The organism is Gordonia sp. X0973 (genome assembly GCF_013348785.1).
In the GTDB taxonomy this organism is placed as follows: Bacteria; Actinomycetota; Actinomycetes; order Mycobacteriales; family Mycobacteriaceae; genus Gordonia.
Map to the genome: position 1 here is coordinate 2,499,738 of NZ_CP054691.1, position 111,314 is coordinate 2,611,051.

General features: G+C 66.7%; 133 protein-coding genes and 4 pseudogenes (2 of these 137 cut by a window edge). 62 read left to right on the forward strand and 75 right to left on the reverse strand.

What is annotated here, in order from left to right:
- Together HUN08_RS12250 and typA are read right to left on the reverse strand one after the other, a co-directional pair.
- Nucleotides 1-1,210, reverse strand: the 5' portion of a protein-coding gene (locus tag HUN08_RS12250; protein ID WP_367649920.1) for an ABC transporter substrate-binding protein. Its footprint begins 635 nt before the window's first position; 1,210 of the gene's 1,845 nt are visible here — the first part of the coding sequence; it begins with the start codon at nt 1,208-1,210; its stop codon lies beyond the left edge, outside the window.
- A gap of 51 nt (nt 1,211-1,261) precedes the next feature.
- Complete coding sequence (gene typA, locus HUN08_RS12255; protein ID WP_124247202.1) at nt 1,262-3,172, reverse strand: translational GTPase TypA; 1,911 nt, start codon at nt 3,170-3,172, stop codon at nt 1,262-1,264.
- 205 nt (nt 3,173-3,377) lie between these two features.
- On the opposite strand from typA, the gene HUN08_RS12260 reads away from it, so the two are divergent.
- Nucleotides 3,378-3,557, forward strand: coding sequence for a hypothetical protein (locus HUN08_RS12260; RefSeq protein WP_124247201.1), 180 nt, complete (start codon nt 3,378-3,380; stop codon nt 3,555-3,557).
- Here the strand turns inward: HUN08_RS12260 and HUN08_RS12265 are convergent.
- From HUN08_RS12265 to HUN08_RS12275, 3 genes are read right to left on the reverse strand one after another with little or no spacing between them, the layout of a single operon-like run.
- Entirely contained in the window at nt 3,535-5,022 is a 1,488-nt protein-coding gene (locus HUN08_RS12265; RefSeq protein WP_301546709.1) for an ATP-binding cassette domain-containing protein, read from the reverse strand. The two genes, HUN08_RS12260 and HUN08_RS12265, sit on opposite strands and share 23 nt — an antisense overlap.
- Nucleotides 5,019-6,680 (reverse strand): iron ABC transporter permease, encoded by a 1,662-nt coding sequence (locus HUN08_RS12270; RefSeq protein WP_301546710.1) that lies wholly within the window; start codon nt 6,678-6,680, stop codon nt 5,019-5,021. Before HUN08_RS12270 ends, HUN08_RS12265 begins: the two co-directional genes overlap by 4 nt.
- Nucleotides 6,644-7,687, reverse strand: coding sequence for a thiamine ABC transporter substrate binding subunit (locus tag HUN08_RS12275; protein WP_124247200.1), 1,044 nt, complete (start codon nt 7,685-7,687; stop codon nt 6,644-6,646). The genes HUN08_RS12270 and HUN08_RS12275 overlap by 37 nt, the downstream gene beginning before the upstream one ends.
- 223 nt (nt 7,688-7,910) lie before the next feature.
- Between HUN08_RS12275 and HUN08_RS12280 the strand changes: the two genes are divergently transcribed.
- The 3 genes from HUN08_RS12280 (at nt 7,911) to HUN08_RS12290 (ending at nt 10,449) form a co-directional block, all read left to right on the forward strand.
- Nucleotides 7,911-8,786, forward strand: a complete 876-nt coding sequence (locus HUN08_RS12280) for a hypothetical protein (RefSeq protein WP_124247199.1) — start codon at nt 7,911-7,913, stop codon at nt 8,784-8,786.
- A 117-nt stretch (nt 8,787-8,903) separates the two neighbouring features.
- Entirely contained in the window at nt 8,904-9,788 is an 885-nt protein-coding gene (locus HUN08_RS12285; protein WP_124247198.1) for a hypothetical protein, read from the forward strand.
- Entirely contained in the window at nt 9,781-10,449 is a 669-nt protein-coding gene (locus HUN08_RS12290; protein ID WP_301546998.1) for a lysoplasmalogenase family protein, read from the forward strand. Before HUN08_RS12285 ends, HUN08_RS12290 begins: the two co-directional genes overlap by 8 nt.
- Here HUN08_RS12290 and HUN08_RS12295 read toward each other — a convergent pair.
- Nucleotides 10,446-10,961, reverse strand: a complete 516-nt coding sequence (locus HUN08_RS12295) for a hypothetical protein (RefSeq protein ID WP_124247196.1) — start codon at nt 10,959-10,961, stop codon at nt 10,446-10,448. The two genes, HUN08_RS12290 and HUN08_RS12295, sit on opposite strands and share 4 nt — an antisense overlap.
- A 32-nt stretch (nt 10,962-10,993) precedes the next feature.
- Here HUN08_RS12295 and HUN08_RS12300 point away from each other — a divergent pair.
- Together HUN08_RS12300 and HUN08_RS12305 are read left to right on the forward strand one after the other, a co-directional pair.
- Nucleotides 10,994-11,107: pseudogene (locus HUN08_RS12300) on the forward strand (Fe-S cluster assembly protein HesB); the annotation flags it as partial.
- 18 nt (nt 11,108-11,125) lie between these two features.
- Nucleotides 11,126-12,574: a recombinase family protein gene (locus HUN08_RS12305; RefSeq protein WP_124247195.1), complete on the forward strand. Its 1,449-nt coding sequence runs from the start codon at nt 11,126-11,128 to the stop codon at nt 12,572-12,574.
- A 136-nt stretch (nt 12,575-12,710) separates the two neighbouring features.
- On the opposite strand, the gene HUN08_RS12310 is transcribed toward HUN08_RS12305, so the two are convergent.
- The 34 genes from HUN08_RS12310 to HUN08_RS18560 form a co-directional block, all read right to left on the reverse strand.
- On the reverse strand, nt 12,711-13,163 hold the full coding sequence (locus HUN08_RS12310; protein ID WP_124247194.1) for a hypothetical protein: 453 nt from the start codon (nt 13,161-13,163) through the stop codon (nt 12,711-12,713).
- Complete coding sequence (locus HUN08_RS12315; protein WP_124247193.1) at nt 13,160-13,360, reverse strand: hypothetical protein; 201 nt, start codon at nt 13,358-13,360, stop codon at nt 13,160-13,162. The genes HUN08_RS12310 and HUN08_RS12315 overlap by 4 nt, the downstream gene beginning before the upstream one ends.
- Nucleotides 13,357-13,593: a hypothetical protein gene (locus HUN08_RS12320; RefSeq protein WP_124247192.1), complete on the reverse strand. Its 237-nt coding sequence runs from the start codon at nt 13,591-13,593 to the stop codon at nt 13,357-13,359. Before HUN08_RS12320 ends, HUN08_RS12315 begins: the two co-directional genes overlap by 4 nt.
- 156 nt (nt 13,594-13,749) lie before the next feature.
- Nucleotides 13,750-14,169: a deaminase gene (locus tag HUN08_RS18555; protein ID WP_124247191.1), complete on the reverse strand. Its 420-nt coding sequence runs from the start codon at nt 14,167-14,169 to the stop codon at nt 13,750-13,752.
- On the reverse strand, nt 14,169-14,378 hold the full coding sequence (locus HUN08_RS12330; RefSeq protein WP_124247190.1) for a hypothetical protein: 210 nt from the start codon (nt 14,376-14,378) through the stop codon (nt 14,169-14,171). The genes HUN08_RS18555 and HUN08_RS12330 overlap by 1 nt, the downstream gene beginning before the upstream one ends.
- A complete protein-coding gene (locus HUN08_RS12335) occupies nt 14,371-14,640 on the reverse strand; it encodes a hypothetical protein (RefSeq protein WP_124247189.1) in 270 nt (89 codons plus the stop codon). Before HUN08_RS12335 ends, HUN08_RS12330 begins: the two co-directional genes overlap by 8 nt.
- Before the next feature lie 272 nt (nt 14,641-14,912).
- Nucleotides 14,913-15,521 (reverse strand): hypothetical protein, encoded by a 609-nt coding sequence (locus HUN08_RS12340; RefSeq protein WP_129624371.1) that lies wholly within the window; start codon nt 15,519-15,521, stop codon nt 14,913-14,915.
- A gap of 82 nt (nt 15,522-15,603) precedes the next feature.
- Nucleotides 15,604-15,747 (reverse strand): hypothetical protein, encoded by a 144-nt coding sequence (locus tag HUN08_RS12345; protein ID WP_165353496.1) that lies wholly within the window; start codon nt 15,745-15,747, stop codon nt 15,604-15,606.
- Between the two features lie 23 nt (nt 15,748-15,770).
- Nucleotides 15,771-16,271 (reverse strand): DNA cytosine methyltransferase, encoded by a 501-nt coding sequence (locus tag HUN08_RS12350; RefSeq protein ID WP_124247187.1) that lies wholly within the window; start codon nt 16,269-16,271, stop codon nt 15,771-15,773.
- Nucleotides 16,268-16,480, reverse strand: a complete 213-nt coding sequence (locus HUN08_RS12355; protein WP_124247186.1) for a hypothetical protein — start codon at nt 16,478-16,480, stop codon at nt 16,268-16,270. Before HUN08_RS12355 ends, HUN08_RS12350 begins: the two co-directional genes overlap by 4 nt.
- Nucleotides 16,477-16,680: a hypothetical protein gene (locus HUN08_RS12360; protein WP_124247185.1), complete on the reverse strand. Its 204-nt coding sequence runs from the start codon at nt 16,678-16,680 to the stop codon at nt 16,477-16,479. Before HUN08_RS12360 ends, HUN08_RS12355 begins: the two co-directional genes overlap by 4 nt.
- 306 nt (nt 16,681-16,986) lie before the next feature.
- Nucleotides 16,987-17,322, reverse strand: coding sequence for a hypothetical protein (locus tag HUN08_RS12365; protein ID WP_124247184.1), 336 nt, complete (start codon nt 17,320-17,322; stop codon nt 16,987-16,989).
- Complete coding sequence (locus HUN08_RS12370) at nt 17,315-17,572, reverse strand: hypothetical protein (protein WP_124247183.1); 258 nt, start codon at nt 17,570-17,572, stop codon at nt 17,315-17,317. The genes HUN08_RS12365 and HUN08_RS12370 overlap by 8 nt, the downstream gene beginning before the upstream one ends.
- Before the next feature lies 1 nt (nt 17,573).
- Complete coding sequence (locus tag HUN08_RS12375; RefSeq protein WP_124247182.1) at nt 17,574-17,759, reverse strand: hypothetical protein; 186 nt, start codon at nt 17,757-17,759, stop codon at nt 17,574-17,576.
- Nucleotides 17,756-18,055, reverse strand: a complete 300-nt coding sequence (locus HUN08_RS12380; RefSeq protein WP_124247181.1) for a hypothetical protein — start codon at nt 18,053-18,055, stop codon at nt 17,756-17,758. Before HUN08_RS12380 ends, HUN08_RS12375 begins: the two co-directional genes overlap by 4 nt.
- Nucleotides 18,055-18,789 carry a hypothetical protein gene (locus HUN08_RS12385; RefSeq protein WP_124247180.1) on the reverse strand — a complete coding sequence of 245 codons (735 nt, stop codon included), beginning with the start codon at nt 18,787-18,789 and terminating at the stop codon, nt 18,055-18,057. The genes HUN08_RS12380 and HUN08_RS12385 overlap by 1 nt, the downstream gene beginning before the upstream one ends.
- On the reverse strand, nt 18,790-19,140 hold the full coding sequence (locus tag HUN08_RS12390) for a hypothetical protein (protein WP_124247179.1): 351 nt from the start codon (nt 19,138-19,140) through the stop codon (nt 18,790-18,792). It lies immediately after the preceding gene.
- Nucleotides 19,141-19,176: 36 nt separating this feature from the next.
- Complete coding sequence (locus HUN08_RS12395; RefSeq protein WP_124247178.1) at nt 19,177-21,006, reverse strand: DNA polymerase; 1,830 nt, start codon at nt 21,004-21,006, stop codon at nt 19,177-19,179.
- A 200-nt stretch (nt 21,007-21,206) separates the two neighbouring features.
- Nucleotides 21,207-21,476, reverse strand: a complete 270-nt coding sequence (locus tag HUN08_RS12400; protein WP_124247177.1) for a hypothetical protein — start codon at nt 21,474-21,476, stop codon at nt 21,207-21,209.
- A gap of 112 nt (nt 21,477-21,588) precedes the next feature.
- Nucleotides 21,589-22,074, reverse strand: coding sequence for a hypothetical protein (locus HUN08_RS12405; RefSeq protein WP_124247176.1), 486 nt, complete (start codon nt 22,072-22,074; stop codon nt 21,589-21,591).
- Nucleotides 22,071-22,316 carry a hypothetical protein gene (locus tag HUN08_RS12410; RefSeq protein WP_124247175.1) on the reverse strand — a complete coding sequence of 82 codons (246 nt, stop codon included), beginning with the start codon at nt 22,314-22,316 and terminating at the stop codon, nt 22,071-22,073. The genes HUN08_RS12405 and HUN08_RS12410 overlap by 4 nt, the downstream gene beginning before the upstream one ends.
- A complete protein-coding gene (locus tag HUN08_RS12415) occupies nt 22,304-22,462 on the reverse strand; it encodes a hypothetical protein (RefSeq protein WP_165353497.1) in 159 nt (52 codons plus the stop codon). Before HUN08_RS12415 ends, HUN08_RS12410 begins: the two co-directional genes overlap by 13 nt.
- Nucleotides 22,459-24,477 (reverse strand): ribonucleoside-triphosphate reductase, adenosylcobalamin-dependent, encoded by a 2,019-nt coding sequence (nrdJ, locus tag HUN08_RS12420; protein WP_124247174.1) that lies wholly within the window; start codon nt 24,475-24,477, stop codon nt 22,459-22,461. Before nrdJ ends, HUN08_RS12415 begins: the two co-directional genes overlap by 4 nt.
- A complete protein-coding gene (locus tag HUN08_RS12425) occupies nt 24,464-24,817 on the reverse strand; it encodes a hypothetical protein (RefSeq protein ID WP_124247173.1) in 354 nt (117 codons plus the stop codon). Before HUN08_RS12425 ends, nrdJ begins: the two co-directional genes overlap by 14 nt.
- Nucleotides 24,814-25,170, reverse strand: coding sequence for a hypothetical protein (locus HUN08_RS12430; protein ID WP_124247172.1), 357 nt, complete (start codon nt 25,168-25,170; stop codon nt 24,814-24,816). Before HUN08_RS12430 ends, HUN08_RS12425 begins: the two co-directional genes overlap by 4 nt.
- Nucleotides 25,163-25,345, reverse strand: a complete 183-nt coding sequence (locus HUN08_RS12435) for a hypothetical protein (RefSeq protein WP_124247171.1) — start codon at nt 25,343-25,345, stop codon at nt 25,163-25,165. The genes HUN08_RS12430 and HUN08_RS12435 overlap by 8 nt, the downstream gene beginning before the upstream one ends.
- Entirely contained in the window at nt 25,342-25,566 is a 225-nt protein-coding gene (locus HUN08_RS12440; RefSeq protein ID WP_124247170.1) for a hypothetical protein, read from the reverse strand. Before HUN08_RS12440 ends, HUN08_RS12435 begins: the two co-directional genes overlap by 4 nt.
- On the reverse strand, nt 25,553-26,212 hold the full coding sequence (locus HUN08_RS12445) for a hypothetical protein (protein WP_124247169.1): 660 nt from the start codon (nt 26,210-26,212) through the stop codon (nt 25,553-25,555). The genes HUN08_RS12440 and HUN08_RS12445 overlap by 14 nt, the downstream gene beginning before the upstream one ends.
- Nucleotides 26,200-26,991, reverse strand: a complete 792-nt coding sequence (locus HUN08_RS12450) for a metallophosphoesterase (protein ID WP_301546711.1) — start codon at nt 26,989-26,991, stop codon at nt 26,200-26,202. Before HUN08_RS12450 ends, HUN08_RS12445 begins: the two co-directional genes overlap by 13 nt.
- Before the next feature lie 40 nt (nt 26,992-27,031).
- Nucleotides 27,032-27,442 carry a DUF3310 domain-containing protein gene (locus tag HUN08_RS12455; protein WP_174900925.1) on the reverse strand — a complete coding sequence of 137 codons (411 nt, stop codon included), beginning with the start codon at nt 27,440-27,442 and terminating at the stop codon, nt 27,032-27,034.
- Nucleotide 27,443: 1 nt separating this feature from the next.
- Nucleotides 27,444-27,593: a hypothetical protein gene (locus HUN08_RS12460; protein WP_165353498.1), complete on the reverse strand. Its 150-nt coding sequence runs from the start codon at nt 27,591-27,593 to the stop codon at nt 27,444-27,446.
- Nucleotides 27,594-27,601: 8 nt separating this feature from the next.
- A complete protein-coding gene (locus HUN08_RS12465) occupies nt 27,602-27,835 on the reverse strand; it encodes a glutaredoxin family protein (RefSeq protein ID WP_124247167.1) in 234 nt (77 codons plus the stop codon).
- Nucleotides 27,832-28,389, reverse strand: coding sequence for a toprim domain-containing protein (locus HUN08_RS12470; protein ID WP_165353499.1), 558 nt, complete (start codon nt 28,387-28,389; stop codon nt 27,832-27,834). The genes HUN08_RS12465 and HUN08_RS12470 overlap by 4 nt, the downstream gene beginning before the upstream one ends.
- Nucleotides 28,301-28,546: a hypothetical protein gene (locus tag HUN08_RS18560; protein ID WP_367649950.1), complete on the reverse strand. Its 246-nt coding sequence runs from the start codon at nt 28,544-28,546 to the stop codon at nt 28,301-28,303. Before HUN08_RS18560 ends, HUN08_RS12470 begins: the two co-directional genes overlap by 89 nt.
- On the opposite strand from HUN08_RS18560, the gene HUN08_RS18395 reads away from it, so the two are divergent.
- Nucleotides 28,479-28,634, forward strand: a complete 156-nt coding sequence (locus HUN08_RS18395) for a hypothetical protein (protein ID WP_301546713.1) — start codon at nt 28,479-28,481, stop codon at nt 28,632-28,634. The genes HUN08_RS18560 and HUN08_RS18395 overlap by 68 nt on opposite strands.
- A gap of 19 nt (nt 28,635-28,653) precedes the next feature.
- Here the strand turns inward: HUN08_RS18395 and HUN08_RS12480 are convergent, their stop codons facing one another.
- The 10 genes from HUN08_RS12480 to HUN08_RS12525 all read right to left on the reverse strand — a co-directional run bounded on the left by HUN08_RS12480 (nt 28,654) and on the right by HUN08_RS12525 (nt 34,460).
- The gene (locus tag HUN08_RS12480) at nt 28,654-28,863 is read right to left on the reverse strand and encodes a hypothetical protein (protein ID WP_165353501.1); all 210 of its coding nucleotides are present in this window, start codon (nt 28,861-28,863) and stop codon (nt 28,654-28,656) included.
- Complete coding sequence (locus HUN08_RS12485) at nt 28,860-29,156, reverse strand: endonuclease VII domain-containing protein (RefSeq protein ID WP_301546714.1); 297 nt, start codon at nt 29,154-29,156, stop codon at nt 28,860-28,862. The genes HUN08_RS12480 and HUN08_RS12485 overlap by 4 nt, the downstream gene beginning before the upstream one ends.
- A gap of 238 nt (nt 29,157-29,394) precedes the next feature.
- Nucleotides 29,395-29,733, reverse strand: a complete 339-nt coding sequence (locus HUN08_RS12490) for a hypothetical protein (protein ID WP_124247165.1) — start codon at nt 29,731-29,733, stop codon at nt 29,395-29,397.
- Nucleotides 29,730-30,533 (reverse strand): AAA family ATPase, encoded by an 804-nt coding sequence (locus tag HUN08_RS12495; RefSeq protein WP_301546715.1) that lies wholly within the window; start codon nt 30,531-30,533, stop codon nt 29,730-29,732. Before HUN08_RS12495 ends, HUN08_RS12490 begins: the two co-directional genes overlap by 4 nt.
- Nucleotides 30,534-30,706: 173 nt before the next feature.
- A complete protein-coding gene (locus HUN08_RS12500) occupies nt 30,707-31,471 on the reverse strand; it encodes a pentapeptide repeat-containing protein (protein ID WP_124247164.1) in 765 nt (254 codons plus the stop codon).
- A gap of 37 nt (nt 31,472-31,508) precedes the next feature.
- Complete coding sequence (locus HUN08_RS12505) at nt 31,509-32,360, reverse strand: PD-(D/E)XK nuclease family protein (RefSeq protein WP_124247163.1); 852 nt, start codon at nt 32,358-32,360, stop codon at nt 31,509-31,511.
- Nucleotides 32,357-32,665, reverse strand: a complete 309-nt coding sequence (locus HUN08_RS12510) for a hypothetical protein (RefSeq protein ID WP_124247162.1) — start codon at nt 32,663-32,665, stop codon at nt 32,357-32,359. Before HUN08_RS12510 ends, HUN08_RS12505 begins: the two co-directional genes overlap by 4 nt.
- Before the next feature lie 13 nt (nt 32,666-32,678).
- Complete coding sequence (locus tag HUN08_RS12515; RefSeq protein WP_124247161.1) at nt 32,679-33,185, reverse strand: XRE family transcriptional regulator; 507 nt, start codon at nt 33,183-33,185, stop codon at nt 32,679-32,681.
- A 539-nt stretch (nt 33,186-33,724) separates the two neighbouring features.
- Complete coding sequence (locus tag HUN08_RS12520) at nt 33,725-34,246, reverse strand: antirestriction protein ArdA (protein WP_124247160.1); 522 nt, start codon at nt 34,244-34,246, stop codon at nt 33,725-33,727.
- 10 nt (nt 34,247-34,256) lie between these two features.
- Nucleotides 34,257-34,460, reverse strand: a complete 204-nt coding sequence (locus HUN08_RS12525) for a hypothetical protein (RefSeq protein WP_124247159.1) — start codon at nt 34,458-34,460, stop codon at nt 34,257-34,259.
- A 2,053-nt stretch (nt 34,461-36,513) separates the two neighbouring features.
- Here HUN08_RS12525 and HUN08_RS12530 point away from each other — a divergent pair.
- The 33 genes and pseudogenes from HUN08_RS12530 to HUN08_RS12680 all read left to right on the forward strand — a co-directional run bounded on the left by HUN08_RS12530 (nt 36,514) and on the right by HUN08_RS12680 (nt 64,067).
- Nucleotides 36,514-36,816 carry an HNH endonuclease gene (locus tag HUN08_RS12530; protein WP_124248715.1) on the forward strand — a complete coding sequence of 101 codons (303 nt, stop codon included), beginning with the start codon at nt 36,514-36,516 and terminating at the stop codon, nt 36,814-36,816.
- Nucleotides 36,817-36,923: 107 nt separating this feature from the next.
- Nucleotides 36,924-37,337 carry a hypothetical protein gene (locus tag HUN08_RS12535; protein ID WP_301546716.1) on the forward strand — a complete coding sequence of 138 codons (414 nt, stop codon included), beginning with the start codon at nt 36,924-36,926 and terminating at the stop codon, nt 37,335-37,337.
- A gap of 188 nt (nt 37,338-37,525) precedes the next feature.
- Nucleotides 37,526-37,867, forward strand: coding sequence for a hypothetical protein (locus HUN08_RS12540; protein WP_124248704.1), 342 nt, complete (start codon nt 37,526-37,528; stop codon nt 37,865-37,867).
- A 27-nt stretch (nt 37,868-37,894) separates the two neighbouring features.
- Entirely contained in the window at nt 37,895-38,254 is a 360-nt protein-coding gene (locus HUN08_RS12545; protein ID WP_124248703.1) for a hypothetical protein, read from the forward strand.
- Between the two features lie 41 nt (nt 38,255-38,295).
- Nucleotides 38,296-38,508, forward strand: a complete 213-nt coding sequence (locus HUN08_RS12550; protein WP_124248702.1) for a hypothetical protein — start codon at nt 38,296-38,298, stop codon at nt 38,506-38,508.
- Nucleotides 38,509-38,565: 57 nt separating this feature from the next.
- Nucleotides 38,566-40,101 carry a hypothetical protein gene (locus HUN08_RS12555; RefSeq protein ID WP_124248701.1) on the forward strand — a complete coding sequence of 512 codons (1,536 nt, stop codon included), beginning with the start codon at nt 38,566-38,568 and terminating at the stop codon, nt 40,099-40,101.
- A gap of 6 nt (nt 40,102-40,107) precedes the next feature.
- Nucleotides 40,108-40,845, forward strand: a complete 738-nt coding sequence (locus HUN08_RS12560) for a C39 family peptidase (protein WP_124248700.1) — start codon at nt 40,108-40,110, stop codon at nt 40,843-40,845.
- The gene (locus HUN08_RS12565; protein WP_124248699.1) at nt 40,835-41,683 is read left to right on the forward strand and encodes a hypothetical protein; all 849 of its coding nucleotides are present in this window, start codon (nt 40,835-40,837) and stop codon (nt 41,681-41,683) included. The genes HUN08_RS12560 and HUN08_RS12565 overlap by 11 nt, the downstream gene beginning before the upstream one ends.
- Nucleotides 41,684-41,699: 16 nt before the next feature.
- Nucleotides 41,700-43,403: a hypothetical protein gene (locus tag HUN08_RS12570; protein WP_124248698.1), complete on the forward strand. Its 1,704-nt coding sequence runs from the start codon at nt 41,700-41,702 to the stop codon at nt 43,401-43,403.
- The gene (locus HUN08_RS12575; RefSeq protein ID WP_124248697.1) at nt 43,397-44,875 is read left to right on the forward strand and encodes a phage portal protein; all 1,479 of its coding nucleotides are present in this window, start codon (nt 43,397-43,399) and stop codon (nt 44,873-44,875) included. The genes HUN08_RS12570 and HUN08_RS12575 overlap by 7 nt, the downstream gene beginning before the upstream one ends.
- Entirely contained in the window at nt 44,799-45,770 is a 972-nt protein-coding gene (locus HUN08_RS12580) for a hypothetical protein (protein ID WP_124248696.1), read from the forward strand. Before HUN08_RS12575 ends, HUN08_RS12580 begins: the two co-directional genes overlap by 77 nt.
- 23 nt (nt 45,771-45,793) lie before the next feature.
- Nucleotides 45,794-46,336, forward strand: coding sequence for a hypothetical protein (locus HUN08_RS12585; protein ID WP_301546717.1), 543 nt, complete (start codon nt 45,794-45,796; stop codon nt 46,334-46,336).
- Between the two features lie 18 nt (nt 46,337-46,354).
- Nucleotides 46,355-47,527 carry a phage major capsid protein gene (locus HUN08_RS12590; RefSeq protein ID WP_124248695.1) on the forward strand — a complete coding sequence of 391 codons (1,173 nt, stop codon included), beginning with the start codon at nt 46,355-46,357 and terminating at the stop codon, nt 47,525-47,527.
- 71 nt (nt 47,528-47,598) lie between these two features.
- Nucleotides 47,599-47,982 (forward strand): Gp19/Gp15/Gp42 family protein, encoded by a 384-nt coding sequence (locus HUN08_RS12595; protein ID WP_124248694.1) that lies wholly within the window; start codon nt 47,599-47,601, stop codon nt 47,980-47,982.
- Entirely contained in the window at nt 47,979-48,344 is a 366-nt protein-coding gene (locus HUN08_RS12600; RefSeq protein ID WP_301546718.1) for a hypothetical protein, read from the forward strand. Before HUN08_RS12595 ends, HUN08_RS12600 begins: the two co-directional genes overlap by 4 nt.
- Before the next feature lie 14 nt (nt 48,345-48,358).
- Entirely contained in the window at nt 48,359-48,676 is a 318-nt protein-coding gene (locus HUN08_RS12605; protein WP_124248693.1) for a DUF5403 family protein, read from the forward strand.
- Nucleotides 48,669-49,079, forward strand: coding sequence for a hypothetical protein (locus HUN08_RS12610; protein ID WP_124248692.1), 411 nt, complete (start codon nt 48,669-48,671; stop codon nt 49,077-49,079). The genes HUN08_RS12605 and HUN08_RS12610 overlap by 8 nt, the downstream gene beginning before the upstream one ends.
- 3 nt (nt 49,080-49,082) lie before the next feature.
- Complete coding sequence (locus HUN08_RS12615; RefSeq protein ID WP_124248691.1) at nt 49,083-49,931, forward strand: phage tail protein; 849 nt, start codon at nt 49,083-49,085, stop codon at nt 49,929-49,931.
- A gap of 108 nt (nt 49,932-50,039) precedes the next feature.
- Nucleotides 50,040-50,489, forward strand: a complete 450-nt coding sequence (locus tag HUN08_RS12620; protein WP_124248690.1) for a phage tail assembly protein — start codon at nt 50,040-50,042, stop codon at nt 50,487-50,489.
- A gap of 191 nt (nt 50,490-50,680) precedes the next feature.
- The gene (locus HUN08_RS12625; RefSeq protein ID WP_124248689.1) at nt 50,681-50,878 is read left to right on the forward strand and encodes a hypothetical protein; all 198 of its coding nucleotides are present in this window, start codon (nt 50,681-50,683) and stop codon (nt 50,876-50,878) included.
- 2 nt (nt 50,879-50,880) lie between these two features.
- Entirely contained in the window at nt 50,881-53,772 is a 2,892-nt protein-coding gene (locus HUN08_RS12630) for a hypothetical protein (protein WP_124248688.1), read from the forward strand.
- Nucleotides 53,772-54,695: a hypothetical protein gene (locus tag HUN08_RS12635; protein WP_124248687.1), complete on the forward strand. Its 924-nt coding sequence runs from the start codon at nt 53,772-53,774 to the stop codon at nt 54,693-54,695. Before HUN08_RS12630 ends, HUN08_RS12635 begins: the two co-directional genes overlap by 1 nt.
- An 18-nt stretch (nt 54,696-54,713) precedes the next feature.
- Complete coding sequence (locus tag HUN08_RS12640) at nt 54,714-56,366, forward strand: phage tail protein (protein WP_124248686.1); 1,653 nt, start codon at nt 54,714-54,716, stop codon at nt 56,364-56,366.
- 41 nt (nt 56,367-56,407) lie between these two features.
- On the forward strand, nt 56,408-56,869 hold the full coding sequence (locus tag HUN08_RS12645; RefSeq protein ID WP_124248685.1) for a DUF2744 domain-containing protein: 462 nt from the start codon (nt 56,408-56,410) through the stop codon (nt 56,867-56,869).
- A gap of 13 nt (nt 56,870-56,882) precedes the next feature.
- Complete coding sequence (locus tag HUN08_RS12650; protein WP_124248684.1) at nt 56,883-57,173, forward strand: hypothetical protein; 291 nt, start codon at nt 56,883-56,885, stop codon at nt 57,171-57,173.
- Complete coding sequence (locus HUN08_RS12655; RefSeq protein WP_124248683.1) at nt 57,170-57,439, forward strand: hypothetical protein; 270 nt, start codon at nt 57,170-57,172, stop codon at nt 57,437-57,439. The genes HUN08_RS12650 and HUN08_RS12655 overlap by 4 nt, the downstream gene beginning before the upstream one ends.
- Nucleotides 57,440-58,771, forward strand: a complete 1,332-nt coding sequence (locus HUN08_RS12660; RefSeq protein ID WP_165353509.1) for a hypothetical protein — start codon at nt 57,440-57,442, stop codon at nt 58,769-58,771. It begins immediately after the preceding gene.
- A gap of 70 nt (nt 58,772-58,841) precedes the next feature.
- Nucleotides 58,842-59,072, forward strand: coding sequence for a hypothetical protein (locus tag HUN08_RS18400; protein WP_301546719.1), 231 nt, complete (start codon nt 58,842-58,844; stop codon nt 59,070-59,072).
- 78 nt (nt 59,073-59,150) lie between these two features.
- Nucleotides 59,151-59,630 (forward strand): annotated as a pseudogene (locus tag HUN08_RS18405) (HhH-GPD-type base excision DNA repair protein); the annotation flags it as partial.
- Nucleotides 59,627-60,085: a MarR family winged helix-turn-helix transcriptional regulator gene (locus HUN08_RS18410; protein WP_301546720.1), complete on the forward strand. Its 459-nt coding sequence runs from the start codon at nt 59,627-59,629 to the stop codon at nt 60,083-60,085. The pseudogene HUN08_RS18405 and the gene HUN08_RS18410, both read left to right, overlap by 4 nt.
- Nucleotides 60,086-60,150: 65 nt before the next feature.
- Entirely contained in the window at nt 60,151-61,842 is a 1,692-nt protein-coding gene (locus HUN08_RS12670) for an MDR family MFS transporter (protein ID WP_301546721.1), read from the forward strand.
- Nucleotides 61,843-61,871: 29 nt separating this feature from the next.
- On the forward strand, nt 61,872-62,642 hold the full coding sequence (locus tag HUN08_RS12675; protein ID WP_124248680.1) for a hypothetical protein: 771 nt from the start codon (nt 61,872-61,874) through the stop codon (nt 62,640-62,642).
- Between the two features lie 12 nt (nt 62,643-62,654).
- Nucleotides 62,655-64,067 (forward strand): hypothetical protein, encoded by a 1,413-nt coding sequence (locus HUN08_RS12680; RefSeq protein ID WP_124248679.1) that lies wholly within the window; start codon nt 62,655-62,657, stop codon nt 64,065-64,067.
- On the opposite strand, the gene HUN08_RS12685 is transcribed toward HUN08_RS12680, so the two are convergent.
- Nucleotides 64,031-65,287, reverse strand: coding sequence for a hypothetical protein (locus HUN08_RS12685; protein ID WP_124248678.1), 1,257 nt, complete (start codon nt 65,285-65,287; stop codon nt 64,031-64,033). The genes HUN08_RS12680 and HUN08_RS12685 overlap by 37 nt on opposite strands.
- Nucleotides 65,288-65,313: 26 nt before the next feature.
- Here HUN08_RS12685 and HUN08_RS12690 point away from each other — a divergent pair, with 26 nt between their 5' ends.
- Entirely contained in the window at nt 65,314-66,024 is a 711-nt protein-coding gene (locus tag HUN08_RS12690) for a cutinase family protein (protein WP_124248677.1), read from the forward strand.
- Between the two features lie 3 nt (nt 66,025-66,027).
- On the opposite strand, the gene HUN08_RS12695 is transcribed toward HUN08_RS12690, so the two are convergent.
- Both HUN08_RS12695 and HUN08_RS12700 read right to left on the reverse strand, forming a co-directional pair.
- The gene (locus HUN08_RS12695) at nt 66,028-66,486 is read right to left on the reverse strand and encodes a peroxiredoxin (RefSeq protein WP_124248676.1); all 459 of its coding nucleotides are present in this window, start codon (nt 66,484-66,486) and stop codon (nt 66,028-66,030) included.
- A gap of 31 nt (nt 66,487-66,517) precedes the next feature.
- Entirely contained in the window at nt 66,518-68,290 is a 1,773-nt protein-coding gene (locus HUN08_RS12700; RefSeq protein ID WP_124248675.1) for a GNAT family N-acetyltransferase, read from the reverse strand.
- A gap of 66 nt (nt 68,291-68,356) precedes the next feature.
- Between HUN08_RS12700 and HUN08_RS12705 the strand changes: the two genes are divergently transcribed.
- Complete coding sequence (locus tag HUN08_RS12705; RefSeq protein WP_124248674.1) at nt 68,357-69,148, forward strand: alpha/beta fold hydrolase; 792 nt, start codon at nt 68,357-68,359, stop codon at nt 69,146-69,148.
- A gap of 149 nt (nt 69,149-69,297) precedes the next feature.
- Here the strand turns inward: HUN08_RS12705 and HUN08_RS18415 are convergent, their stop codons facing one another.
- The 4 genes from HUN08_RS18415 to HUN08_RS12730 all read right to left on the reverse strand — a co-directional run bounded on the left by HUN08_RS18415 (nt 69,298) and on the right by HUN08_RS12730 (nt 73,395).
- Nucleotides 69,298-70,872 carry an HNH endonuclease signature motif containing protein gene (locus HUN08_RS18415; RefSeq protein ID WP_301546722.1) on the reverse strand — a complete coding sequence of 525 codons (1,575 nt, stop codon included), beginning with the start codon at nt 70,870-70,872 and terminating at the stop codon, nt 69,298-69,300.
- Nucleotides 70,873-71,153: 281 nt separating this feature from the next.
- Nucleotides 71,154-72,014 (reverse strand): fructosamine kinase family protein, encoded by an 861-nt coding sequence (locus tag HUN08_RS12720; protein ID WP_124248673.1) that lies wholly within the window; start codon nt 72,012-72,014, stop codon nt 71,154-71,156.
- Nucleotides 72,011-72,847, reverse strand: coding sequence for a hypothetical protein (locus tag HUN08_RS12725; protein WP_124248672.1), 837 nt, complete (start codon nt 72,845-72,847; stop codon nt 72,011-72,013). Before HUN08_RS12725 ends, HUN08_RS12720 begins: the two co-directional genes overlap by 4 nt.
- 29 nt (nt 72,848-72,876) lie before the next feature.
- Nucleotides 72,877-73,395 (reverse strand): putative immunity protein, encoded by a 519-nt coding sequence (locus HUN08_RS12730; RefSeq protein ID WP_124248671.1) that lies wholly within the window; start codon nt 73,393-73,395, stop codon nt 72,877-72,879.
- A gap of 89 nt (nt 73,396-73,484) precedes the next feature.
- On the opposite strand from HUN08_RS12730, the gene HUN08_RS12735 reads away from it, so the two are divergent.
- Complete coding sequence (locus tag HUN08_RS12735) at nt 73,485-73,829, forward strand: VOC family protein (protein WP_124248670.1); 345 nt, start codon at nt 73,485-73,487, stop codon at nt 73,827-73,829.
- A 13-nt stretch (nt 73,830-73,842) separates the two neighbouring features.
- Here the strand turns inward: HUN08_RS12735 and HUN08_RS12740 are convergent, their stop codons facing one another.
- Entirely contained in the window at nt 73,843-74,193 is a 351-nt protein-coding gene (locus tag HUN08_RS12740; RefSeq protein ID WP_124248669.1) for an Rv2640c family ArsR-like transcriptional regulator, read from the reverse strand.
- 32 nt (nt 74,194-74,225) lie between these two features.
- Nucleotides 74,226-74,459: a hypothetical protein gene (locus tag HUN08_RS12745; protein WP_124248668.1), complete on the reverse strand. Its 234-nt coding sequence runs from the start codon at nt 74,457-74,459 to the stop codon at nt 74,226-74,228.
- 94 nt (nt 74,460-74,553) lie between these two features.
- On the opposite strand from HUN08_RS12745, the gene HUN08_RS12750 reads away from it, so the two are divergent.
- Nucleotides 74,554-75,711, forward strand: a complete 1,158-nt coding sequence (locus HUN08_RS12750; RefSeq protein WP_124248667.1) for a CHAT domain-containing protein — start codon at nt 74,554-74,556, stop codon at nt 75,709-75,711.
- A 137-nt stretch (nt 75,712-75,848) separates the two neighbouring features.
- Nucleotides 75,849-76,310, forward strand: coding sequence for a lipoprotein LpqH (locus tag HUN08_RS12755; protein WP_124248666.1), 462 nt, complete (start codon nt 75,849-75,851; stop codon nt 76,308-76,310).
- Between the two features lie 16 nt (nt 76,311-76,326).
- Here the strand turns inward: HUN08_RS12755 and HUN08_RS12760 are convergent, their stop codons facing one another.
- Entirely contained in the window at nt 76,327-77,946 is a 1,620-nt protein-coding gene (locus HUN08_RS12760; protein ID WP_124248665.1) for a hypothetical protein, read from the reverse strand.
- A gap of 60 nt (nt 77,947-78,006) precedes the next feature.
- Between HUN08_RS12760 and HUN08_RS12765 the strand changes: the two genes are divergently transcribed.
- Nucleotides 78,007-79,329, forward strand: a complete 1,323-nt coding sequence (locus tag HUN08_RS12765; RefSeq protein WP_124248664.1) for a hypothetical protein — start codon at nt 78,007-78,009, stop codon at nt 79,327-79,329.
- Complete coding sequence (locus tag HUN08_RS12770) at nt 79,326-80,375, forward strand: hypothetical protein (RefSeq protein ID WP_301546723.1); 1,050 nt, start codon at nt 79,326-79,328, stop codon at nt 80,373-80,375. The genes HUN08_RS12765 and HUN08_RS12770 overlap by 4 nt, the downstream gene beginning before the upstream one ends.
- Here the strand turns inward: HUN08_RS12770 and HUN08_RS12775 are convergent.
- From HUN08_RS12775 to HUN08_RS12785, 3 genes are all read right to left on the reverse strand, one after another.
- Complete coding sequence (locus HUN08_RS12775; protein WP_124248663.1) at nt 80,372-80,782, reverse strand: VOC family protein; 411 nt, start codon at nt 80,780-80,782, stop codon at nt 80,372-80,374. The two genes, HUN08_RS12770 and HUN08_RS12775, sit on opposite strands and share 4 nt — an antisense overlap.
- Nucleotides 80,779-81,186, reverse strand: coding sequence for a hydrogenase (locus HUN08_RS12780; RefSeq protein ID WP_124248662.1), 408 nt, complete (start codon nt 81,184-81,186; stop codon nt 80,779-80,781). Before HUN08_RS12780 ends, HUN08_RS12775 begins: the two co-directional genes overlap by 4 nt.
- A gap of 66 nt (nt 81,187-81,252) precedes the next feature.
- On the reverse strand, nt 81,253-81,915 hold the full coding sequence (locus tag HUN08_RS12785) for a TetR/AcrR family transcriptional regulator (RefSeq protein WP_124248661.1): 663 nt from the start codon (nt 81,913-81,915) through the stop codon (nt 81,253-81,255).
- A gap of 173 nt (nt 81,916-82,088) precedes the next feature.
- Between HUN08_RS12785 and HUN08_RS12790 the strand changes: the two genes are divergently transcribed.
- Both HUN08_RS12790 and HUN08_RS12795 read left to right on the forward strand, forming a co-directional pair.
- Nucleotides 82,089-83,903: a sulfatase-like hydrolase/transferase gene (locus HUN08_RS12790; RefSeq protein WP_301546724.1), complete on the forward strand. Its 1,815-nt coding sequence runs from the start codon at nt 82,089-82,091 to the stop codon at nt 83,901-83,903.
- 31 nt (nt 83,904-83,934) lie between these two features.
- Nucleotides 83,935-84,513 (forward strand): nucleosidase, encoded by a 579-nt coding sequence (locus HUN08_RS12795; RefSeq protein ID WP_124248660.1) that lies wholly within the window; start codon nt 83,935-83,937, stop codon nt 84,511-84,513.
- A 5-nt stretch (nt 84,514-84,518) separates the two neighbouring features.
- Here the strand turns inward: HUN08_RS12795 and HUN08_RS12800 are convergent, their stop codons facing one another.
- Together HUN08_RS12800 and HUN08_RS12805 are read right to left on the reverse strand one after the other, a co-directional pair.
- Nucleotides 84,519-84,863: a YdeI family protein gene (locus HUN08_RS12800; RefSeq protein ID WP_124248659.1), complete on the reverse strand. Its 345-nt coding sequence runs from the start codon at nt 84,861-84,863 to the stop codon at nt 84,519-84,521.
- A gap of 39 nt (nt 84,864-84,902) precedes the next feature.
- Nucleotides 84,903-85,484 carry a TIGR03086 family metal-binding protein gene (locus HUN08_RS12805; RefSeq protein ID WP_124248658.1) on the reverse strand — a complete coding sequence of 194 codons (582 nt, stop codon included), beginning with the start codon at nt 85,482-85,484 and terminating at the stop codon, nt 84,903-84,905.
- 62 nt (nt 85,485-85,546) lie between these two features.
- Here HUN08_RS12805 and HUN08_RS12810 point away from each other — a divergent pair, with 62 nt between their 5' ends.
- Entirely contained in the window at nt 85,547-86,491 is a 945-nt protein-coding gene (locus HUN08_RS12810; protein ID WP_124248657.1) for a YafY family protein, read from the forward strand.
- A gap of 15 nt (nt 86,492-86,506) precedes the next feature.
- Here the strand turns inward: HUN08_RS12810 and HUN08_RS12815 are convergent, their stop codons facing one another.
- The 5 genes and pseudogenes from HUN08_RS12815 to ychF form a co-directional block, all read right to left on the reverse strand.
- Nucleotides 86,507-86,788 carry a putative quinol monooxygenase gene (locus HUN08_RS12815; RefSeq protein WP_165353510.1) on the reverse strand — a complete coding sequence of 94 codons (282 nt, stop codon included), beginning with the start codon at nt 86,786-86,788 and terminating at the stop codon, nt 86,507-86,509.
- Nucleotides 86,785-87,040: pseudogene (locus tag HUN08_RS12820) on the reverse strand (HigA family addiction module antitoxin). The gene HUN08_RS12815 and the pseudogene HUN08_RS12820 overlap by 4 nt, the downstream one beginning before the upstream one ends.
- A 40-nt stretch (nt 87,041-87,080) precedes the next feature.
- Nucleotides 87,081-87,466, reverse strand: a pseudogene (locus HUN08_RS18565) (hypothetical protein).
- Between the two features lie 23 nt (nt 87,467-87,489).
- Nucleotides 87,490-91,125, reverse strand: coding sequence for a hypothetical protein (locus tag HUN08_RS12830; RefSeq protein ID WP_124248656.1), 3,636 nt, complete (start codon nt 91,123-91,125; stop codon nt 87,490-87,492).
- Nucleotides 91,126-91,217: 92 nt separating this feature from the next.
- Nucleotides 91,218-92,318, reverse strand: coding sequence for a redox-regulated ATPase YchF (ychF, locus tag HUN08_RS12835; RefSeq protein ID WP_124248655.1), 1,101 nt, complete (start codon nt 92,316-92,318; stop codon nt 91,218-91,220).
- Between the two features lie 105 nt (nt 92,319-92,423).
- On the opposite strand from ychF, the gene HUN08_RS12840 reads away from it, so the two are divergent.
- The gene (locus tag HUN08_RS12840; RefSeq protein ID WP_124248654.1) at nt 92,424-92,777 is read left to right on the forward strand and encodes a hypothetical protein; all 354 of its coding nucleotides are present in this window, start codon (nt 92,424-92,426) and stop codon (nt 92,775-92,777) included.
- Here HUN08_RS12840 and HUN08_RS12845 read toward each other — a convergent pair.
- Complete coding sequence (locus tag HUN08_RS12845) at nt 92,774-93,712, reverse strand: triacylglycerol lipase (RefSeq protein WP_124248653.1); 939 nt, start codon at nt 93,710-93,712, stop codon at nt 92,774-92,776. The genes HUN08_RS12840 and HUN08_RS12845 overlap by 4 nt on opposite strands.
- A 100-nt stretch (nt 93,713-93,812) precedes the next feature.
- On the opposite strand from HUN08_RS12845, the gene HUN08_RS12850 reads away from it, so the two are divergent.
- Nucleotides 93,813-94,382, forward strand: coding sequence for a TetR/AcrR family transcriptional regulator (locus HUN08_RS12850; protein WP_124248652.1), 570 nt, complete (start codon nt 93,813-93,815; stop codon nt 94,380-94,382).
- On the opposite strand, the gene HUN08_RS12855 is transcribed toward HUN08_RS12850, so the two are convergent.
- Entirely contained in the window at nt 94,379-95,329 is a 951-nt protein-coding gene (locus HUN08_RS12855; protein ID WP_124248651.1) for a methylenetetrahydrofolate reductase, read from the reverse strand. The genes HUN08_RS12850 and HUN08_RS12855 overlap by 4 nt on opposite strands.
- A 140-nt stretch (nt 95,330-95,469) precedes the next feature.
- Between HUN08_RS12855 and HUN08_RS12860 the strand changes: the two genes are divergently transcribed.
- Genes HUN08_RS12860 through HUN08_RS12880 form a run of 5 tightly spaced genes read left to right on the forward strand, consistent with a single transcriptional unit; the run spans nt 95,470 to nt 98,879 of the window.
- A complete protein-coding gene (locus HUN08_RS12860; RefSeq protein ID WP_301546727.1) occupies nt 95,470-96,750 on the forward strand; it encodes an alkane 1-monooxygenase in 1,281 nt (426 codons plus the stop codon).
- Entirely contained in the window at nt 96,747-96,908 is a 162-nt protein-coding gene (locus tag HUN08_RS12865) for a rubredoxin (RefSeq protein WP_124248650.1), read from the forward strand. The genes HUN08_RS12860 and HUN08_RS12865 overlap by 4 nt, the downstream gene beginning before the upstream one ends.
- Nucleotides 96,905-97,090 (forward strand): rubredoxin, encoded by a 186-nt coding sequence (locus HUN08_RS12870; RefSeq protein ID WP_174900927.1) that lies wholly within the window; start codon nt 96,905-96,907, stop codon nt 97,088-97,090. The genes HUN08_RS12865 and HUN08_RS12870 overlap by 4 nt, the downstream gene beginning before the upstream one ends.
- The gene (locus HUN08_RS12875; protein WP_124248648.1) at nt 97,087-98,289 is read left to right on the forward strand and encodes an NAD(P)/FAD-dependent oxidoreductase; all 1,203 of its coding nucleotides are present in this window, start codon (nt 97,087-97,089) and stop codon (nt 98,287-98,289) included. Before HUN08_RS12870 ends, HUN08_RS12875 begins: the two co-directional genes overlap by 4 nt.
- Nucleotides 98,286-98,879 (forward strand): TetR/AcrR family transcriptional regulator, encoded by a 594-nt coding sequence (locus HUN08_RS12880; protein ID WP_124248647.1) that lies wholly within the window; start codon nt 98,286-98,288, stop codon nt 98,877-98,879. The genes HUN08_RS12875 and HUN08_RS12880 overlap by 4 nt, the downstream gene beginning before the upstream one ends.
- A gap of 5 nt (nt 98,880-98,884) precedes the next feature.
- Here the strand turns inward: HUN08_RS12880 and HUN08_RS12885 are convergent, their stop codons facing one another.
- Nucleotides 98,885-100,033 (reverse strand): AI-2E family transporter, encoded by a 1,149-nt coding sequence (locus tag HUN08_RS12885; protein WP_124248646.1) that lies wholly within the window; start codon nt 100,031-100,033, stop codon nt 98,885-98,887.
- A gap of 109 nt (nt 100,034-100,142) precedes the next feature.
- Between HUN08_RS12885 and HUN08_RS12890 the strand changes: the two genes are divergently transcribed.
- The 5 genes from HUN08_RS12890 to HUN08_RS12910 all read left to right on the forward strand — a co-directional run bounded on the left by HUN08_RS12890 (nt 100,143) and on the right by HUN08_RS12910 (nt 109,941).
- Nucleotides 100,143-101,606 carry a DNA-3-methyladenine glycosylase 2 family protein gene (locus HUN08_RS12890; protein ID WP_124248645.1) on the forward strand — a complete coding sequence of 488 codons (1,464 nt, stop codon included), beginning with the start codon at nt 100,143-100,145 and terminating at the stop codon, nt 101,604-101,606.
- A complete protein-coding gene (locus HUN08_RS12895) occupies nt 101,603-102,121 on the forward strand; it encodes a methylated-DNA--[protein]-cysteine S-methyltransferase (RefSeq protein ID WP_124248644.1) in 519 nt (172 codons plus the stop codon). Before HUN08_RS12890 ends, HUN08_RS12895 begins: the two co-directional genes overlap by 4 nt.
- Before the next feature lie 40 nt (nt 102,122-102,161).
- Entirely contained in the window at nt 102,162-103,322 is a 1,161-nt protein-coding gene (locus HUN08_RS12900; protein WP_124248643.1) for a DNA recombination protein RmuC, read from the forward strand.
- Nucleotides 103,323-103,386: 64 nt separating this feature from the next.
- The gene (locus HUN08_RS12905) at nt 103,387-104,379 is read left to right on the forward strand and encodes a DUF6542 domain-containing protein (protein ID WP_174900928.1); all 993 of its coding nucleotides are present in this window, start codon (nt 103,387-103,389) and stop codon (nt 104,377-104,379) included.
- 108 nt (nt 104,380-104,487) lie between these two features.
- On the forward strand, nt 104,488-109,941 hold the full coding sequence (locus HUN08_RS12910) for a carboxyl transferase domain-containing protein (protein ID WP_124249072.1): 5,454 nt from the start codon (nt 104,488-104,490) through the stop codon (nt 109,939-109,941).
- On the opposite strand, the gene HUN08_RS12915 is transcribed toward HUN08_RS12910, so the two are convergent.
- A complete protein-coding gene (locus tag HUN08_RS12915; protein ID WP_124249073.1) occupies nt 109,913-110,851 on the reverse strand; it encodes an SDR family oxidoreductase in 939 nt (312 codons plus the stop codon). The two genes, HUN08_RS12910 and HUN08_RS12915, sit on opposite strands and share 29 nt — an antisense overlap.
- 25 nt (nt 110,852-110,876) lie before the next feature.
- Nucleotides 110,877-111,314: the end of an N-acetylmuramoyl-L-alanine amidase gene (locus tag HUN08_RS12920; RefSeq protein WP_301546728.1), read on the reverse strand. It continues 594 nt past the right edge of the window; 438 of the gene's 1,032 nt are visible here — the last part of the coding sequence; the start codon falls outside the window, past its right edge — the gene reads right to left on this strand; its stop codon occupies nt 110,877-110,879.

The window sequence follows — 111,314 nt, forward strand, 5'->3', positions numbered from 1 at the left end:
ACGTGGACGGCACGGGCGTACTCGGCGCGGCGCCGCCGTGCGGCGGCTTGGGCGCGGGATGCGGCCGCTGCGGCGGGGTGCCGCGCCGGAAGCCGGCCAAGGCCAGCAGGTCCATCACCGTCGCGGCCGACGGGTGCGGCCGGCCCGGGTCGAAGTAGTTCGGGTCCGACGGCACGTAGACGGTGTTGGCGAAGGGGGCGACGTCGTCGTCCCCGGCCGCGGCGTAGCGCACCAGGTCGGCATTGACCATGCCCAAGATCCCGGTGCGCACCGCGGGGGTGCGCATCGCCGCCGTGCGGGTGTTCACATGGATCCCCAGGACGCGGGCCTGCAGGTTGCGACGGCCGACGGTGCCGGGCAGCGAGGACAGTAGCCGCTCCTGGGCGGGTCCGGCACTGACCACGCCCAGCGCGGAGTCACCGCTGCGCAGCGACTCGACGGTCTGCGACTGGGTGCCGGGACGGCGGAACACGATCTGGTCGAGCTTGGCCGGCTCCTTCCAGAACCGGTCGTTGCGCACGATGCGCACCTCGTCGCGGGCGAGGTCGATGCCGACGATCGAGAACGGGCCGCCCGACACCGGCTTGCCCGCGTCCATGCCGGTCTGGAATCCGTTGGGCATGGCCCGCAGCACGTGGCTGGGCAGCAGCGCGCTGAACAGCTCCTGCCAGCGCGGATAGGGCGAGGCGAAGGTGACGACGACGGATTTTCCGCCGGCCCCGGTCTGCACCGAGTCGATGAGCCGGTACCCGGCGGGCGAGACCGCGTTGGGCTGCCGCGACATCTGCTGCCACAGGTAGATGAAGTCGTCCCCGGTGATCGGCAGGCCGTCGGACCACTGGGCGTCGGTCTGGATGCGGTAGGTGACGGTGAACGGGGCCGTCGAGGTGACGGTGGCCGAGGTGAGCAGCGACGGCGACAGCTCCCAGCGCAGGTCGCCGTCGGGGCCGGGCACCGGGTCGAAGGCGCTGGGCAGCGTCAACGTCCCGAGGGCCGTGGTGACCGGCGACTGGTCGGCCGCCAGGTGCGGGTTGAACCCGGCGCCGATCGCGTCGGTGGCGACGTAGATGGTCTTCTCGGTCGGGTACTCGGCCTGGACCGGTGCCGGTGCACTCGGTTGCACGGGTGGCGGCGGACTGGCCATACAGCCCGATGCGACCAGGGCCGCGGCGGCTACCGCCACCGCACCGACCAGTCCCGACTTGCGCACCAACCGTCTCCCCTCCACCGGTCCGTCACCGCCTCCTGCGGCGCGGTGAACCTACACGTTCGCGTCGCGCGCCTTGGCCCGCGAGCGCTCGCGGGCGCGCGTCGTCGCGTCCAGGTGAACCTTACGCACCCGGACGACCTCGGGGGTGACCTCGACGCACTCGTCGGCGGCACAGAACTCCATCGCGCCCTCGAGGTCGAGCTGCATCGGCTTGGCCAGGGTCTCCATCACGTCCGCCGACGACTGACGCATGTTGGTCAGCTTCTTCTCGCGGGTGACGTTGATGTCGAGATCCTCCTGGCGCGGGTTGATCCCGACGACGTGGCCCTCGTAGGTGTCGTCACCGGGGTCGACGAAGAAGGTGCCGCGGTCGGCGAGCTGGATCATCGCGTACGGGGTCACGGTGCCCTGGCGGTCGCTGACCAGCGAACCGCTGTGGCGGGCGCGGATCTCGCCGGCCCACGGCGCATAACCGTCGAACACGGCGTTGGCGATACCGGTGCCGCGCGTCTCGGTGAGGAAGTCGGTGCGGAAGCCGATCAGGCCGCGCGAGGGGACGACGAACTCCATCCGCACCCACCCGTGGGCGTTGGTGGCCATGTGGTCCATACGGCCCTTGCGCGCCGCGAGCAGCTGCGTGACGGCGCCCAGGTACTCCTCGGGCACGTCGATGGTCAGGTGCTCGAAGGGCTCGTGCAGCTTGCCGTCGACCTGGCGGGTGACCACCTGCGGCTTGCCGACGGTGAGCTCGAAGCCCTCGCGGCGCATCTGCTCGACGAGGATGGCCAGCGCCAGCTCGCCGCGGCCCTGCACCTCCCAGGCGTCCGGGCGGCCGATGTCGAGGACGCGCAGCGAGACGTTGCCGACCAGTTCGGAGTCCAGGCGAGACTTGACCATGCGGGCGGTCAGCTTGTGACCGGAGACCCGCCCGGCCATCGGCGAGGAGTTGGTGCCGATGGTGACCGAGATGGCCGGCTCGTCGACGGTGATGCGCGGCAGCGGCTGCGGGTTCTCCGGGTCGGCGAGGGTGTCGCCGATCATGATCTCCGGCATACCCGCGACGGCGACGATGTCACCGGCGACGGCCGACTCGGCGGGCTCGCGCTCGACGCCGACGGTGGCGAGGAGTTCGGTGATCTTGGCCTTCTCGACGACCGGTTCGCCGTCGACCTCGCGGCACCAGGACACCTGCTGGCCCTTGCGCAGCGTCCCGTTGTGGATGCGGACCAGCGCGAGGCGGCCGAGGAAGGCCGAGGCGTCGAGGTTGGTGACGTGGGCCTGCAGCGGCGCCTCCGGGTCGCCCTTGGGCGCCGGCACGTGCTCCATCAGCACGTCGAAGAAGGGGTCGAGGTTGTCGCCGTCGGGCACCGAGCCGTCGGCCGGCTTGGTCATCGAGGCCACACCGGCGCGACCCGACGCGTAGAGCACCGGGAGCTCCAGGGCGAGTTCGGCGGCCTGGCTGGCCTCCTCGTCCTCCAGGTCGGAGGCGAGGTCGAGCAGCAGGTCCTGCGCCTCGTGGACGACCTCGTCGATACGGGCGTCGGGACGGTCGGTCTTGTTGACGACCAGGATCACCGGCAGTGCCGCGGCCAGCGCCTTGCGCATGACGAAGCGGGTCTGCGGCAGCGGGCCCTCCGACGCGTCGACCAGGAGCACGACGCCGTCGACCATCGACAGGCCGCGCTCGACCTCGCCGCCGAAGTCGGCGTGGCCGGGGGTGTCGATCACGTTGATGATCACCTCGGTGCCGTCCGGCTGGCGCCGGTGGACCGCGGTGTTCTTCGCGAGGATGGTGATGCCCTTCTCGCGCTCGAGGTCGCCGGAGTCCATGACGCGGTCGACGACCTCGGCACGCTCGGCGAAGGCGCCGGACTGGCGGAGCATCGCATCGACGAGGGTGGTCTTCCCGTGGTCGACGTGCGCGACGATCGCGACGTTGCGGAAGTTTTGAGCAGCGCTCACAAGCGTGACTTTCTGATCATGGGGCCAAGGGCGATGTGCGACGGCGGGCCGCCCGGACACCGGGTCGACGGGGATGGCGCCGTCGCCAACCTTCCAATCCTAGCCGCGTAACGGGCTCCGACCAGAATCGAAGCGGCGTGGTGAGACCTCCCTCACTCCGTCAGCCACTCGTCCTCTTAGGTATCCCTATGCTAATTTGGAGGATGTGGGTAGCAAGAAGAAAGCGGTGCGGGTCCGCGACCTCAAGCCGAAGAAGAAGTGCTGCCGCAAAGACCTGCGCTGCATGCGCTGCCCCGTCGTCGTCCATCGCCTGCGCAAGCTCGACGTCGACGAGATGAACCGCAAGCAGATCCAGAAGGCGATCAAGAAGGCCCGGGCGGCCTGAGCAGTTCCGTCAGCTCGGGAACCCAGCCGGCATCGGCGGGCACGAGTTCGCCCCCGTCGGCCATCGCCGCCAGCTCCCCCGCCGTGACCCATCGCACCGCGCTGTGTTCGGCCGTCACCGGCTCGCCCGCCGACCACCGCGCCCGGTAGGCCCGCAGCACCAACCCCTCGCGCAACACGACGTCGGCGCCGATGCGCCCGCCGACCTCGACCTCGATCGCCAATTCCTCGGCCAGCTCCCGAACCAGGGCCGACGCGTCGTCCTCGTCGGCCTCGACCTTGCCGCCGGGCAACTCCCAGCGTCCCGCCAGTCGCGGCGGATAGGACCGTTGCGCCAGCAACAGCCTCCCGTCGCGGATGACCGCGCCGGCCACGACGACCCCCGGTGCCGCCGGGGCGGCGACGATCCCGGTCCGCGCGCCGACGAGGGTGACGGCCATCGGATCACCCGGCGCCGGCGCACCCGCGCCCCCGTCCTCCAGGAGTGCCCCGAGTTCGGCGATCGGCGCGGCGAGCCCGGAACCGTCCAGGACCACCTGGGTGCGCCCGGGCAGCTCGCGGACCCGCAGCACCGGCAGCACGGGCGGTTCCGCCCGGTCGCCGCTGCTCGCGGGCCGGGCGCGCAGCGACTCGGCGCGGATGGCCACCGCCGATGCGCGGCGTCCCGGTTCGAGGCCGGCGTCGGCCGCGCGGACGACGCCGAGTTCGGTGCGCAGGTCACCATCGCCGCCGGAGACCGGCAACAGGTGCTCCCAACCGAGGAATCGCGCGGTCCACTCGTCGCGCGGATAGCGCCACACCCGGCTCGCCGTGTCGGCGGCGACGATCGCGCCGTCGCGCATCACGACGACCTGCTCGCCCATGGTCGCCGCCTCGTCGTGGTCGTGGGTGACCACGATGGTGGGCGTGGCGGTGGCCGCGACGATGTCGACGATGTCGTCAGCCAGCTCGCCGCGCAGATTGGCGTCGAGCGCGGCCAGCGGCTCGTCGAGGAGTAGCAGCCGCGGCCCGGGGGCCAGGGCGCGCGCGAGCGCCACCCGCTGGGCCTGCCCGCCGGACAGGTCCTCGACGCGCCGGTCGGCCAGCCCGGGCAGCCGGACGAGGTCGAGCATCGCCTCCACGCGGGCGGCGATCGCCGCCCGCGACCAGCGGCGGGCGCGCAACCCGTAGGCGACGTTGTCGGCCACCGAGCGCCCGCCGAACAGTTGCGCCTCCTGGAACACCATCCCGAAGTCGCGGCGGTGTACCGGAATCCCCGCGAGGTCCTCCCCGTCGAACAGGATCGTCCCCGCCGCGAGCGGCTGCAGGCCGGCGATGGCCCGCAGCAGTGTCGATTTCCCGCAGCCGGACGGCCCGAGGATCGCCGTGACCGGCCCCGATCCCTGGGCCGCGACGGTGGCGCTGACGTCGCGCACCACCCGCGTCCGGTCGTAGTCGACGCAGACTCCCCGCAATTCCAGGCTCACAGCAGACTCCCCGCACCGGGCCGGACCATTTCCACGACCGCGACGGCGAGGGCGGTGGCGAGGACGAGCACGACCGAACATGCCATGGCCGTCGCGAGGTTCGCCTCCCCCGGCCGGTTGAGCGCGGTTCCGATCATCACCGGCAGCGTCGTCGTGTCGGGCCGGACCAGGAAGCTGGTCGCCCCGAATTCGCCCAGGCTCAGGATGAAGGCGAAACCGCCCGCGGCGGCCAGCGAGCGCCCGGCGATCGGCAGCGTCACGGTCGAGAAGACCCGCAGCGGGGAGGCCCCCAGCGTGCGCGCCGCGCCGGTCAGCCCGGCGGGTACGCGCTCGAAGGCGGGGACGGCGATGCGGATGACCAGCGGCATGACGACGAGGGCCTGCACCGCGGCGATCACCAGCCACGACGAGGACAACCAGGCCGGCCAGTGCGCGAGCGCCAAGGTGTAGCCGAAGCCCAGGGTCACCGCGCTCACCCCCAACGGGACGGTGGAGATCACCTCCGCGGCGGCCCGCATCGGGCCGCGCAGCCCGGTGATGACGACCGCGGTGACGACTCCGACGAGAAATGCCAGGGTCGCGGCGACCACCGCGGTGGCCAGCGACAGCAGCGCCGAGGCGAGCGGGGAGATCCCGTTCACCTGCGCCGCCAGGGATCGGTATCCGGCGAGGGTCCAGCTGCCCGGGCCGGCCGGGCGCACCGACCAGAGCGCGAGGACGGCCAGCGGGACGACCAGCCACAGCGCCGTCCACACCAGCGTCGCCGCCATCGCGACGCGCGCGCCCCCGCGCGGCGGCGGGGCCGGTGCGTCGGCGGGCCGATCACCCATCGCGCGCCGCGACAGCAGCCGGGCGACGACGAGGGTGAGGGCGACGACGCCGATCTGCAGCACCGACAACGCCGCGGCCTCCGGCAGCCGGAAATTCGACACCCCCTCGGTGTAGATCGCCGTCTCGACGGTCCGCAGTTGGCCGTTGCCGAGCACCATGATCACGCCGTAGCTGGTGGTGCAGAACAGGAAGACCAGCGCTGTCGCGGCGGCGATCGCGGGTCGCAGGCGGGGCAGCGTCACGGTCGCGAAGGCCCGCAGCGGGGAGGCCCCGGCGACGCGCGCGACGTCGACCAGCCGCGGGTCCAGTCCGGCCCAGGTCGCCCCGACGAGCCGCACCACGACGGCGGTGTTGAGGAATACATGGGCGCACAACACCGGCACGAGCGCCGGGCCCGCCTCGTCGAGGGCGCCGCCCAGACTCGACGGGAGAAAGGAGAGGGGTCCGGTGAACAACGCGCGGAACGCGATGCCGACGACGACGCTGGGCAGCACGAACGGCAGGGTGACCACCACGAGGAAGAGGCGCGAACCGGTGAAGCGCAGCCGCGCGGCCAGCCAGGTGATGGGGGCGGCGACGACCAGGGTGAGCACGGTGGAGGCGGCGGCCTGCGCGAGCGTGAACGCCAGCAGCGGGCCGGCGCCCGCCCGACGCCACAACTCGAACAGGCCCACCGGATCGCCGTCGGCGAAGGCACGCGTGAACAGGGCCGCCAGCGGCCAACCGAAGAGGAGGAGCAGGAACGACAGCGGGACGGCGGCCAGCGCGAGCAGGCCCGCCCGCCCGCCGGTCACCTGCCGACGGCGTCGCGCCACTGCTGCAGCCACGTCTCCCGGTTCTGCGCGATGTAGTCCGGCGGCATGTTGACCGTCCACTCCGGGGCCGGGGCGCGCGTGGCCCAGCCGTCGGGCAGCGGGATGTCGCGGGTCACCGGATAAACGAACATCGCGGTGGGCAGCGCCTTTTGCACCGCCGGGCTGAGCAGGAAGTCGATGGCCTTACGGGCACCCGCGACGTTGGCGGCACCCTTCAGCACCCCGGCGTACTCGACCTGGCGGAAGCAGGTCTCCAGTAGTGCGGCGGTACCGGGCGTCGCGGCGGGCGACGAGGCGTAGGACACGACGATCGGCTTGGTGCCGTGACCGGCTCCGGCGCTGAACAGCTGGTTGTAGGCGATGGCCCACCCGGAGACGATGGTCGCGTCGTTGGCCACCAGCTTGCGCCAATAGTCCTCCCACCCGGCGCGCTTCTGGCCGATGGTGGTCAGCAGGAAGGAGATACCCGGCGACGACGTGCCGGGGTCCAGGAGCGCGGCCTGCCCACGGTATTCGGGCTTCACCAGGTCGTCGAGGCTCGACGGCGGGGTCAGGTTGCGGCTGTCGTACCAGGACGAGTCGACGTTGAGGCAGACGTCGCCCCGGTTGATCGCGGTCAGCAGGCCGGGCGAGCCGGGCAGCGCGTACTGGTCGGCGCCGTTGGCCGCCGCGGGTGAGTGATAGGGCTCCAGCGCCCCGGCCTGTACCGGCCGCGACGCGAAGGTGTTGTCGATGCCGTAGACGAGGTCGCCCTTCGGCGACCCGGGGGTCAGCGAGATCTGCGAGGCCAGCTTGCCCGCGTCGCCGGACTTCGCCACCTTCAACGTCATGCCGGTGGTGGCCTTGAACTGGTCGACCAGCGACGAGGGGAGGTCGAAGGAGTCGTGCGTCAGCATCGTGACCGTCCCACCGTCGTCGGAGCGGCCGCATCCGACGGCGACCCCCGCGGCCAGGACGGTGACGAGCAATGTCCCGGCCAGCCGACCGAGGAAGGGACGGGTCCCGCTGTCTGCGCGCATGCCTGAATCTAACCACCAGATGACTCCGCACGACCGTCGGGAGCGCAGTCCGCCGCCCCCGATCTGACGTCACATGCAACTCATTAGTAACAATTGCATCACCAGAATCGCTGGTCACAGCCACCTGGGGTTATGGTGCTCGCTACACGCGCATTCGATATCAGCCGCGCTCGCCAATAGACTGACGCGCGATCGACATCCGCCGACCGTAAGGATTCTCCCCGTGCGACTGAACCTCCCGTTCGCCGCGGCCGCCGTCGCCCTCACCGCCGTTGTCGCCGTATCCGGGACCGCCGCCGCGGCTCCGGCCCCCGTTGAGCACGACAGCCTGGGTGCCGCGCTGGCGTCCACCCCGCCGAAGGTGAACCAGGAGGTCCTCGACGCCATGGGCGCCCTGGCACCGGCGATCATCGGCTCGATGGCGACGCCGGGCCCCGACGGCCGGGTCAACCCCGCACTCTTCTCCGACGCGCAGGCCGTCGCCGCCGACCCGAAGCTCTCGCCGCAGGTGCGCGACGTGTGGCGCCAGATCGTCGACTTCCTCGGCGAGCCGGGCAAACGCACCCTCGCCGCGCAGAACCGCGGCATCCGCGTCGCCGAGCGCAAGACCAAGCCCGGCGACCCGGAGATCCCGCGCGGCAAGGGCGCTCCGCGCATCCAGGAGTTCCTCTACCCGACCCTCGGCATCGGCTGCATGCCCGAGTCGGCCACCGGATCACTCGGCTCGCTGGGCGGCGGCAACTCGCTGGGCCGCGCCCTGGTCACCGCCGGTCCGCAGAAGGCGCCGGCGCCCGGCCCCAAGCGCGGGCAGGTCGGCTACGTCTACACCAGCCTGGGCACCGGCCCGGCCGTCAACAACAACGCGCACCCGCTGGTGGCCCAGTGGCTCAACCTCGACAACGGGCGCACCGGCGCGATCAACCTGCGGCGGAACCCGAAGATCAACGCCACCGACGGGCCCGGCACGTTCACCGCGATCGCGACCACCGGCCGCGGACGCGTGTTGACGATCATCTCCGGCAACGTCACGACGAAGAAGAAGCACAAGCGCGCCGTCTCCTGCGGGATCGTCCCGGTCATCGGCCTCGCCTACGTGTAGTCGTATCTAGTCCCGATTGCGACCGGGTCACAGCTCGGCGTCATCAATTGCACCACTAGTCACATACGTGTTGTCCTATCCCAGTAGTAACACTGGCAACACGTATGGAGTAACACGATGCCCGGCAAGTTCTCGCGCGCTGCGTCGACGGTGGTGGTCGGTATGGCCGCCACCGCACTGGTCGCCGGCTCGACCGCCGCTTTCGCCGCCCCGCCGCGTCCCGCCCCGGCACCACCGGCGGCCGTCCCGCAGCTCCCGAAGCCCAATCCGGGCGGCACCAGCACGCTGCCGATCCAGGTCCCCTTCGACAGCCAGCTGGCCGCGGCGCTGAAGTTCGCCAAGCAACTCGGCGGCGACAAGCTCCTCGTCGAGGTCATCCAGGCGATGATGGGGGTGGCCGGACAACTCTCCCCCGTGCCCGTCCCCGGCACCAAGACCACCGCCGCCCCCGAGCCAGGCGTCAAATTCGTCGACGCGGCCACCGATCCGCTGTCACTGCTGCGCTCGGCCGGCGTCCAGCCGCTCTCCCCCGCCGTCTCCCCGATGTGTACCGCGCCGACCCCGGAGAACCCGCTGGGCCTCGTCACCGCGGGAGCCGCCGCCATTCCCGGGCCGTGGCCGCTCCGCAGCGGCCATCCCCTGCTGGCACCGTTGGCCAACCTCCCCTTCCCCCTGCCCGGCATCCAGGTGCCCGACCCGAACATCGTCAAGGACGAGCAGACCGCCTTCGCGTTCATCCCGCCCGACACCGAGGTGGGCGGCAAGAAGGGCACCATGCGGGTGGCCTGGCTCAACACCTCCTCGTTGAAGGGTGGGATCACCGAACTCGCGCCGCTGGCCGACACCAATCCCGTCCTCAAGGCGCTGCCCGGCCTGTCCGGCGTGCGCCTGACCCCCGTCGACACCGGGAAGGGCACCGTCCTCGCCGCCGTCTACGGCACCGCCGGCGTCGGCGGCCGCGAATGCTTCTTCCTGCCCGCGGTCGGAGTGATCAATTCCTGAGGCGGGCCGTTTCCGCGCGCTTTCGGCGGCCACGGCCGCGGCGGCCGTCGCGGCGACTGCCGCCGGAGCGGCCGGGAACCGACGCGCGGCCGCGCTGACCAAACCGCTTCCGATGGCCCTGCTCGCGGCCCGGGTGCTCGCGGACCGCCGGGGCGACCGGATCGACCGCGCTCTGACGCTCGGGGCCGTCGGCCTCTCGATGGCCGGGGACTACTGGATGTTCCGCGAGGAGTTCGAGCCGCGCACATCCGCGGCCAAGGACGGCTACCTGCGACGCGGTGCGGCCTTCTTCGCCGGTGCCCAGCTCTGCTATCAGGCCGCCTTCACCCGACGCGGGGCCCGCCTGCACGCCCGCGCCTTCCTCCCCCGGATGGCGGTGATGGGCGAGCCCGCCGCGATCCTCGCCGCCAAGGCCCCGGCGGTGCTTCCGGTGTTGGGGCCCTACGGTGCGCTCCTGGCCGGGATGTCGACCCTGGCCGCCGACGACGGCCAGCGCGCCGCGGTCGGCGGGTTGTTGTTCCAGGCGTCGGACATCGCGATCATCAACCGACGCCACCTCGTGCAACGCCCCGCACCGCGGGCGGCACTGGAGGCATGGGTGTTGGGCAGCTACTTCGCGGCGCAATACCTACTGGTCGGCGCCTTACAGGCCGACCGCTAGACCGACTGGGCGGAGCCGCGGCACACGGCGTTCTGCGGATTCACCCCGGGGACGACGAACATCGCCTCCACGGACTGGCGGATCTCGAACTTCACCCGGCCCACACCGGGGTGGATGACCGCCTGCCAGGTGTTGGTCGTCGCACGCGTGCGCACCTTGACCACGCCGTGGCGCCCGTTGTCCACGTTGCGCCACAGCACCCGGGTCCACATCGTGTACTCGGTGAGCGGCGTCATGGTCAGCTGCCACCGATCAGTGGTGGCGATGAGAGCAATCGCCGGTGCGGGCAGGCCGTCGGACGGGTGGGCGATCTTGTTCCACACGTCGACGCGCGTGCGCATCTCGGCGCCCGGCCACGGGTCCCGCACCGGGCACTGGATCGTCGTCACATAGTTACGGCCGCTCGCATACGGGTCGTCGCCCGGGGCGGCATGTGTCGGCCCGACAGCCGAACCGGTGATCATCAGCCCCCCGGCCGCCGCGCCGAGGACGGCCTTCCATCCGCTACGCATGCGGACACCCTATCGGTCGATAGACTTCCACCATGGCCAACTCGCCGAATTCCGTCCAGCTGACCATCGCCCAAGAGCCCGAGGCCGATGAGTTGCTCTCCACCGACCCGTTCGCGCTCCTCACCGGAATGCTGCTCGACCAGCAATAGGGTACACTCTGGAATATGCTTAGATGCCTGGTAGGAGCACGTGTCTCGGTCCTCACCGGACCGCAGAAGGTGTCGCAGCTCGCGCAGATCGAAACCGGCGCGAGGTGGGTAGCGCAGAACGACGGCGAGATCGTAGCCACCTTCGAGGATCTCGGTGTGTCGGCGTCGGTCCCTCCGCCGGACCGCCCAGACCTCGGGCCGTGGCTACGAGATCCCGAGAAGATCAACGAGTACGACGCGATCGTCTTCTCGAAGATGGACCGCGCCTTCCGCTCTACCCAGCACTGCGTCGACCTCGCTCGGTGGGCTGAGGAGAACCGCAAAATGCTGGTGTTCGCCGAAGACGGGCTGAAGCTCGACTACCGCGAGGACCGCCCCGAAACCGTCGACTCGATGCTCGCCGAGTTGTTCGTCTACCTCGGCTCGTTCTTCGCGCAGCTCGAACTCAACCGCTTCCGAACGAGGGCTCTCGACTCCCACCGCCAGATCCGGCAGACGACGCGGTGGGCGTCGGGTAAGCCGCCGTTCGGGTATCGGATCTGCGAGCACCCGTCGGGGAAGGGGAAGGGCCTCGAGCACGATCCCGAGCAGCAGGAGATCCTCCACCAGATGGGAGCCGACCTCATCGCCGGCTCGTCGTTCACCTCGCTCGCGGTGAAGTACGGCTGGAAGACGACTACGAACGTCGTCGAAGCGCTCACCCTCCCGAAGACGCAGGGGTGGAAGACGACGAAGAAAGGTCGGGAGATCGTCGTCGACTCCGAAGGCGAGCCGATCCGCCTCGCTCCCCCGACGTTCGACTCCGACACGTGGATGCAGATCCAAGAGGCGGCAGCTCGCCGCCGGATCACCCGCCGGCGGAGCGCGACGTCGAACCCGATGCTCGGTGTCGGATTCTGCGGACGATGCGGAGCCGGGTTGGCTCAGCAGTTCCACCGCTACACCCTCGCCGACGGCACGCCGCGGGAGAAGCGGTACTACCGCTGCGCGAGGACTCCCCACAACTGCCCCGGAACGATTTCGGCCGACACCCTCGACGCGTTGCTCGAGGAGCAGTTCCTCGACGAGTTCGGCGACGAAGACGTATCCGTCCGCGAGTGGCAGCCGGGGTCGGATACCGCCGAAGAGCTTCAGCGGGTGGAGGACCAGATCCGCCGACTCCGCTCCGAGCAGGATGCCGGGCTGGTTGTATCCGACGACGACCACCTCGAGTACATCGCCCGCATGAAGCGGCTCGTCGACCGACGGGGTCTGCTGCAAGAATCTGAGCCCCGAAAAGCGGGGTGGGTACACCGGAGTACCGGAGAGACGTTTCGGTCCGTCTGGCTGAAACTACCGGAGCAAAACGGGGCGGCTGACGCGGTAGGCGATCGACGTCGAATGCTTGAGGAGTCAGGCGTAAGGCTGGAATTGATGTCAACCAACCCCCTCGAGTGGCGGTTACGCATCGAACGAGAAGCGTAGGGAAAAACCCTACGAGACGCATAGAAGAACCCCCGGATAGCCACGCTTTTAGCGGTTGGGCCGTCCGGGGGTTCGTCTGTATTCAGTTGTCAGCTCCGAGTCCGCCAGACTCGGGCAACCCGCTGGCGGCGGGGGTCTAGATGTCGTAGTAGGCGGCGCGCTTCCGGCGGTCCTCGAGGTTGTAGTCGATGATTTCCTCAGCCTTCAGGTTGATCCGAGTCGCCTCGTTCGTCGACTTCACCAGCTCGTCCAGCCGCTCGACGGCCGCGAAGAGGAGCTGCGTCTGCGCGAGCATCAGCGACTCGATGCGGCTGTGGTAGTCCGGTTGCTCGTAGGAGTCGTCGAAATACGAGTCGTAGTTCATCTCCGCCGATTCGATCTTCGGGACGGGGGACTCATCCCCGATCGGCAACTTCACCCGAGGCTCAGGGATCGGCGCGGCCTTGAAGAAGTCGTCGGGGAGAGTGAACTTCTGATACGGCTTCTCGTAGTCGGTGGCGGGGACGATGCGGTAGTCACCGCCGAAGAACTCGTCCACCGTCTGCCCACCCTCTCGCCGGTTGCTGCTGTCCTCTGCGTATCCGATCACTTCATCAGCCCTACGTTGGTGTTCTTGCGGATCTCGTACGCGACTTCGTTCAGCGCCCCGGCGAACGCGGTAGATATAGCGGTCGCGAACGCGGCCCACGCGGAATCTCGGTCGCCGAATGCTCCCCAGGTAACCGCTTGTTCGTGGATGTCGGCGGCAGCTCGCAGCTGCTCAATCACGAGGTCTTCTTCCTTCACAGTCCCTCCTCTTCCGGGATGATCCACATATCCAGCTCTTTCCCGACAGGGAGGACGAGCTGACACGACGAGGTGTCGGTAGTGAGAGCAAGAACGATCGACGTCGGCGTATCCGGCCCGGTGTAGAGGTCGGTGTACCACGCTTCCCCGGTGTAGAACGCCTCACCCCACTCGTCGATCCACCGGATGCGGATCGTCTTTCCGAGCAGCTTCTTCGCTGCGGGGAGCGACACCGTAAACGGTGTGCGGTTGTCCATACGGAAGTCCATCAGACTCCAATCTGTCGTAGTCGGGTTCCGAGCGCGTAGAGGTCACTCGGAACGATGAGCCGAACCGCCCACCGAAGCGGGGGTCGGCGGAGGATGTGGGATGCCGCCCACCACGCGATGTCAGGGACCAAGCGGATACCAGCAATCCCACCGGCGAGCGTCGCCCCAGTAGACGATCCGAACGCCGGCAGCTTGGATGACGAGCTGGCACATATCGCACGGCTCGCGGGTGAGGTAGAGCGTCGCTCCGCGTGTGTCGGAGCGGCCTCTCGAGTAGAGAAGGCAGTTCATCTCCGCGTGGAGCGCGTTGCACCGCGTCTCCGGGTGGTGGTAGTCGGCTCCGGGCTCGCAACCGCTGAGCCTGCGGGGACACGACTCGCACCCCGGCTTACCCGCGGGTGCGCCGTTGTAGCCGGTACTTAGGATGCGGTTGTCTTGATCGACGAGGACCGCACCGACCCGCGATCGCTCGCAGTCGGAGCGGGCGGCTACCGCTTCGGCGATCCCGAGGAAGTAGTCCTTCCAATCGGGTCTGTGCATCAGAGTTCGTCGCTCGCGTAGACGAGATCCTCGAGTTGGTACACAAACCGCACTAGGTCAGCGTTGACGCACTCTCCGCAGTAGTGGCTTTCGAACTTCTCGATAAGCTCGCGGATCGGCCTCAACGCCTCGCGGGCTATTCCGACATAAGCGCCGCCTGTGTCTGCTCCAAGCGCCCGCTTCACCGCTTCGACGGCGGGGTCACTCATCGTCTACGTCCTTCAACAGTCCGGCCTCATCAAGAGCGCGGGCATCAATCCGATATTCGTCAAGTTCGCGGTACTGATTAGAAGCCGCCCAAAGATGCTTGGCAGCATTCTCGATGCGACGTTCACGATGGGCAACCTCGGCGGACTTCAACTGGTCGGCGAGCGCCAGCATTTCGTCTCTCTCAGGGCAACGCACGTACCCGTAGTCGAAGCAAATCCTCTCCGCTTTCCGCAAGATCTCCCACGGCTTAAGCTCACTCATCGGTGACCTCCCCAGATTCCAGCGCTTCGAACGCGATGATTGCGGCGGTCATGTAGCTGATTCCGTCTCCGATTAGGTCATCCAGTAGTTCGTCGTACGTCGTCATTCTTCACTTCCTGGTTGGCACCACAGCCCGCGACTTCCTACGACGAGCCCGCGGGTCTGCGGTGGTTTGCACCGACCTCGAAGTCGGTGTCGATCGAAGTTCGCCGGCGTGATGAACGTCTCGTGGCACGCTCCGCAGTGGGCGGTCCGAAGACCTCCCCACCGCGCTACGCAGCCGACGCAGCTGTGCTCGTAAGCTCCTCCGGCCACCGGCTGTCTCCCTCCGTTTGGTTAAGTCCGAGGACGTACCGCTGTCTGAACGATCCGAAGAGGATGTCGTCCACCCCGAGTTCGTCGAGAGCGAGATCCGCCTGCTGCGGTACGACTCCGTTCCCGCAGATTTTCAGCTTCGCTCCGTACGGGATCGGAGCGTCGTCGACCCAACCGGCGGGCCAACCCATATGCCACTCGTCAAACGCAGCTGTTAGCCGCGGTCGTCCGTTGCTGTTCGGCTCGGTGGGATCAGGAGCCGGTCTCCCCCACGTGATCTCCGCTCGGCGGATGGCGGGTTCGTATTCGCCCCATTCGACGGAGTCGTTGTGTGTGCAGTCGATAGCGATGTTGTGAAGGTTGTTTTTGACCGCGCCCTCCCGTGTGTCGATGTTCCTATCCGGACCGCGCTGAGTAGTGGTAGGAGTTGGTAGTAGTTTCACGTCACCTTCTTCCGTTGGGAAGTACAGCGCTACCGCTGTTATGTTCGGACTCTTCCGGCGGTATAGAGCCGGCGATCCCGGATTCTTAGCGTCGTTAGCTGTTGGAGTCGGAAGCAGTTTCATCGCAACCATCTGTGCTAGACCTGGTGACTTTCTCGTCCCCCCGGAAGCCGGGAGTCGGACGCTTTCGGTGTAGGTAGGAACTTCACGAGAACTCCAGCGCGTAGTCGATGAGTTGTCGGGAGTGCCCCCGCCGCTTACTCACCGGCTGCGCTCCCCCGGTTGCGTCGCTCGCGTTGGGCGTCGGCAACAGCCGCGGCGGCAGTCCGGAGGTCGAGCCCTCCGTCACCGTGTCGCCCCCCCCCGTTCGGATCAGAGGTGCGACTCGTCGGCAGCAGGAACAACGGCGAAGTAGAGTCTCTCGCGGCGATGAGCCGCTCCGACGTCGGAAGCTCGTACAGACGTCCAGCGCACATCATGCCCGTCTTCGGCACAGTCCCGGAGAACTGAGTCGAAGCCTTTGCTTCGGTGTCCGGCCACGTTTTCAAACAGGCAGACTCGGGGTCGTAGTACGCGAATTGCTTCGCGGATGTAGGGCCAGAGGTGGCGGGGGTCATCGGTTCCTTTCCGGAGTCCGGCGGTGGAGAACGGCTGGCACGGGTAGCCGGCGGTGAGGATTTCGATGGGGGGCAAATCCTCCCACCGGATCTTCTTCAGATCCCCGAGGTTGGGTACGCCGGGGTATCGGAGTGAGAGCAGGGTGGACGGGTGCTTTTCGATCTCGGAGTACCACCGGAGTTTGGAGCCGGGGTACCGCTGCATCACCGCGTGGTCGAGCATCCCCGACCCGGTGCAGAGACTTCCGATCTTCATCGAATCCTCTCGTCGGACATCCGATGGATGTCTTCCACCGCAGCGGCGGCTTCGTCGTAGTCGTCGTAGAGGAAGGTCATCGTTACCGGCTCGTCTCCCCAGTCTCGGTCGAGCTGCGCGTTGACGTTGACCTCCCACCGGCCACACCGCTTCCGCCACCACAGGTCGATCACTCGGTAGCGATCGGTGTAGGTGTGTAGCGGATTCACTGGTAGTACAACTCCTTATCGAGGATGTTGTAGAGATCCCGGAGGTCTTTCTCGTCGAGGCAGACCGACGTCGTTCCGGTGAGGTTCTGCGAGATGACAGTCGCGGACTTCGTGCCGTCGACCTGCTCGTAGATGTCGACGGTCATCACGTCGTCGGCCCAGTCGATGAACTCGTGGACGGTGTTCTCTTGGTAGGTCACTTAGGTCTCCAAACTTCGGTTGTCCATCGCTGGACGTTGTGTCGGTGTCGGTACTTCACTTCGCTGACTTGGAGGTCGAAATCCCAGCAGCGGCGGAAGGTCCAGGACTCCCCGCAGTTGCACAAGATCCGCCCGAACGTTCCGGTCTCGGTCACCAGTCGTCTCCCATCCAGAAGCGACCGCACGAGTCGCAACTGCTGAGGTTGCATTCCTCGTCGACCGGGTCGTGGTACTCCTCGTGGCATCCGCAGTACTCCCCGTCGATTCCGGTGGGATCGTCGCAGAACCTCACCGCGCATATCGGCCTCATTGTGGCAACCTCCCCGGCTGAACCTGATCCCACTCCTGCTCGATGCGATCCGCGTTCAGCGCGAGCTGTCGTGCGGATTGCTGAGCGCGCTGGAGAGTCGGGTGGTATTCGGTGTATACCGACTCACCGCCGTGGAACCTGACGCGGGCTTCTAGCCGCCACATCGCGAGGATGCGATTAACCGACACGTTGCCGAGTAGGGTGATGAACCCCTCGGGCCCCGCCTTCCGCCGGTGATACGGCGTGTGGAGGTGCTCACCGAGCGCCGGCTGACTCGTCGCGTACTCGACCCCGTCTTGCCCTCTCGTCGTCGGCTCGATCCAGCTAGGCACACAGCACCGCCTTCTTCTGCGGCAGGTAGCAGTCACCGGGAGCTGTCTCGTACGCGTAATCGGCGGTCGCCCTCTCGGAGTAGACGCCCCACACATCGCCGCCGGATCGGTTGATGATGTAGACGTAGTCCGACCTATTCGCGGAGAACAACTCCTCGTGTTGCCGGAGCTTCCCCTCCCAGTAGTCAGCTAGTCGTTTGTTCGACTCGGCCTGCTCGCGGTAGTACGTCGTCATAAAGTCTTCGTTCACGTCACTCCTCTAGGTTTGCCTCGAGGTAGTTGATAAGCATCTGGATCTCTGCTCGAGGGATAGAGATGAATGCGACTTCGCCGGGTTCAGCGACGGAGAACTGGATTCGCCCTCCGTCGGTCGTGACCGTCATCCAACCCTCGAGCGTGTAGAACGTGATCGAACCGTCGATTACCCAGTCACTCATCGAGCCTCCGACGTCAGAAACTCGCGGATGATCGAGTCGCGCTCGTTCTCGAGTTCGTCGCGTTCGCGGTACGCCTCGTCGAGCAGAAACAGCAGCCGCGGGAGGTTTTGGTGGATCAACGCGAACCACACCGCGAGGTCTTCATCCTCGAAGACCGCGGTCAAGAACTTCTCGCCGGTCGAGTGCTCCTCCATCACGTACTTCCCGGTGAGGGGGTTGAGGTTGACGGTGAGGTTCGCCGAGCGAACCGCGTCGTAGGTCTCCTTCACGAGACCGATGAACTCGTCGTCTTGCATCAGATGAACTCCTTCGCAGTTCGGGCGAGCTGGTCGATGCCGGCCCAGTAGTCGGTGTGCGCGCAACGACCGAGTCGCTGAGGGTTGATCGGATCTCGACCGAGGTAGCCGCACGCGTCTCGGTACGCCCGCTCGTAGCGGCGGTAGTCTCCGAAGATCCACCGCCACAACGTGCCGCGCCGGAGGTCTTTCAGCAGGTCGTCGGTCCACATCTTCGGGTCGCCGAGCGAGAACCCCTCGGAGGTCTCGGCGATCGCGCGGAGTGGTGAGTCCGGAGGACAACAGCAGATGACGTCGTCGGGGTTGGAGACCCACCGCACGTTTCCGCGCAGCGGCATCGCGACGTGAACCAGGTTCCAGCGGTCGCCGTACCCGCGGATACCGAAGTCGCCCGCCAAGTTCGGCGGAGCGGACGGGTCAGCGACCAACCCGACGAACCGCAGATTCGGGTGGTCGTGGAAGCGGTTCGCGACGTTGCCTGCGACCTCCGCTCCCCCGGAGTAGCCGACGACGATGCAGGGTTCCTTCCGGATCTCGTCGATCAGCAGCGCTTCCCCGCGCTCGACGGCGGAGGAGAACGATTCTCCGAGGACGTTCCCACCGACCGGGCCGTACACCGCGCTCCACGGGAGGTCGTATCGCTCCACGCCGGGGAAATGCTGGCAGAACCGATCGAGCATGTTCGGATGCGGGCTCAGTGATTCGCCGATACCGCGGACGGTGATGATTCTCATCTACGCCTCCACCCCAAGCTGGAAGTCGATAACGCGGTCGCGGCCCCGAAGCTGGCGCTCGATGAAGCTGACGCGACCGTCCCCGCTCCCGAACCACCGCTCCCCCATCAGCTTCGCGGCAGCCTGCTCTTTCGTGAACGGGCCGTCGAATTGGTCGGGGGTGTGGAATTCCCACGGCCAGGGGCACGAACACCCCGAATCGGACGAAGTCCAGAACTCCCCGGTGTCCGGGTCGTAGAACACCCCGAAGATGCTGAAAGACCACGGCTCGTCGTCGAGGTTCAGCTCTTCGACCGTCACCAGCCCGAGCCGGTCCGAGATCGACCACCCGTTTTCGTTGATTAGCTTCATGTCGAACTCCTCGCGTCGTACGATGTCAAGTATTGGTCAAAAGGGAATGAAGGTGGTCTCGTAGGCTTCCCGCTCGGAGTCGGGTACGTACCCAGCCCCCCACGAGTCCCCGAGGATCTCGGCGTCGGTGTCGATGTCGACGCCGCGGAAGTCCATCCGCAGCGCTTCGCGGATCATCTTCGCCCCACGCTCCGCTTGATCCGCCGGCACCGAAGCGAGCACCTCGTCGTGGATCGGCAGCCGCAGGTACGGGCCGAACCCGTCGTCGTACAGCCGAAGCAGTCCGGCGCAGGTGACGTCTCGCGACGTCGACTGAACGAGGTAGTTCGTCGATGCGTAGATCCGGCTTTCGTCGACCGGCAGCACCCGCCCGGTGGGGGTGGTGACATACCCAAGCTGGCGAGCCTCTTCTTCTGCGGCTCGAGCGAACTGCGCTACACCGGGGTATGTCGAGCGGAACGCGTCGATGACCCGCTTCGCGTCGGGGAACGAGATCCCCGCACCCTCCGCCAGCTTCGCCGGCCCTCCGCCGTACACCTGAAGGAAGTTAGCCATCTTCCCGACTTTGCGGTCAACACCCGCGGCGTCAGCGGTGATCTGGTGGAGATCCGCGTCGTGCTGGAACGCTCGGCGCATCACGGTGTCGCCGCTCAGCGCCGCAAGAACACGGAGTTCCTGTGCTTTGTAGTCGACCGACACCAGCGATTCCCCAGGATCGGGTATGAAGCATCTCCGAATCATCCAGTCGGAAGATGGGAGCGTCTGCGCCGGAATCCCGGTGATCGACATCCGAGCAGTGCGGGCACGAAGCGGGTTGATCGAAGGGTGGACTCGGTTGTTTGTGTCCATCCCCGCCAAGAACCCATCTACCCACGTCGTCCTCCACTTCCGAGTTCGCTTCGCCTCGATGACGAGACGCGCCAGCTCCCCTTCCGGTGCGTCCAGCTCGGAGAGGTCGTCGAGCAGCTTTTTGTCGACCTTCCGCCGTCCGGTCGGAGTACGACCTCGCACCTTCACACCTAGCTCTTCGAGAGCGTCGGCTACCTGCTCGGTGGAGTTCGGCGACTCAACGCCGAACGTCTCGAACAGCCGATCGCCTGCGGCGTCCTCCTCGCGCCGAAGTCGGTTCGACAGCTTCCGCGAGTAGGTGGTGTCGACGAGGAAGCCGTTTCGCTCCATCACCGCGCACACCTCGGCCAGCCGGTGCTCGTACGCGACCAGCCCGCGGGCAGACGCCGGAACGAGCGGCTCGAGCTTCTCCCGCAGCCGGTACGCGAGGATCGGGTCCATCCCGGCGTAGAGCAGGTAGTCGGGGTTGTCGATGTCGACGACCGACCACACCTGCGACTGCGTCGTCTTCATCTCCTTCGCGAGGAGCTTGACCAACACCTTCACCTCGTCGGCTACCGCGGGGTCGATCAGTGCTCGGGTGAGCGCCTCCAGCGAGTGGCCGATCCCACCTTCCTCTTGACCACGGGGGTCGATGAGGTGGGCGAGGATGCGGGTGTCGACGACCTTCCCGAAGGTCTCCTCCAGCGGGATGCTGAAGCAGCGGTCGATGACCTGCAAGTCGTACATCGCGTTGTGGAAGATGAAATGACGTCCCGACGTCAACACCTCGCAAGCGGCCTTGGTGAACTCCCAGCCCTTCTCAACCGGGAGAACCCACCCGGTCGTAGCGTTCCCGAACTGGACCGTCCGAACCCGGAAGTCGTCGGAGAAGATGTCGAGGCCGGTCGTCTCGGTGTCAGCACCGAGTACCGACTTCTGTTCGATCCAATCGAAGAACGCTCCGAGATCCTCCGGACGCTCGACGACGTGGATGTCCACCGACTCGCCGGCGACGCTAGTCATCGTCGTCTTCATAGACTCTCCTTCGATGCTTGGGGTCTCGGTGCTTCTTCGGGGTGTGGGGGCGGGCGCGGCTTCCGCGCCGGAGTTCGTCCCGCCTCCGCCACCCGGTCAACCCGCTCGAGTCGGGTTGACGCATCAGGTTGCCGGAGGTCCGACGAACCACTCGAAGACGATCGACAACGCGAGCCCAACGACGACGCCGGCTGCGAAGATCATTCGTCGTCCTCCGAGATGACCTGCACCGCGACGAACGTCGCGATCGTGTCGAGGTTGTGGCCGAGGGTGGACTGCCCGAACTCGAGGCTGGACCCTTCGAGTTCGAACCCCCCGTCGTCGGGGTGGAGCGCGATCGTCAGGAACTTCCCGGTGACGACGTAGTCCAACACGATGTACGTCAGCCGCTCGCCGTCCATCATCGTGAGCTGGAGAAACGTCTTCGGGCAGTCGAAGAGGTCTTCGGCGGTGGGCGCGGGTGCAGTCACGGTTCTCCTAAGTTGTGTGAAAGAGGGCCACCGGGGAGGCGGGAATCTCCCATCCGCTCTCCCCGATGACCCTATTCTAACATCGCCGTTCGGGCGATGTCAAGTCATCGACCTACAGATCGAAGAACACGAACTTGCCTCCCTGCCCCGGAGGAGCCCACGCGTGCCACGTCCGACCGTTTTTGGTGCCGGTCTTGTACGACCAATCCGGGCCGGGCGCTTCCGGAGCGCCGGCAGGCGGTTCCTGGCGAGCCGGTCGACCACCACCGGAGTTGCCTCCCGAAGGTGCGGCGGAGCGCTGCCCGCCGCCTCCGCCGAAGCCGAGCGACTGGAACTTCTTCGCGGCACCTGCGGTCTTCTCCATCAGCGTGACGATCTCGGCGTCGAGCTGGGAGGTCGCGTCGGCGACCGAATCGGCGTGGATGACAATCCACGGAGCCTCGGATCCGCTACCTCCCTTCAGGGTGACGACGACCTTCCCGCCGGAGTCCGTCAGAACCGGCTTGACCGAGACGGCGGTGGTGCCGACAGGCGCGGCGGGTTCGGGAGCCTGTTCAGGCTCGGGGGTGTCGACGGCGAACGGGTCGTATGCAGTCATTTTCTCTCCTTCGAGTTCCCCACCTGGTGGTAGGGGTCAATTTGATGTGGCAGCAGGTTCAGCAGGTGCAGAACCGTCACCGCGGTTACGGCTCGGACGAGCCACGGGTGCTTCTCCAGCCAGCGGTCGAACGCGTGGCTGAGAAGCTGGTCTTTCTCGGCGAGCAGCTCGTGAGCCAGCCCGAGTAGGACTAACACCGCGACTCCCTGCTCGCCGCTAAGCGGGTACTTCACCGCGGCCAAACGGCGTAGTCGACGACCTCCGGTTCCAGCAGGAACTCCGGTCGGTCGTTGATGTCGGCCGCTATCGCCCACAGCAGCTCGGTGGCGGCTTCGTAGTTCTCGACGTCGGCGACCGTCTCGACTTCCATCTTGAGTAGGAACTTCATCGGATCGGACATCCTCCGGTACCGCACTCCTCGTCTACGCCGTCAGCGACTTCCGACGTCGCGTACGCCTCGTACTCCTCGCGGGTGAGCCGCTCGTACGGCGACAACTCCATCGACGCTTCCGGGAAGACGGTCGCGCCCTTCAGCAGCCCTCCGCGGTCGAGAAGCGAACGGCGGATCTCCGACGACGAGTACTGCGACGGGTTGAAGTTCGCGGTGTATGAGACCGCGTTGTCAGCCCACCCGCGCTGATACATCTCTTGGAAGGAGAGCATCTGATCGAGCGTCAGCTCGTCGGCACCCTCGACGACGTCGGAGGAATCCAAGCCGATGTTCTCCACCGCTTCGACGAGGGAGTCCTTCGTCGGGATCTCGACGACCGCGGTGTTGTCCGCGTAGATGTCGTCGACCACCCGGAAGCCTCGCCGGCGGTAGTCCTCGACCTGCGCGACCTGATCCGGGTCGACCGTCGAGAACCGAATCCGCCGAAGGAAGTACTTCGAGAAGATCGGGTGGACCCCCTCGGAGACTCCCGGCATCTTCGCGATCGTCCCGGTCGGCGCTACCGTCCGCTTCTTGACGGGCACCGGGATGCGCAGCTGGTGGCTGTAATCCACCGCCGCTTCATCGACGTACTTCGCTAGCGACCTAAGCTCCCAATCGAACGAGGTGTTCGGCGCATCGGAGTACCGCTGGCCGATCATCGCGAGGTACGACGCAACACCGAGGTGTCCGACGCCGATCCGGCGGTTGCGGTCGAGCACCTCCCGCGAGAGCGGGTCGGTAACCGGCGCGAACGTCGCTCGGATCAAAAACCGCGTCATCAGCGTGTGTGCTCGAAGCAACTCGGACCACGCGACCGTCCCCGTCTTCGGATCGACGAACGCAGCGAGGTTGACGTGACCGAGGTTGCACGGCTCCCAGTCCTCAAGCACAATTTCTGCGCAGGGGTTAGTTGCATGTACAACATTTGGCTCGCCGACATTCGACAGCGACGAGTCCCAAAAGCCAGGCTCGCCGTTCAGCCGCATACCCTCGGCGATGAGTTGGAAAACTTCGCGAGCGAGGGCTGACCGCAGGCCGGCGTCGAGAGCCGGACCGCGGACTCGCTCCCAGAACTCCGCGTCGACCTCCACCGAGATGTTCGTCGACCAATGCGAGATCCCCGACTGCTTGCACTTGATGAAATCGATGATGTCTGGGTCGTCCCACCGCATAATCGACATCCGCGCCGACCGCCGAACACCGCCGGAGACGACGCACTCAGCGAGAGCGTGGTCGATCTCCATCGCGGCGAGGCCGGTCAACCAATCGTGTGTGTTCATCGTGCCAGCGATCGACCGCAGCGCCTTCGCGAGCGGAGCCGGGCCAGATGCCGTCCCCCCAAACGTTTTGAGCCGAGAGCCGGCTGCGCGGACGTTCGAGACGTCGTAGACGCGGTTCGAGTTCTTGACGTCCTCGCGGTAGTACGTCGAGATCAGATCGACGACCGCAGCCGCCCACCCTTCTCGGCTGTCCTCGACTTCGAACGCGCCGTCCCAGTCCGACGAGTACTCCTCCGAGAGGAGACCCGCGTCGACCATCGCGTCGTAGTCCGGATGTCCGGGGTCGCAAACGACGTGGACGCTGAGGAACTGCTGGAAGTTGCTGTAGTCGGGGATGCGCGAGTAGTTCGCTCCGACTCCGCCGCCTTCCATCAGCCGCATAAACGTGAACTCGAAATGCTTAGCGGGGTCATCGTCGAGCCACCCGCTCACCCAGCAGTTGAAGAGGTGGGTTGCTCCCTTCACGCCCGACGCCCACAAATGCCGGCCCGCGGGGATGATCTGGAAGTCGGTCATCATCCGGATCAGCTCGTCGCGCTCGCCGGGGATGAGGCGGGCGTCCTCGACGAGAGCGATGTTCCCGTCGACCACCCGCTCGACCGTCTCCGGCCACGTCTCCTTCGAGCCGTCAGGCTTCGGACGCGAGTACGTCCGTTCGTAGACCGTTCTCCCGGTCTCAGAAAAATGCATCTAGTTCCTTCAGTGTCTCGTTTAGTAGTTCGACGCTCTCCGCGCTGACGAAGTGCTCGAGGTCGCCGATCAGCATCGCGTCGGCGAGCACAGCTGCCTTTCGAGCAGCGCTGCCGCACTCCTCCCACGCGAACCGAGTACCGATCACCCCGACGACGTCGAGCCACCTGTCGACGCAGAAGTCGATGACGAGTTGGCGCTCGTCGCCGGCGCTTGGTACGACGAGGACGACCGGCTGCCCCTCCGGCGGGAATGCACCTTCGTAGAGGGGGAACGCGGTAACGCCGCTCAGCCTGTTAACAAACGGGGAGTCAGCCGGTTCGATGAACGCGAGGTTCAACTCGGCTCGTCGTTCTTCGCGATGACGGCGTAGCGGTACTCACCGCGGCTGCGCTGGTCGATCCGGTGGACGCGCAGGACGTCGTCGTATTCCCGCTGCGCGGCGGCGAGGGCCTCCTGCTCGTAGAGCGCGGGATCACCGCGGAGAGCCCACAGGATCTTCACCCCGAGGACGACCTCGCGGTAGCCGCGGATGATCTCGTCGACCGAGATCACCTTCCACGACCGCTCTTCCTTCGTCTTCACCGCTTCGCGGACGTGATCGCGGAGAGCCGCCGACGACGGGTCTACCCCCTTCACGACGCGTGGCGCGAGGAGCTGGTCGGTCGCCAGCTGTTCAGCGAGGCTATGCATACGTCGCCTGCTCCCACTCGTCCCAGTTCTCGAAAAGAGGCTGCGGCGCTTGGTCGTGGTTGGGGTACAGCTCGGGGATCGTCCACGCCCTGTACATCTCGATTCCGCCGGCCCCGTTGAAGATCGAGTCGTAGATCGACAACGACGTTTCGTACTTCGATGGTGCGTCGATCACGCCGCGTCTCCCATCTCTCGGTAGCCAACCGCGGTGAACACCCGCACGCCGTCGCCGTGTTTGTGGATGTCCTTCGGGGTGGGCTTCACCTCGGCGAAGTCGGTGAGGAACTTCGCGCCGAGTTTGAGCATCTCCTGCACGCCTTTGTGCGCGATATCGACTTCTGTCATGCCGCGCTTCGGCAGCACAAACGACCGCACACCGTGCTTAATCAGCGTCATACTTCCTCCGTTCGTAGTAGCCCCGAGAGGGCTCCGGCTCTTGCTGTTCGACCTCCATCGGGGGAGGTTGGGGATTCGGTCGGCCCAACCCGTCTCCGAGCGTCTTTCCGGGTTCGTCCGACCACTCCTCCCTCCGCTCGCGAGATGCGTTGTTCATCTCGTCAGTAAGCGCGATGTGGGCGTTGTAGAGGAGGTTCTGACTCTTTTTCGACCCCATCCGTTCGTCGTTCTCGTACCGACGACGGAGGATGTCCCAGTAATCCCAGTGCCTATCGTGAAGTCTGCCCATCCCATCGAGGAAGTCATCGACCGCCTTAGGCCCGTGCACTTCCCGTTTCAACACCTGTTTGACAACGTCGATTGAGTAGTCGTAATCGGCTCGAAACTTGCGGTCATCCTGGATGTCTTTGCCACAGATGCGCCGGGCGGTGACCTTCAGGTAGGTGTACACGTTCGGCCACTTCTCCCACCCGGCCAGCTTCCGTCGGGCGGTGTCGTTCTCGAAGTACCAGACATACAACTCCTGGATGATCTCCTCGACGTCTAGTCGAGTCCACCCCTCGTTCTTCACAGACCAAGCGGCCTTTTCAAAGAGCGTTTGGATCTCGACAAGGGGCGCTTCGACGACTTCGTTTAGATTCGCCACGTCTCGCCCCCGGCGATGAAGGCTCCCTTCGTGATCGGGATGATCTCCGGCTTCACGACGTTCCCGTCGATGTGGAGCATTCCGAATCCCTGCTTCCAGTTGGCCGACCCGCCTTTGAGGTACTGCGCCTTCTTCATGTCCATCAGGTTCCCGACCTCCATCCCGGAGACGTCAACCACCGATCGGCCGGCGTACCCCGACGAGAAGTGCGAGAGCCCGAGTCGGTGGGTATGCCCGCAGACGACTGACTTCCCGAACTTCTTCGCGGCGTTCAGCGCGGTGGAACCCGAGATCTGCGAGAGCCGGATACCGCCGCGGTGGCCGTGCGTCGACAGCCACCCCGGAGCGATGTCGTAGAACTCCGGGAGGAGTTCCACGCCGAACCCGTCGAAGTCGAGCAGTACGTCCATATCGAACGCGTTCGACTCCGCGAGCGCGGGTGCGTACTTCTCGAGGTAGACCCGAGCACGCTCGTCGTGGTTGCCTTCGTGCGCCCCGACCGGACCGTCGTAGACCTTCCGGAGAGGATCAAGAAACTGACGCTTCGTTTGCTCCGCGTCCTTCTGCACCGACCCCTCGAACTCGCCGCGTGTTCCTTTCGTCCACCGCGACGGCTGAGGGAGATCCAGCAGGTCTCCGATCTGGACAACCTCGTCGGGCTGCGAGGCACCGATGAAGTCGATCACCCGCTGAGTCGCACGCCGATCGTGGAACGGCAGCTGGACGTCGGGGATGATGACGACCGTCTTAACGCCGGGGGTCGACGATCGGCTCGGCACAGCGCGAGCTTTGCCTTTCGACGCCGACGCGTTGCTAGGCTCAGCCATCCAGAACCTCGGTGTAGGGGGCGTATTCCTCGGTCAGTTCTTCGATCCCGGACGCTGGAAAACTGTCCTTCGCCCACACCGCGCCAAACTCGACGCGGAGGTACTCGTCACCGTCGTTGTCGGTGAACCTCGTCCCTGCCGGGAACTCCCGCCAATCATCCAGCGATAGCGGTTCTGAGAACCCGCCGTTGGCTGATGTCAAGTCATCGCCGCCGAGACGACCAATTTCGCGGTCGACGAACCACCTCGCTTTCCGGAGGTCTTCGAGCGGATTACCTTTCACGACGCCGTCGACTCGACACGACCGCGCGATGTACTGCACCGCTTGGCCGGCGTTCGCCGTCAGCTGCTCGGAGATTTGGATCGTCTCGACGTCGCCGAACTGGTAGTAGCTCGGGTTCAAGCTAGACACCATCCACCTCCAACTCGATCAGCGACCGCTCAAGTGCGCTGTAGATCATGTTGTTGTACTCGTTGGTGAATACGTCGTCGGACGGGGTGACTCCGGTCAGCCGGAACTCAGCCTCGCCGGTGGTAACGTCGGTAACGCGCATCTGGCACTTCAATTGAGAATCCCTTCGATTCGGTCGGGCCTATAACCCGTCCACATGTCGTACGCGGTCATCACGACCGGAGCCTCTTTAGCTCCGTATGAATCGGTGAGGACTCGCAGTTCTTCGTCTGAGAGGTCTTCGAGTCGGAACTCCTCGTACGGGATCTCCAGCTCTTCGAACTTCTTTTTCGTCATCCGGCACGGTTGACAGCTGTCCCGCGTGTAGATGATTGCCTCGGTCAACCGACCATCTCCTCTAGGGCCTCTACGCCCTCTCGTTGCACAAACGACGCGACGTCGTCGCCGTCGCTGAATTTCACTAAGCTGACGTTGTCAAGTTTTCCAGCCAACGAGCGTCCGAACTTCCATCCGGGCTCGTCTCCGTCGGCGAAGACGACGATCCGCTGATACCCCTCGAACAGCCGATCCCACGAGGGCCTCCACGAAGTGACTCCTGGAACACCGACCGTCGGAATGACCCGAGATCCGGCGATAGCGTCCAGCTCCCCTTCGGCGATCCCGACGACGTCTCCCCCGAGCGCGGCGGTGTTGTACAGCCACGGTCGATCGCCGGCGACGGTGTTGTACTTCCCGTGTCCTTGGTGGTCGTGGTCTTCGAGGCACCTAAACCGGATCGAACAGCAGTCACCAGGCCGCAGGTAGGGGATGGCAAGGGTGCCCCGAAGATGGCTATGCTCAGGAAGCGGTTCATCCACGTACCCGAGCGCGTACCGCTCGATCCCGTCGACCAGCAGCCCGCGGGTTCGCAGATACTCCTCGGCGGGACTTCCCGGCATCGACGCGATGTACCTCGACGTCGCTTCCCGGAGCGATCTCCTGGAGTCGGCGCTGAGCTTCTTCAAACGAGATTCCCTCCTCGTGCCGGATGATCGAAATCGAGTCGCCGCGGACGTCGCAGACGAAGCAGTTCCACCCGTCGATCGACTCGTTCAACGATCCCGATTCGTGTTCGTCGTTGTGGAACGGGCAGAGCGCCGGCGTCCACCCCCACCTGTTGATCGGCGGAATCCAACCGGGGTAGTAGTGCTTGATCGTCGAGATCACGAGAAGGTGACTTGCTTGTACTTCCCGGTGGTGTATTTGTCCGGGTTCCAATCGCCGCCGACGCAGAAATACCCGACACCATCTCCGAAGAGGAACCCGCCATTCTGCCGGATGTAGAATTCAAAAACCCCGTCAAGGTTCTTCGCGCGAACGAGTTGGTTGAACGGGACGTTCTCCCACCCGGTGTATTTCGTCTTTTTGCTCACGCTGCCTCCTTCAGATGGACGGGAGCTACGCGCTTCCCGATTACGCCGAATGCCGGCGGTTGTTGTAGATAGCTGATTGCTCGCTCGAAGAACTCGACGTCGTCTCGAGCGTGTCCAAGCACCCCGCGGTTACACGACTTACACAGCAGGCCGCGGACGTATCCGGTTTGGTGGTCGTGGTCGACCGCCAACTTCCGGACTTTCCCGTTAGCGCGTCGGCAGATGTAGCAGAGCCCGCCTTGCGCTTCGTAGATCGCGTCGTACTCGTCGACCGAGAGCCCGTACCGCTCCATCCACCGCTTCTCGCGGGTGGCGGCTGCTCTTTCGTCTCGTCTTGCTCGGAAGTGTTCACCACACCGATTTCCCGGTGCCGGCTTACCGTTCCGCTGGATGTAGACCTTCCGGCGGTTGGGGTTGCCCTCCGCTGCGCAGTCGATGCACTGCCCCACTCTCCCTCACCCCCTCATTATAACATCGTTGTTCGTATGATGTCAAGTCACCGGCACACGAAACGTCGCAGATTACCAACTACTACTTGCAGACGACCGAAGCGACCTCGCGGTTGAACGACACCACACGCCCATCAACCGAGATCCGACACCACAGCTCCGATTTGGTATCTCCGCTGACCGCGTAGATCGACGGGTTGTCGGAGTTGGTAGTTCGCTGACGGAGATGCCCGCGGAACGAAACCGGCTTCGGCTCCGGACCGATGAACCACCCGTTGTCGACCTCGCCGCCGGCCTCGTAGAGCGTCGGCTTCATCTTCGGCTGAACGACGAACTCGTTCACCACGCCGATCCCTACCGCGATCGCGACCGCACCAACCACCGACGCCGCTGCTACGGCGATGTCCTTCTTCGAGGTCATACGAGATCCTTCAGCTGCATTCGGTCTCCGTCGAGTTCTAGTTCGGCTGTCATCCTACCCGTCGGGTCCGACTTCGATCCGCGGTTCTTCACGAGAGACACCACCAGCATGTCCGGCGAGAACTCCCCTACCGCCTGCCGTTTGTGGACCGTCAACACCATCTGCGGAACTCGACCGACCTGCCCCTTCAGACCGCTAAGCGGGATCGCCGTCACGCCGTCGTTGTGGGGTCCGGTTACGTGGTGGGTCGCGATGACGCACGCGCCGGTCCGTCGAGCGAGACCGTTGAGGTGGTCGAGCAACGCCTCCAGCCCGCCGAACGGATCTTCCTCGTTGCCGGCGAAGCCGCTGAGCACGTTCGTCAGGTTGTCGATGACGACTACCTCCGGCTCCCACAAATACGCCTCGTAGAGCGCGTCGATCTCTTCGTCGATGTCGTCGAGCGTCGGCTGAGCGTTGAAACTCCAGTAGATCGGAGCCCGCTGCACCTCGTCGCGGATCTCGCCAGCGATGAACTCCGCCTTCGTATCAGCGAGCGGAGCACCCGTCAGGATCGACGACGCCCGACCGATCTGCTCGGTCGCGTCGGAGTCGGCGGAGAAGTACATCGTCCGTACTCCAGCTTGCAGCGCGTACGACAGCGCGAGCGCGGACTTCCCAACGCCAGGAGCAGCGGCGATCATAGCGAGCTGACCGCGGAGGAACCGAGCACCGATTCGGTCGAAGGACTCCCACACCGTCGGCAGCGGTTCGCCTGCGTGGCCGCGGACGTTCCGACTCTGCCGGACGCTAACCACCACCGTCGCTTACCTCCTCCGTTGTTATCTTGTCGAACTGCTTTACGCCTTTGACGACCGTGTCGATTCCGATCTGGTGGGCATCTTCAAGATGAAGACTCTCGACAAAGACCACCGCCTGCCCATTCTTGAACTCCAGTTCAACCCTGAACTTCCGAGGTCGTCTAGTCACCACCTCAGTAAGCCTCCGCTTCCTCTTTGGTGATGAAGAAGTGGATGCCCGGAGCGCACTCGTCCCATCGGTCCTCTCCCCATCCGTTGTCGGGGGTGACCGTCTTCCCCACGTTGTAGATGAAATCGGTGTCGTGGACGCTGCGCGCTGAGGTGACGGGTTTGCCGTCGGCGTCGTAGATACCGAGCACGACAGCGCGGTCGGCGCGGCACTTCCGCCCAGTCGAATGCGATCGGCGGGCATCGGCGGGAATCTCCAGCTTGACCAGAACCGACCGATGCGGGTACTCGGCGGAACAAGCCTTCTTCCACCCGACCAGCGTCCCCTCCGGAAGGTGCGAGAGCTGGGCGAGCGGCAGCGGATCGAGGTCCGCGCCGTAGAGGTCCGCGCCGCGGAGGTTCGCGCCGCAGAGGTCCGCGCCGTAGAGGTTCGCGCCGCGGAGGTCCGCGCCGCGGAGGTCCGCGCCGCAGAGGTCCGCGCCGCGGAGGTTCGCGCCGCGGAGGTCCGCGCCGTAGAGGTCCGCGCCGTAGAGGTCCGCGCCGCGGAGGTTCGCGCCGCGGAGGTTCGCGCCGCAGAGGTCCGCGCCGTAGAGGTCCGCGCCGTAGAGGTCCGCGCCGTAGAGGTCCGCGCCGTAGAGGTCCGCGCCGCGGAGGTTCGCGCCGCGGAGGTTCGCGCCGCGGCTGGCTGCTTCAACGACCGCCGTACGGACGTCGTTTGCGTTCGACGCGGTGTAGATCGTCACTCCGCTGACGGTTTTGATCTCGATCATGTCTTCCTCTATTTCTCCCTTTGTATGATGTCAAGCATTAGGCCGCACGAAAATCGCAGGAGGATGCGACGTCGCAGAATCGGCACTTGGAGGGGTCAGGCTTCGGATCAAACCTCTCGTTTTGGATGTTGTCCTCCAGCTCTTCGAACTCCTCCGCCACCCGCGCCGGCGTCCACTCCGAGATGTCGTACTCCAGCGTCGGTTTGCCGGTCTTCGTCATGAAGTAGTCGCCCCGCGTCGGCTGCTCGACGTCGTACTCCTGCGCGATCGCCGCGGCGTACACCCCGAGCTGGAAGTCGTCCCCCGGCGTGTTGCCGGTCTTGACGTCGCGGACGACCAAACCTTCTTCACCCTCGACGACGAGGTCGATGAAACCTCGAACTGGAACGCTGCCGAACGTGGTGTTGAATCCCAGCTCCGACGCAACCTTCCCCGGAGACTCGTGGCCGTTGTGGTCGACGGTCTCATCACACCACCCCGGCGGGGTCTCCCACATCCTCTCGTTGGGGTGCTTCTCCGCCCAGTCGATGTAGCGGTTGATGTGCTCACGAGCGAGATCAAACCTTCTTGGGAGGTCGTCGGTAGCTCGGTACGGACCGCTCGACTGCCACCAATCGAAGTTCGGTGTCTCCGCGGTGTACTTCGACACCTCGCGGTCGTACGACGTCGCAACCACCGCCTCCGCTTCCTCGCGGCTCATCGTGCGGCCCGACTTCTCCCACCGCTCCACCCCTTCATGGACAGCCGACCCCATCGGGAGCCACGCCGCCGGCTTCTGCCAAACCTTCTTGATCCGAGCGAGGTAGTAGGACTGCGGACAGCGGTCGTACTGGTTCCGCTGCGAAACCGACCTGTACGCGGGCGGTTTCGCTTCAACCTCGACGCTCACGCCCACAGCTCCGCGATCGACGACTCCCCGACGAACGGGGTCCTCTCGACCTCGTGGTGATCAACGAACGTCGTGTGGATGTGACGCTGACATCCGCGCTTGCAGACGAGCCCCACCGCCTCGACGTACGCTGCGTCGTTGGTGCTGACCAACGTGGATCGAGCAATGACGAACCCGCCACCGTCGGGCAACTCGTCGACCGCGATCAAGCCTTCAACCTCGTAGTGGCGGATCACCCCGACGAGGTCTGCGTCCTCGACGTCGTCAATCCCCGGCGTGTCGGTCGCGGCGGGCGCACTCAGCATGTGTTCTCCTTGTTCAGTACGTTGCGGAAGTTGGTGGCAACTTCCATATCTTGTTCCGACCCTCGTCGGTAAGCCGGATGTCGTCGTTCACTCGCAACATCAGGTCTCCGTCTTCGGGTAGCCGGTCAGCGTATCGGTACCCCCCGACACTCGAGTCGCGGTTCGGTGGGATGGACGGGTCGAACTCAACCACCAGGTTGAAGTCCCGCAGCCTGCGGTGGAAGCTCTTCAGCCGCGATAGCGCGTCGTCGCTCATACCTCTACCGCCGGTGACGACCCACTCCGCGTGGTGGCGGAGACATTTGTCGATCGCCGACCGCTGGAAGTCGGTTGACACCTTCCACGGGAAGTGATCGCGCTGAACCTGCGCACGCGGCGTCAACTTCCCGCCGTAGGTGTGGACGATGTACGAGATGTAAGCTCGTGTAACACCGAACTCGCGGGCGATTTCGGATTGATTCATCCCCTTCGCCTTTAGGTCTTCGACGTCCTGTATCGTGATAATCGGCTGTCCGGCCATGCCTTCTCCTATACTTCGAGTTGCTAACCTTTCGTGTCTGATTATACTTGACTTCGGCCGAACGATCAACTGTAGTGTATGTCAGCGACCCCGGATCAGGTGCGTAATTTCGCATATCACCCAAACCGGGGTCCACGCGCCGCAGCTGAGCACGATGAACACCAGATGCGCCGTCCGAGCGGGTGGCCGCGACCGCGGCGACTCGACGAAGTACACCGACTGGAGTCGGTGTTGATCGAGCGGGTCCACCGGGCTCAGGTGGTGGTACATACCTTCTCCCCTCATGCCTTCATTGTAACATCATCCCATGGCCGATGTCAAGTATCGGACTACAGCATACCTTCTTGGGTTGGTAGTTTCGCTGTGAGGCCGCAGAACTGCGTTGGTGCGCGCGAGGGTGTATCGCGGTCGAGAGCCGTAGAGAGGTTGGCGGTCGGCGGCGAGGTTCCCGCGGTAGCGTTTCATATTCATACCTTTCATTCGGTTGTCTAGTTTCCAACCCTCGCCCCTTGCGCGGTGTCAAGGGACCGGGCAAGCGGCTAGTCGACGATCTCGAAAACTCCTACTTGGTCGACCGTTACGAATCGACCTTCGATCTCGAGGTCGCGGGAAAACGCTTTGTAATCGAAGTAGTTTTCGACGGTCTTTCTCATATCTTCTCGGATCTCCGGGAGTATGAACTCAGCTACGTGTTCGTACGTGACATCTTCCAGCGAGCCCCACGGACCGATCACGTTGTCGGGGTCGAAGGTGTCGAGGTCAATCGAACCGTTGTAGTCGAGGTACGCGCATAGCTTGTTGAGGTCGTCGTCATCGAACGATGCAACGCGGGTCAACTTCTCGGAGTCGGGGTACTCCCCCAACCAGTCCGCGATTGTCTTCGGCAGATCGTCGTAATCGGTAACAAACCATTCCTCATGATTGGTCTCGCACGTTTGGATAGCGCCGTGCTCAAGCACTCGCTCGATAGCTTCGTCGACATCTTCGGTGTCGGGGTCAACCCACGCGCCTACCAACGACCCCGAGTTATAAGCGGCCAGGTCTGTGATGAAAGCTTTCATGTCTTTGTCCCTACTCTTCGTCAAGTTCTTCGATAGCGAGACGTAGCTTTTGTACGGCTCCCTGAATACTGCCCGCCGCGTGTTGTTCCGCTCTGCTCAGTTCGTCCCACTCCATATCCAGGTGATCCACCTTTTCGCTGAGCCGGTCGCGGATAGCGGCTAGTTCCGCCGCTAGTTCGTCGGCTAGGTCTGCGCGGGTGACTTCCATGTTCATTACTCCGTTCTCAATTCCAACTCGGACCGCGAGCGAACTTCGTTCGCGAGCCAAGCAAGAATCAAGCTTTGAATATCAGCAACCCGACCCGGCGGATGTCGGCGAGTTGATACCTACCGCGCGGCCACCAGACCTCGACAACCTCGATAGGCGTACCGACGTACTCGATACCGAACAACTCGCAGTAGATCGCCGCGTCCGTACCTCGCGTTTGCGTCTTCACACCTCACCGCCGATACGCTTGCCACAGCGTCGGAGAGCGCACGGCGTATCCGGGTCAGTCTCGGTTGCGCCCATCGTGATCACCCGATAGCTAGGCGGTAGCGCGTTGCGGATGTCGCCGAGACACTCGGCGTGCGCTACCCAACTCTCTGACGACGGTTCGGAGAGCGGACCTTCTGCGATCTGGAATGTGACGCCGTATAGCCTCATACCTCAGACTCCCCGCAAATTCGGTTCCCCATCGTCCGGCAATTCCAGCCCGACTCATCTTCGTCAATCACGCCGTCGCCGTTGTCGTCTCCGCTACGCGTCGACAACTGATCGTCTCCGCGCGCTGCGACCGCAGACAGCTGCGAGTTGTGGTCGCGGACTTCGGCGTCGATAACGCCGGCACCCACGCCGACCGCGAAAGCGGTAGCGAGAGCCGCGAAACACCCAAGCATTTTCATCGTTGTTCCCTTCGTTGGTAGTTGTGTCCAACTCCGTCCCCCGAGCGATGTCAAGGGATGAAGCAAGCTACAAGTACTCGGAGATGAGGCGGTCGTAAGCCTGACGCTCAAGCTCGGCGCGCTCGATTTCGTTCCACTCATCCCACTCGGCGGGGTCGAATATATCCGCGATCATCGCTGACCACCTCGCACGCCGATGATCCACACCACGTTAGGGCGGCGATTAGCGGTAGCGCGGTGGCGACCCGACTCACGCGGGAACTGGTGCTCCCAACCGAGACGGTCTCGCAGTTCGTTGATTCCCATCTGAGATTCTCCGTTCGTTTCGTTCTGACCCCTTGAGTAAACACCGGTAGCCGGGTGATGTCAAGTCGTATTTCGAAATTAGTCAGCGGAAACAGCGGTATTCGCAGGTCAGCGACAGGAAATTGCAGCCGGCACTACGCCGCGTCGGGCCGCTTAGCGGGGGGTGCCGGCAACGGGGGGCGTACCTACCGGGGGTGTGAGCACGTCGGGTCGGGGTGAGCGGCGGGGGGGGTGTATAGCCGGGGCAGGGTGTGTGTGGGGTGGGGTATAGCAGGGGGTGGGGTGGGCCCCCTACTACGGGGTGGGGTATGGGGCGGGGTGAGGGGTGGCACACCCCGCGGGGCAGGGGCAGGCAGGGGCAGGGACCTAGGCACGCTCCCGCGTCGGGGTCTGGGTGCAGCGGGCAGACCAGGGTGGGCAGGCGCGGCGCGCTCCCCCCGGACCCCCACCCGGGTTACCCCCGCGCACCCGCCGGGCCGCTACGTAATACGGATGCCCGACTGCGTACGGGTCACAACTTACGGTACCGTAGGTTAGCGCCGCTTCGCGCTCTCGAGGCGCTCCGCGGGCTCCCACCAGCACCCCCACCCGTCTGAGGAAGACGCCGCCTTCGCCGGCTCAGCCCCACCCCCACCCAAAAATTGGTTTCAGAATCACCGCAGGTCAGCGCGTTGCGTCAAAATCTCTTTATAACGGTTTGGTAACGGTAGGGGACAGAGACCCTCATACTAGCCACCTATGAATGTAGGGAGGTAAGAGATATAAAGGAAACAACACCGCCAACAACACCGCCCGGTGGCTGATGCCCCCGGTCGGTCGGGCCAGCCCTAAAAGGCTGGCACCACGATCGGTTGGTCGCCGCTGAGGGCGGCTCCCCAAAAGAGCCGACCGATCTTCCAAGAAAACCTCGCTCGCTTCGCTCGCTCGGCAAAAGAAGGTTTCGTTCTCCGTCGATTCGAGTTTCACCGCCGGTGTCGGACTTGTTGGTCCTCCTCCGAAGTCTTGAGGACTTCGGGCGGGAACTATCGTTCCCCCACCGCGAGCACGCGCCCGCGTGCGCACACAACGGGAGAAACGTGAGCTGGTCTACCTCCCACCGCAAAGACCGCCTTCCTGACGGTTGGTCTTCGCTGAGACTGGACATCCTCCGCAGAGACGGGTGGAAGTGCCAACTCCGCTACCGCGGCTGCGTCAGCGCAGCCACCGAAGTAGATCACCGCAACCGCGGTGATGACCACCGACCCGAGAACCTCCAAGCCGCGTGCGCTAGATGCCACGCGACGAAGTCGAGCCGGGAAGGTGCCGAACAACGAGCGCGGATGCGCGCTCTACGCAGGCGACCCCGCGGTCGCCATCCAGGCCGTCTAGACGACGGCTAGCGACGAAGGTACCGACTCTGCGCTATCGCCCACGGTCAGTCCTGCCTCGGTGAGTCTACGGAGCACCGGGGCCGTCGCCTGACGCCCAGGAGGCGAAGTTGCCAGGCATGGGTCCACCCCCCAAACGATCCGAAGAGCGAGTCCGGCGGAACAAGCCGGAAGTACCGATTGAGAAGGTCGAGACCGTCGGAGAGGTCCGAGTCCCCGCGTTGGGGATCACCAAACCGCACAAAATCGTCCGCTCGCTCTACACGTCGATGCAGAAGTCCGGTCAGGCTAAGTACTTCGAGCCGTCGGATTGGGAGTTCGCTCGCCTCACGCTCGAGCTGCTCGATCGCCAGCTCAAAGCGCCGCGTCCGAACTCGCAGGTGCTCGCCACGATTATGTCCAACTTCACCGATCTACTGGTATCAGAGGGTGCTCGCCGCCGAATGCGGATCGAGATCGAACGCGTCGAGTCCGCCGGCGCTGAAGATCAGGATCTCGCTTCGTTGATGCTCGAGCGACAGGCACAAGGCTAGGTTCTGCCCACACCTCCGGCAGACCGCGACTAGCTGCGCCGACTCCCAGTAGCCGCGGTTGAGCTGCCTCTCCCCAGCTCCCGCACCCCCGCCGCGTTCTCACGCGCGGCGGGGTCAGCCTCGCCCCCGGCGACCCGATTAACCGCCTCTGTCGGGCGTCGGGGGCAGCTCCACCACGAAAGGGCCTGATGGCTACCACCTTCCCCGTCGAGTGGGGTCACCGGCCCGAGTACATGCCGCTGGTTCTCGTCCGCTCGCAGGACTTCTACCAGCAGATGATGATCGACCCCGAAGACGCGCTGCCGGTCGGGACCACCGCGCGCATCGACGTCGTGCGATCCAACCGATCGCGCGAGCTGGTCGCAACGTGGGACGGCATCTGCTCCGAAGAGCTGATCGAGTTCGCCGTCGAAAGCGAACTCATCGACGAGCTGCCTCGAACCGGCCTCGACTACTACCTCTACGTCGTATTCCCCGACACCCCCGACCTCGACTTCTGCGTCACCTACGGCGTCGTCGAGCACCTCTAGCGGACAGAACGAAGGACATACAGAACTATGGCTGTGCAAATCGCCGGAACCCGTCAGACGATGGCCGATTCCTACAAGAATATCGCAGGCAGCGGCGCGCCGTACGTCGCGCTCTACACCGGAAACCCCGGAGCTAGCGGCAACTCGAACGAGGTCACCGGAGGCACCCCCGCTTATGCGCGGAAGCAGACGACGTGGACCTCCGGCTCCGGCGGCGCGCTCAGCGGTACGTCGGTCACCATCGACGTCCCCGCCGGCACCTACACCTACGCCGGCATCTGGACCGCCGCCTCCGGCGGCTCGTGCATCGACTGGGTTGCGATCACCTCGACGACCCTCGGCGCGCAGGGCCAGATCGTCGTTACCCCGTCGTTCACCCAGACCTAAGACTTGACATCCGTCAAGCACCGATAACAAGGGAGAGATAGTTGGCAACCAAAAAGACAACTCCGGAAGTTGAGACGACCCCGGAAGTCGCTTACGTCGAGGCCGATTTCACCGGCGTGGCCGTCGCACAGAACGACCCCCAGCCGCCCGCGGCTGAGCAGATCGTCCAGTCGTTCGCCACCGACCTCGTCGAGTACATCGCCGCACAGCAGCGCCGGATCAACGAGCTGGAGTACGAACTCTCGCGTAAGTAAGGAGCAGCGGTGTTCACCCCGATTCCTCGCCGACCTCGAGGGCCACTACCCCTCCCGGTGAGGAAGAAGGGGCTCCCGCTCCCCCACATCCCGCTCGCCCAGCTCCGGCCGCAGGACATCCCAGCTCCGCGTTGGCATACGTTCTTCACCGGGATTGCTGACCTCGCAGCGAAGGTAGTCGCCAAGCTCTACGACCCCGACTACGACGCCGACGGCCAGCTCGACGCGCCGTCGAAGGCGAAGCTCCACGATCCGAACTTCTCCGCCGCAGGTTCGCTGTCTGCGTACCCGCAGCCCAAAGACCCGGCCCGCTTCGCAGGTAGCGGAGCGCTGTTCGCGCACCCGACGGCGAAAGACCCAGCGCGGTTCAACGCCGAAGGCGATCTAGCGGCAGCGCTTCAGATCATCGACCTCGCGAAGCTCGCTGGCACCGGCACCCTCGCGACGTCAACAGCGGCCAAGGGCCGGATGGAGCCCGCCGCTTCGGGTCAGCTCGCGGCGCAGCCGCAGCCTAAAGACCCCGCGGTCTACTCCGCGGCGGGGTCTATCTCGGCGGTTGTGCAGCCGCGCAACCCGGCAGAGTTCGCAGGACTCGGGAGCTTGGCCGCTGTGCCGGTCAGCCGGCTCGAGGCGAAGTTCTCGTCGATCGCGCAGTTCTACTCCGGCGCATACGAAGTCGAGATCGTTCTCGGTCCCAACTTCTCCGCCGCGGGTCTGCTCTCACCGCACGAGCAGGCTAAAGATCCCGCCGCAGGCGGTGGGTCGGGCATGCTCTCGACCACCGCCACCGCGAAGAACCCCGCGGTCTACGCGGGCGCAGCAGCTCTCGCAGCTGCGACGCAGCCGAAGGCGACCGCTACCTTCTCCGCCGACGGAGCGCTAGACATCTTCGTCGCTGCGCGATCCGTCCCCGCCGAGCACAACGCAGAAGGCTCGTTGGCCGCTTCGGTGTTTCAACGACGCTTCATCCCAGCCGATCACAACGGCGAGGGAAGCCTCGCTGCGGCGGTATACCAGCGCCGCTTTCAGAACGCTCAAACATCGGGACAAGGCACCCTCTCGATCGCTCGCACCGACTTCTCGATTGTTCCGTACAACGTCCAAGTTACGTCATCCCAAACTGTCCCGGTTCCCGCCGGAGCGAAGTACATCGACGTCATCGTCTTAGGTGGCGGTGCAGCAGGCGTTCGCTCCGCTGGATTCTTCTCGTGGGGACGCGGCGGCAACCCCGGAGCCTACGGAACTCAGCGTTGGAGCACGGCGGGTCAGTCGTGGGACGGCGTGAAGGTGACGATCGGGGCTGGTGGTACAGGCAACAACGGCGGCGGTGGAAGCACCTCCGCAGAGCCCTCAATCGGAGGCACGCCCGCAGCGGGTGGCCCAGTCGTTGGAGCCGGTGGAAGTGGTTACAGCCAGTCGAACAGCCGCGACGCCCACGGACCCGGCAACACGACATTCCAAGGGGCGACGATGACCGGCGGCAGCGGTAACGGCTCCACCCCCGGATCGGGCGGCAGGGGTGGCGCAGACACGTTTGGGGCGTCAGACGGAGATCCCGGAGCGCGCGGCGAAGCGCTGATTCGATTCAGTTAGGTAGATGTGACAGACGTAACCAAAGTCCTCCCGTTCGACCGCTCCCAGATAGGGCAGGAGACCGGGTACTGGTGTGGACCAGCGACGACGCAATCCGCGCTGAAGATCCGCGGCATCAACGTCGCCGAACGCGAGATCGCGCGCCAGACCGAAGAGCTTGAGGGCAACATCGGCTGGGACGACCAAGACGGCACCGACTACATCGGCCAGCTCGCGGTCGTTCTGAACCGCTACCTCGGCGAGGGCACCTACGTCGTCCGCGACCTCCCGAAGATGCCGAACCAGACGTGGAAGAAGCAGATTTGGGACGAGATCGTCTTGACGATCGACTCCGGATTCGGCGTCCCGACGAACTGGCAAGCCCCGCCGAGCAACTACCCGGTCGGCCAACTTGGATCACGATCCCCCAACTACGGCGGCGGAACGGTATTCCACTACGTGTTGGTAGACGGATACGCGGTGATCGACGGAATCCTCTACATCCACATCGCCGACTCCGGGTTCCAGCCCGACGGGTACTGGATCACCTTCGAGCAGTACGTCTCGCTGATCGTCCCGAAGAGCTACCTCGTACTCGGGGCGGAGCCGCAGATCGACGCCGCGGCGGTGAACGACTTCATCCGCATCTTCGTCGGCCCCATCGCGTCCGACGTCCGAGACGCCCGAGCCCAACTCATCACCCGGTGGCCTCATCTCGGCAACCGCGATCTGAAGACGGCGGTGGGTGATCTCGTTGGACGCTGAGTCACTCTCCCGCGTGATGGGCGGATCGCTGTCGATCGAGCGGTACCGCGACCTCGCACCCGCGTTCAACGAAGCGCTGATCCGCGCCGAATGCACCACCGCGGACCGCGCCGCGATGTTCTGCGCGCAGATCGGCCACGAGTCGGTCGGCCTGAAGTACATGGAGGAGATCGCCAGCGGAGCGGCGTACGAGGGCCGGCAGGATCTCGGAAACACACAGCCCGGCGACGGCGTCCGCTTCAAAGGCCGCGGCCCTATCCAGATCACCGGACGAGCTAACTACCTACAGCTCTCGAGGTGGGCGTACTCCCGCGGCTACTGCCCGACGTCGACCTACTTCGTCGACAACCCGACCAAACTCTCCGACGTCGACTACGGCTTCCTCGGCGCGGTTTGGTACTGGACCGCCGCGCGTCCGATGAACACCTACGCCGACAACCGCGACATCGTCGGAGCCACCCGCGCCGTAAACGGCGGGCTGAACGGCATCGACGACCGCAAGAACCGCTACTACCTCGCGCTCTCGATGGGCGCGTCCCTACTTCCTGGAGACGACCTCGTGGCAGCCAAAGACGACATCATCAACTTCATCAAGACCTACGTCGGACCGATCGGTTCCGACGTCAAAGACATCCGCGAGCAGCTCGTCGGAGGCCGCGACCTCGTTCGCCGGCCCGACGGGTCGGTCGACCTCCTGAAGTCGTTCCCCGGTTGGGCGCTGCTCGGAAAGCGCGCCGACGGATCGAACCGAACGCTCGTAGACGCCGTCGGCGTCCTAGTCACCAACCAGGCAGACCTCATCAAGCGAGTAGCGGAGCTGGAGAAGCGCACCAAGTAGAACACCGGGAGACAACGTGGCTGAGCTAGTCCCCGCCCCCAGCAACGTCATCGGCCCCACCTGGCAGCGGACAACCGAGGGAGGCTTCTACCTCCCGGAGCGCACCCTCGGGCTCGGTGTCGTCAACTGGCTCTACGAGTACGTCCTATGCCCCGGCGGGAAGTTCGCCGGCGAGCCGTTCGTCCCAACCAACGAGCAGTTCCGCTTCATTCTGTGGTGGTACGCGGTCGACGAGAACGGCGACTGGCTCTACAACGACGGCACACTCCGCCGACTGAAGGGGTGGGGCAAAGACCCGCTAGCCGCCGCGCTCTCGCTCGCCGAGATGTGCGGCCCGGTGCGGTTCTCCCACTTCGACGAAAACGGCAACCCCGTCGGCAAACCGTGCCACGGCGCGTGGATTCAGGTCGCCGCGGTCTCACAAGACCAGACGAAGAACACGTTCGCGCTGTTCCCGGTGATGGTCTCGAAGAAGCTCAAAGAGACCTACGGCCTCGACGTCAACAAGTTCGTCATCCACGCTGACGGCGGTCGGCGGATCGAGTCCGTCACCGCATCCCCCGCGGCGATGGAGGGCAACCGCCCGACGTTCGTCATCAAAAACGAAGTTCAGTGGTGGGGCGCAGGCCCCGACGGGAAGGTCAACGAAGGCATCGCGATGAGCGACGTCATCGACGGCAACCTCACCAAAACTGAGCACGCCCGCGCCCTCGCGATCTGCAACGCGCACATCCCCGGCAACGACACCGTCGGCGAGCGCGACTACGACTTGTGGGCTGACGTGCAAGCGGGGAAGGTCATCGACCCCGGTCAGCTCTACGACGCGCTCGAAGCGCCAGCAGACACGCCGATCTCCGAGATCCCCCTCGAGCGAGACGACCCCGAAGGCTTCGCCGCCGGCGTCGAGAAGCTCCGCCGCGGCGTCGAGATCGCCCGCGGCGACGCGACGTGGATGCGAGTCGACCAAATCGCGGCGTCGATCCTCGATGCCCGCCGCGACATCATCGAATCCCGCCGGAAGTTTCTCAACCAAGTCAACGCGGCTGAGGACTCGTGGATCGCTCCGTACGAGTGGGACGCCTGCCAGCCCGACCCGACGAAGGGTGAGGAGCCGGTCGCACCGCTGAAGCGGAAGGACCGAATCACCCTCGGTTTCGACGGCTCGAAGTCCGACGACTGGACCGCACTCGTCGCGTGCCGCGTCGATGACGGATCGCTGCATCTCATCCACGCGTGGAACCCGGTGAAATACCCCGCCGGCGAAGTCCCCCGCGAGGAGGTCGACTCCGTCGTGCGCTCGACGTTCGAGAAGTACGACGTCGTCGGGTTCCGTGCCGACGTCTTCCAGTTCGAGGCGTACGTCGATCAGTGGTCGACGTCGTTCCGGAACAAAGTGAAGGTCAACGCGACTCCCGGCAACCCGATCGCGTTCGACATGCGCGGCCAGACGAAGCAGTTCTCGCTCGATTGCGAGCGGTTCGTAGACGCGGTCCTCGAGCGGGAGATCCGCCACAACGGCGACAAACAGATGCGCCAGCACATCCTCAACGCCAAACGGCACCCCACCACCTACGACACGATCTCGATCCGGAAGGCGTCGAAAGACTCCTCGCGGAAGATCGACATCGCTGTCTGCTGCGTCCTCGCATTCGGTGCCAGACAGGACTTCTTGATGTCGAAGAACAACCGCTCTAGCCAGGTTCAGGTTCTCGGGTGGTAGCAACGACCGCTACGGTCGATCCGCTCACCCTCCGGCAACAGCTCACCGACAAACTCGAAGAGAAGAACTCCGAGTTCGCGGAGAACACGCTCTACTACGAGTCGTCTCGCCGGCCCGACGCGATCGGCCTCGCCGCCCCGCCCGAGCTTCAGAAGCTATTCCCCCACATCGGCTACCCCCGGCTGTACGTCAACGCGCTCGCAGAGCGGATTACGCCGGAAGGCTTCAACCTCCCCGGCTCCTCTGATACCGATTCCGATCTGTGGCGTTGGTGGACGACCAACCAGCTCGATGTCGAGTTCAACCTCGGTTGCGTCGAAGCGCTCGTCCACGGTCGCGCATACGTGACGATCTCGGCACCGCCGACCAACACCGACCCCGAGAATCCCTACTTCGGCCCGCCTGATGTACCGATCATCCGGGTTGAATCGCCGGTCAACCTGTTCGCGGACGTCGATCCGTGGACCCGTCGAGTCACGTCCGCGATCCGGACGTACAAGAACGAGGACAACGACGACATCCGGGCGACGATCTACACCCCGGATGCCACCTACTACCTCGTCAAAGAGCAGGACTGGACCGTCTCGGAAACCGTCAACCACGGTCTCGGGATCGTCCCGATCGTCCCGCTTCTGAACCGGACGAAGCTGTCAGATACCCACGGTACGTCGGAGATCACCCCCGAACTCCGGTCGTTCACCGACGCAGCCGGTCGCCTGCTCACCAACATGCAAGCGGCGGCTGAGCTGATGGGTATCCCGCAGCGGGTCATCTTCGGCATTACGAATGACGATCTCAAGCGGAAAGACGGCTCCGACGTCTCGACGTTCGAGGCGTATATGGCTCGAATCCTGACGGTCGCCGACCCGTCGGGCAAGGTCGACCAGTTCCAGGCGGCGCAGCTTCAGAACTTCGCCGACGGCATCCGCGAGATCCGCAACGAAGTCGCGGCCTACACCGGGCTCCCCCCGCAGTACCTCTCCAACGCGCAGGACAACCCCGCGTCGGCGGATGCGATTCGATCCGCTGAGCGCCGGCTGGTTCTCAGCGCGGAGCGGAAGACCGTCGTTTTTGGCGGAGACCTCGAAGAGGCGATGCGCGTCGCGTGGCGGGTGATGAACCCCGGTTCGGACCTCCCCGACGAGTACTACCGGCTGCGAGCGATCTTCCGCAACCCGGCGACGCCCACCTTCGAGTCGAAGGCCGACGCGACGTCGAAGCTCTACGCGAACGGGCAGGGCGTGATCCCGAAGGAGCGCGCTCGAGTCGACCTCGGTTACACCACCGAGGAGCGCGAAGAGATGCGCGGATGGGACGCCGAGCAGGAAGCACACCAAGCGGAGCTAGTCCGCATGTACGGCAACCCCGCCGGCGACCCGGAGAAGGCACCTACGGATGAGTCTGGAGACGTATCAGGCAGCCCAGGCGGCAGCCGTTCTAGCAGCTCTAAGCCAGATCCAGAAGCTAAGTAGCTACTTCTCCGGCCTCGGAACTCTGAAGTCGTGGACGGACTTTCTGTCGACGATCTACCCGATAGTTCGGGAAGCTCGACGGGAGTCCGCCCGCAACGCATACGAGTTCTTCCACCAAGAGCACGAGCTGATGTTCGGGTTCCGAGACGACTTCGTCTTCTCCGACGACGACTACCAATACGACTGGCTCGTAGAGGATCTCGACCGGAATCGACGTCGGTTCATCGACCCGAACGCCGATCGCGAGAAGGCGCAGACCCGCACGCTGATGGGCGTCGCCCGCGCCGTCGAAAACGGCGGTCGCGACGCGATGATCCACGCGGTCGAGCGGTACGGGGAAGAGGGCGACGACCCCGACTTCCTCCTCGAGATCCCCGACGACGCTGGTGATCTCGAAGAGCGCAAGCTCAAAGACGAGGTAAAACAACTCCTCGAAGATAACCCACCCCCAAAATCTGCGAAGAAGCAGAAACGCGGCGGAGTCAAGTCGATCAAGGGCTGGGCTCGGGTGCCGACCGGCGCGGAGACGTGCGGCTGGTGCCTGATGCTCTGCTCCCGCGGGCCTGTCTACAAAGAGGCGCGCACCGCGGGTCTCGACCTCGCTGACCGCCACGCGCTGGCCGACTACGACGCCGGCCAGGAAGTCACCTCCGACGACATGGAGGAGTGGCACGAAGGGTGCGACTGCAAAGTCGTTCCCGTCTTCGACACCCGATCTTGGCCTGGAAAAGAGCAGGCCGACGACGCGCTCGAGCTGTGGAAAGAGGCTACCCGCCTCGCCGACGAAGAGCTGGAGCGCAACCCCAACAAGAAGTCGTTCGTCGGGGGCCGGTGGGTCAAAACCACCCGCAACCGCGAAGCGATCAACCAGATGCGCCGCCTCGTTGGCGGATAGCACCCCCAGACCACGCCCGGAGCGTGCGAACCGCCCAGGAGGCGAAATTGCCCGACACCACCCCCACCCCGAACGACGCAGCCGCAGCGACTCCCGCAGCCCCCGCTATGACGAAGGTCGAAGACCTCCCGGATTGGGCGCAGAAGGAGATCACCGACACCCGCGCTGAAGCCGCGAAGTACCGGGTCGAGAAGAACGAGGCCGTCGACACCGCCGTCGCCGCCGCGCAGGTCAAGTTCCAGGAGCAGCTCGACGCCGCTTCGAACGCGAAGACCGAAGTCGAGTCGAAGCTCGCCGGCGCGATCCTCGAGACCTCGAAGCTGAAGGCCGCTCTCGGAGCCGGTATCCCAGCCGACAAAGTCGTCGAGTTCTCGGACCTTCTGAAGGGTGACACCGACGAAGAGCTGAAGTCGCACGCCACCGAGCTGAAGAAGCTCTTCAACGTCGACCCCGGCAAGCCATCGACGGTTCCCGCCGTCGACCCATCTCAGGGCTCGGGCAACGAATCACTGCCGCTCAACGGCGACCCACTCGTACGCGCGGTCGAAGCGATCGTCCGCCGATAACCAAAGGAATCACACAGAATGGCTAACTACGCAGCCACTTCCGACGCTATGTTCGCGGGCGAACTCGAGCCCGAGAAGGCGAAGGACTACTTCGAAGAAGCGGAGAAGAACTCGATCGTCCAGGCGGTCGCGCAGAAGATCCCGATGGGACCGACAGGTGTGTCGATCCCCCACTGGAACGGCAACGTCACCGCCGACTGGGTGGATGAGGGCGCTCAGAAGCCGATCACCAAGGGCGACTTCACCAAGCAGAGCATCACCCCCGCCAAGATCGCGACGATCTTCGTCGCGTCGGCTGAGGTCGTTCGTGCGAACCCGCACAACTACATCGAGACGATGCGCAAGAAGGTCGCCGAGGCGATCGCGCTCCGCTTCGACGAGGCTGTCCTCTTCGGCACCGCGACCCCGTTCGGTAACTACGTCAACGAGACGACCAAAGAGATCGGCCTCGACGGCGACGCCTACGGCAACCTGAACACCGGCCTGAAGCTGCTCTCGCAGGACGGTCGCAAGTGGCGCTCGGTGCTGTTCGACGAGACCGCCGAGCCGATCCTCAACGATGCTCGCGACGACGCCGGGCGACCGCTGTTCATCGACAGCCCGCTCGAGCTGACCGAGACGAACGCCCCGTTCCGCCGCGGTCGCGTCATCGGTCGCAACACGATCCTGTCGGATCACCTCACCAACGAGGGCAGCCCGATCGGCTTTATGGGCGACTTCAACCAGGTGCTGTGGGGCCAGGTTGGTGGGCTCACCTACGACGTCAGCGACTCCGCTTCGCTGGACATCTCGAGCGCGCAGAACGGTTCGCAGATCGTCTCGCTGTGGCAGAACAACCTCGTCGCTGTCCGCGTCGAGACCGAGTTTGCCGCGCTGGTCCACGACCCCGAGGACTTCGTCCGCATCACCGAGGACGCTCTCGTCCAGACGTGGAAGATCGACACCAAGGGCGCTACCGGCGGCACGTTCAACTTCCGCGCTGCTGGCAAGAAGATCAGCGCTGTGGCGTACAACGTGTCGGACGCGAACCTCAGGACCGCGATCGTCAACGCGACCGGCCTCGACGCCGGCAAGGTGACGGTCACCTCGGCGACCGGCGTCTACACCGTCGTGGTCCCCGCCTCGCTCGGCGGGTTCGAGAACGCCCTGACGGGTGGCACGTCGGCTACCGCCGCGATTTCTCGCGCCTGATGACTTAACATCTCCCGAGGGCGTGGGTTTAGTCCTGCGCCCTCGGGGGGTGGAGTTCTAGGAGGACTCCGATGCCCTACGCAACCGCCGACGACGTCCGAGTCCTGATCCCGAAGGCTTCGCTGGAGCCCGAAGAGACCGAGCTGATCGAAGCGCGGATCGGCCAAACCGAGCGGATAATCCTCCGCCGGATTCCCGATCTCGCTGATCGGATCACCGCCGGCGACCTCTCCGACGACGACGTCCGAGACGTAGTCACCGCCGCGGTGCTTCGGGTTGTGCGCAACCCCGAGGGGTTCATCCAAGAGTCGGACGGCACCTACACCTACATGCTCGATCGTTCGACGATCTCGTCGGACATCGAGATTACCGACGACGAGTGGGAGATCCTCGGTGACGACGACGCAGCTTCCGGGATCGGCTGGCTGGTCCCGGTGATTCGAGCGCCGGCGTGAGTCTCATCTCGCGGTCCGGGCGCGAAGAAGTCGTCGTCTACCCCGAGATCAAAACGACCGACCGCGACGGCAACCCCCACACCCGACCCGACTCAGTCGGGATCACCACCTCCGCCACCGTCCATCCGATGGGGTTCAGCGGCACCGCCGCTCGGCGCGCGGAGATGGACAACGAGGGACACCTCTCCGAGCAGGTCTGCGTCATCTACTTCCCCCGCGAAGACGACTCAATCTCCCACCCACTCGGACCGCAGTCCGCGGTGGTGTGGAAAGGCGAGAAGTGGCAGCTATTCGGCCACGGTAAGCAGTTCAACGGCTCTCGTCGGACTCGCCACATCAGCTACCAGATGAAGCGGTCGTAGTGGCTCGGGTGCAGATGAACGGCCAAAAGGTCGTCAACCACATCGTGTCCCACGTCGAAGGCGTGAAACGAGCGGTCCACCACGAAGCCGAAGACGTCGCCGATCTCGCCGACGCTATCGCAGACACCTACCGCGATCCGACCGACGGGAAAGAGACCCGCATCTCGGTCACGAAAGGCGACGTCGACTCGTTCGTAAACCTCGAGCACCCCGCGGTCATCCCCCGCGAGTTCGGGTGGGAATACGTCAACCCCAACACCGGAGAACGGAAGTGGGTTGAGGGGAAATACACCCTTCAGCGAGCAGCGATGACGAGAGGCGGATATGGCTGACCAGCTAGACCACTTTTCGATCGTCAAACCGCTAATCGAGGCTAAGCGCCCCGACGTGATGGTCACATCGTGGATTCCGTCGGTCAGCTACCGCGAGTTTCCGCTGGTGAACCTCCGCTCTCTCGGTGGTTCGCGGAACCGCAAGTACCCGAATCTTCTCCGCATTCCGATCGTCGAGATAACCGCCTACTCCGACACCGAATACCGAGATGCAGACGAGTTGTACGACGACGTGCTCGACGCACTCTACGACGCGCAGCTCTACCAAACGATGACCCCCGGCGGGTACATCCACTCGATCAAAGAAACGATGGGGAAAACGTCTTTCGACTCCCCGTTCGATGCAACTTGGCGCGTGCAAGGGCTTGTGAAGCTCGGCATCCGCCCACCTAACGGAGGATAGAAAATGGCTCTGAAGGACAAAAACGTCCTTACCGCGAGCACCGGCTTTATCTACACCGGATCTCCCGGCCTCGCGAACCCCACCCCCGCCGAGATCACCGCGTTCAACCCCGCGACGTTCGGCTGCATCCAGTACGAACTCGAGGTGACCGCCTCCAGCGGCAACTACAAGCTGAAGGTCGGTGCCCCCGGCACCGACACCGCGGACATCCCGTTCGACGCCACCGAGGGTGCGATCCAGACCACGCTTGAGGCTCACGTCGGCGTCGGTGAGGGGAACGTCCTCGTCGAGGCGGGCGATGACGACGGCGAGTTCGTCGTGACGTTCGTCGGCAGCCTCCAGGGGGTCAACCCGACTCTCTCGGTCTCCGGCGCAGGTGCGACCGTCACCCTCAAGACCGCTCTCAACGGGTGGACGATGGTCGGCCACACCAGCCGCGAAGACCTCCCGGAGTTCGGCAACGACGGCGGCGACACCGAGGTGAAGGGCACCTGGCAGAACGCTTCGCTGAAGGAAGTTCAGACCGAAGCGCTCTCCGAGTACCTAACGATGAAGATCAACCAGATCGACCGCACCTCGCTGACGCTCTACCACGGTGAGTCTTCGACCCCGTCGGTTCCCGGCGTGTTCGGAGTCTCGGGCATCCCGTCGTACGTCGACAAGTCGCTGTTGATCGTCGTGGTCGACGGTGATCTCAACCTCGGCTTCAGCGCCCCGAAGTGCTCGTTCCGACGTGAGGACTCGATCGAACTCGCCACCGACGAGTTCACCGGCATCCCCGTTCGCGCCACCTTCCTGAAGCTCGGCGTGCGGGATCTATACCGCTGGATCTCCGAAGACCTCTTCGACTGATCCAGCCCTCGGGGGGCACCCGGTTCTTAGCGGACCTGCCGGGTGTCCCCCTCCTCTTTCTTCAGCGTTTCTACGACGCAGGGTCCGCGTTTCTACGAAAGGTCTGCTATGAGCTACTACCAAACCGCCCAAGCTCCCGCCGGATACACCGCGGCGGTCGAGCCCCCGAAGTCGGCTATCACGCTGGACTACCTCCGCGAGAAGACCGACGAGGAGTACGCGCCGTACCACGTCGATATGGGCGACGGCATCCTCACCCTCCGAAACCCGCTTCAGCTCAATCGCGATAAGCGCCAGATCGTGCAGCAGCTCATCGCGCGGCTCACCGAAATCCAAGACGAGCTGAAGGAACTCGGTGAGGACGACGATCAGCCCGAAGGCGTCGAAGACGAGATGCACAACATCATGCTGGGCGTGATCGAAGCATCCGCGGACAACTCCGCTCTCGCGGCGCGTCTGTGTGAAGAGCTGGCGCAGAACCTCGGTATGACGCAGGTCGTCTTCTACGACTGGTTCGGGGTGGAAGAGGCGGGGGAAGCCTCCGACTCGCCGAGCTGATTGACGAGCACGGTGAGTCGATAATCCCCGACCTCCTCGAGACCTACGGGATCTCGATTCGGTCGGTACTCCGCAGGGAGATCACCCCACGAGAAGCGCTCGTCTACATCTACCGCCTCCGCGAGGATTCCCGCTTCGCCGCGGCAGAAGCGGGCGGACCCGAGTTCCTCGGGTGGACCTACGACCGCTACATGCAGGCGCAGCAATACAACCTCCTGCAATCCATTTTGTACGTCCTCATTCGAGCCAACTCGAAGTCGTCGATTCAGAAGCCTAAGCCGATCGCCGTTCCCCAACCGAAGAAGAAGCGGGAACAGCAAGACGGCGGTTTCACCGCGATGGCCGAAAAGGCGCGCGCTAACCGCGAGAAGCGGATAACCAAGGAGTAAGAGTGGCAGCATCACCCGGCGGTAAGGAAGTCGGGCGGGTATCCGTCCGGGTGGTGCCTGACACATCTCGATTCCGCCGCCAGGTCGAGAAGGATCTCAACAGGGATCTCAAGGGTCTGAAGGCGAAGGTCCGCGTCGACCCCGATATGGCGGGCTTCCGCAAGAAGGTGAAGTCCTCCACCGAGGGGATGCGGGCGAAGGTCCGCGTCGATGTAGACGACAAACAGCTTCAGAACGTGATGCGCTCGAAGAAGAGCGTGAAGGTGAAGGCCGACGTCGTCGTCGACCACCGCCAGCTCGACTACTTCCAGCGCAGCCTCGAGGGTCCGGGCCGGCACCGGAAGATCGACATCGACGTAGACGTCGATAAAGCGAAGCGGGGTCTGCACTCGCTCGAGCAAGACGTAGGTCGGGCGTTCCAGAAGATGGAGCGCGCCGCTAAGGGTCTTCAGCTCGGGAAGATGTTCATCCCGAACAAGTCGCTCGCGAAGATGACCGAGAAGGATCTCGACGACCTCGCGAAGAAGACCGGCAACCACCGATTCGTGATCGACGTCGTCCTCCGCGACGCGATCGCGAAAGCGAAGCTCGCCGAGCTGTCCCGCCCGCGGAAGACCGAGCTGAAGGTCGACGTCGACAAATCGAGTACTCAGCGGATCTTCTCGCTGATCTCGTCGATCGGTAAAAGGGTCTCCGACGCTTTCAACCCCAACACCGGGATGCTCGCCAAGATGGGCGGCGGGGGCGACATCTCCCAGCTGCTTCTCATCCTCGCCGTCATCCTGCTGATCGCGCCGGCGATCTCGTTGGTCGCTACGCTGCTGGCCGGCATCCCCGCGTTGGTGATGGGCGCAGCCGCGGCGTTCGGCGTTTTGTGGCTCGGCGCTGAGGGTTTCACCAAAGCGTTTAAGGCCATCCAGCCCGAGTTCCAAAAGCTGAAGTCGACGGTCTCGGCAGTCATCGAGCGCGACTTCACCCCCGTCCTGAAAGAGATGATGGGGGTCGCCAACCAGCTGACCCCGCAGATCACCGCGATAGCCGCCGGTTTCGGCGGGATGGCTAAGGAGCTGTCGGGCTTTCTGGCGAGCGCTCCGGTGATGGAGATGCTCCAGAAGTTGACCGGCAACTTCGTCGATCTGCTTCGGCAGCTGTCCCCGATCCTCACCAACGCGGTGGGCGGCTTCATCAAGCTCGCGACGATGGGCTCGCAGCAGTTCGGAACGCTGGCTGCGTCTATCGGCGACTTCGTGAACATGTTCAACGCGATGGTCGACGGGTGGGCGAAAGACAACGTCCTGAAGGGCGCGTTCGAGGGCCTCCGCACATCGCTCCAGGGCCTCGACAAGCTGTTCTTCGACCTGTTCGACGTCGGTGTCCGCGGTATGGCCGAGATGGGTCCGATCGTCGGGCAATTCCTCGGCTCGCTCGGCGGGATCTTCCGGGCGCTGTTTCCGTACTTCTCGTCGATCTTCCAGTGGTTCGGTCGGATCGCTTCGGCGTTTATGGACACCCTCGTCCCGGTTCTAAACAACCTCGCTCCGGTGTTCTCCCGCGTGATGTCCGGTTTCGCGACGTTCGGCGAAGCGCTCTTCAAAGCGATCGGCCCGATCCTATCGAGTATGTCTAACGCACTCGCGACCGGGCTTCTGACGGTGCTTGAGTCGTTGCAGCCGGTGCTACCCGTCATCTCGAAGGCGTTGGATGAGTTCGGCGTAAAGCTCGGTGCGGCGTTCGAAAAGGCACGACCCGAAATGATGGCCGCGTTCCAACAGCTCGGTGACTCGCTGGCGAAGATGGCCCCGCAGCTCGCTCTGATGATTCCGAGCCTGATGCAGATCGCTATCGAGGCGTTCCCGAAGCTACTCGAAGCAGCACCTCAGATAGCTACGGCGTTTATCAACCTGGTGAACTCCGGCGTTCTTCAGCAATTCGCTCAGCTACTCGTAGACATCGGCCCTAAGATACCCGCGATTGCTTCGGGTATGGCTTCGGTGGCCGGTGCTCTCGCGGGGCTCGCCGGCAAGATCTCGATGGTCATTGTCGCGTTCAGCTGGTTGTGGAACAACTCGTTCGGTCGGGCGCAGGCGTGGGTGTCGAACATGCTCACCATCCCCGGCAAGATCATCCAGGGCTTCATCTCCGCATTCACCAACGGTGGCGGGTTGATCTCCAACGTGCTGCAAGGCATCTGGAACGGGATCATCGCGTCGGTTAAGGGGATCTTCGGGATTCACTCGCCGTCGACCGTGTTCAACCAGATCGGTGTCGACCTCATCCAGGGTCTCATCAACGGCATCAAGTCGATGGCCGGCGCGGTGCTCAGCGCTATCTCCGGAATCGCTTCGAGCATCACCTCGAAGGTGAAGTCCGTCCTCGGTATCCACTCTCCGTCGAGGGTCTTTATCGACATCGGCGGCGACATCAACGCCGGTCTGGCGAAGGGCCTGCGGGACACCGAGTACCAATCGGTCGAGCAAGCTCGGAAGGGCGCTCAAAACGCTATCGACGCCTACAAGCGCGAGTGGCAGAAAGAGCACCGAAAGAAGGGCGAGAAGCTCCCCGACTACGCCGGTCCCGAACTTCGGGTTCAGATCAAGCCGAAGTCGATGGACGCCAAACAGCGCGACGAGATGAAGCGGACGTTCGAGAAGGATCTGAAGAAGATCCCGCACGATCTTGCTACCTCCTTCACCGACTCGTTCCTCTCCGATCTCGGTATCGGGAAGGACGGCGCTATCGGAAACCTCGTCGATCAGCTGTTCGATCCGAAGGTCAAGATCGAAGACCAAAAGGACGTCTACATCGTGAAGGACGTCGCCGAAGCGGAGCGGCACTCCAACGCCAAAAAGGCTAAGAAGGCGCTCCGCTACACCGGGGCGGGAATAGGTGGCTGATGGACATCAAGCCGACTACCGTCATCGAATACGAATCTCCTGACGGCGACGTATTCTGCCTGGCCGGACCCCGCGCGGGAAACCGCGGGGTCTGGCTCGGTAAGGGCGACATCTCAGGCTTCTTCGACGCCCCTACGAAGACGCACATCCAAGAGGTAGGCACCGCTCCGGGCGCTCAGCTCGGCGGCACGAAGTACCTCCACCGAGAGATCACCTTCAACGTCGACATCCTCAACGAGAAGGGTGCGAACGACTGGTTGACCCGCGAGTCGCGGTGGCGGAAGGCGTGGAGCTTCACAAAGCCGGGAATCCTCCGGGTCATCACGCTGGAGTCCGGCATCCGCGAGCTTGCGGCGTACCTGTTCGAGCAGCCGGAGATCGACTTCTCCACCGACCCGAACATGAAGGGGATCAACACCTCGACGATGCACGTCGTCGCGTACGACCCGTTTTGGTACGAGGAATCGATCGAGTTCGACCTCACGACGCAGACCGACACCACCGCGTCAGGCTCCGAAGACCTCGTGTTCGACATCCACCCGCTCGACGGGAAGTCCGGCGGGCTGAACCCCACCGACCGCCCGATCGACCTGACGTGGGTTCTCGAAGGCACCGGGAAGTACACCATCCCGGACTACTCGTTCGAGAAGCCCGCGCTCGCCAACCGCCGGATCGTCCTCCCCGAGATCGTCCTCGCCGACGGAGACGTCGTCGCGACGTCGTCGAAGCGGAACGGCCCTCAGTTCTCCGCGACCGGAGGGACTCCGTACGTCTACCGGATGAACGGCGTCCGGCTCCTCAACAAGGTGCCGGAGTACACCGACGCCCGCGAGTTCACCGTCACAGCAACGAAGACCCCGCCGGGTCGGAAGGTGTCGCTCTTCCTCGAGCGACCGTGGTCTCGCCCGTGGGGGCTTGAGTAAGCACCGTTAGGAATCCTCGTGGATAGTCGCGCTGTACTAGAGCTGATCGACCAGCGCAACCGCGACTGGCGAGACGAGCGGCTAGCCGACTCTGAGCTAGACCTGTTCGACGGCGATATGCGCTACGTCGGGGCTCTCTACAACCACATCGACGAAGAGTTCGAGTGGGTCGAGAACGACACCGGCTCGGCGTCGGTGTCGCTCCCCCGCGATCACTACCTCGTCCGGTGGGTCACCAACCACCAAGGCCGCGAGAAGCGCGACATCCACATCCGCTTCCGCAAACAGGGTGCGCAGTGGGACGGACGGCTGGAGACCTACAAACTCCGCCGCGACCGCGACGGCGAGATCACCCTCGAGCTGATCTTCAAGCACTGCTTCGAAGAGCTGAAGCACATCCTCGTGTGGTGTAACCCCTTCACCCCAGCCGCTTTGCAGTTCCCGCGGATTTTCGCGATCTTCGGGAAGCTCGACTGGTGTATGGCGGTCACGCTGTGGCTGAACGTCGCCCGCCTCGAGGCGGGGCTCTTTATGATCCCCGGCGATCCGTTCGACCCGGATCAGTGGCCCGAGTTCGATATGACCGAGTGGTCTATCTGCGTCGTCCCCGTCGACTTCGCGAGTTCCGCCGCTCCACTCGGCTACCTGTGGAGCCGGTTTGGGACGTACTTCGACACCGTCGAGAAAGCGCTGAAGCGGTCGCAACTGTCGATCGACTGTCGACGGTGGTACGAAGGTGACCCCGTCCCCGAAGGACTCGGATTCACCCCGCGCCACGGCGCGCTGATCGTCCGGTTCGTCGACAACTCCGGTTGGCTGACGCAGACGTCGTTCTTCGGGTCGGTGCTGACCGGCCTCGAGCGGGCGGTCGTCGAGATCGCAGACGACGGCGCTACCGAGAACATCTCGGTGGTGTCGGGCGATCCGACGTTCCCCGACGAGTACTACGAGCCGGGTTGGTTCGGCAGCCGACCGCAGGCTCCGGCGATCGTCCTCGAAGACGACGGCGAGAGCGGCATCATCGAGTCAGAGTTCGAGTACTTCCCCGCCTCCGACTTCCAACACGTCGCCGGCGGGCAGTCGTTCCCCGGCATCGACGAAGGCATCTCCGCCGCGGTCGTGACGACCGGCAACTTCGCCGGGAGTTTCGTCCAGCTGCCCGGCTACGGCGTCGGTCTAAGCGGCCTCGGAGCTGCTGTCGACGCGGTCGCCAAACCGCTCTACGCCGGAACGGTCGGCGCGTGGATGAACGTCCCCGCGTTCGAGCGGGAGACCGACTTCGGTCGCTTCGGATACAAAGAGCGCCGCGCCGGCGGAGACATCCGCGCCGGAACGCTCGGTGCGTTCGCGGCGGTCTACTCGTCGATCATCACCACCCGCGAGCGGACCGGCCACCGCGTGAAGTTCTCCGACAGCCTGTGTTGGCGGATCGGCCCTCCGGGGTTCGGCGATATGTGGATCGGCACCCGCGTCGCCGTCCGACCCTCCGGTGTCCCCGACGAGTACGCGCTGTACTGCGAGCAGGTTCGCCGAATCAACTACCAACGAGACCGCGACGGGAAGGTCTCGTGGGAGTCCGACATCGGCTGGAAAGAGCCCGACGACCCGTTCCTCGCTCTCTACGGGGCGGTGCGGGACTTCGGCGCGATGGTCGGCGCAGCAGGGCTTTAGGCGACAGCGATAAACCGCACTAACTCTTGTAAAGGTCCGCTGTGAAGACACGAGATAGATCCAACCTAGACAACCCCCGCGAGCACCTCGCGTGGATGTTTATGTGCGCTCCCGCCGTGATGGGGCAGCCGACGATCGGTCATCAGTCGATGTTCGAGGAGTACTCCGAGCATCTCGTTAAGGCCGGCGCTTACGACGTCGAGTACCTCATCGAGAAGTACGGACGCCCCGACGGGACGATCTCGATCGACGACCTCCCCCGCCGGAAGATCCGGTTCGACCCGCCCCGCCGCGGCGACAACTCGCCGCTGAATATGGGCGGCTCGTGGGTCCGAGTCGACGCACCCCCGCCGGAACCATTCAAAATCCCCGACCTGAACGATATGACCCCCGACGAGATCGGCGGGATTCTCGAGCAGGCTAAGCAGCTCGGCTACATCACCGAGCGTGCTCCGAAGTTCGATGTAGCGAAGGTAGAACATGGCACAACTAGCAATCCCTGACATCGAGCAGGAGGTGCGCGACGCGCTGGCCGAGGCGATCAACCTCGGCATCGACGAAGTCGTCCAGAAGGCGGTCTCGCAGCAGCGGTGGTACCGGAAGTACGCAAACACGATTTCGACAGCCGTAGGGCTTTCCTCAACGGTAGCAATGACCGTTCTGTCGATGGGTCTCGACCTCCCGCAGGGTGTGTCGGTCGCTCTCGTCGTCGTCGGCTCGCTCGCGACCATCCTCGGCGTCTCGCAGACGAAGAACGGGGTGCAGCCCCACACCGCGGTCCAGCTTCAGGAAGCAGCTCGCCGGTGAGCAGCGGAGCGTGGATCGAGCTTCTCGGCACCGGCGCGGTTTCCGCCGTCGCCGGCGCTGGGATCTCGGCGGTGTTCGGTCGACGGAAGATCGCCGCCGAAGTCCGCCAAACCGACGCATCAACCGCCGACGTCATCGCGCAGACCGCGGTGACCCTCCTCGAGCCGATGCGGCAGCAGATCAACGAGCTGACCGCCCGCGTCGCCGCCCTCGAGGCGGAGAACCACCAGCTGCGGGACCACATCAAAAAGCTCGAAGGAGAGTAGATGTACGAGATCGGCTCAGGGTGGGACGACAACTCCGATCCGATCGCGTTGCAGCGCCAGGTTCTCGATTCGTCGATGGACGCGTTCGGCGTCGGGATGATCGCAGACTTCGTCAACGACCTACCCGGCTTCTCCGACTTCTTCAACGGCCTCCGCGACGCCGACGGCGTCGAGGGTGTAGGCGAAGTCGTCGAGCAGATCGCCACCTTCCTCCGCGGCATCGCTAGCATCTTCGAGCAGCTTCGGGATGCGATCACGCAGAACGTCATCCCCGCGGCCGGCACCGCGCTCCGCGAGATCTACGACTTCATGAAGGACTCCGTCACCGGAGGTATCAACAACCTCCAGGCGACCCTCAACCAGATCCGAGACCTCTTCAACGGTCTCGTCGTGACGCCGATCAACAACGTCGTATCCGGCGTGAAGGACTGGCTCTACGACCTCCTTAACTGGAAGACCACCACCACCACCAACCACGACGCTATCCGCGACGGCATCATCAAAGGCTGGGAAGGCACCGCTTCGGTCTCCGCAGACGACGACGTCTGGGGAACGATGGATGCCATCCGCTCGCGGGTGGGTAACGAGGGGTACACCCGAGTAGGGATCACCTCGACTCAGCTGTGGACCAAGCCCTCCGGTACGACAGAGATCGTTCTCGTCGGTATAGCCGCGGGGAAGGACGGTGAGCCGGGAGGCAACGACGGCGGGCTCGGCGGGCTCGGCGGAGGTCACAAAGTTCAAGCGATCGACCCCGCGTCGGTGTCGGCTGTCCACGTCACCGTCGGCACAAACGGGCAAGCTACGCAGTTCCGCGCAGACAGCTCGGGAGGCGCTCTCCTGATGGAGGCTCTCTCCGGAAGCCCCGGCGGGTTGGGAACGCTGTTCGGCTACTCCAGCTCCAACTCGTCCGCGGGCTCCGGCGGAGCCGGAGGAGCAGGCTTTCGATCCAACGCAAACGGAATCGGTACCGACACATACGCGGGTTCCAACGGGGCTGACGGATCTATGTCTGCCGCAGCTGTCGGAGGAGATAGAGGAGCGTACAGAGCAGGCGATCACGGCCTACCAGGTGGCTCCGGCGAGTCGGTGGCATCTGCGTCTGTCATCCCATGCGGCGGCGGCGGAGGGGGCGGCGGCGGCGGAGCCGGAAAGCACCCTACCGCGATGGCAAACGGCGGAACCGGAGGAGACGGCGGATTCCCCGGAGGCGGTGGCGGAGGCGGCGGTGGCCGGCAACGAGCACAAGCGTTCGGCGTAGACGTAACCGTCGGTGCGCAAGGTCCGGGAGGATTAGGAGGGCAGGGTCTTGGACTCATCTTCTACCGCTGAGTTGGTATCGGCGGATCTTACGCGGTTCGCCTCGGTAACCAACCTCTACAAGTTGCCATGCGGGAAGTTCGTGTTGATTACGGTCCCGGACTACCTCCCCCCGCTGGGGGCGATCGACATCGGCGGCGTCCGCGTAGCAGCAGACGCACCTACACCAACCGACGTCTTCCTCGCCGACGAGTACGGCCAGCCGATCGACGCCGACGGCGACCCGACGAACGGCCTAACCGCGCTGCTCCGCCTCGCCGGCGGGACCGGCTTCGACGTCGCCTGCCAGAAGGCGGAAGAACTTCTCGGTTAGACTCCGAGTATGCAGAACCCCCCGAGCCTCACTCCGAGGTCCGGGGGGTCTTCTTTGTTCCAAACCGTGCAGAGTTGCCAGCAGTTCCCGATGGAGCGCGCCTTCGCCGGGCCGCTCAAGGTCGCCCAGCGCTTCGGCACCCTCGACCCGGCCGCCATCGCCGCCGCCGACCCGGAGAGCTTCGCCGAGCTCTGCGCCACCCCGCCGGCGGTACACCGCTACGGCCGCTCGATGGCCGGGCGGATCCAGGCCCTGGCGCAGGTGGTCGTCGACGACTACGACGGCGACACCGCCTCCATCTGGACCGGCGCGGCCAGCGGGGCCGACCTGCTCGCCCGGCTGCGGGCGCTGCCCGGATTCGGCGAGCAGAAGGCGAAGATCTTCCTCGCCCTGTTGGCCAAGCAGCTCGGGGTCGCACCGCAGGGCTGGACCACGGCCGCCGGCGACTACGCCAAGAAGGGGTACCGCTCGGTCGCCGACGTCGTCGACGCCGATTCGCTGCAGCAGGTCCGCGACTTCAAGAAGGCGGCAAAGGCGGCCGCGAAGGCGAAGGGGTGACCCCGGAGCCGGGACCCGACCCGGGCCTGATCGACGACCTGCAGCAGGAACTCACCGAGTTCTGGCGACGGGGGCGGGTGCGCGCCCGAAACAATTCGGCGCTGATCCACGCGAAGCTCGATCCGTCCTGCTATCCGCTGCTGATGGCGGTGGCCCGCCTGCGCTCGGTTCCGATGTCGGAGTTGGTCCACCGCCTCGCGCTGGACAAGTCGACCGTCACCCGCCAGGTCGACGCCCTGGAACGGCTCGGTCTGGTGACGCGCCGCCCCGACCCGGACGACGCCCGCGCGCGGGTCGTCGAGCTGACCCCCGACGGGCGTTCGCGGGTCGACGCGGCGATGGCGACCTCGGCGTCGAATTGGCGCGACCAGCTGGCCAAGTGGGACCCCGACGACATCCGGTCGCTGATCACCCTGATGCGCCGTCTGGATTCGCTGATGGACCAGAAGGGCTGAGACCTGCATCACCCGTCGACTACTTAGTTGCTAGGTGCAACAAATTCTCGTTACAGTGTTGGCTCATGAGCACCGCCGACGCCGCGCAGTCCGATGACTTGACCCCGATGACGCACACCCAGAAGATCGAGGCCCTCGTCGGCCTGCTGCTGGGCATGTTCGTCGCCTTCCTCTCGTCGACGGTCGTCTCGATCGCCCTGCCGCAGATCATCAAGAACCTGCACGGGACCACCGACCAGTACACCTGGGTCGTGACGGCGACCCTGCTCGCGTCGACCGCGACCACCCCGATCTGGGGCAAATTCGCCGACCTGATGAGCAAGAAGCTGCTGGTCCAGATCGCGCTCGTCGTGTTCACCCTCGGGTCGGCCCTCGCGGGAATGTCGCACACGGCGTCGATGCTCATCGCCTGTCGTGCCGTCCAGGGCATCGGCCTCGGCGGTCTGCAGGCGCTGGTCATCATCGTCATCGCGTCGATGTTCAGCCCGCGCGAGCGCGGCCGCTACCAGGGCCCGATCGCCGCGGTCATGTCGGTGGCGACCGTCGGCGGCCCGCTACTGGGCGGTGTCATCACCGACACCAGCTGGCTCGGCTGGCGCTGGACCTTCTACGTCTGCGTCCCCCTCGCCATCATCGCGCTGGTGGTGATCCAGCGGACCCTCAACGTCCCGACCATCCGCAAGCCGAACGTGAGCATCGACTACCTCGGCGCCGCTCTCATCGCCGGCGGCGTCATCGTCCTGCTGATCTGGGTGACCCTGGCCGGCAAGTCCTTCGCCTGGACCTCGGGCACCTCCTACCTGCTCGCGATCATCGGCGCACTGCTGCTGGTCCTGGCCGTCCTCGCCGAGGGCAAGCTGCTCAACCGCTTCCTGCCCTCCTTCCTGAAGGTGCGCGACCCGATCATCCCGCTGCACCTGTTCCGCGACCGCACGACGTCGCTGGCCACCGTCGCCAGCATCGCGGTCGGCGTCGCACTGTTCGGTTCGGCGGTGTTCCTCGGCCAATACTTCCAGTTGGGCCGCGGCTACTCCCCGACCGTCTCGGGTCTGCTCACGCTGCCGATGGTCGGCGGCTCGCTGATCTTCGCGACCATCTCCGGTCAGCTGATCACCAAGTTCGGCCGGTGGAAGATCTTCCTCGTCTCCGGCGGCATCCTGATGACCGCGGGGTTCGGGCTGTTGTCCACCATCAACGGCCACACCAACATGTGGCTGGTCGGCCTCTTCCTCTTCGTGCTCGGCACCGGGATGGGCATGACGATGCAGAACCTGGTGCTGCCGGTCCAGAACGCCGTTCCCGCCGAGAACCTCGGCGTCGCGACGTCGACGGTCACGTTCTTCCGCTCCCTCGGCGGTGCCGCCGGTGTATCGGTGCTCGGCGCGGTGCTGTCCACGCATGTGAAGGACCTGACCATGTCCGGGTTGCGGGCCCTGGGCCAGGTTCAGGGGATGGCCTGCGGCAAGCTGCTGAAGGCGGGGATCGCCGGCAATCTGACGCCCGAGTGCGAGCACGTGCAGCGCACCGCCTTCGGTGACGGGGTGCCCACGATCTTCTTCTACGCCGCGATCATGGGGGCACTGGCCCTCGTCGCGATCCTGGCGATCAAGGAGGTCCGCCTCAAGACGATGACGCCGCTCGAAGAGCAGCAGCAGGCCGCCGCCGAGGCGATGGCCGGACTGGCCCCCGACGAGTCGGCCGAGGTCGTCGCCGCCGAGCGCAGCGCCGACGCGGCCGCCGCCCGAAACAGGGGCTAGCGGCTGGCCTGTGTCCTAGGCTGGGGCACATGGCCAACTCCCCCAGTCTCGACGCGAAGTCGATCATCGGTCTGCCGATTCGGATCGGTTTCGGGATCGCCGGTGTGACCATGAGCGCAATCGAGTCGGCCGTGGGCGTCGCCCGCGTGACCGCGGAGGGCGTGCAGAGCGAGGTCAACCACGTTCTCGGCACGGACTCGAATGCGCTCGCCGACTCCCGGTCGCCCCTGGAGATCCTCAGCCACGTCGCCGAGCTCCTCGGACCCGACCGCCCGATCGGGCGCGCCCTGGCCCCGGGCGGCCCGGTGGACCGCCTGCTGCGCCGCGGCGGGGTCGTCGACCGGCTCACCGCCTCCGACGGGCTACTCGAGCAGCTCACCGCGCCGGGCGGTCTGCTGGACACGCTCACCGACACCGGCGGGATCCTCGAGCGGCTGAGCGCGGAGGGCAGCGTCGTCGACAAACTCACCGCCCCCGGCGGCGTGCTCGACAAGGTCGCCGAGCCCGGTGGGATCATCGACCGCCTCGCCGACGACGACGGTCTGCTGGACCAATTACTCGGCGCCGACGGCGCCATCGAGCGCGCGATCGCCCCGGGCGGGCCGCTCGACCGCGTGGCCGAGCTCACCGAGAACATGAACGAGTTGACGCCCAGCCTCAACGCCATGAAGGAGGCGGTCAGCGAGTTGCGCGCGACCGTCGAACTGCTGAACGCATCGGTGGCCCCCCTCGGCGGCCTGGCCGACCGGCTGCCCAAGCGTCTCACCCGAGGGCGTCCGATCAACGTCCTCGAGCAGTAGCCCGCGCTGATCGTGCCGTTGACCCGCGCGATCGCGTCCGTCTCGCGGTCCCTCCTCGTCGCCGTCGCCCTCCTGCTCCTCGTCGGACTCCTGACCGCCCTGAGCATGGGGGTCGGACTCAAGAACACGGCGATGCTCTGTGCCATTCTCTCCGTCCTCATGCTGGTCACGGGGTCGCACGCGATCGCCGCGCTCGACGTGCGGATGACGCTGCTGACCGGCTCCGCGGTCATCCTCGCGTGCCTGCCCGCCCTCCTGCTCAACAGGTGGCTGATCATCCCGGTCGGCGGCGCCGTCGTATTCCTTTCCACGTTGATGGGGGTCATCGGCCCGCGTTTCGGCGCCTGGGGCATGTCGACGGCGATGGCGGTCGTGTACACGGCGGGCACCGCCGCCATTCACCGCGACGGTTCCGGGGTGCTGCTGTGGGGAAAGACCGAGCTGGTGGTCACCGTCATCCTCGCCACCCTCGTCGCCTCGGCACTCGGCTGGGCGATGGTCTTCCGCAAGGATGACGGCGTCCTCGACAAGGCCGCGCAGGATCCGCCCGATCTGGAGCTGCTACTGCTGAACGGACTCGTCGTCGGGACCGCACCGGCCCGGATCGTCGACCCGGCCGCGGCCGCTGGAACGCTGGTGCGGATCCCCGGGGCGGTGCGCAGACGGGTCGCCCTGGCGATCGCCTCCAGCCTGACGAGCCGGCAGTCGGCCGAGTTGCACCAGGGTTTGCGGATGTTCGTCGCGCTGACCGTGGCGTGGGTCGTGATCCTGCTCAACCCGGGGATGCCGTTGACCCTGGTGATGCTGATGACGACCCTGGCGATGCTCACCCCCGAGACCCACGCCACCTGGTCGCAGGTCTCGGCGCGCCTGCTCAGCTCGGCGGTCGGCGCCGGCCTGGCGATCGGGATGACCTGGCTGCTCAGCGGCCAGCCCCACGGTCGGACGATCGCCATGTCCATCGGCGTGCTCGCCCTGTTGGTCCAGGTCGCCTACCTCGCCCGCCCGATCGTGAGCGCCGGCGCATCCGTCCTGGCGACGTCGGCGATACCGCTGCTCGGCTGGAGCGGCAGCCCCGTGCGGTATGCCCTGGTCTACCTCGCGGTGATGGTCGTCCTCGCCCTGCTCGCCGTCGCCCTGGACCGTTTCGGGCCGGTCCGCGAGATCGGCGACGAGGAGGCACTGGGGGCGATGCGCCTGCTCATCGAGACGCCGCCGCGAACGCGGGAGTGGCGACGGCTGTGGGCGCGCGCGGCCACCGTCGAATCGACGACGCGCTACGGCGCGGTGCTCGAACCCGAGCTGGCCGACGCCATGCGCACCATCCGGCTGGCCACGGCCTTCTCCGTCGCCGACGGGGATCGGTGGAACCGCATCGCCCTGCAGGCCTACGACCGGGCCGTCGAATTCGCCTCGCGCAGATAGGCGACATACGCGTCGACGTCCACGACGTCGGGATCGGCGAGTACCGAGATGGTCACCGTCGGGCCGATCCCGTGTACCCCGTGGGTGAGTGCGTGGGTGGTCGAGAGCGCGGGGAACCCGGCGGTCATCCGCACGGCCCCGCCGGCGAGGCGCAGGTCCGCCGCCCCGCGGTTCACCGACGAGACGACGGTGTAACCGGTCACCGCCTCCGGTGCTCCCCCCGATCCGAATCCGGTGACCGCCCAATGCATGAGCGCGGCGGGGGTGGCGGCCTCGGCCCGTCGCCCGGCGACCCGGGCCGGAGCGGCGTCCCGGGCGCGTGCGGCATCGATGGCCGCCTCGATGGCCGCGGCGCGGGTCGGCACGCCGGCCATGAAGAAGTTATTCGCCTGATGCGGTTGCCCGGGGTCGGGATCGCGGGCCAGCGTCAGTTCGACGACGGGCTCGCCCTCCACGAGTCCCGCCGCCGACAGTGCCGCGCCGATCGCCGCGATCGCGCCGACGGTGACCCGCGGGCCGAGTGTCGTCCTCGCGATGGTGAGCGTCCGCAACTCCCGTCGACGGCCGGCGGGCGAGTTGACCGCGGCCGGTGCCACCGTTCCCGGACCCACATCCGTCTCGTCGCGGCGCGCGGACCGATAGGCGCGCACCCCGTCGACGACGAGTCGCAGCGCCTGGCCCGGAATCCGCAGCGCGCCGCGCGTCGCGGCCACCCATCCGGGCGACGCCCCCTCGGGTGTCGCCGCCGTCGGCCCCGCGTCGCCGAGGAGGGCGCGGGCGATCGCCGAGGCACCCCTGCCGTCGGCGAGTGCGTGTGAGATCTGCAGGACGACGACCCGCAGACGTCCGGGCACCTCCGACGGCCCGTCGACCGCGTCGAAGAGGTGCAGGCGCCACGGTCTGCGGCGCGGCTCGACCTGGTCGGCGATCAGTGTGCCGACGGCGGTGAGCAGCCCGGACCAGGTGGCGTCGGCGAGAGGATGGACGACGACGTCCTCGGCCGACACCGGCCGCGGCACCCAACTCGGGTAGTCGAGATGGCCGGGGACCTCGGCGAGTACGACGTTGCACTGCCAGATCCGCGACGCGGCGCCCACCAGGCCGGCCGCGACGTCGTCGCAGCGGGTCTCGGTCCGGTCGAAGGCGTACAGGAGGAACAGGTCGCTGCGCGCATCCGGAGCCGACCACAGCATCCGGGCGTCGACCGGGGACAACCGCATGTTACGAAAATAGGTACCATCGCAGGATGATTCAACGCTGGACGGCCTCGGTCGTGGCCGCCATCGCCCTCATCTCCGGAGTGTTCCTCGGCAGTGCGCCCGCCACGGCGGCGCCCGGCTGCGCCGACATCGAGGTCCTATGGGCCAGGGGAACCGCGGAACCGGGCGCGCCGATCGGGTACACCGGCCTGGCATTCGTCCAGGCGTTGCGCGGCCAGACACCCGGGCGGTCGCTGAACGCCCGCGGCGTCTCCTATGCCGCGAGCGACGACTTCAACAATCGCGTGAAGTTCGTCGAGTCGGTGAACGCCGGGGTCAAGTCGGCCCAGAACGTGATCAAGGGGATCGCGGCGAGGTGCCCGCGCAGCCGCATCGTCTTCGGCGGCTACTCGCAGGGCGCCGTGGTGGCCGGATACGCGCTGGTGGACAAGCTCCAGATCCCCCGCAAATACCTCGCCTACCAGCGGTATGCCCCGCCGCCGCTGCCCGCCTCGGTCACCAGCCACCTGGCCGCGGTCGTGTTCTTCGGCGAACCCTCTGCGCGTTTCATCCGCGATCTGGGCGCACCGCCGATCATCGTCGGCGGCCGTTTCCGCCCCAAGCTGGTGCGCTTCTGCGCCCCCGGCGACACCATCTGCAACGGCGCACCGGTCGGGGCGCCGTCGGTGCAGCACGGCCTGTACCCGTTCAACGGGATGACGGTCGCCGCCGCGGCCTTCGCCGTCCGGCGTCTGTAGAAACTATTCCGCGCGGAGCGCCTTGAGTGCCCGGTCGGCGTGGACATCCATGTTGACCTCCGAGGCGATCACCTCGGCGATCGTACCATCGGTGCGGATGGCGAAAGTGGTGCGCTTCGTGGGCATCCCGACCTTGGCGAGCAGACCGCGCCGGACCCCGTAGGCTTCCGCGACCTCGCCGTCGACGTCGGCGAGCAACGGGTAGTCGAGGTTGTGCTCACCGGTCCACCGTTGCTGCTTCTCCACCGCGTCGCGGCTGATCCCGATGCGCTGCACACCGGCGGCGGCGAACTCGGCGGCGAGGTCGCGGAAATGGCACGCCTCCTTGGTGCAGCCGGGGGTGAACGCCGCCGGGTAGAAGAACAATGCGACGGGACCGCCGGCGAGCAGGTCGTCGAGCGTGCGGACGTCGCCGTTCTGGTCGGGTAGCGCGAATACTGGGGCCTTGTCTCCGGGCTTCATGCCACCAGTCTGCCGCGCCCGGCCACCGGTGTCACGACAGGTCTCGCTTGAGGCCGATGTGGTTGGCGCTGTAGCCGTTGCGCGCGTAGAAGGAGCGGGCCCGTTCGCGCACCTCGTCGGTGGTGAGCTGTGCCAGCGTCGCCCCGTGGGAACGACCGTGCTGGTGTGCCCACGACAGCATCGCGGCGCCCAGGCCGCGCGACCGCTGCGCCGCCGCCACCCGCACGCCTTCGATCTGCAGCCGGGTCGTGCCGGCACGGGTCAGCCCAGGCAGCACCGTCAGCTGCATCGTGCCGACGACGTCATCGGCGGCCGACCGCACCACGGCCAGGTAATGCGACCGGTCGCGGGTCAACTCGTCGTAGGCGGCCTCGTAGCGTGCTAGTTCATCGGTCTCCCGAGTGCGGCCCACCTCGTCGTCGTGCAGCAGCGCGACGATGGCGGGTACGTCGGCCCTGGTTGCGCGCTGGATTCGGAACTCCTCTCCGTCCCGGTTGCGCACGACCCCGCCGACCGACGAACGCGCCCCAGCCTGCATCTTCGCGACGAGCAGATCCAGCCAACCACCGACGCTGACCCGCGCCTCCGGGGTGTCCGGGTAGCGGCACCGCAGGTGCAATCCGGAGCCGTCGAGGATGAACCACAGCATCACGCCGTCGGTGCGGATCGTCGCCCCGACGTACTGGGCGTCGAGCCCGGCGGTGTCGACGCGGACCGGGAGCCGGCGCAGGTCCAACCAGGAGATCGCGAACATCCCGGGCGCCTCCGGCATCCCGCCCCACGGCACCAGGATGTCCGCGAGCGGCCACGATCCGAGGCGCACCGCCTCGCGGACCGCGTCGGCGCAGGCGGCGGGCGCCGGGTCGGCCGACTCGATCACCGAATTGGTGATGAACCACCCGACCGAATCGTGCCAGGTCTCGTCGTAGCGGCTGTGCACCGGGAACACCGCGCGCAGCGGCGCGCCGGCCATCTCGCGGGTCACCGCCGTCATCGCCGAGACGGCCAACGCCAACGTCGAGACGCCGTCCTCCCGGGCCTGGGCCGAGAAGGCGGCCGAATCGTCGACGTCGAATACGTCGCGGACCTCGACGCGCTCGGCATGCGGCAGCGCCGTCCCCAGCGGCAGCGGGAACAGCGGCATGACGTCGCCGCAGTCCGCGAGGATCGCCGCCCACCGCGACCGCACGTCCTCCGGCGCGGTGGGCCGGTCGATCAGCGCGCGGGTGTGCTCGACGAATGCGGGCACCTCGTCGAGCTCCGGCGACGCCCCGGATTCGATCCGCCCCAGCGCGGTCAGGAAGTCGCGCAGGATCACCAGCATCGACCACATGTCGACATGCGAGTGGTCGGCGGCGACGACGATCGTCGGTCCGGCCGCCGTCTCGAGCACGCACAGTCGGTGCGCGGGTCGCGAGTACGACGAGCAGGCCTCGTCCAGCACGTCACGCAGGGCGTCGTTGACGGCCTCGCCCGCGGCAATCGGGTGTTCCACCCAGCCACCCGGGCTGATCCGCACCTGTGAGAGTTCCGGCTGGCCGTCGTCGCCCGGGGTGAACACCGTTCGCAACGTGCCGTGTCGGGCGATCACCGCCAGCCACGCCGCGGCGAGAGATTCACGCGGGACCGGATCGGTCAGCCGGAACGACAACGCCATCCACGATCCGGCCCGATCCCCCGCGGCGACGTGCCGTCCCTGGTCGAACGACACGGGGAGCGCCGCGCCGGGTTCAGAGACGGTGACGTCGTAGCCCATCAACCGACCGAACGGGAGCCGCAGGTGGGCGACGTTGGTGAGCCGCATGGCGGTACCTTAGCCCGCCCGCGCGGCCCGCGCTTCGTACGATGGCTGCCTGACGAGAGGAACCCCATGACGGTCTTCGAGGTCCCCGGCGCCGCGCTGTCCACCGAACTCAGCGACGAGGGCGGCCAGGCGGTGGTCCAGTTGCACGGCCTGACGTCGAGCCGGGCGCGGGACCGGGTCCTGGACCTGGACTTGGGGCGCGGACTGTCGGGCACGCGACTGTTGCGCTACGACGCCCGCGGCCACGGCCGGTCCACCGGCCGTGCCGTCGCCGAGGACTACCTGTGGCCGAACCTGGCCGACGACCTGTTGCGCCTGCTCGACCACCGGTTCGGGGGCGAGCGCGTCTACGGGGTGGGCACCTCGATGGGGTCGGGGACGTTGATGCATGCCGCCGTCCGCGAACCGGGGCGATTCGCCGGTCTCACCCTCCTGCTCCCCCCGACCGCGTGGGCGACCCGCGTCGCCCAGGCCCGGCAGTACCGGCTCAATGCGGCCCTCATCGAGACCGAGGGTGAGGGCGCCTTCCTCGCAGCCGGCCGCGACCAGCCCGAGCCTCCCGCGGCGGTCGGACATCCCGAGACCCTCCCCGAAGTCGCCGAGGCCAACCTCCCCTCGGTTTTCCGGGGAGCGGCTGGCAGCGATCTCCCGGACCCGACCGACCTGGCGCGCATCGACGTGCCGGTGCGACTCCTCGCGTGGGTCGACGACCCGTCGCATCCGCTGTCGACGGCACATACGTTGGCGGACGTCTTCCGACGCAGCACGCTGACCGTCGCCGAGACCCCCGAAGACGTCGCCGGGTGGCCGGCATTGCTCCACGAGGACGTGCTGCGCGTCGCGGGCGGCCGTTCCTAGATCTGGGTGCCTGGCATTTCGTTGTGAAGTTCTCAAAGGACGTGTGCGGGCCCATCGAAGCGGCGGGTCGCTAATGGGTGGTCGTGCCTGCCTAGCGGGTGGTCGAGTGGATCCGAGCCGCTGGGCGAGGAACCATATCGAGACCACGGCTAGGCGGCGAGGGTGAGTGTGTGGCTGCGTCGTTGGTGGCAGGGCATCCATTCCCTTCTCGTCGAGTCATGTTGGGGTGGGCGGAACCAGGGGTGACCGTCGGCGCCGATGGTGACTTCCCAGCCCTGGGCGTGGATGGAGGTGTGGTGATGCCGCGAACACAGCAACACCAGGTTCGCCAGCACTGTTGGGCCGCCATCGGCCCAGTGCTGGATGTGGTGGGCTTGGGTCCACGCCGCGGGTGTGCCGCAGCCAGGGAACTGACAGCCACGATCACGGGCGATCAGCGCTTTGCGCAGGGCACCGGTGGCGAAGCGGGCAGTCGGTTTCACATCGATCGGTATCCCATCGGCCATCACGATCGCGGTCAACTCGGGGTTGCCGCAACACAGTTCACGAGCCTGCGCGGTCGACACCGCCCCGGTGAACCCGAGGTGGGCGATCGTGGTGTGGGGGTCTCGATACGACTTCTCGGCTAGCGCCTCGAAGCCACTCGACCACCGTGGCTCGACCACCTGCGATGCTCGATCATCGTCGCAGCCCTGGGCCGCCGTCTTCCGCCCGTCGGGTGCGGCCGCGGTGGAGGCATCGACCACCATCACAGTCGGGCGTCTTGTGGCTGGTCGAGTGCCGGGTGAGGCGCTAGCCGAGCACGGTGTATCGAGACCCCCACCCGACGGTGCCGCTGACGACTGCGACGGATCACGACCGGATGGTAGGAGGGTGGGTAGGGGCACGGTGAGGGTGATGTGGGGCACCACCCCACCGGTCGTGGGCCGGTCCGGGTTGGCCAGATAGGTGTCGAGGACCTCGACCAGGGCATCAGCCAATCGTTGACCCCGGCTGCGGGGATCACCGTCGGGCAAATCCTTGTTCGGTGCCGACAACGCATCCAGGGCGGTGATCAGTTTCTCCCCGGACAGTTGGTCCAGATCCGCCTCCACCATCACCCGACCCTCACCGGTACGGGCAATCGTGGCGGTGTTGAGGAGCGGGTTGTCTGCCGGCGCGATCACGGGTGGATGAGCGGGAGCCAACTCGTGGGCGATCGTGCGGGCCTTGTCTGCTACTTGGGCGGGGGTGCCCCAGCGGGCTTCCTGCAGCAAGGCGGAACTGATCTGGTTCTTGTTCTCCGCGAAACCGTTCACATCCAGCCGTGAGGCGATGTGGCCGAGGCCTCGGATGACCGCGTCGGCATGCTCGAGGGAGAGGTCGCCGTCGCGGACTTCGCGGGCCAGATTCGGTAACGCGGCAAGGTTGTCGGCCAACCGGCCCAACCGGGCCACCGCACAGGGTGCCAGCGGGAGTTGGCCCAGCAGGTCGCGGCCGGTCTTGAGTTTCTGGCGGGCCGGGACCCCGATGGTGTGGGCCCGATCAGCAGCGGCGGCCATCAGATAGTTCCCGATCGCCACCATGCGGAATCCGGCGGTCATGATCGCCGTCAACTTGTCGTCATCGACGACCGCCTCGGCTGAGGCCAACACGTACCCCACCCCGGCCCCGGTTTCGGCCGCCGTGGGTGTCAGGTCATCGGCCAGCATCGACACGAACCGGTCGAGTTCTGTGGTGTCCATCCGATCCCCCGATCAACGTGTTGTGGTCCATTTGTCGTATGTGTGTACGTACTAATTCGGGTGTGTTGATTGATCTGGTTTCACCCTACGCCCGGGGTCTGACATGCCGGAATATGGTTTTGGCCTACGTGATCACGCATTGTGACCTGTTGGCGAGGTCGTCTCACCGGGTCTCGATACGGTTCCTCGGCTAGCGCCTCGGATCCACTCGACCACCCGCGCGGCCCACCCGACCACCCACTGGGCCCACTCGACCACCCACCGGCGTCGACCGCCCGGAACTATCGCGCGTAGTGGCGCAGGACGTCTACCGCCGACCTGCCATACCCGCCGCCGAAGAGGATGGCGTGGACCAGCAGTGGCGGGAGTTGGTACCAGCGGAGCCTCTCCCGCCATCCATCGGCGAGGGGAAACTCCTCGTCGTATGCGGTGAAACACTTGCGACCGAAACCGCCGAAGAGCGTCATCATCGCCAGGTCGATCTCTCGGCTCGCCCAGTGCGCCGCCGGGTCGATGAGCCAACTGCGCCCGCCCACCCCGACCATCCGATTGCCGGCCCACAAATCACCGTGGACCAACGACGGTGGCTCGGGCGGACCGCACAGCTCGTCGGCGCGGGGCGCCAACCGCTCGATCAGCCCACGTGCCTCACCTGAAACGACGCCGAGCGCTATTCCACGCTCGATCAACGGAATCACCCGACGGTGCACGAAGAACTCGGCCCAGTCGTCGGTCGGCTTCAGGTCCACCTCCACCGATCCGAGGTATCCGGCCAGCGCACCGTCGAGAGAACCGAAGCGGTCGCCCACGGTCCGGTGCAACCGCGCGAGGCCGATCCCGAAATCGCTCTCCGTCGACGGCGACGGGGCACCGCTCTCGATCCATTCGAGCACCAGCCCGACACCCGTCTCCCGCAGCACCTCCGGCACGCCCAAATCGCCACGATGCGCGTATAGCGCCCGCAGTCCCGCCGCTTCTCGTGCAAACAGGTCGGGCGTGCTCTCGGGCCGCCACTTGAGGAACAGCGGACCGTCGGCGGTCTCGAGTCGATACGCCCGCGCGATGTCACCGCCGGACACCGGATACGCGGCGCGGACTCCGAAGCCCTCGATCAACTCGTGGGGCAGGTCGTCGGCGCTCACCTCGACGCCTCCCCCGAGGCTCCCCGCACGGCCCGAACGCGGTCGCGCACCGACGGCAGCCGATCCATCTCGTCGGAGGTGGCGAGACTGTCCCCGACAGTCACCAGGGCGAGGAGTCGAACCCGACCACCGGTCCGTGCCGCGGCCTCCAACTTGTGATGCCCGTCGAGCAGAAAGTGCGTCAACCCCCAATGTGCGTAGCAATCAGTGTCCTCACCCGTCGTCGCGGGCATGCAGATGTCCAAGGTCGACAACGCGACAGCGGTCGGCGTCGCACCACCGTCGATCAGCTCCTCGTAGTGCCGCACCCGGTCGCGGTCGTTCCAGGCCGGCGGCACCATCGGCACGACGAACTCGTAGAGGTGCGCCTCGTCGTCGACGGCGGTCTCGAACGTCCGGTAGTAGAAGCTGCGCGGGTTCTCCGGCAGCCCCCAGAACCTGTCGACACCCCACGTCTGGACTTGCTCATGCGTGAAGTAGTCCCGATCATCGTGCGGCGCAACGAGTTCGGGAGTCACCTCGAGCAGCAGCGGTAGGTAGTCACCGGCCGGCAACAGCGGTGCGAAGGTCTCCAGAACAGCATCGTCGACGCCGTGCAGCGCACCTTCCAATCGGGTCAGCGGCTCACGATCACCGCCGGGCTTCTCGTTGGCCCCGGGTTGCCGTTCGAACAGGAATGGACAGCTGGTGCACCAGAGCGACAGGTCGAATGCGGGTGCGTCCGAGAGGAACAGACAGCGGCGGTAAGAATCCGCGCCCGGTGAACCGAAGTGGAGACGGGCCTGCTCCACCGGAACGCCGAGTCGGCGTCGAGGATGAGCGGAGACGAGCACTCGTCGATCCTAGATCCGCTGCGGCGACCCTATGCGGTTCCGACGTCGGCCTGGATCTCCCGGATGGCCTCCGCCAGTACGCCGGAAGTCAACAGTCCGGGTCCCAGCGGGCCGGAAGAATCCTCGCCGAGCGCCGGCAGTCTGCCCAGCGCGGCACGCGCATGATCGTCGAGATGCCTTAGCTGCCAACGGATCTCGTCGGACATCGCCCCGGGCCGCGCACCGGCGGCCAGTGACGCGGCATTGGCCGCATAGGCGGCGGCGCCCAGCGCGTGGGCTCCCATGTGCGCCACTCCGGAGGCCTGTCCCGCGGCGCGCGCGGCGGCCGCTCCGGCCTTGGTCGTCGCCGCTTTCGCAGCTCTGCCGACGACGAATCGCAGCTTGATCTGCTCGCCCGCGGTCGTCTGTCCGTCTGCATACGCCCTGGTCCGCGCGATGCCGTCGCGCACCACCTCGCGCGCGGCCCCATCGCCGTCGAAAAGCGCGAGCACGTGCTCGGCGCAGTCCGCCGCCCAGCGCGCGACGGCACGCCGATCGTCGTCGCTCATCGTCTGCGCCGAAACCACCACCCGATCCTGCCACGCCCCGTGCCGAATCCTTCAAGACCGCCGATGGACGTCATGCTCGAATGGAGATCATGGGTATCCAACGCATCGCGCCGATCCTGACGGTCGACGACCTGCCCACCGCCATCGCCGAGCACTCGGCCGTCTTGGGCCTGCACACGGTGATGGACATCGGCTGGGTCGCGTTCCTCGCCGACGACGACGGCAGGCAGATCGGACTGATGACCGTCGACCAGACCGCGCCGGTCAACCCGGACGTCTCCGTGTTCGTCGACGACGTGACGGCTGCGCGTCGGGCCGCCGTCGCGGCCGGGCTGGAGATCGTGCACCCGCTATCCGACGAGGAGTGGGGCGTGCGGCGCTTCTTCTACCGCGACTCGTCGGGACGGGTCGTCAACGTCGGAACCCACCGCTGAGACGACCGCTCACTCAGCAGCACGACAACACGGCGCGCAACGCTTCGAGATTCACCGACTCGGCGCGATAGACGATGTTGACGCCGCGCCGCTCGGAACTGACCAACCCGGCGTTGCGCAGCTGATTGAGGTGATGAGACACCGTCCCCGCGGAGACCCCGACCTTCGCAGCCAAGTCGCTGGCGCACATCTCACCGTCGGCAGCGCTGACGAGTAGCGCGACCAGTTGGATCCGCACCGGGTCGGCCAAGGCTTTGAGGCGCAGGGCAAGTTCGACGGCATCGCCATCACTCACCGGTCCGGCCGCGATCGGCGCGCAGCAGATCGGCGCGCGGACGTCGACGATGGGCAGCGGCTTGGGCATGGCTCCACCATACAAGATTCCTTTGACATTCATCAAAATATGCGATAGAACTCGACCGCCGACATATTTCGACAAATATCAAAGTCAATGGAGGTTTCCATGGTCACCAACCAACCCGTCGAGGATCGGTCCAACACCTGTTGCTGCTCGGACGCCGGACAAGCAACGGTTGTCGACGGCGCATCCTCGACGCGGATCGTCGTCGAGGGACCCGCGACGATCGAGATCACACCGGCGTCTGGCTCGTCGTGCTGCTCGACGAACACGACCGCCCCCGTCGCCCAAGCCTGCTGCTGATCCCACCCGCGGAGCCGGCCACCCGACCTCGGCGAACCGGCTCCGCGGTGGCAGACTTCCGATATGCCCGCGACGCCGACCCTGCTGGTCAAGTACGCCGAAGCCGGTGACTGCTACCTGACTTGGCGATGGATCGGTCCCGACGGCCCGGATGATTTCGCCGGCGTCGCCCGGATCGACCGGGCGGAGATGTCAGCGGTCCGTACCGCCCTGGCCGAGGCGGTACCGGATCAGTTGCCCGGCGAATCGATCGCCGACGGCATCGACCGCGCCCTGCTGCGCGGACCGTTCTCGCATCCCGAGGCCACCGAGGAATTCCTGCGGCGTCTGCGCACCACCTTGATCCCCGACGATCTGCGGGCACTCCTGCGCGACGGCCCCACCCGACCGGTGCTGCGCATCCAGCCGAGCGAGTCGCTGACCCGGGTGCCGTGGGAGATCCTGCTCGACGACCTCGCCGACGTGGTCGGGTCCGCCCCGGCCAGCGCGGGGACCGCCCACGTCGAGATCCCCGCCCTGTCGGACGGCCCACTGCTCGCGGTCATCGATCCGCGCATCCCCGGACAGTCGGCCTCCTCGGCGCTCGGCTCGGTCCTCGGCCGCCCGACGTCGCGCTCGCCGTTGGCCCGCCTGCTCGACGACGAGCCCGACTTGCGCCCCGCCGCGTCGACCTACGCCGACCTCGCCAGGCGCACCGATCTCGACCGCGCCTGGCTGCACCAGAACCTGCCCGGCACGTCGCGCTTCCTCTACGTCGGACACGTCACCGCCGCCTCGTCCGACGACGAGAGCGTCGACGCGGCGCTCCATCTCTGCGACGTCGACGACGACGGTGCGCATCGTGGGCTGCGCGCCGTCGACCTGCTCACCGGCGGCTTCCGGTTTCCGCCGCGGACGGCCGTGATCGGCTGCAACTCCGGGGCCGACCTCGCCCATCCCGACGGCATGGGCCTGTCGGTCGCCGCGTTGGCATCGGGCGCGCAGCTCGTCACCGCCACCCGGTGGGCGGTGCCGACCGATCACGCCCTCGCCCGCGCCGGGGACCTCGCGGATCGTCATCCGCTGGAGGACCTCGTGCTCGCGGTCGCCGCCGCGCATCGCGACGCCGATCCCCTGCGCTCGCTGGCGAAATGGCGGCGCGAGTGCCGGGCGCGATGGAATGCCGACGCGCATCCGGCCGACAATCCGCTGCTCTGGGCGGCGATCACCAGCACCGCTTGAATGCTCAACAAAACCGTGCGGCCCACGGGCACCGTGCGTTTCCCATTTGTGATCGGTAGAGGCGACCGCACCCTACCTTTGGTCCAGCGGCCCAACCGGGCAGCTCGCAACGACCAAGATCACCTCAGGAGCCAGCCATGCGCAAGAACCAGATCCTCATCGCCAGTACCGCGGCACTCGCCCTCATCGGGGGCCTCGGAGCCTGTTCGTCCAGCACGTCCACCAACGGCGTCAAATCCGGCGGGGAGGCGTCGGTCACCCTCGACGGCAAGCCGATGGACCTCGGATCGAAGACCGTCGCCTGCACGGAGACCAACGGCAAGACCGTCATCGCGATCGGCGACACCACCGCCGCCGGCGGCACCGCCGGTGTGGGTGCGACGCTAAGCGGTGGCGACAACCCGCAGGTCGAGACCGTGGGGCTCGGTGCGACCAACGGCCAGGCACTCGGTTGGGCCCGGGGCGTCCCGGGCGGCGACGCCAACGTCACCAAGGACGGCAAGAAGTACACGATCTCCGGGACCGTGACCGGCATCGACACCGCCAACCCGATGTCGCCGTCGAAGAAGTCCTTCGAGATCAAGGTCACCTGCCCCTGATCGGGCCGCCGGTCACCTACCAGGTGGTGACCGGCTCCCGGCCGTCGGCCAATCCGTACCGCTGCTCGGCGACGTCGAAGGCGTCGCCGAGCACGGTCGTATCCGCCGTCAGCAACAACGGCGGCGGCGCGCTGGCCAGCAGCGCTCCCCCGTCGCCCTCCGCCGACGGTGCCGCACCGCTGTCCGCATGGCCGGCATCGCCCGCCAACAACTCGACCAGACCGTCCGACCACGAATCGGCGCGAGCATCGACGACCGCGACTCCGGCACCGACCCCACCCGCCGTCGACGCGAAGGACGCCGATGCGCACCGCAACTCGACGAGCTGGGCGACGACGTCGGTAGCACCCAAGTCGAAGGCCAACGCGAGAGCCAACGACATCGCATCGGCACCCCGTTCCGCGGCGAATCGACGCCGTTCCGAATGCCGAGAGGAGGCGAAGGCGGCGTGATGCAGAAAGACCGCAGCGGCGAGAATCTCCGCCAATGCCGCGCGCAACCGCGGCTCGTCGGCGACGCCGGCCCGACGATGGAATTGGTCGACATACCTGGCGTGGGTCAGGTCGCACACCGCCGCCATCGACGGGCGGTTCTGAGCCAGCGCCACCTGCGCGGCCTCGCCCACCAGCTCGGCCGCCTGCCGGTGCAATCCACCCGCGACATCGGGATCGGCCTGGGCCAGCGCACAATCCTGTGCCGCACCGGAGGCCTGCACCAGCGCCGCGACCAACGTCATCGGCGACGCGTCGTTCCGTGCCTCCTCGACGACGCGCAGGTAGTGCTCGTGCGCGGCGGCCAAGTCGCGCGCGGCGAGTTCGAATCCCGCCGCCTTGGCCCCCTCCGATCGATGATGTGATTCCAGGAATCCCTCATGCGCCCGCACCGTCTCCGCGTACTCGCCGAACAGTTCGGCCGCGCGCTCGACGTCCTTGCGGCCCATCGCGATGTAGCCGCGCAGATGCGCGAGGGCCGCCTCGGTCTGGACGTCGCCGATGACGCCCTCCGCCCGGTCGGCGACCCGCTGCGCCTCGTCGTAATCCCCGACGCGCGCATGGGATTGGGCGAGATTGAGCAGCGCGACGCCGAGCACCTCCGGACAGTGTTTCGCACATTCGTCGACGGCCTCGCGCGCGACATCCAATGCGCGCGCCCACTGCTCGCGCTCGACGGCGATCGCCGCCACCGAGCACAGCGTCATCGCCCGGTTGCGCCCGGCGTCGGCGGTATTCGACGCCAGCTCCAGCGCGAAGATCACGTCCGCGTCGGCTGCGTCGATGTCGTCCATCGCCTGCAGGACCTGACAGCGGTTGAGGCGCACTCCCCATTCCTGCTCGTCGAGCCTGCGCTGGTCGGCCTCCCCCTCGTCGATCTCGCGCGCGGCCGCGATCAGCTCCACACAGCGGTCGAGATGGGCCAGGGCCTGCGCCGCATCGCCGGAGTTCAGGCTCACCACGTGATCGATGTTGGCGACGCGCATCTGGGCGTCGATCCGCGACCGCGAGTCGGCCACGACATCGGCCACCGCGCGCGCCCTTTCCAACGTCGTCGCGAACGCCGGGTCGCCGGCCTGCAGTTGGCCCGCCAACTCCTCGATGAGCCGGCGCACCTCCAACGCGTCATCGTCGAGTTGAACCATCCGTACACGGTAAGTTCTCTGCGACGGTCCTGCACAGGCCCCGGAAGGAGCACGAACACCGTGACCGCTCCCCGTCCTCGAACCGCGGTGATCGACGCGGCGTGGCGAAGCGCCGTCGCCGAGGCGATCCGCGAGGGCGACGACGCGCTCACGGTGATGTGCGGACGCGACGGCGGGCCGCTGGCGCGCACGGTCAAGTGCCTGATCGACCCGTTGGTCCTGCGCCTGCGCGCCAACCCGGAGCTGGGCCAACCGCTGCTCGACGAGGAGACCGCCGGTCGCGTCGCCGAACTCGTCACGCGGGCCGTGCCGACCATCGCCGACGCGGCGCGCTGGTTCCTCGAGCTCAAGGCCCGACGACGCGCGGCCGGGATCACCGACGGCAACATCCAGGAGCAGTACTTCCCCCGCGCCTACGAGCTGGCGGTCGCGCACGGCCGACCCGGCGGCGATGCCGCGGCCGTTGCCGCCGACACCCTCGCACAGATCCACGGACCGAGCAGCGGAAGGTCGGTCGACGACCTCGACGCCTTCCTCGACGAGCATCTGGCCGAACTCGACGCGGCCCTGCACGAGGTGTGGGCCGACGCGCCGCGTGCCGGCGAGATCGACGCGGGCGCGATCGCCGAGGCGCTGGCCGGGCTGCTGGGCAACACCACCGCAGACGCGGACCGCCGGTGGGCGTTCATCGCGGGTCCGTCGGCGGCCCCAACCATCGGCCTCGCCCTCTTCGAACCCGGAACCCCGATTGCCGACCTCCTCGCCGCCTGCGGCGTGATCCTCGACGACGATCAGTCACCGCCCACACTCTCAGCGTCGGCCCCCGCCGCACGGCCGGCTATGCGCGGCCGGGACGGCGACGCTCCGCTCGACCGACCGATCTCCGGTCGCGTCACGGCGACACTGCGCCGCACCCGCGATCGGGAAGGCCTGCCCGACCTCGCCGATCTGGTCGACGACGAGATCGTCCGGTCGCGACTGCCCTGGGCGCTGCACGGGTCGGTGTGGCAGGCCGCCATGCTCGTCGGCGTCGTCGTCGCGGCGCAGTTGTACCCGCTGGCCCCGCGCCCCGTCCCGCATGCGTTCGCCCAAGCACTGTCGGGGCGACTCGCCGCACAGGCCCACATCCTCTACCACCGGCGCTTCCTGCTGGCCGGCGATTCCTCCGGCGATCTGCTCGTCGCGGATCTGCGGGAGTTCTGGCGACCCTATGTCGGGCGTCTCTGGGTTCGGCTCCACGGCCGCTCCGTTGCCGAACCCTTCACGCCGACAACGGCTTTCGACGCCGCGGCCCTGCTCGACCTGCTCACCGGGATCGGCCGGTCGGTCAGCTACGACCAGCGCTCGCGTATCCGCGCGGCCATCGAGAAGGCGGGCCGATGAGGATTTCGCGCACACCTCCGAACTCGGCCTGGCCACCGGCGGACTCGCCACCCTGGACGTCGTCGGTTCTCGAGGTGTCGGGCGGCGCGCTGCGCTGGGAGCTACTCGAGCCGTCGGCGCCGCCGCGTCTACTCCTGTGGGCACCGGAGGAGGCCGGATGGCTGTGGCGCATCGTCGGCGAAACCGGGCACGTCGAGGTCGCGACGACGGAGACCGCCGAGGTCACGATCACCGCCCCCGCCGAACTGGATCTCCTCCGACGACTCGCCTGGGGGCATTGGCTGCGGCGCTGGTGGCCGGCGAGCAGCATCGACGCGATCGACGAATTGCCGTCGACCGTGCTGGACGTCGAGGTCGCGCTGCTCACCGTCGACGCCGAAGGCTACTTCGACGACGACGGTTTCGACGGTGATCCGCACGCGGTGCTGGCGGCACACGACGAGGCGACGATCGACGCGCTGGCGACGCACGCTGATCCTCGGGTGCGGGAGTTGCGCCAACGCTGGTTCGAGCTGCGGGCCAGCGAGGCGACAGACGACCTGGGCGTCCCGTCCGGCTCGGTCGACGACTATGCACTCGCCGCCGGGGCCGCTGCGTCCGGCGACACCACCTCGGGCATCGCCCACGGCCGCGGCTCGTTGCCGTGGGAGGCCGCGCCCGCCCACGTCTTCGACGCGGCGGAGGACACCGTCCGGTGGACGATCGACGCAGCGCCCAATGCCGTCGCCGAGATCGAGGTGGCCCTGCTGCCGGGACGCACGGCGACTCCCCTGCGCGTCGGGCTCTCCCTACCGGATCCGCCTCTCTCGGTCCACGCCGAACTCACTCCGGACGGTCGCGCGCAGATCCCCCTACCGCTCACCGCGGCACAGGCGTGGGCGGCGGACTGGTCGTCGTTGACGTGCACGGTCGGCGGTGTCGACGGGCGCACCGCGCGCGGACTTCGCGAACAGGTGCGCGGCATCGTCCGCCAGCGGATCAGCGGTGCCGACGGCGGGATTCCCCTGTTCGTCGCCGAACAACTGCTCGCCGACGCGGACTACTAGGCTCCGCTGGAATCACGTTCCGCCTTGAGCCCCACGCGGTATCCGTCGGGATCGGCGACGACGGCGAATCGCTGCCCCCACGGCATGTCGGCCGGCGGCTTGATGACCACGCCCCCGTCGGCGGCGATGGCGGCGACGAGCGCGTCGAGGCGTTCGGGGGAATCCACCTGGAGATCCATCTGGGCTCCGCCGGCGACCGGCTGCGGTGCCGACTCGTCCCACCAGTGCGCGAATCCGGTCGAGTGCAGCACGACGGTGATCCCGGTACCCACCGACACCCATGCCTCCGCGGGACCCGCGCCCATTCGGTTGCGGGGGATGAATTCGACGCCGAGCCGCTGGTAGAAGCGGTGGCTGCGGTCGAGGTCGGCGACGATCAGATTGAGCTGGACGACGACCGGGGTCACCGCAGCACGCCGACGATCAACAGAATCGTGGCGACGATCATGGCGGGCGCCAACGCCGCGAGCAGGACGTCGACGATGCGCTCCCGACCGCTGGACGCCACGTGATCGCCGGCCGCCCCTGGGGCGAACCGTCGGCCGGCACCCCATACCGCGGCGAGCTGCGTGGCCAGCCAATTCGCATAGGTGCCAAAGGCGAGGAGCACCACCGTGACCAGTTGCCACAGGTGGCTGAGGTGGATGTGGGGCCAGAGCAGTCCGACCACGATGAGGAAGGGGCCGTTGGTCATGCCCTGCAGGTGGCTGGCGACGCCCATCCGCGGGTTCTTGACGGCGGGGTTCGCCAGCCCGGTCAGAAGACCGAGTAGGAAGAGAACCAACCCTGCGACGAACAGGAACGTCTGCACCGGCTGATCCTACCGCCGCGACCGTGCGTCTCTCGGCGACTTCGCATATCCGCCGAGTGCCCGAGACTAGGGCGACCCGTCTGACGACCCGGCGGCACGCTCGTCCGCGGCGACGACTTCGATGGCGGCCCCGAAGACCAGGCGGGCGTGGAGTTCGAACAGCGCGACGAAGTCGACGGCATCACCGCCGATTTCGCGAGCGATGAACAATCCGTCTGCCCCGGCGATCGCGTACGTGGTGACGAGGTTGACACCTCGTTCGCTCAGCGTCGGATCGGCGTCGCGGATCAGCGCGGCGAATCTCTCGAACTCGAACTCCCGCGAATGCATGTAGATCTCGTGGCCCGAGGGACGCTGATCGGCGCCGAGTAGGGCCAGCTTCAGCCCGAGTCGTAGGAAGTCCGGGCTGCGGGTGAGCGCACTGGCCACGTGGCGGCCAATCTCCAAGGCGCGGTCCCGCGCCCGCGACTCGGGGAGGTCGATAGTGGCCGCCCAGCGCTCGTAACTCCGTCCGATCACGGCGGCGAGGAGTTCGTCCTTGTCGGCGAACTGCCAGTAGATCGACGTCGCCGAGACTCCGGCGCGCTTGCTGACGCGCGCGATGGTGGTGCCGTCGTATCCACACTCCGTGGCCACCTCGGTGGCGGCGTCGAGGATGCGATCACGGGGACTCTGGTCGGATCCACGGCGTCGCCGCGGGCGGCCTCCCGTCGGCGCAGGGGTGGACATCGGAGAATCGACCTCGCCTTTCGCGGTTGCTGAGACCTCATCAGCCTACTGGCCGCACGGTCGGCCAACCGGCGGGGATCAGCGGCCAGCCTCTTGTGCATTCCGTCCAGTCACTGTATGAATCACTACAGAAACTATATGTTTCACTACAGCCAGCTGAGAGGGCAACCACCATGAGCGACTCCGCAAACGACCCGAACCCCGTATTCCCCTCTGTGTCGCGACGGGGTTTTCTCGCGATGGCCGGCGTGGGTGCGGGCGCGTTGGCCGCAGGCGGCGCCCTGGCCGCGTGCGACACGAGCGCGGACAACGACAGCGCGGCGCACACGGGCACCCGACCGCGGTCGATGCCGCCGGCGTCGGACCGGCACAACATCGTGTTCGTCTTCACCGACCAAGAGCGCTACTTCGACAAATGGCCGTCGGGGATGTCGCTGCCCGGCCGCGAACGGTTGACCGACGAGGGCATCACCTTCCACAAGCACTACGGCCCGGCCGTCATGTGTACGAGTTCGCGCTCGGTCATGCTGACCGGCCTCCAAACCCCTGACACGAAGATGTTCGACAACGTCGACATGACCTACGTCGCGCCCATGAGCTACGACATCCCGACCGTCGGCGACATGTTGCGCAAGGGCGGCTACTACACGGCGTACAAGGGGAAGTGGCACCTCAACGCCGCCTTCGACGTCGAGAATCCCGAGCGGCTGTTCACCAAGGAGATGGACGCCTACGGGTTCTCCGATTTCGTCTGGCCCGGTGACGTCGTCGGACACACCCTCGGCGGCTACCGATACGACAACGTCATCGGCGGAACCGCGGTCTCGTGGCTGCGGAACAAGGGCCGGCCCCTGGCCGACGAGAAGAAGCCCTGGGCGCTGTTCGTCTCGCTGGTGAACCCGCATGACATCATGTACTTCAACACCGACGCTCCAGGCGAACACATCCAGGACAACGGGCGGCTGCTGATGAAGGCGGCTCCGGCGCCGGAGAACTCGATCTACGACAAGACGTGGGGCGCCCCCCTGCCCAGCAACCTGACCCAGCCCTTCGACGAGCCGGGTCGCCCGGCCGCCCACGGGGAGTTCGACCGGGCGTGGGGATACACCCTCGGGCGCATCCCGCCCGACGAGGCCCGGTGGCAGCGGTTCTCGGATTTCTACCTCAACAGCATCCGCACGGTGGACGCGCAGCTCGAGACCATCCAGAACGAGTTGGACAACCTGGGGCTCGCCGACAACACGATCGTCGTCTTCACCTCCGATCACGGAGAGATGGGTGGCGCCCACGGCCTGCGCGGCAAAGGGCCCTTCGCCTACGAGGAGTGCATCCACCTCCCCATGCACGTCCGCCATCCCGACATCAAGGGCGGACAGGACTACCGCGCCCTCACCAGCCACATCGACCTGGTGCCGTCGATCCTCTCGATGGCGGGCATCTCGTCGACCCACGCCGCCGAGTACGCGGGACGCGAGCTGCCCGGTCGCGACTTCACGCCGTCGATGCAGCAGCCCCGGAAAGCCGAGCTGCACAGCGTCCGGGACACGATTCTCTACACCTACAGCGGAATCGCCACGAACGACGCGGAGACGATTTCGGTCGTCTCCGACGCGAAAGCCGCGGGCAAGAACCCGAAGGAGGTGATCGCCGCGACCGGGTTCAAACCTGACCTCGCCAAGCGCGGGAGCCTGCGCACCGTGTTCGACGGCCGCTACAAGTTCACCCGGTACTTCGCGCCGACCCAGCGCAACCGGCCGCAGAACATCGACGACCTGTACCGCCACAACGACGTCGAGCTCTACGACTTGGAGAAGGACCCGCGCGAGATGACCAACCTCGGCGGACACAAGGGGCAAAACGATGCCCTGGTGATGGCGTCGAGTGCGAAGCTCGAGGCAGCCATCAAGCACGAGATCGGCGTCGACGACGGTCGGGAGATGCCGCACTTCGAGTCGATCGATTGGAACCTCGACCAGGTGGACCTCTGAGTATGTCGACCCGCCGAATAGGGTGGGGCGCATGCGCTCGACGTTCTCGGCCCCGGTGGACGATGTCCTGATCGTCTCGGCCACGGCGGCCGAAGCGGCACACGTGCCCGACGGCACCGCGCTACTGGTCACCGGACTCGGCAAGGTACGGTCGGCGACCGCACTGACCAGGCATCTCGCCGCCCACCCTGGACGCTATCGACGCGTGGTGAACATCGGCACCGCCGGTGCACTACACCTCCAGCACGCGGGTCTCTACGTCCCGTCGCGGGTCGTCGAGCACGATCTCTCGGCCGCCGAGCTCACCGCGCTCGGCTATCCGGTCCGGGACTCGTGGGAGATCCCCGACGGCGACGGCACTGTCCTGGCCACCGGCGACACCTTCGTCAACGACGAGGCCCAGCGGGAGCGGTTGTCGCAGCGGGCCGACCTCGTCGACATGGAGGGCGCTGCCCTGGTGCACGTCTGCGCCGAGTTCGGGCTACCCATCCGCCTGGTCAAGGTGGTCAGCGACTACGCCGACGATTCCGCGATGGACTGGCCCAGCGCGATCGACGCGGCCGCCCGCGATCTCGGAGACTGGCTCACCGCGACGAGATTCGGCGCGTAGCCGCCTCAGATACCGAGTGCGGCACGGCCCGCGGCGGTCATGCGGCCCGCCTCTTCGAGTTCGGCGGCGATGCGCCGGTTGCGTTCGGACGCCGTCCCGCGTGTTCGTCGGGGCGTGAAGCGTTGGAGGTAGGACTGCTCATCACACGCGTGGCGCGTGCTCTCGCTCCATCCGTAGGCAATGCCCTCGACGAGGAGATCGCGGAAGGTCACGCTCGGCCGCGTCGACGTCGCGCGCTGCAACCGGACCCAGACGCCGGGATGTGTGGCACCCACTTCGTTGAGCCATGCCCGTAGTCGGTCCACGTCCTCGAATGAAACGACCTCCAGACCCTGATGCACTTCACTCATGGGTCAATCATCCCGAAGTCGACCCCGGTGCGACGGTACTCATGCCGCGGGCCAGGCGTGCCCGTTCCAGTTGGCGAGGCGCTCGGTCGGGCCGGCACCCTCGCGCGGTTCCACGACAGGGCCGAACGGCACCCCCTCCATGCCGCGGATCTCCGCGGGAAGAGCGGCATGCACTGCGGCAAGGGCGCCCTCCACGATCGCGGGTTCGGTGAACTCGGCCGGTTGTCCGGTGGCGACCGCGAGATCCCAGCCGTGCACCAGGGTCTCGTTGACATACATGCCGAGCGCGGCGAAGCCTGGGACGACACCCCACGGCACGGTGACCTGGCGGTCGAGCGGCGCCTGGGCCCACGCGGCGAGGGCGCGCTCGCGCGTATCGCCGTAGGCGGCGGCGCTGAAGTCGTCGACGAGGAAGGGCTGCCCCTCGACGGTGGCGACCTCGGCGAGCGCGACGGCCCGCACGCCGACGGCGCCCAGGTGTTGCGCGAGGGCGCGCACGTCGAACTCGTCACACGGGGTGGGGAGGCTCAACTGCTCCTCGGTGATGTTTGCCAGGAGGGACTGAGCCCAGGCGGAAGCGGCGGCGTAGGCGGGACGGGGATCAATGGCTGTTTCGGTCATGGAAGTGATTCAACCGGCCAAAGATGACACCTTCTGTCATCTTTTTCTGGGAGTCTGGATTCATGCGCGCCGACCGACTCCTCTCCGTCCTCATGCTGCTGCGACACCGTGGCACGATGACGGCCGCGCAGCTCGCCACGGAGCTCGAAGTCTCGCCGCGCACCGTGCTCCGCGACGTCGAGTCGCTGTCCACCGCGGGCGTACCCGTGTACACCGACCGTGGGCGCGGTGGCGGCATCAGCCTGCTGCCGGGCTACCGTACGGACCTGACGGGACTCACCCTCGACGAGACCAAGGCGCTCCTGGCCGGTGCCCCCGACTCGCCGGCCTTCGCCAGCGCCATGCGCAAGGTCGTGGCGGCGGTGCCGGACGCGCACCGTCTCGAAGCGGCCGCCGCCGCCCAGCGGATCCACGTGCGCCCCGACGGGTTCGCCAGGGCCGCCGTCCCCGAACCCTTCCTGGGCGAGTTGCAGCGGGCGGTGATCGACGGGCTGCGGGTGCGGGCGGTGTACTCCGCGCGCGGCGCCGGACCCGCGGAACGACTGCTGGACCCGGTGGGGCTCGTGCACGCCGGGCAGGCGTGGTACCTCATGGCGCTGCGCGACGGCGAGCGACGTACCTACCGGACGTCGCGATTCGCGTCCGTCACCGTGCTTTCCGAACCTGCGCAGCGCCCCGTTGACGTGGACCTGGCGGCCGAGTTCGACGCCTCCCGCGAATCCTTCCGGGACACCCTCCCGACGATCGAGGTGCGCGTGCGCGCAGCACCCCGGGTCTGGGAGAAACTCGCGATGTTCGGCAGGGTGCTCGCACCTCCGGGACCCGACGGTGCCGGCACCATCAGCTTTGCGGATCGCGAGCACGCGGTCTGGGCGCTGTGGGCGGCACTCCCCAACGTGGAGGTCATCGATTCGCCGTCGATCCGAGATGCCTTGCGGGCCAGGATGCTCGCCGCGGTCGCCGCACTCGACATGGACGTTGAATCGGAACCCCACGGCATTCCGTAGCCGATCAACGTGTGATCATCCCACCGTCCGAATCGCGTAGGCGCGTTCGATCCCGACGGTCACCCGCCCCCAGTCGCTCTCGGCAACGCGGCGTTGGTGCGCGTCAAACGCAGTCTCGTCGGCGAAGCGTTCGTCGACCTGCCAAACCAGCGGATCGTCGGTCTGGAGCACCGAGAACTCAAGGCACCCGGGTTCGGCACGAGTCAGTTCGATATGGCGTGGCAGCTGTTCCTGAACCACGGCCACCTGCTCGTCGTCGGCGCAGATGCGCACACCGCTCAGCACGATCTCCGTCACGGGGTAACGATCGGAGCGATCGCGGACATATGATCTTGGAGGGCTCGACGCTGGACCCGCAATTCGTAGTGCGACTGCAAGTTCATCCAGAACTCATCCGAGGTTCCGAAGTACCGCGCGAGACGGATCGCGGGTGTCGGCCGTGATACCGCGCTTGCCGTGCACAATCTCGTTGATCCGACGCGGCGGCACGCCGATAGACACGGCCAGCTTGTTCTGGGTGATCCCGAAGCCCTTGATGAAGTCCTCCATCAGGATCTCCCCCGGATGGATCGGCTCGATCCGATCGTTCTCAGTGATAGTCGACGAGTTCGCCGTTGACGTGCGCGCCAACGATCGCCGTCGCGGCAGTCACGGTCTGTTTGTCAGGACTCTTCACCCGCGCACCGAAGGTCCTACTCGTGTTCTTCGGAACACAACCAAGCAGAGTGATCTCCCTAAGCTCTGCTACACCGTGCATGACCTCCCAGGTACGGGTTCGTTCGTGAACCTCGGTCCATCCTGACGAGCCCGTCGTTACCATACGTTCTTCGAAGGTGCCGATCAGCGATAGCGATAGCCTCCTTTGGCGTCGTATCGGAGGACTCCCGGGACCTTCTCGGCGGGCTCATCCGGCAACCACCACAGACCAGCCGATTCACCGGCTTCATCGAGGCTCAACGGGTCAGTTGTAGCCATGTCGGCGCTCCTCGGTCCAGGTCTCACACAAGGGTCCGGATCCTCCTGCCGCGCCCGACGACCTTCCTAACGATCGTGATCCGCCCAGCGGACTCGAGGCGCTTGAACAGCGTCTCGTTCGAGGAGCCCGCGGGGAGGTCGAACTCAACCTCTGGCCCCGCCGCCAGCTTGTCGTACGGCTGACCGAGGGACGCGAGGACGTCCGAGAGGTCGCCCGCGGGAATGTCCTTGGCGTGGGTCAGCTGGCGCAAGACCACCTCCGGATCTCGCGTCACACGAGCAATTCGGCGGACCACGTCGAAGGGCAGCCAGATCTGGTTGTCGAGCGCGAACCGACCGGCGGCGCGGAGCGCGCGCCGGTCGTCACCAGGCACGTACTCGTCGAGGTGCTCCAGGACGCGCCGCCGCAACGCGACGGGAGTCCGTCGGCTCTCCAGGAACTCGCCCACGAACCCTGTCACGAGCGCGGGGGCCATGAACTCCGAGATCCTCGCCGACACCGCGAACGCCTCGGCGACCGACTTCCAGCCGCCCGCCACGAAATGGGAAAAGGTCTCCGCCGTGTCCGGCAACAGCTTGGCCTCCAGCGCCCAGGCGAGAAGGCCATCTGAGCTCGGCGTCACGTCGGTCACCTCGATCTCGGAGTCGAGACGCAGTTGCTCGACGAGCCGGACCCGGGCATCCGGCTTGAGGTGAGCCGAAGCGTTGAGCAGCCGGACAGCAAGAGCGTTCCTATCCGCTTCCTCGGTCATGTCGACCTCCTGCAGCTCCAGCGGGTCGCCCCCATCGCCGGCAAGCAGGCCGGACAGCCCTTCGTCGATCCCGTGGGCCTCGACGTAGGCGAAGATGTTCGCCACGGTCGGGACCATGAGGCACGCATCGACGACGGCTGGCCAGGTCGACCGCGGAACGTCCCCGACGTTCTCGATCGCGGACGTGTCTGCGCTTCGATCGAGAACCTCCCGGATAGTCTCCTCCGTCCACACATCGTGCTGCTCGTTGAGGATCCCGATCAGCGCACCCTCCGTGAGGACGATCGGCTGATCCGGCAGGGCCGCGTCCATGGTGGAGACGTAGTCCGAGATGCGCGTTCGACAGAACTCCCACACGCTGCCGTTCGTGCGCACCGCATCGAGAGTCGGCTCGGTTTCGATCCCGAGCGCCACTCGCAGGTTCTTCACGTTGACTGCGTACATCCGTGCACCTACGACCCGATCCCGCAGCAGGGCGTTGAGAGTGCTCAGCTCTTCAACGACGAGTCCTACTGCCTCAAGGAACTCGAAGACCCGAACCGTCCGCTCGGGGTCATGGTCCTCTCTAACCGCGGTCAGAAGCGGATAGCTGGACCCGATCAGGGGTCGCGCCGCTTCCCCGATCTCGTAGGAATCGACGTGCCGTGCGCTCAGCAGCGCGGTGTCGAACAGCCTGATGCGCGTCGCGTGGTCAGAGATCCCGGGGTGACTCGCAAGGTACTCGAAAGTTTCTCGCCACGGATGCCGAGCCAACTGTCGGACGAGGGCCTCCCGCGGAGCGTCCGGAGCATTAAGGAAGGCGTCGATGAATGTCCGAACATTCGCGTCGTCGTGCGTGACCATGTAGGCCACGAGCTTCTCCGCCTCGTCCGGTCGCTCGTCGAGCAGGTAGGAGGCGACGCGGATGTTCAGAGCGCTCACGCTGCTCGTGAAGTCTGCCGGGACCTGCTCGAGGAGATTGCTCATCGCGTTCTCGGAGGTGAACTCGTAGTCGAGGTACATCTCGTTCGGCTGGACCGCGTGATTGTAGAAGAACGCGACGTCGACCCCGACGAAGCTCCCGTAGAAGATCGCCGAGTACTCCGCGTAGTTGCGCGTGATGAAGCCCCGCCGGACGAGATCGCGCGCCAGCTCCGACTCGAGCACCTCGTCAATCCGCTCGTCGAACCGGATGCGCCCCTTTGGCACGCGCTCGTAGCGGGCCAACCCGTCGAAGTCGGCTCCGCGCAAGGTCGAGATGTCGCTGTCGTACTGGCGGGTCAGCCTCGCGAGCTCGGCAGGATCGGGGGGAAGCCACTCCGCGGCGTTCGTGATCTCGGGGAAGACCCGCCCGAGACGTTCCTGGTCGAGCACCAGAGGGCTCGAGTTGTGCCTCTGGGTGATGGCAAAGGACTTCTCCTTGGCGACCAGTTCCCAGAACTCCACGGTGTCGACCGCGTCAAAGGCGAAGCTCTGTCCGTCCACCGTGACCGAGACGTAGGGCCACCCGTTCGCGGGCGGGAACATGTCCTTGACGTCTCGGAGCCGGCGTCCCAGCTCGGGGGCAGTGCGTTCCCGGCGCTCGCGCTGCTCCTCGGTCCGTTGCCTCTCGCGCCGCTGGTCCTGCAGACCTGAGATGAGGGCCCGGACCTCGTCGCGGTGGAGGCGCTCGAACTCGTCGAGCGTGCTCGTGCGCTGCGAGATGGCCTCGAAGTCGGCGAGGTGAAAGTTCTTGTAGGCCACGAGGGCGAAGAGGTGATCGGGAGTCATGCCGGGCGCGGGGTTCTCCGCCCACAGCAGGTGCTCCGCGAACACCGCGAACTCGTTGCAGATGTTGATCATGAGCCGCATGTCGGTCGTGTGCCGTGCGATCAGGTCGAGGAGCGGCCGCGACACGAGGCCATCCTCGAAGCCGAGCGACACGAGCGCCCCGGCAAGGTGGTCGCGCGCGTTGCGGTGCGAGATGAAAGGGACGATCGGGATGACCATCTCGAAGAACTTGGTCCGGTTGGCCCGCTGGACCGCTGCGGCCGCGACGTCGAGCCGGGGCGTTGCGCCGGCCGCGTCGGGCTCGGGGTCCGCTCCGAGCTGCTCGAACAGGCTGTCCTTGATCGCGTAGATGAACCGCAGAGGCTGCGTCTTGTCCCGCCAGCCCACCGATGCGTTAACAAGCGTGTTGAGCTCGCGGAGGGAGTCGAAAATCTGAGGGTCGTCGAACCTGTCGAGGTCCTCGAAGATCACGAACGCAGGCTCCACCGCGTCGAAGAACGCGACGATCTCGTCGAGGAAGCTGTCGAAGTAAGTGGTCGGTCCCTCACCGAGCGCGATCTTCGTACCTGCCGTCGTGACCTCGGAGACGATCCTGTCCCCGATGATCCAGCGGACGGCCCATGCCGCGAGCAGAACCAGACCAAAGAACAGTGCCGCCAGTCCGACGCGGGCGGTGGCGTCCGCGCCAGCGCCGGGCCAGTCCGCCATCGGGCGCACGCCGAGTAGCCACAGGATGCCCAAGCCGACGGCGCTCGCCCCTAGCGCCTGGACGAACGCCCTGGTCTTCGTCAGCGGCTTCGGACGAGCGAACCTCGAGCGGCGGATCTTGCCGGGCTCAAGCCGATAGACGAGTTGCTTGACGAGTTCCTTCTGGATCCGGTTCGTCAGATCCTCGTCATCTTCGTCAGGACCGAGCGTGTTGATACTGATCCGGACGGTCGACTTCGGGTGCTTCTTCTCGAAGGCGTCGAGGACGCTGGACTTGCCGGCCCCGTAGCGGCCCGTGAGGGCGATGTTGCGGGTCTTCTTCTCTAGCACGGCCTCTTCGAGGTGCCGTAGATAGACACCGTGCTGTGCCTCGTCGAACTCGGGCCCGAGCGAGCGGAGCGTGACATGGCGCTCCTCGTTCTCCAGCTGCCCTGGATCCTCATCGACCACGGCATCCCCTTCTCGAAAGCCTCTGGCAACTCCGCGATCGCTATGGATGGTGAGCGCCCTTCACGTGACCGCGAGGGGCGCGTAGAACGTGCCTACTTCTTACCGCTCCCAGACGTTCCTCCGTGCCGGAACTCGACCACGTCCCCATCCTTCATGACGTAGTCCTTCCCCTCCATGCGGACCTTGCCGGCGGCTTTGGCGTCGGCCATGGAGCCGGCCGAATCGAGGTCCTCGAAGGAGACGACCTCGGCCTTGATGAAGCCCTTCTCGAAGTCGGTGTGGATCACGCCGGCCGCCTTGGGCGCGGTGTCGCCCTGGTGGATCGTCCAGGCGCGCGACTCCTTGGGGCCGGCCGTCAGATACGTCTGCAAGCCCAGGGTGTGGAAGCCGGCCCGCGCCAACGACCGCAGGCCCGGCTCGTCCTGCCCGATGGAATCGAGCAGTTCCTGGGCGTCTTCCTCGTCGAGCTCGAGCAGCTCGCTCTCCACCTTGGCGTCGAGGAACACCGCGTCGGCGGGGGCGATCGCGGCCAGCAACTCGGCACGACGGGCCTCGTCGGTCAGGACGCCCTCGTCGGCGTTGAACACGTACAGGAACGGCTTGGCCGTCATCAGGTGCAGCTCGCGCACCGAGGCCAGGTCGAAGGAGTCCTTCGCCGCGAACAGCGTCTTGCCGTCGTTGAGGATCTCCTGCGCCTGCTGCGCGGCGGCCAGCGTCTCGGCCAGGTCCTTGTTCTTGCGCGCGTCCTTCTCCAAGCGCGGGATCGCCTTCTCCAGCGTCTGCAAATCGGCGAGGATCAGCTCGGTTTCGATCACCCCGATGTCGGCCAGCGGGTCGACGCGACCGTCGACGTGCACCACGTCGTCGTCGGCGAAGACGCGCACCACCTGGCAGATCGCGTCGGCCTCACGGATATTGGCGAGGAACTGGTTGCCCATCCCCTCGCCCTCCGACGCGCCCTTGACGATGCCGGCGATGTCGACGAAGGACACCGTGGCGGGCAGGATGCGCTCGGAGCCGAAGATCTCGGCGAGGCGTTGCAGACGCGGATCGGGCAGTTCCACCACCCCGATATTCGGCTCGATCGTGGCGAACGGGTAGTTCGCGGCGAGCACGTCGTTGCGCGTCAGCGCGTTGAACAGGGTGGACTTGCCGACGTTGGGCAGCCCGACGATTCCGAGGGTGAGACTCACGGGACGTCAGTCTATCCGGCGCCGTTTCGGAACAATCCGGGCGGATCGCGCGTTTACTGGGCAAATACCTATCGGGCAACGCGCCCTTCACCCCAGGAGACCGACATGGCTTACAACGAGGGCCCCTTCGGCATGGACCCGGACGACTTCGATCGCTTCACCCGCGAGGCCGGCGACAGCCTCAAGGGCTTGTTCTCCAAGTTCCTCGAGAACCAGGGATCGTCCTTCTCGTCGGCCTTCAGCACCGCGACGCGCAGCCCGCGACGCGAACCGGAGACCGCCGGCGAGGCCGGCAACGGCGTGTGGGCGATCATCGCGCGCGACGGCGAGTCCGCTCGCGTCGAGCAGGTCTTCCCCACCGAGATCGAGGCGCTGCGCGCGAACCAGCACAACACCGACGACCACCGTCGGGTCCGGTTCCTGCCGTACGGCATCGCGATCAGCGCGCTCGACGACTAGCGGCCCAGCACGTCCGCACCGCCGATCGGCCCGACGAACGGCAGCACGGTGGTGCAGTCCGCCGGTCGCGCCGTCGACGGATCGAGTGAGTTCAACACCTCGCGCACCGCGATCGGGTCCGCCGGCAGTTCGTAGTGTTCGGTGTAGTCGGTGGCGCATCGGTCCTGCAGGACGACCCGACGCACGTTGGGCCCGTACAGCAGGCCGGTCTGGAAGGGCGTGGCGATCTCGTCATACCTGCTGACGATGGTCGTGAACCTGATGTCCGGCGCGATGGCCGGGTCCGGGTTCAGTTCGCGTAGGAACGGCGCCCCAGGGTTGAACTGGCACGGTCCGCCGCACTGCTGCGCGAACCCCGGAACGTTCATCAGACCGGCGAGCGCGGTGGCCACCCCGCTGAGCGTCGACCCGTGGAACGGCGCGGCCAGGGCGACGTAGTGGTCGACCTTGGGCAGTCCGCCCAGGTGACCGAGGTAGTAGAACGGAATCGCCCCGCCCATCGAGTGACCGACCAGGTCGACCTTGCCCGCCCCCGTCGCGGCCCGCACCCGGTCGATGAAGCGCGCGATCTGGTGCGCGCTCACCTGAGCGGTGGTCACCGCCCCCACCGGCCCCATTCCGCCACGACCGTAGGTCGTGCTGAACACGCAGTACCCGGCGCGCGAGAGCACCGGCGACATGGTGTTCCAGGTGATGGTGTCGTTGCTCAGCCCGTGCAGGAGGACGACGGGGTTCCGATGTTTCGCCGTGGGCCGACAGTGCCAGTCGTTGGCTCCGGGCGGTGCCGTGTCCGGCCCGCCGAGCTGAGCCGCGAGCCCGGACAGATAGCTGTAGCTCGGCGTCGCCGCCGCCTTTCCCGGCGCGGCCGCGCCGACGGCGCCCGTCACCATTGCCGCGACCGCCATCGCCACACCGAATCCGCGTACAAGTCTCATCGTCTGCCTCCCGATCTCGTTAACCGACCACCCGGTCGGTTAACGACCGTAGCATGGCTCCCGGCGGGATACCATTGGTCGAATCCGAAGGAGGCCGACGATGGCACGCCCCGCCGAACCCGGTCGCAACGCACTCCTCGACGCCGGCGTCGCCGTCGCCGCGGACCGAGGGCTCACCGGCCTGTCGGTGAACGCCGTCGTCGAGACGGCCGGGATGGCCAAAGGCGCCTTCTACCACCACTTCCCCACCCGCCGCGACTACCTCGTCGCCCTCCACCGCGCCTATCACGAGGCCCTGAACACCGAGGTCTGGGCCGCCATCGACGGACTCGATCCCGGGGCCGAGCGGTTGCGCGTCGGCATCGAGGCATTCCTCGACGCATGCCGTCGCACCAAGGCGACCAAGGCGCTGCTCGCACAGTCCCGCACCGAGGCCGATCTGCTTCCCGAGGTGGTGTCGCGCAACGCCGACGCCGCGGCACTGATCGCCGCGGACACCGCGGCGATCGGCTGGGCCGCACCCGAGGCGGTCGCGACGATGGCCGTCGCCATGGTGGCCGAGACCGCACTCGTCGAGCTTTACGACGACGCGCCCCGACCCGATCTGCGCGGAGCCATCTACTCGATGCTGATAGCGGGACCAGACGCGAAGAAAGGCACGACGAACTAGGCCGACCGCAGGCGCGCGGCGAGGTCGACGGACGCCTCGATCTCCCGACGCCGGTTGGAGACGCTCTCGACGTTGAATCCCGACGGGGTGCCCAGCCGACGGGCGAAGTCGGAAAGGTTCTCGGCGGTCGCCAGGCACTGGTCGAAGGAGACCGTCAGCGGATCGTCGGCATGCGAGAGGTCGTTGTGCAGCCAGCGCGGCACGTCGACGCCGAGCCATTCGAGGAACTCGACGGTCTTCATCGAGCCGCACACCGAGAGCGTGAAGATCACCGGCACCGGCTCGATCCCCGTCTCGGCGCAGCCGTAGAAGTAGTCCGAGAGCATCGACTTGGCGGCCGACACGTCGTAGACCACCTGCGTGACGAAGAACGACACCCCGGCCTGCTGCTTGGCGATCATGCGCTGGTGCTCGGCACCGGTGCGCGAATGGCGCTCCGGGATCGCGACACCGCCCAGCTGGAGTTTCGGATTCACCTCGGCGCGCAGCTTCTGGGCGGTCGGCAATTCCAGCGCGCGGTCCTTCTCGCTCGACGATGCGCCGACGAAGACGCTCAGCACGTTGCCCGGGTCCTGCCGCGCGAGCCAGCGCTCCATCTCCTGCTCGTCGTATTTGCCGACGCAGCGGTAGACGACGGCCGGCCGGTCCCACTGCCCGAGATACTCGTCGAGGAAGACCGCGGGATCCATCGTGGGAAGGTACGGGAAGGGCCGCTGCGCCGGGTTGCGGTCGCTCTCGTCATCGATGTCGTAGAGCACGAGTCCGTCGATGTCGAGATTCTTCAGCCGCCCCAGCGTGACGTCGGCGATCCGACGCGCCTCGTCGGGGATCGTCGACGACCGCGGCGGGGTGAGGCTGAACAGCAGCACCCCGTCGTCGCGCGCAGCGATCTGCTCGGCCAGACCCACCCGATCCCCTCTCGTGAACAGCACAGATACCCCGGCCATCGTATAGAACCGCCCTCCACCCGAGGACGTCGGCGTCGGCAATGGTTTACAAATAGATGTCAATGTATAGACATTCGACATATGCGCTGTTAATGTCTAGTGGCAGCAGTCACAGTCCGACTCGATTCAAGGAGGTCATCATGACCGCAGCCCCCATCCGACGGGACGTCACGCACGGCGGTGACGCGACCGGAGCGGTCGACCCGCTCCAGTGGCGCGACAAGAAGCGCTATCTCTGGCTCCTGGGCCTCATCGCCCCGACGGCACTCTTCGTCGGCATCGGAATCATCACGTTCTCCAACTGGTTGGGTAGCCGCTTCGACAACCCGGTCACCCATCTGATCGCCACCGTCTCCCCGATGTGGTGGTGGATCGGGCCTCTGCTGGTCTACGTCCTCCTTCCGATCCTCGACGTCTTCTTCGGCCCCGACGGCTCCAATCCGCCCGACGAGCTGATCGAGAAGCTGGAGAACGACAAGTACTACCGCTACTGCACCTACGCCTACGTCCCGTTCCAGATCGCGAGCCTGTTCACCGCTGGCTACCTGTGGTCGGCTCACAGCGTCAGTTGGATGGGCATCGACGGCGGGCTGAGTCTCGCGTCGAAGATCGGTCTCGCCCTCTCCATCGGCGCGATGGGTGGCATCGGCATCAACACCGCCCACGAACTCGGCCACAAGAAGGACAGCCTGGAACGCTGGCTGTCCAAGATCACGCTGGCCCAGACCTTCTACGGGCACTTCTACATCGAGCACAACCGCGGCCACCACGTGCGGGTCGCCACCCCCGAGGACCCGGCGAGCTCACGACTGGGCGAAACGTTCTGGCGCTTCCTGCCGCGCAGCGTCTGGGGCAGCCTGCGCTCGTCGATCAAGCTGGAGCGCAACCGCCTCAAGCGTGCCGACAAGTCCTTCTGGCACCCGAGCAACGACGTGCTCAACGCCTGGGCCTTCTCCATCGTCCTGTGGGGCGCCCTGCTGGCCATCTTCGGCATCGGCATCCTGCCGTTCCTGATCATCCAGGCCGTCTACGGCTTCTCCCTGCTGGAGACCGTGAACTACCTGGAGCACTACGGCCTGCTGCGGCAGAAGACGAAGACCGGTCGCTACGAGCGCTGCACCCCGCAGCACAGCTGGAACTCCGACCACATCTGCACCAACATCTTCCTCTACCACCTGCAGCGCCACAGCGACCACCACGCCAACCCCACGCGGCGCTACCAGGTGCTGCGGAGCTTCGACGAGGCGCCGAACCTGCCCAGCGGATACGCCAGCATGATCACGCTGGCCTACTTCCCGCCCGTCTGGCGCAAGGTGATGGACCACCGCGTCATCGAGCACTACGACGGCGACGTCGCCAAGGCGAACCTCCAGCCCAACAAGCGGGAGAAGATCCTCGCCAAGCACGGAGCCGCCGCATGAGCGCCTACCGCTGTCCGGTGTGCGAATACGTCTACGACGAGGCCGCCGGCGACCCGCGCGAGGGATTCCCCGCCGGAACCGCCTGGACCGACGTGCCCGACGACTGGGCCTGCCCCGACTGCGGGGTTCGAGAAAAGATTGATTTCGAAGGAGTATGACCATGGACTTCAAGCTGTACCGCTGTGAACAGTGCGGGTTCGAGTACGACGAGGAGTTGGGCTGGCCCGAGGACGGCATCGAGCCGGGCACCCGCTGGGACGACATCCCCGACGACTGGAGCTGCCCGGACTGCGGCGCCGCCAAGGCCGACTTCGAAATGGTCGAGGTGGCCCGGTCGTGAACGCCCCCGCGGCATCGGCCGGTCCGGCTCGGCGCGTGGTGATCGTCGGCGGCGGTATCGCCGGCATCACCGCCGCCGAGTCGCTGCGGGCCGCCGGCTTCGACGGCCCCGTCACCCTGATCGGCGACGAGCCGCACCTGCCCTACCGCCGCACCGCGCTCAGCAAAGACCTGCTCGCCGCCGACCTCTCGCCGGAGAAGGTCACGCTGCGCAAGCCGGAGTTCTGGGCCGAGCGCGACATCGAGATCGTCACCGGGACCGAGGTCGCCGAAATCGACGCAGCCGATCGAGGGGTCGTCTGCGCCGATGGCCGGCGGTTTGCGTATGACGCGCTGGTGCTGGCCACCGGCGGGCGCCCACGCCGGGTCGACGCGATCGAACCGGCCGTCCCCGCGCTGCGCAACCACGACGACGCGCTGGCCTTGCGGGAAAGCCTCGCGGACGGTCCCGCGGTCATCGTCGGCGGTGGCCTCATCGGCCTGGAGATCGCGGCCTCCGCGGCGTCGGCCGGTCACCCCGTGACGGTCCTCGAGTCCGCTCCGGCCGTGCTGACCCGAGTCCTGCCCCGCGAGGTCGCCGTCGCGCTCGCCGAACTGCATCGCGGCAACGGCGTCGACATCCACACCGGTGTCGAGATCACCTCGGCCACACCGGCATCCGTCGTCACCGCGGACGGCACCGCACACGGCGGTACCGTCGTCGCCGCCATCGGCATGGTCCCGGAGACCGGCCTGGCCCGGTCGGCGGGTGCGACGACCTCACCGGCCGGCGTCGTCGTCGACGAGGATCTGCGCACCGACGTCGCCAACATCTACGCGGCCGGCGACGTCGCGGCACGACCGCATCCGCTCACCGGCGAGCCGTCGCGTGCCGAACAGTGGATGACGGCGACCGAGCACGGCAAGGTCGTCGCCGCGACGATCCTGGCCGACCTCGGTCTCGAGGCCCCCGACACGTCGACGATCTCGCGCATCCCGCTGGCCTGGACGGTCCACTACGGTACGAATATGCAACTCGTGGGATGGCCAGGTGCGGCCGATCGGATCGACGTCGACGGTGACATCGACTCGTTCGACGCCACCGTGCGGTGCTATCGGGGGGACGACCTGATCGGCGCGGTGTGCCTCGGACGCCCGGCGGCCGGTCGGGCGATGCGCACGGAGATCGGCGAGGCGCTGACCGAGCGGGTCGGCGTATGACCCGCTCCTACGCGCAGGAGAGCCGCTCGCTGCTGCGGAACTCGCTGCTCGACGGTCTGCGCGGCCTTCTCGTCGAACGGGATTGGTCGCAGATCCGGATGTCCGACGTGGCCACCGCGGCCGGGGTGAGCCGGCAGACCGTCTACAACGAGTTCGGCAGCCGCTACGGCTTGGCGCAGTCCTATGCGCGGCGGCTCGCCGTCCAGTTGGCGTCGATCGTGGGCGACGCCCTCTCCAGCCATCCCGACGACGTGCACGGCGCACTCCAGGACGGATTCGCCGAGTACTTCGCCGGTGTCGCCACCGATCCGATGGTCGCTTCGCTGCTCGCCGGGGAGGCGAAGCCCGACCTGCTGAAACTCATCACCACCGATGCGGCCCCGCTCATCACCACGGCCTCCGAGGTCCTCCAACGGGCGTTTCACGACTCGACGTGGCTGACCATGTCCGCCGACGACGAGTTGCGCGTCGCACGCGCGGTCACCCGCATGGCGCTGAGCTACGTCGCCATGCCGCCGGAGGGCGACCGCGACGTGGCCGCCGACCTGGCCTCCATCATCGGCCCGGCCATCGAGGCCGCGCGCAGCTAGGCGGCTCAGACCTCGACGGGACCGGTGTCCGGCGGCGGCGCCTCACCGGCCTTGCGCGCCAACTGCTCGTTGGTATAGCGGAAGACCACCGCGATCGTCGCCGCCACGGGCACGGCCAGGAATGCGCCGGTGATCCCCCACATCGAGCCGCCCAGCAACACCGCCAGCAGCACGACCGCGGCGTGCAGTTCCATGACCTTCGCCTGCAGCCACGGCTGCAACACGTTGCCCTCGATCTGCTGCACGACGAGGATCACCACGAGCATGATCGCCGCGGCGATCCACGACTTGCCCACCAGCGCGATGAGAACGGCCAGCGCACCGGCGACCACGGCACCGACGATCGGCACGAAGCCGGCGATGAACGTGATGATGGTCAGCACCCCGGCCAGCGGCACCTTCAAGACGAACAGCGCGGCACCGATGAACAGCGCGTCGATGAAGCTGACGATCGCCTGGGTGCGGATGAACCCGGACAGTGTCGCCCAGATCCGGCCGAGGAGATCGGCGAGGTGGCCGCTGGCCCGGTCGCCGGTCGTCCGCCGCAGCCACGGCAGGAATTTGGATCCGTCTTTGAGGAAGAAGAACACCAGGATCAGGACGGTGAACACCATCATGAGCGTCGACGTCGCGGTGCTCACGCCGCTGACCGCGGTGTGCGCGATGGCCCCGGAACTCTCCTTGACCTTGTCCTGCAGCGTGTCCAGCAGCTTGCTGATCTGGTCGTCGCCGATGTTGAACGGCGGGCCCTGCAGCCAGGATTTCGCCTTGGTGATCCCCTCGGCCGCCTTGTGCCCGATGTCGTCGGCCTGACTGACCACCGACGGCACGATGCCGGCCACCACGCCCACGACGACGAGGATCCCCGTCACCGTCATCAACGCGGCCGCCGCGGAGTCGCCGACGCCGTGGCGGCGCAACCACGCCACCGCCGGCCACAGCACGGTCGCGAACAGCAGGGCCAGCGCCACCGGCATGACCCCGGCCCACAATTTGCCCAGGATGTAGCCGACGAGCGCCAACAGCAGGCAGACGGCGATGATCTGCAGCGATACCCGTGACGCACTGGTCAGCCAGTCTTTGGCCACGTCGAGGCGGTCGCGCGCGGGGGTCTCCGGCTGCGCGGTGGTCGGGGTCGTGTCATCTGTCGTCACCGCCGCATTGTCACATACGCGCAACGGAGGAACCGGACGAAACCACCCACTTGCTGCGATGTCGTATTTCCGCTAGCGACGGCCTCGTCGTCAGTGCCAGAGTGGAGACATGACGCAGCTGGCCGACCTCGACTTCGACCGCTGCTATCGGGCGCTCGAATCCCGCGACGAGCGATTCGACGGCCAATTCTTCGCCGCCGTCACCAGCACCGGGATCTACTGCCGCCCGTCCTGTCCGGCGCGCACGCCGCGGCGCGCCAACGTCGAGTTCGTGTCGACGGCGGCCGCCGCACAGCGCCGCGGCTTCCGCGCCTGTCGCCGCTGCGTCCCCGACGCCGTGCCCGGTTCACCGCGGTGGGACCACAGCGCCGACGTGGCGGCCCGGGCCATGCGCCTCATCGCCGACGGCGTCGTGGACCGCGACGGCGTGCCGGGACTGGCGTCGACGCTCGGATACTCGTCGCGCCAGCTCGAACGCATCCTGGTCGCCGAATTCGGCGCGGGACCGCTGGCACTGAGCCGCGCCCAACGCGCCACCAACGCGCGCATCCTGCTCACCCGCACCGACCTGTCCATGACCGACATCGCCTATGCGGCGGGCTTCTCCAGCGTGCGCCAATTCAACGACACGATCCGCGCGGTGTTCGCCGCCTCGCCGTCGCAATTGCGCGGCACGTCGGCACCGCGCCCCGCAGGCGACCACCTGCTGACCCTGCGCCTGCCCTTCCGCAAGCCGCTGCACCGACGGTGGCTCGAACTCCACCTGGGCAACCACGCCATCCCCGGGCACTCCACGCCCGCCCAGCGGATCCTGTCCCTGCCGCACGGTCCCGCGCTGGCGGACATCGGCCTGCACGACGATCACGTGCGGCTGGGTTTGCGCCACCTGGATCTGCGCGATCTGGGCACGGCGGTGGCGCGGATCCGACGGCTACTCGACCTCGACGCCGACATCACGGCGGTGCAGGCGGCACTCTCGCGCGGGCACCTGGCACCGCTGGTGCGCGCCGCCCCCGGTGTACGTGTGCCGGGCAGTTGCGACCCCTTCGCCTCGCTCGTCTCGACGATGGTCGGCCAGCAGATCAGCGTCGCCGCGGCGCGCACCCATCTGGGCCGCCTGGTCGCCGAACTCGGCGAGAAAGTGCCGTGGACCAGCGACGACGGCCCCGATCACCTGTTTCCGACACCGGCCGCGATCGCCGAGCACGGCGGTGACGTGCTGCGCGGTCCGCGACGACGCGTCGACGCGATCGTCGGGATCGCGCGCGCCGTCGCCGACGGCGAGGTGGAACTGCACGCGGGGGTCGATGCGTCAGAGTTACGTGTCGCCTTGTTGGCGCGCCCCGGAATCGGCGCCTGGACCGCGGACTACCTGAGCATGACGGTGGCCGGCGATCCCGACGTCGCATTGGACACCGACCTGGTGGTCGCCAAAGCCGCCGCCGATCTGTCCATCGACTTCGCGGATCTCGCGAGTGTCGCACCGTGGCGCTCCTACGCGTCGATGCACCTGTGGCGGCACGCACTGCTCCCCACACCCGACCGTACCGACGACCAAGGAGACATCCCATGACCGAGAACGCCCACACCGCAAGCACCTTCACCACCGAGACCCCGGACGGACCGTTCACCGTCATCCACGACGGCGGGACCCTCCTCGCCTCGGGGTGGACCGCCGACGCCGACTACCTGCGCGCGCTGATCAACCCGCGGCTGCGACCGACGGAGACCACCGCGGACGACGGCGGCGAGGGCAAGCACATCCGCGACGCCGTCACCGCCTACTACGACGGGGAGACGGCCCGGATCGACGAGATCGCCGTGGTGCAGGCCGGCGGACCGTTCATCGAGCAGGCGTGGAAGGTGCTGCGGACGGTGCCCGCGGGACAGGTCCGCACCTACACCGAGTTCGCCGAGATGGCGGGCAACCCGACGGCGGTCCGCGCCGCGGCGATGGCCTGCGCGAGCAACGCCGCGGCGCTGTTCGTCCCGTGCCACCGGGTCCAGCGCTCGGACGGGACGCTGGGCGGCTTCCGCTACGGCCTCGAGATCAAGCGCCGGCTGCTCGACCGCGAAGCGCAGGGCTGATCCCCGCCTGATTGTCAGACCCCTCTGCGACGATCCCCGCATGGCCATTTCCTCGGTGATCGCACTCGTGTGCTGCGCCCTGCTAGCCGGCTTCGTCGTCGGGTGGAGCGTGCACGCCTCCCGGGTCGCGCCGGCCCTCGCCGCGGCGCGGGCCGAGGCGGCCGCGGTTCGGGAATCCTCGGAGCTGGCCTCGCGCGCGCTCGCGGCCGCCAGCGAGGACGCCGCACGACGACAATCCGCCGCGATCGGGGCATCGGTGCATCACGTCGTGGGCCCGCTGCACGAGTCGCTGCACCGGTTGGCCGAACAGGTCCACCGCACCGAGCGCGAGCGGATCGGCGCCTACGCCGGGCTGACCGAGCAGGTCCGCGACATGCAGCAGGCGTCGCACCGGTTGGGTACGGCCGCGCAGACCCTGACCAATGCCCTGCACACCCCGAACCTGCGCGGCCGCTGGGGCGAGATGCAGTTGGAGCGCGTCGTCGAGCTCGCCGGGATGAGCAAGCACTGCGACTTCTCCACCCAGGTCAGCGTCAAGGCGGGTGAGGACCGGGTCCGCCCGGACCTCGTCGTCCACCTCGCCGGGGATCGGCACCTCGTCGTCGACGCCAAGGTCCCGTTGCAGGCCTATCTGGACGCCCTGGCCGCCACCGATCCCCGGCAACAGGAGCGGCTGCTCGCCGACCACGCCCGCGCGGTGCGCGCCCATATCGGAGCGCTGAGCTCCAAGTCCTACTGGGCCGCCTTCCAGCCGGGGCCGGAGATGGTCGTGATGTTCCTACCCGGCGACCCGATCCTCGAGGCCGCGGCCCGGGCTGCCGACGACCTCTTCGAGTACGCCTACGCGCGCGACGTCGTGCTGGCGACGCCGTCGTCGCTCATCGCCCTGCTGCGCACCGCCGCCCTGGGCTGGCAGCAGCAATCGGTCACCGACGAGGCGCAGACCATCCATGCCCTCGGCAAGGAGCTGGCGAGCCGTCTCGGCGGGGTCTTCACCCAACTCGACCGGCTCGGCGCCAGCCTGGGCAAGGCCGTCGACTCGTACAACTCGACGATCGGAACGGTGGAGAGCCGCCTGGGGGTCACCGCGCGCAAACTCAGCGAACTCGACGCCCTTGGACCCGACCGGGCACCGGAGCCGCCGCGACCGGTAACGGCAGAAATCCGGCAATCCTCGGGTCATGCCCCGTTCCGGTCGTGAGTCTCGACACCCGCGCGAGGGTTCGGTTACCGGCAAACAGGGGTCCACCCGGTACCGTTGACGTGTGCGATTTCTGCAATCCGAGCCCGACGTTCCCCTCGCCGAGCAGTCCGTCAGCGCCCAGCGCCGCGGTGTCCCGTGGTGGGGCGCGGTGCTCATCGCGTTTGGATTCGCGTTGCTCGGGATTGCGATCGACTCCGCCGCATCCCGCATGTTCTCCATCGCCGACGGTGTCTACGCGCGCCCGATCGGCTTCGCCGTCGGCTGCCTGCTGGCCGCTCTCGCGGTGCGCAACCGCGCGCTGTTCACCGCCGCCGTCCAGCCGCCCCTGATCGCCGTCGGCCTGGTCGTGGCCCGCGTCATCGGCGTGCAAGTCAAAGGCCTCGTCACCAGCGCCCACGTTCCCGAACTCAATTCGCTGCTGATCAAGCAGGTTTTCGCGTTCTCCAAGGACTTCCCGGTCATCCTCTTCACCTTCCTCGCCGTGCTGACCGTCGTGCTGGTGCGGTATTGGCGCTATCGCAGCGCGCGTCGGGCCCAACAGGCGGAGCGGGCGTCGAAACGGGCCGCCGCGAAGAGCGCGAGTGCCACCGGCGCTATCCGTAAATCCGCCACCGCGGTGCGGCCCGCCGACCCCGCGACCGCCGTCGTGCGGCCCGAGTCCGCGGCCGTCCGCGCGAGCCGCGCGGCCGCCCAGGCCCACGTCACCGCGCGGGAGGCCCGTCCGACGCGACCCCCCGCCCCGAGCAGCCGTTCCGGGCCGCGCCCTCCGTCGTCCCCGGGAACGGTCTCGCGCGCCGCCCGAGCGGTGCGACGCATCCGCCGCGGCCCCCGCGGTCGAGCGGACCGGCGGCCGTTCGGCCCTCCCAGCAGGCGGCGCCGACACAGCGCCAGGACCGCCGTCGTGCCGCCCCGCCGCCGCTCGACGACGAAGGATTTTGATCCGGTACCGCGCAGTCCCGATCCGCTAGACCACAGAACCACCGGCTTACTCATCAGTAGCCAGTTGTCTTTGTCACGTTGTGGGGGGTTACGTGACAGTAGCCATGGTCTTTGAACCGGCTACCCCTACGATGAGAGCACCGTTCGGGGTCATTCCCGAACTGCTTCGCGTGCCCGAATCCGATCAGCCTGCCCTCAGGGCGGCCCGACGCAGAGAGACCGAATGTTTCGCCGCATCGCCATAGTCAACCGAGGTGAGGCCGCCATGCGGCTCATCAACGCCGTACGGGATCTCAACGCCGAAACCGGAAACGACATCCAAACCGTCGCGCTCTACTCCGACGTCGATCGCACGGCCACCTTCGTGCGCGAGGCCGACCTCGCCTACGACCTCGGCCCCGCGGCACAGCGGCCGTACCTGAACCTGGAACTGCTGGAGACGGCACTGCGCGAGACCGGCGCCGACGCGGCCTGGGTCGGCTGGGGCTTCGTGGCCGAAGACCCGGCCTTCGCCGAACTGTGCGACCGCATCGGCGTCACCTTCATCGGCCCGTCCGCCGAGGCGATGCGCCAGCTCGGCGACAAGATCGGCGCCAAGCTGATCGCCGAGGAGGTCGGCGTCCCCGTCGCGCCGTGGAGCCGCGGCGAGGTCTCGACGCAGGAGGAGGCCGTCGAGGCGGCCGCGAACATCGGCTACCCGTTGATGCTGAAGGCCACCGCGGGCGGCGGCGGTCGCGGCATCCGCCGGGTCGACGACGAGGCCGATCTCGTCGACGCCTACCAGCGCACCCGCGACGAGGCCGAGCGCGCCTTCGGCAGCGGCATCGTGTTCCTGGAGCGCCTGGTCACCGGCGCCCGCCACGTCGAGGTCCAGGTGATCTCCGACGGGGAGACCGCCTGGGCCCTGGGCGTGCGCGACTGTTCGGTGCAGCGACGCAACCAGAAGGTCATCGAGGAATCGGCCTCGCCGGTGCTCTCGCCCGAGCAGGTCGACGAGGTCAAGGCAGCCGCCGAGCGCCTCGCCGTGCGCGTCGGCTACCGCGGTGCGGCCACCGTCGAATTCCTCTACCACCCCGGGGAGCAGCTGTTCGCCTTCCTGGAGGTCAACACCCGACTGCAGGTCGAGCACCCGATCACCGAGGTGACCAACAGCTTCGACCTGGTCCGCGCCCAGATCCACGTCGCCTCCGGCGGCAAACTGGACGGCGAGAAGCCCGCCGAACGCGGTCACGCCGTCGAGGCCCGCCTCAACGCCGAAGACCCGGACCGCGATTTCGCCCCCTCGCCCGGCCATATCGTGCGGCTCAACCTGCCCACCGGGCCGGGGATCCGCGTCGACACCGGCGTCAGCGAGGGCGACACCATCCCGGCCGACTTCGATTCGATGATCGCCAAGATCATCGCCTACGGCAGCACCCGGGAGGAGGCGCTGGGACGCCTGCGCCGCGCCATGTCGCGCACCGGTGTGGTGATCGAGGGCGGGGCCACCAACAGCAGCTTCATCATCGACCTGCTGAACCAGCCGGAGGTCATCGACGGCAGTGCCGACACCGGCTGGATCGACCGCGTGCGCGGCGAGGGCCGCCTGGTGTCGCACGAGCACTCCTCGATCGCGCTCGCCGTCGCCGCGATCGCCGCCTACGAGGAGGCCGAGAACGCCGAACTCAACCGCCTGCTGGTCACCGCGAACGGCGGCCGGCCACAGGTCCACCACGAGAGCGGCCGGCCGGTGGACTTCAAGCTGCGCGGGGTGTCCTACCGCGTCCGCGTCGCCCGGATCGGCGGCCACCGCTTCCGCATCGTCATCGAGGCCGGCGGCGACGTCCGCACCGCCGACGTCGACCTCGAGCGCTTCGACCAATACTCGGCGCAGCTCACCGTCAACGGCAAGCGCTACCGCCTGCTGACCGACACGCACGGCCCGATCTCCCTCGTCGACGTGGAGGGGGTCACCCACCGCGTCAGCCGCGACGAGGGTGGCGTCATGCGCGCCCCGGCGCCGGCGCTCGTCATCGCGACCCCGCTGCAGGTCGGCGACGAGGTCGAGCCCGGCGACCCGGTCATCGTGCTGGAGAGCATGAAGATGGAGACCGTGCTGCGCGCCCCGTTCAAGGCGCGACTGCGGGAGTGCGAGGTCATCGTCGGCGCCCAGGTGGAGGCCGGCGCACCTATGCTGCGCCTCGAGCCCCTGGAGGACGAGGCCGAAGAGGCGAGCACCGAGACCGAGGCCGTCGTCCTCGACCTCCCGGAGGCCCCCGCCGACGTCGATCCCGTGGAGCGCGCCGACCGCGACCGCGAGGAGCTGCGCAGCCTGCTGCTCGGCTTCGACGTCAACCCGGACGAGAACCGCCGCCTGCTCGACGAGTACCTGGAGGCCCGGAGCACCGTCGCCGCGCAGGACGGCCCGCCGCTGGCGCAGGAGGCCGAGCTCATCGACGTCTTCGCCGACCTGGCCGAGCTGGCCCGGATCCGCCCGAAGGACGACGAGCACGTCGACGAGCGGGTGCACAGCGCGCGCGAACACTTCCACACCTATCTGCAAAGTCTCGACGTGGACGTCGCTGGCATCCCGGATTCGTTCCAGACGCGGCTGCGATACGCGCTGGGCCACTACGGGATCACCAAGCTCGAGCGCAACACCGACCTCGAGGGTGCGGTGTTCCGCTCCTTCCTGGCGTTGCAGCGCCAGGACGAGACCGCCCAGGTGATCGCGGCACTGCTGCGCCTGTGGCTCTCGGAGCCGACACCGGCGCCGGAACTGCGCGATCCGGTGGGCTCGTCGTTGGAACGGTTGGCCTCGGCCACCCAGGTCCGCTTCCCCGCGCTGGCCGACCTGGCCCGCGGCGTCCTGCACGCCTGGTTCGGGCGCCCGCGCCTGCACGAGACGCGTGAGGCCGTCTTCTCCGATGCGCGCAAACACCTCGACCACCTCGACGCGAACCCCGACGCCGCCGACCGCTCGCAGCGCATCGCCGCGATGGTCGGCAGCACCGAGCCGCTCGTCGGGTTGCTCGGACAGCGCTTGGCCGAGGGCCTGGACAACGGCGTCATGCTCGAAGTCCTGACCCGTCGCTACTACGGCAACAAGGGGCTCTCGGCCGTCGAGGCGCGCACGGCCGGCGGCTGTGCGTTCGTCACCGCGCAGCGGGACGGATCGATGCTCGTCTCCGCTGCCACCGACTTCGCCGGACTCCCCTCCGCGATGACCGGGCTCGCCGAACTCGGCGACGGATCGGCGTCGATCGACGCCGACATCTACGTCAGCTGGCCCGACCAGCCGAAGAACCCCGACGAGATGGCCGCGGCGCTGCACGACGTCGTCAGTGCCCAGGCACTACCGAGTCAGATCCACCGCGTCACCATCACGGTGGCCGCCGCCGACGCCGGTTCGATGCACGACCACTACACGTTCCGCCCCTCGGCGACCGGGTTGACCGAGGACCGCCTGATCCGCGGCCTGCACCCCTACATCGCACAGCGGATGCAGATGGAGCGGTGGCGCAAATTCGACCTGACCCGCCTCCCGTCGTCGGATGAAGAGGTATACCTCTACCGCTGTGTCGCCAAGACCAATCCGGCCGACGAGCGGCTGGTCGCGTTCACCCAGCTGCGCGACCTGACCGCCGTCGAGGAGGACGGCCGACTGCTGACGCTGCCGACCGCGGAGACCAACTTCGCGACCTGCGTCGACTCCATCCGTCGCGCGCAGTCGCAGCGCCCGCGCAACCGGCGGTTCAACACCAACCGGATCGTCATGTACATCTGGCCGCCGATCGACGTCTCCAGCGAACAGTTCCGCTTCGTCGTGGAGCACACGTTGGGCAATTCGGTGTCCACCGAAGGTGCCGGGATCGAGGAGATCCTGCTCATCGGGCGCCAGCGCGACAAGGAGACCGGTGAACTGCGCAAGATCGCCGCGCACATCACGACCGACGCGGCCGGCGACACCCAGATCACCGTCGGCGACCCCGACGACGACGCGGTGGAGCCGCTCGACGAGTACCGGCAGAAGGTGCTGCGCGCCAGCAGCCGCGGCACCGCCTACCCGTACGAGGTGACCGGTTTCCTCGGCGAGTTCGCGGAGTACGACCTCGACGAGTCCGACGAGCTGGTCCCGGTGAACCGCGCCAAGGGCGGCAACACGGCCGCCGTGGTCGTCGGCACCATCACCACGCCGTCGACGAAATACCCCGAGGGCATCACCCGCGTGATCGTGCTCAGCGATCCGACGAAGTCGCTCGGCTCCCTGGCCGAACCGGAATGCCGTCGGATCATCGCCGCCCTCGACCTGGCCGAGCGCCTGGCTGTGCCGGTCGAGTGGTACGCCCTCTCGTCGGGGGCCGCGGTCGAGATGGACTCGGGCACCGAGAACCTGGACTGGGTGGCTGCGGCGCTCAAGCGCATCGTCGAGTTCACCCAGGACGGCCACGAGATCAACATCGTCGTCACCGGGATCAACGTCGGCGGCCAGGCGTACTGGAATGCCGAGGCCACGATGCTCATGCACACCAAGGGCATCCTGGTGATGACCCCGGATTCGGCGATGGTGCTCACCGGCAAGCAGGCGCTGGACTTCTCCGGCGGCGTCTCCGCCGAGGACAACTTCGGCATCGGCGGCTACGACCGGGTGATGGGCCCCAACGGCGAGGGCCAGTACTGGGCCTCGGACCTGCCTGCGGCCCGCGACGTCCTCATGTACCACTACGAGCACAGCTACGTGGTGCCCGGGGAACAGCGTCCGCGTGACGCCGAGTCGAGCGACCCGGTCGACCGGGACATCTCCGATTTCCCGCATACCGTCGACGGCAGCGAGTTCGCGACGGTCGGCGAGATCTTCTCCGCCGAGAAGAACCCGGATCGTAAGAAGCCCTTCGACATCCGTGCCGTGATGCGCGCGGTCGCCGACCAGGACCACCCGACGATCGAGCGCTGGGCGGGCATGGCGGACGCGGAGAACACCGTCGTCACCGATGCGCACCTGGGCGGCACGCCGGTGTGTCTGATCGGGATCGAGTCCAAGCCGGTCCCCCGCCGCGGCTTCGTGCCGACCGACGGGCCGGACACGTTCACGGCGGGCACGTTGTTCCCGTTGTCGTCGAAAAAGGCTGCGCGCGCGATCAATTCGGCCAGCGGCAACCGGCCGTTGGTGGTCCTGGCGAACCTGTCGGGCTTCGACGGCTCACCGGAGTCGATGCGCAAGCTGCAGCTCGAGTACGGCGCCGAGATCGGCCGGGCCATCGTCAACTTCGACGGCCCGATCGTGTTCTGCGTGATCTCGCGCTACCACGGCGGCGCGTTCGTCGTCTTCTCCAAGGCGCTGAACCCGAATATGACCGTGCTCGCCCTCGAGGGCTCGTTCGCCTCCGTGCTCGGCGGCGCACCCGCCGCCGCCGTCGTCTTCGCCGGCGACGTGCGGTCGCGCACCGGTGCCGATCCGCGCGTGGAGGAACTCGAGACGCGGCTGGCCGCGGCGACCGGCACCGACCGGGCCACCCTGGCGGCCGAACTCGACGACCTGCGGGCCGCGGTGCGGGCGGAGAAGATCTCCGAGATCGCCGCCGAGTTCGACGCGGTCCACAACATCGAGCGCGCCGTCGAGGTCGGTTCCGCCGACGCAGTGATCACGGCCTCCGACCTGCGGCCGCGGATCATCCAGACGATCCGCGGCGCGCGGTAGTCGGCGCCCCCTGCTGGACCGCCTTCTTCGGCGGCGCCTTGCGCGCCAGGCGGTCGAATTGGTCGTTGGCGACGCGCATCGCGACCTCGTAGGGGAAGGCGAACTTCCGCGACCACCAGTAGCCGAAGCGGATATCGAAGGACGTGTACACGATGTACCGGTTCTTCTTGATGCCCTTGATGATCGCGGCGGCGGCTTTCTCCGGTGAGGCGGCCATCTTGTGGAAGCCGCCGATGGCCGCGGCGACCTCTTCGTTCTCCCGGTCGATCCCGACGATATCGACGGTGTTGACCAGCGGGGTCGCGACGGCGCCCGGGCAGACGAGGCTGACGCCGATGCGGTGGCGGCGCAGGTCGAAGCGCAGGACCTCGGAGACGCCGCGCAGGCCGAACTTGCTGGCGCTGTAGGCGGCATGCCACGGCAGGGCGAGCAGACCCGCCGCCGACGACACGTTGACGAGCTGGCCGCCCTTCCCGCGGGCCACCATCTGCGGCACAAAGCTCTCGATGATGTGGATGGGGCCCATGAGGTTCACGTCCACCATCGATTTCCAGTGCTTGTGCTCGAGGTTCTCGACGGTCCCCCACGCCGAGATACCGGCGATGTTCATCACCACGTCCATCACGCCGACCTCGGCGTCGACGTTCTTGGCGAACTTGACGACCCACTCGTAGTCCGAGACGTCACCGGCCTTGTGGTAGAGCACGCTGCCACCGGCGGCGGCGATCTCGGCGGCCACCTCGTCGAGGGGCTCGGGATGCAGGTCGGTGATGACGAGCTCGGCGCCCTCGGCGGCGCAGGCCAGGGCGGTGGCGCGGCCGATTCCGCTGGCGGCACCGGTTATCAGGACCTTCTTCCCGCGCAACGACGGCACGGGCGGGGCCATGTAGAACCAATCTTTGACAGTCATGCCCCCAAGCCTAGGACGACTGTGCTCAGATGGGGAGCTTGCCGCCGAACAAGCCGTAGACGACGGCGAGCATCGCCTTGAGGATCTCCGAGCCCGAGTCGGCGACCGGACCGACCATGAACTGGGTGATCCCGCCCAGATCGCCGGAGCGCATCATCTGCTGGATCGCCGGCAGGAGACCGCCCAGACCGGGTGCACCGGCGCGGTTGTCCCCACCGTCGAGCAGACCCGACCCGGCCGAGGAGCCGGTGAGGTAGTTCAGGGCGCCGTCGGTGATGGCCGTCGCGTACTTGAGCTGACCGTCGTGGGCGGCGAGCGCAGCCGCCTCGGTCGGGTTGGCCATGTTGCCCATCTCCACGAACACCAGCGGCACGTGCGTGGTGTTGGGACCGGCGACGTCGGAGCGCTCCTGGATGCCGTCGACCGCGCCCACGTAGTTGGACGGGGTGAAACCGGCCTTCTT

Coding starts and splice junctions, on each gene's coding strand:
- HUN08_RS12540 (WP_124248704.1), top strand. CDS start 37,526: ATGGCTACCACCTTCCCCGTCGAGTGGGGTCACCGGCCCGAGTACATG.
- HUN08_RS12890 (WP_124248645.1), top strand. CDS start 100,143: ATGACGCAGCTGGCCGACCTCGACTTCGACCGCTGCTATCGGGCGCTC.
- HUN08_RS12870 (WP_174900927.1), top strand. CDS start 96,905: ATGACCATGGACTTCAAGCTGTACCGCTGTGAACAGTGCGGGTTCGAG.
- HUN08_RS12865 (WP_124248650.1), top strand. CDS start 96,747: ATGAGCGCCTACCGCTGTCCGGTGTGCGAATACGTCTACGACGAGGCC.
- HUN08_RS12900 (WP_124248643.1), top strand. CDS start 102,162: ATGGCCATTTCCTCGGTGATCGCACTCGTGTGCTGCGCCCTGCTAGCC.
- HUN08_RS12855 (WP_124248651.1), bottom strand. CDS start 95,329: ATGGCCGGGGTATCTGTGCTGTTCACGAGAGGGGATCGGGTGGGTCTG.
- HUN08_RS12375 (WP_124247182.1), bottom strand. CDS start 17,759: ATGAGTGACTGGGTAATCGACGGTTCGATCACGTTCTACACGCTCGAG.
- HUN08_RS12860 (WP_301546727.1), top strand. CDS start 95,470: ATGACCGCAGCCCCCATCCGACGGGACGTCACGCACGGCGGTGACGCG.
- HUN08_RS12335 (WP_124247189.1), bottom strand. CDS start 14,640: ATGAGTGAGCTTAAGCCGTGGGAGATCTTGCGGAAAGCGGAGAGGATT.
- HUN08_RS12605 (WP_124248693.1), top strand. CDS start 48,359: ATGAACGGCCAAAAGGTCGTCAACCACATCGTGTCCCACGTCGAAGGC.
- HUN08_RS12535 (WP_301546716.1), top strand. CDS start 36,924: ATGGGTCCACCCCCCAAACGATCCGAAGAGCGAGTCCGGCGGAACAAG.
- HUN08_RS18555 (WP_124247191.1), bottom strand. CDS start 14,169: ATGCACAGACCCGATTGGAAGGACTACTTCCTCGGGATCGCCGAAGCG.
- HUN08_RS12895 (WP_124248644.1), top strand. CDS start 101,603: ATGACCGAGAACGCCCACACCGCAAGCACCTTCACCACCGAGACCCCG.
- HUN08_RS12295 (WP_124247196.1), bottom strand. CDS start 10,961: ATGCGTAGCGGATGGAAGGCCGTCCTCGGCGCGGCGGCCGGGGGGCTG.
- HUN08_RS12850 (WP_124248652.1), top strand. CDS start 93,813: ATGGCACGCCCCGCCGAACCCGGTCGCAACGCACTCCTCGACGCCGGC.
- HUN08_RS12755 (WP_124248666.1), top strand. CDS start 75,849: ATGCGCAAGAACCAGATCCTCATCGCCAGTACCGCGGCACTCGCCCTC.
- HUN08_RS12740 (WP_124248669.1), bottom strand. CDS start 74,193: ATGCCCAAGCCGCTGCCCATCGTCGACGTCCGCGCGCCGATCTGCTGC.
- HUN08_RS12620 (WP_124248690.1), top strand. CDS start 50,040: ATGAGCTACTACCAAACCGCCCAAGCTCCCGCCGGATACACCGCGGCG.
- HUN08_RS12525 (WP_124247159.1), bottom strand. CDS start 34,460: ATGAACATGGAAGTCACCCGCGCAGACCTAGCCGACGAACTAGCGGCG.
- HUN08_RS12330 (WP_124247190.1), bottom strand. CDS start 14,378: ATGAGTGACCCCGCCGTCGAAGCGGTGAAGCGGGCGCTTGGAGCAGAC.
- HUN08_RS12760 (WP_124248665.1), bottom strand. CDS start 77,946: ATGGTTCAACTCGACGATGACGCGTTGGAGGTGCGCCGGCTCATCGAG.
- HUN08_RS12340 (WP_129624371.1), bottom strand. CDS start 15,521: ATGAAACTGCTTCCGACTCCAACAGCTAACGACGCTAAGAATCCGGGA.
- HUN08_RS12840 (WP_124248654.1), top strand. CDS start 92,424: ATGGCTTACAACGAGGGCCCCTTCGGCATGGACCCGGACGACTTCGAT.
- nrdJ (WP_124247174.1), bottom strand. CDS start 24,477: ATGCATTTTTCTGAGACCGGGAGAACGGTCTACGAACGGACGTACTCG.
- HUN08_RS12685 (WP_124248678.1), bottom strand. CDS start 65,287: ATGCGGTTGTCCCCGGTCGACGCCCGGATGCTGTGGTCGGCTCCGGAT.
- HUN08_RS12460 (WP_165353498.1), bottom strand. CDS start 27,593: ATGCGCGTTACCGACGTTACCACCGGCGAGGCTGAGTTCCGGCTGACC.
- HUN08_RS12590 (WP_124248695.1), top strand. CDS start 46,355: ATGGCTAACTACGCAGCCACTTCCGACGCTATGTTCGCGGGCGAACTC.
- HUN08_RS12390 (WP_124247179.1), bottom strand. CDS start 19,140: ATGAAGCTAATCAACGAAAACGGGTGGTCGATCTCGGACCGGCTCGGG.
- HUN08_RS12700 (WP_124248675.1), bottom strand. CDS start 68,290: ATGCGGCTCACCAACGTCGCCCACCTGCGGCTCCCGTTCGGTCGGTTG.
- HUN08_RS12515 (WP_124247161.1), bottom strand. CDS start 33,185: ATGGCCGGACAGCCGATTATCACGATACAGGACGTCGAAGACCTAAAG.
- HUN08_RS12795 (WP_124248660.1), top strand. CDS start 83,935: ATGCGCTCGACGTTCTCGGCCCCGGTGGACGATGTCCTGATCGTCTCG.
- HUN08_RS12275 (WP_124247200.1), bottom strand. CDS start 7,687: ATGCGCGCAGACAGCGGGACCCGTCCCTTCCTCGGTCGGCTGGCCGGG.
- HUN08_RS12520 (WP_124247160.1), bottom strand. CDS start 34,246: ATGAAAGCTTTCATCACAGACCTGGCCGCTTATAACTCGGGGTCGTTG.
- HUN08_RS12500 (WP_124247164.1), bottom strand. CDS start 31,471: ATGATCGAGATCAAAACCGTCAGCGGAGTGACGATCTACACCGCGTCG.
- HUN08_RS12675 (WP_124248680.1), top strand. CDS start 61,872: ATGGCCAACTCCCCCAGTCTCGACGCGAAGTCGATCATCGGTCTGCCG.
- HUN08_RS12910 (WP_124249072.1), top strand. CDS start 104,488: ATGTTTCGCCGCATCGCCATAGTCAACCGAGGTGAGGCCGCCATGCGG.
- HUN08_RS12510 (WP_124247162.1), bottom strand. CDS start 32,665: ATGCTGAGTGCGCCCGCCGCGACCGACACGCCGGGGATTGACGACGTC.
- HUN08_RS12380 (WP_124247181.1), bottom strand. CDS start 18,055: ATGCAAGACGACGAGTTCATCGGTCTCGTGAAGGAGACCTACGACGCG.
- HUN08_RS12915 (WP_124249073.1), bottom strand. CDS start 110,851: ATGACTGTCAAAGATTGGTTCTACATGGCCCCGCCCGTGCCGTCGTTG.
- HUN08_RS12750 (WP_124248667.1), top strand. CDS start 74,554: ATGCCCGCGACGCCGACCCTGCTGGTCAAGTACGCCGAAGCCGGTGAC.
- HUN08_RS12770 (WP_301546723.1), top strand. CDS start 79,326: ATGAGGATTTCGCGCACACCTCCGAACTCGGCCTGGCCACCGGCGGAC.
- HUN08_RS12735 (WP_124248670.1), top strand. CDS start 73,485: ATGGGTATCCAACGCATCGCGCCGATCCTGACGGTCGACGACCTGCCC.
- HUN08_RS12695 (WP_124248676.1), bottom strand. CDS start 66,486: ATGAAGCCCGGAGACAAGGCCCCAGTATTCGCGCTACCCGACCAGAAC.
- HUN08_RS12625 (WP_124248689.1), top strand. CDS start 50,681: ATGCAGGCGCAGCAATACAACCTCCTGCAATCCATTTTGTACGTCCTC.
- HUN08_RS12610 (WP_124248692.1), top strand. CDS start 48,669: ATGGCTGACCAGCTAGACCACTTTTCGATCGTCAAACCGCTAATCGAG.
- HUN08_RS12490 (WP_124247165.1), bottom strand. CDS start 29,733: ATGACCTCGAAGAAGGACATCGCCGTAGCAGCGGCGTCGGTGGTTGGT.
- HUN08_RS12800 (WP_124248659.1), bottom strand. CDS start 84,863: ATGAGTGAAGTGCATCAGGGTCTGGAGGTCGTTTCATTCGAGGACGTG.
- HUN08_RS12580 (WP_124248696.1), top strand. CDS start 44,799: ATGAGTCTGGAGACGTATCAGGCAGCCCAGGCGGCAGCCGTTCTAGCA.
- HUN08_RS12670 (WP_301546721.1), top strand. CDS start 60,151: ATGAGCACCGCCGACGCCGCGCAGTCCGATGACTTGACCCCGATGACG.
- HUN08_RS12485 (WP_301546714.1), bottom strand. CDS start 29,156: ATGGAGCGGTACGGGCTCTCGGTCGACGAGTACGACGCGATCTACGAA.
- HUN08_RS12805 (WP_124248658.1), bottom strand. CDS start 85,484: ATGACCGAAACAGCCATTGATCCCCGTCCCGCCTACGCCGCCGCTTCC.
- HUN08_RS12545 (WP_124248703.1), top strand. CDS start 37,895: ATGGCTGTGCAAATCGCCGGAACCCGTCAGACGATGGCCGATTCCTAC.
- HUN08_RS12660 (WP_165353509.1), top strand. CDS start 57,440: ATGTACGAGATCGGCTCAGGGTGGGACGACAACTCCGATCCGATCGCG.
- HUN08_RS12595 (WP_124248694.1), top strand. CDS start 47,599: ATGCCCTACGCAACCGCCGACGACGTCCGAGTCCTGATCCCGAAGGCT.
- HUN08_RS12615 (WP_124248691.1), top strand. CDS start 49,083: ATGGCTCTGAAGGACAAAAACGTCCTTACCGCGAGCACCGGCTTTATC.
- HUN08_RS12305 (WP_124247195.1), top strand. CDS start 11,126: ATGCTTAGATGCCTGGTAGGAGCACGTGTCTCGGTCCTCACCGGACCG.
- HUN08_RS12470 (WP_165353499.1), bottom strand. CDS start 28,389: ATGCCGGGAAGTCCCGCCGAGGAGTATCTGCGAACCCGCGGGCTGCTG.
- HUN08_RS12635 (WP_124248687.1), top strand. CDS start 53,772: ATGGACATCAAGCCGACTACCGTCATCGAATACGAATCTCCTGACGGC.
- HUN08_RS12730 (WP_124248671.1), bottom strand. CDS start 73,395: ATGAGCGACGACGATCGGCGTGCCGTCGCGCGCTGGGCGGCGGACTGC.
- HUN08_RS12790 (WP_301546724.1), top strand. CDS start 82,089: ATGAGCGACTCCGCAAACGACCCGAACCCCGTATTCCCCTCTGTGTCG.
- HUN08_RS18395 (WP_301546713.1), top strand. CDS start 28,479: ATGATCGAAATCGAGTCGCCGCGGACGTCGCAGACGAAGCAGTTCCAC.
- HUN08_RS12395 (WP_124247178.1), bottom strand. CDS start 21,006: ATGAAGACGACGATGACTAGCGTCGCCGGCGAGTCGGTGGACATCCAC.
- HUN08_RS12810 (WP_124248657.1), top strand. CDS start 85,547: ATGCGCGCCGACCGACTCCTCTCCGTCCTCATGCTGCTGCGACACCGT.
- HUN08_RS12785 (WP_124248661.1), bottom strand. CDS start 81,915: ATGTCCACCCCTGCGCCGACGGGAGGCCGCCCGCGGCGACGCCGTGGA.
- HUN08_RS12430 (WP_124247172.1), bottom strand. CDS start 25,170: ATGCATAGCCTCGCTGAACAGCTGGCGACCGACCAGCTCCTCGCGCCA.
- HUN08_RS12385 (WP_124247180.1), bottom strand. CDS start 18,789: ATGAGAATCATCACCGTCCGCGGTATCGGCGAATCACTGAGCCCGCAT.
- HUN08_RS12285 (WP_124247198.1), top strand. CDS start 8,904: ATGCCCGGCAAGTTCTCGCGCGCTGCGTCGACGGTGGTGGTCGGTATG.
- HUN08_RS12405 (WP_124247176.1), bottom strand. CDS start 22,074: ATGACTGCATACGACCCGTTCGCCGTCGACACCCCCGAGCCTGAACAG.
- HUN08_RS12845 (WP_124248653.1), bottom strand. CDS start 93,712: ATGAGACTTGTACGCGGATTCGGTGTGGCGATGGCGGTCGCGGCAATG.
- HUN08_RS18415 (WP_301546722.1), bottom strand. CDS start 70,872: ATGGACACCACAGAACTCGACCGGTTCGTGTCGATGCTGGCCGATGAC.
- HUN08_RS12415 (WP_165353497.1), bottom strand. CDS start 22,462: ATGAAGTTCCTACTCAAGATGGAAGTCGAGACGGTCGCCGACGTCGAG.
- HUN08_RS12690 (WP_124248677.1), top strand. CDS start 65,314: ATGATTCAACGCTGGACGGCCTCGGTCGTGGCCGCCATCGCCCTCATC.
- HUN08_RS12350 (WP_124247187.1), bottom strand. CDS start 16,271: ATGAAGATCGGAAGTCTCTGCACCGGGTCGGGGATGCTCGACCACGCG.
- HUN08_RS12440 (WP_124247170.1), bottom strand. CDS start 25,566: ATGACGCTGATTAAGCACGGTGTGCGGTCGTTTGTGCTGCCGAAGCGC.
- HUN08_RS12880 (WP_124248647.1), top strand. CDS start 98,286: ATGACCCGCTCCTACGCGCAGGAGAGCCGCTCGCTGCTGCGGAACTCG.
- HUN08_RS12705 (WP_124248674.1), top strand. CDS start 68,357: ATGACGGTCTTCGAGGTCCCCGGCGCCGCGCTGTCCACCGAACTCAGC.